The following is a 115,343-nucleotide window of genomic DNA, read 5'->3' on the forward strand; positions in this document are numbered from 1 at the left end:
CATTAAGTCACCTGTTTTGTGTTGAGGTGAGAATATCACCTTTAATCAGGTGGCCAAATTTACTGTGCCACTACAAAATTCTGTCGAACTGGGGTATACCCGCAATTATACCCACACAATGGGGTTGATGTGGGGGGAATCTGGTTGAGTTCGGTAGAATTGATTTGGAGGCAGAACGCTTAAATTGTGGCGTTCTGAAACGAAAAACGGACCTCCGTGGAGGTCCGTTGATATGAATTTTGGTGCCCGGACTCGGAATCGAACCAAGGACACGGGGATTTTCAATCCCCTGCTCTACCGACTGAGCTATCCGGGCAACGGGGCGCATTAAACCTGATTCGCCTCGTCTCGTCAATCAAATTTCTTCAATTTACTGCAGACTGCACAATCTATCATCACTTTGTCGCTATTGCACGCACTGTCAGGCAAACCAGGCGGTCCAGGCTGCGGAAAGCGGCATTGCCAGAAGGAGTGCTGGAAGCATGTTGACCACCGGGAACATTTTAATGCCACAGATGCGTAAGCCGGTTGCCAGCAGCAATAAACCGCCCACGGCGCTGAAGTCTGCCATCATCGACGGTGTGGTCAGCGGTAATATCAGTGCGGCAGCCCACGCCAGCGTTAACTGGATGATCAGTAATGGAATGCTAATCACCGATACCGCGATGCCCAGTGAGCAGGCGAAGATCATTGCCGTAAAAAAATCAAGAAATGACTTGGCGATTAAAATACTCGGATCGCCGGTCATACCTTCGTTCATCGCACCGAAGATCCCGGTGCCGCTGGCGCAAAACAGGACAATAATCGCGACAAAATTCTGAATAAAAGATTCATGCGCTGGCTTCTTACGTGAGTGACGAAACAGATTTTGTGCTTTGGCGACTGCTGTATTGACACCTTTCTCCAGCAAACAAATTTCGCCAATTAGAGCGCCAAGTAGCGTAGCTAAAACCATCGCTGGAAGGTTGGCGCATTTCACCACCAGTAAAATACCAATCCCCAGCGATGCCAGACCAAAAATAGATGTCATGGAGACGCGGATACGTTCCGGTAAACGTTGGCTGAGCAGAGCGCCGATAACGCCACCCAGTAAGACTGCACTCGCGTTGATAAAAGGGCCGATGACCACAAGAGTTCCTGTTAACTGTATTGTTTGATTTTCTTATTATGAACTTTTTGCCTTGTTGATGGCTTGTTTGGTCGCAAAGTCCTGGCTTGCACGCTTTAGCGAAAGGTGCCATGATTGCGCGAATTTTCTCCTCTCTGTACGGAGTTTGCCCGATGCACGCCACCTCCTTACATTCTCTCGCTTATCGCCGTTTCGCGCGAAACTCCTCCCTTTTTCTGCTCATGCGGTGAAGTTAACGCACGCTCACTGCAGGACAACAGTAAAATCAGAGCGTTTCTGCTTTTACTGATGTCTGGCGGTCGGAGCTGGTGACCAGTTTGACCCATATCTCGTGGGGCAGGGTTTTTCACCTTGTCCGGTATTCTTACTTCCCCGAAACGGGTTTTGCACTTATGAAATCAATGAATATTGCCGCCAGTAGTGAACTGGTATCCCGACTTTCTACTCATCGCCGCGTGGTGGCGTTGGGAGATACTGATTTTACGGACGTCGCGGCAGTCGTCATTACCGCTGCGGATAGCCGCAGTGGCATTCTTGCGTTGCTTAAGCGCACCGGTTTTCATCTACCGGTGTTTTTGTATTCCGAACATGTTGTTGAATTACCCGCGGGCGTTACGGCGGTAATCAACGGCAACGAGCAGCAGTGGCTGGAGCTGGAATCCGCAGCCTGTCAGTATGAAGAGAATTTGCTGCCACCGTTTTATGACACGCTGACGCAGTACGTTGAGATGGGCAACAGCACCTTTGCTTGCCCTGGGCATCAACATGGTGCGTTCTTTAAAAAGCATCCTGCTGGTCGTCATTTTTATGATTTCTTTGGCGAGAACGTCTTTCGTGCCGATATGTGTAACGCCGACGTGAAACTGGGCGATTTGCTTATTCATGAAGGTTCGGCGAAGGATGCACAGAAATTCGCAGCCAAAGTCTTTCATGCCGATAAAACCTATTTTGTGCTGAACGGCACATCGGCAGCGAATAAAGTGGTGACGAATGCGCTATTAACGCGTGGCGATCTGGTGCTCTTCGACCGTAACAACCATAAGTCGAATCATCATGGTGCGTTGATTCAGGCGGGGGCGACGCCGGTCTATCTGGAAGCTTCACGTAACCCGTTTGGTTTCATTGGCGGTATTGATGCGCACTGTTTTAATGAAGAGTATCTGCGCCAGCAAATTCGCGACGTTGCGCCAGAAAAAGCAGACCTGCCGCGTCCGTTTCGCCTGGCGATTATTCAGCTGGGAACCTATGACGGCACTGTCTATAACGCCCGACAGGTGGTCGATACCGTTGGGCATCTGTGTGATTACATTCTGTTTGATTCCGCGTGGGTCGGTTACGAACAGTTTATCCCGATGATGGCAGATAGCTCGCCGCTGCTGTTAGAGCTTAACGAAAACGATCCGGGGATCTTTGTGACGCAGTCGGTGCATAAACAGCAGGCGGGCTTCTCGCAGACATCGCAGATCCATAAAAAAGATAACCATATTCGCGGGCAGGCGCGTTTTTGCCCGCATAAGCGGTTAAATAATGCCTTTATGCTCCATGCTTCTACCAGCCCGTTCTATCCGCTGTTTGCCGCGCTGGACGTTAACGCCAAAATTCATGAAGGGGAGAGTGGGCGTCGGCTGTGGGCGGAGTGCGTTGCGTTGGGGATTGAAGCGCGCAAGGCGATTCTTGCGCGCTGTAAGCTGTTCCGCCCGTTTATTCCACCCGTTGTTGATGGCAAATTGTGGCAGGATTATCCGACGTCAGTGTTAGCCAGCGACCGTCGTTTTTTCAGTTTTGAGCCGGGGGCGAAGTGGCACGGCTTTGAAGGATATGCCGCGGAGCAGTATTTTGTCGATCCGTGTAAGCTGTTACTGACCACACCAGGTATTGATGCTGAAACCGGTGAATATAGCGACTTTGGCGTTCCGGCGACGATTCTGGCGCATTATCTGCGTGAGAACGGTATTGTGCCGGAGAAGTGCGATCTCAACTCCATTCTGTTCTTATTAACGCCGGCGGAAAGCCACGAGAAGCTGGCACAACTGGTGGCGATGCTGGCGCAGTTTGAACAGCATATTGAGGATGACTCACCGCTGGCGGAGGTGTTGCCGAGCGTTTATAACAAATATCCGGTGCGCTATCGCGACTACACTTTGCGCCAGTTGTGTCAGGAGATGCATGATCTGTATGTCAGTTTCGACGTCAAAGACCTACAAAAAGCGATGTTCCGCCAGCAGAGTTTCCCGTCAGTGGTGATGAATCCCCAGGATGCGCATAGCGCTTATATTCGCGGTGAAGTGGAGTTGGTGCGGATTCGTGATGCCGAAGGGCGAATTGCGGCAGAAGGGGCTTTGCCTTATCCCCCTGGCGTGCTTTGCGTGGTGCCTGGGGAAGTCTGGGGCGGGGCTGTCCAGCGTTATTTCCTTGCGCTGGAAGAAGGGGTGAATTTGCTGCCAGGTTTTTCACCGGAGCTGCAAGGTGTCTATAGCGAAACCGATTCGGATGGTATGAAACGGTTGTACGGGTATGTGTTGAAGTAAGAATAAAAAAACGGGTCACCTTCTGGCGACCCGTTTTTCTTTGCGTAATTAGTGGCTAACCGTCTGTGTGCCTGTCGGGACACGAACGTGTTTATATTTGAACATCGCCATGAACGCGAAGGCCAGAATCACGGAGTAACCTGCGAAAATCAGCCATACGGTCTGCCAGTCGGTAATGCCGTTTTGGGTGTACATCTCAACCACTTTACCGCTCACGATGCCGCCGAGGATACAGCCGAAGCCGTTAGTCATCATCAGGAACATCCCCTGCGCACTGGCGCGAATTGCCGGGCTAACTTCTTTTTCGACAAACACCGAACCAGAGATGTTGAAGAAGTCGAATGCGCAACCGTAAACGATCATCGACAGTACCAGCAGCACGGTACCGAACGGAGTCGGGTCGCCGTAAGCAAACAGCGCAAAACGCAGGATCCACGCCACGATACTGATCATCATTACGTTCTTAATACCGTAGCGGCTTAAGAAGAACGGGATGGTCAGAATGAACAGGGTTTCAGAGATCTGCGAAATCGACATGATGATTGACGCATGCTGCACGATGAAGCTGCTGGCAAACATCGGATCTTTGTCGAAGCTGTGCAGGAAGGTATTACCGAACATGTTGGTAATCTGCAGTTCCGCGCCCAGCAGCATTGAGAAGATGAAGAAGATTGCCATACGCTTGTTTTTAAACAGCGCGAATGCGTCGAGGCCCAGCAGGGTTGTCCAGCTCTGATTCGCTTGCTGTTTAGCAACCGGAATATGCGGCAGAGTCAGGGTAAACAGAACCAGAATGGCGGAAAGGGCTGCGCCAATATATAGCTGCATGTGGCTTAATTCGAAGCCGGACAGGCTCACCACCCACATTGCCATGATAAAGCCGATGGTGCCCCAGATACGGATTGGCGGGAAGTCAGTAACGATATCCATCCCGGCATTTTGCAGGCGATAGTAAGAGATGGTGTTGATTAACCCAAGCGTTGGCATATAAGCAAACGAGTTAATCAATATCACAAGGAACATCGCTTCCGGCGTCGTGACCTGTGCTGCCATGAACAGCGTGATAGCGCCAATGGTGTGGCAAATGGCATATACCCATTTCGCACTTAACCATTTGTCGGCCACAATCCCCAGCAGCGCAGGCATAAAGACCGCGGCGATACCCAGTGAGCTATAAACTGCGCCAATAGAAGCACCGTCAAACTTCAGGGTAACAAACATATAGGAACCGAGGGTCGTCAGCCAACTTCCCCACAGACAGAACTGCAGAAAAGAGAGGATTTTCAGCTGCAGCTTAAGATTCATGTTAATTTCCTCACATCGTGATGCGGATGAGTGTTTGAAAAAGCACATTTGACCGTGCGAGATGATGCGATTCTATCAACTTCGCAGACTGGTTTTTTGTTACCTGTGGCAAATAATTGCAAACATTCCCAATTTGCAAAACGAAATTGTGATGTGGATAGCATTTTTGCCCCTGAGCATCGTCAGGGGCGGTAAGTGGAATTATCGGCGGCGGTAAGATTTTTGCGCCGTGTTCACTTTATAAAGATAACGGCGAGATTCCGCAGAGGGATGGCGGGTCGTCAGCGTCTGATAAACATCGCCCGGCGTCATGGTGTTAATAATATTAGCCGCCTGAATCTTATCATTCGAAAAGACTCGCAGCACGCTGCCTGCGCCGCCGTTATAGGCGGTGATGACGGCATAACGCCGCGACGTTGGGTTATCAATTCCGCCAAGATAAACATTATTCAGCATCGCCAGATACGCGGTGCCGGTATCAATATTGCTGGCAGGATCAAACAAGAAACTGCGGCTCGGCGTGCCGGATTTCCCCTGCGAGCGGAACACATCTTTCCCGGCAGTATGTTGTACCACCTGCATTAATCCCAGCGCGTCGGAACGGCTAACCGCATACGGGTTAAAGGAAGATTCGGTCTGCATAATAGCGAGAATCAGCGACTCATCAACGCCATATTTCCGTGATGCCTGGCGGACCATACCGAGATATTTGTGCGCACGTTTATCAAGGTGGTTCGGCACCATGTTAATGGTGACGCTGTAGATGATACGCAGCCCGTTGCTGCGGCTCTTCAGACGGTTTTTCAGCAGATAATCCGCGAAGTTGCTCGCGCGACCTTCCCAGCGAATCGGCTGCCCGGTGTTGTCCACCACCTGACCGTAAAGGAAAGGTTCTTTCGAAATCGTAATATCATCAACGTCGGAATAGAGATCGACCGAACTTGGATCGTCACCCATCAGCAACGTTTTGATAATTGCCCGGCGCAAGTGTGCGGCAGGTTCTGTCCCGGCGATGGTTTCGATAGTGATCGTACCGTCATCGAAGTTGATGTGGCTGCGGGTCTGATATTGATCGGTGTATTTCACATAGTCCTTAGGACCGGCGATCACCACCTCTTTGAATCCCCAGATGTTCTCAATATTGTGGGCAAATTGCCCCATCAGAATATCAAAACCGTTGGTATCTTTGACCCAGGCTTCGTTATAGGTATCGCCTTTTTTGGTCGTCGAACAGGAGATGAGCAACGGCGCAATCAAAGCCAGCGCGAGATATTTTTTCATCATTCCGGGTGCGTGTTGTGTTTGTTTTTATGCAAGTTGCCGGAGACGTGCTCCGGCACTGTTTTTATTTTTTATCTTCCGGCGTATAGCCCTCGATATGTACCTCTTTACCCTCGAACAGGAAGTTGACCATCTCCTGCTCCAGCAGCTTGCGGTGCTCGGCATTCATCATGTTGAGTTTCTTTTCATTAATCAGCATGGTTTGTTTGTGCTGCCACTGCGCCCAGGCTTCTTTGGAGATCTCGTTATAGATGCGTTTTCCCAGCTCGCCGGGGTACAGCTGAAAATCCTGGCCTTCTGCTTCACGTTGCAGGAAAGTACAAAAAATCGTTCTGCTCATAAATCATCCTCTTTATCGACTCACGCGCTAAACCGGCGCGCCAGTGCGTAACTGCTGTAACAAACGCTCCACGGGAGCCGCCAGGCCAACTGACGGCGGTTGCGCTAAGTTATACCAGAGCGCATTGCCTTCATCCATGCAGCCGGTGAATGACGACACGGGAAGCCACATAGGCACAATATCTAAGTGGAAATGGCTGAAGGTATGGCGAAACGCGGTCAGCTGCGTCAGGTTATCGGCAGCAATCTGCCGTTGCGCCAGCCATTGCCGCAAACTTTCTTCATCGGCAAACTGCGGGAAACAGTATAAACCGCCCCACAATCCGCTCGGCGGACGCTGCGCCAGAAATACTTCATCTTTGTGCTGTAACAGCAGAAAGTAGCCGGTGCGCTCCGGTAGCGTCTGTTTCGGTTTTTTGCCCGGATAAAGCGACCAGCTATTGTTGGCGGCGGCAATACATCCGTTTTGTAGCGGACAGAGCGAACATTTCGGTTTCGAACGCGTACAAATCATCGCGCCCAAATCCATCATCGCCTGGTTAAACCGTTCCACGCCAACCGCGGGCGTCACCTGCTCGCTTAAACTCCATAGTTTGTTCTCGACCTCTTTTTTCCCAGGCCAGCCGCTTACAGCATAGCAGCGCGCCAGCACCCGTTTGACGTTACCGTCGAGAATCGGAAAGTGCTTACCCAGAGAAAGCGAGAGAATCGCGCCTGCGGTGGAACGCCCGACGCCCGGCAGTGCTGCAACTTCCTCAAAGGTTTCCGGGAATTTACCGCCGTGTAAGGCCGCCACTTGTTGTGCCGCTTTATGTAGGTTGCGCGCGCGGGCGTAATAGCCAAGCCCGGTCCACAAGTGGAGAACTTCGTCCAGCGGCGCATTGGCGAGATCGGTCACCGTCGGGAAGCGCGCCATAAAGCGTTCAAAATAGGGGATAACGGTCGCAACCTGAGTTTGTTGCAACATCACTTCTGAGAGCCATACTTTGTAGGGCGTCTTGTCAATTTGCCAGGGCAGAGATTTTCGCCCGTATTTATCGTACCAGTCCAGAACCTGGGCTGAAAATTGCGACGCTTGCATGGTCACCGAATTCACTGTTGTTGGGGGCAAGATTGCAGCACAGCGACGGCAGGGTGTAAACCGGAACTTTCCGCAGCCACGGCCTTATCATGCTTGCATCCGGCAACTAACTTTGGATAATGCCCGTTTTCAGAACACTTTCACAAGCGACTAAATCTTTATGAAAAACGACGTCATCTCACCGGAATTTGATGAAAACGGCCGCCCACTGCGCCGTATCCGTAGTTTTGTGCGCCGCCAGGGGCGACTGACCAAAGGCCAGGAACATGCGCTGGAAAACTACTGGCCGGTGATGGGCGTTGAGTTCAGCGAAGATATGCTGGATTTCCCTGCGCTTTTTGGCCGTGAAGCGCCGGTGACGCTTGAGATTGGTTTTGGCATGGGGGCGTCGCTGGTGGCAATGGCTAAAGATCGCCCTGAGCAGGACTTCCTCGGCATTGAAGTGCATTCACCAGGCGTTGGTGCGTGCCTGGCTTCTGCGCATGAAGAAGGCTTAAGCAACCTGCGCGTGATGTGTCATGATGCGGTTGAAGTGCTACACAAAATGATTCCTGACAATTCATTGCGCATGGTGCAGCTCTTTTTCCCTGACCCGTGGCACAAAGCGCGCCATAATAAACGCCGTATCGTTCAGGTGCCGTTTGCCGAACTGGTAAAAAGCAAACTGCAACTGGGTGGCGTATTCCATATGGCGACCGACTGGGAACCTTATGCGGAACATATGCTTGAAGTGATGTCTTCTATTGACGGTTATAAAAACCTGTCAGAGAGCAATGATTACGTACCGCGTCCGGCATCACGTCCGGTGACGAAATTTGAACAACGTGGTCATCGTCTTGGTCACGGAGTATGGGACTTAATGTTCGAGAGGGTGAAATAATGGCAAAGAACCGTAGCCGTCGTCTGCGTAAAAAAATGCACATCGACGAATTCCAGGAATTAGGATTTTCGGTGGCATGGCGATTCCCGGAAGGTACATCGGAAGAACAGATTGATAAAACCGTTGATGACTTTATTAACGAGGTTATCGAACCGAACAAACTGGCCTTTGACGGCAGCGGTTATCTGGCCTGGGAAGGTCTGATCTGCATGCAGGAAATCGGCAAATGCACCGAAGAACATCAGGCGATTGTGCGTAAGTGGCTGGAAGAGCGCAAACTGGATGAGGTACGCACCAGCGAACTTTTCGACGTTTGGTGGGACTAAGAAAGCATACGGGCGATGACAAATGCAAAACTGTCTGATGCGCTACGCTTATCAGGCCTGGAAAGATGCACAATCGAGTAGGCCGGATAAGGCGTTTACGCCGCATCCGGCATGGATGACATGTACTTTGTTATCAATCTGGGGCCAGCAAATGCTGGCCTGATTTGTTCTTGAGGGAAGACTATGATGCGCAAAATGCTGCTGGCGGCAGCACTTTCAGTGACGGCGATGACCGCTCACGCCGACTACCAGTGCAGCGTCACGCCGCGTGACGATGTGATTGTCAGCCCGCAAACCGTGCAGGTGAAGGGCGAAAACGGCAATCTGGTGATCACGCCAGACGGCAACGTGATGTATAACGGTAAGCAATATGCCCTGAACGCCGCCCAGCGCGAGCAGGCGAAGGATTATCAGGCTGAACTGCGTAGCACGCTGCCGTGGATTGATGAAGGCGCGAAAAGCCGCGTCGAGAAAGCCCGTATTGCGCTGGATAAAATTATCGTTCAGGAGATGGGCGAAAGCAGCAAAATGCGCAGCCGTCTGACCAAACTTGATGCGCAGCTGAAAGAGCAGATGAACCGCATTATCGAAACGCGCAGCGATGGCCTGACGTTCCACTATAAAGCCATTGATCAGGTTCGCGCCGAAGGCCAGCAATTAGTGAATCAGGCAATGGGCGGAATTTTACAGGACAGCATTAATGAAATGGGCGCGAAAGCGGTGCTGAAAAGCGGTGGTAACCCATTACAGAATGTGCTGGGAAGCCTGGGCGGTCTGCAATCCTCAATCCAGACCGAATGGAAAAAGCAGGAAAAAGACTTCCAGCAGTTTGGCAAAGATGTCTGTAGCCGCGTTGTGACTCTGGAAGATAGCCGCAAAGCCCTGGTCGGGAATTTAAAATAATCCTCTATTTTAAGACGGCATAATACTTTTTTATGCCGTTTAATTCTTCGTTTTGTTACCTGCCTCTAACTTTGTAGATCTCCAAAATATATTCACGTTGTAAATTGTTTAACGTCAAATTTCCCATACAAAGCTAAGGGATAATGCGTAGCGTTCACGTAACTGGAGGAATGAAATGGAGTTTTTCAAAAAGACGGCACTTGCCGCACTGGTTATGGGTTTTAGTGGTGCAGCATTGGCATTACCCAATATCACCATTTTAGCAACCGGCGGGACCATTGCCGGTGGTGGTGACTCCGCAACCAAATCTAACTACACAGCGGGTAAAGTTGGCGTAGAAAATCTGGTTAATGCGGTGCCGCAACTGAAGGACATTGCGAACGTTAAAGGCGAGCAGGTAGTGAATATCGGCTCCCAGGACATGAACGATAATGTCTGGCTGACACTGGCGAAAAAAATTAACACCGACTGCGATAAAACCGACGGCTTCGTCATTACTCACGGTACCGACACGATGGAAGAAACCGCTTACTTCCTCGACCTGACGGTGAAATGCGACAAACCGGTGGTGATGGTCGGCGCAATGCGCCCGTCCACGTCCATGAGCGCAGACGGTCCATTCAACCTGTATAACGCGGTAGTGACCGCAGCTGATAAAGCCTCCGCTAATCGTGGCGTGCTGGTGGTGATGAACGACACCGTACTGGACGGTCGCGATGTCACCAAAACCAACACCACCGACGTAGCGACCTTCAAGTCTGTTAACTACGGTCCTCTGGGTTACATTCACAACGGTAAGATTGACTACCAACGTACCCCGGCACGTAAGCATACCAGCGACACGCCGTTCGATGTCTCTAAGCTGAATGAACTGCCGAAAGTCGGCATCGTTTATAACTACGCTAACGCATCCGATCTTCCGGCTAAAGCACTGGTAGATGCGGGCTATGATGGCATCGTCAGCGCTGGTGTGGGTAACGGTAACCTGTATAAATCCGTGTTCGACACTCTGGCGACCGCCGCGAAAAACGGCACTGCAGTAGTGCGTTCTTCCCGCGTACCGACGGGCGCTACCACTCAGGATGCCGAAGTGGATGATGCGAAATATGGCTTCGTGGCCTCTGGCACGCTGAACCCGCAAAAAGCGCGCGTTCTGCTGCAACTGGCTCTGACGCAAACCAAAGATCCGCAGCAGATCCAGCAGCTCTTCAATCAGTACTAATCACCTCGCCCCGGTATCGTGCCGGGGTTTTTCACTTCAGACTCACGTCCATTGCCAATTTTCATCACCCTAATGATAATCACCGGAATAAATTATTCCGCGCGAGGGTTTTCGGGTGAAAAAGCAATGGATTGTTGGCACGGCGCTGCTTATGTTGATAACTGGTAATGCCTGGGCAGATGGCGAACCGCCAACTGAAAATATCTTAAAAGATCAATTCAAAAAGCAGTATCACGGCATTCTCAAGCTTGATGCCATCAGCTTAAAAAATCTTGATGCTAAGGGTAATCAGGCCACCTGGTCAGCGGAAGGCGATGTCTCTTCCAGTGACGATCTCTATACCTGGGTCGGTCAGTTGGCAGATTACGAACTGCTCGAACAGACCTGGACGAAAGATAAACCGGTAAAATTCTCGGCGATGTTAACCAGTAAAGGAACGCCCGCGTCTGGCTGGTCGGTGAACTTTTACTCTTTTCAGGCGGCAGCCAGCGATCGTGGGCGGGTGGTCGACGATATCAAAACGAATAATAAATATCTGATCGTGAATAGCGAAGATTTCAATTATCGCTTTAGTCAGCTTGAATCAGCGTTGAATACCCAGAAGAACTCGATTCCTGCGCTGGAAAAGGAAGTGAAAGCGCTTGATAAGCAAATGGTGGCGGCGCAGAAAGCAGCGGATGCATATTGGGGAAAAGATGCAAACGGTAAGCAAATGACCCGCGAAGACGCATTTAAAAAAATTCACCAACAGCGTGATGAGTTTAATAAACAGAACGATAGCGAGGCGTTCGCGGTTAAATATGACAAAGAGGTTTATCAACCGGCGATTGCGGCATGTCATAAACAGAGTGCAGAGTGTTATGAAGTGCCGATTCAGCAGAAGCGAGATTTCGATATCAACGAACAACGGCGACAGACTTTTCTGCAATCACAAAAACTTAGCCGTAAATTGCAGGATGACTGGATAACGCTCGAAAAAGGGCAATATCCGTTAACGATGAAAGTTTCAGAAATAAACAGTAAAAAAGTCGCGATTTTGATGAAAATTGACGATATCAACCAGGCTAATGAACGCTGGAAAAAAGATACCGAACAATTGCGGCGCAATGGGGTGATTAAGTAATTTTTGCGATGACGCAAGAGTTGTAGCCGGATGTTGCGTACATGCCGCATCCGGCAATACAAATTTACTCAGCCAGAAAAAGCTCCAGCAGCGAATTTAAAAACAACTTCCCATGTTCCGTTATCTGCCAGTAATCCGCACATTCTGTGAGATAACCCTGAGCAATAGCCTCGTCTAACTGAGGGCGAATAACCTCTTCTGAAAGGCCAGTATACTGGCTAAACTCCACGCGCGGCGCGGCTTCCAGCAGACGGAAGCGATTCATAAAGAACTCAAACGGCTTATCTGCGGTTTCAACATCGCGCTGGCTTTCCAGATACCGCCCCTGCATAAAACCACGCGGATGACGCGTTTTGGTGGTACGCAGAATGCGCCCATCCGGGAAGGTGACTTTGCCGTGCGCGCCGCAGCCAATACCGATGTAGTCACCAAATCGCCAGTAGTTGAGATTGTGCTGGCACTGATAACCTGGTTTGGCGTAAGCGGATGTTTCATACTGCTGATAGCCCGCTGCGGTTAATAACTGATGCCCCTGTTCGAAAATATCCCACAGCGCGTCATCGTCCGGCAGTACAGGAGGGCGCGAGCCAAACAGCGTATTAGGTTCGATGGTTAGCTGATACCAGGAAAGATGCGGCGGATTCAGTTCAATAGCCTGGCGTAGATCGCCAAGCGCCTCTTCCAGTGATTGATCCGGTAGCCCATGCATCAAATCGAGGTTAAAGCTACGTAACCCTAAACCGCTCGCCAGCTTCGCAGCTCGTTTCGCTTCTTGCGGGCCATGAATGCGCCCAAGTCGTTTCAGCTTTTCTTCGCTAAAACTCTGCACACCAATAGAGATGCGATTCACGCCAGCACGCTGATAATCAACAAAGCGATCGGCTTCTACCGTGCCTGGGTTCGCTTCCATGGTGATTTCTGCATCTGCTGCCAGCGGCAAACGCGCACGCACGCCGTCCAGCAGCGTTTGCATCGCCGGGCCAGAAAGCAGGCTCGGCGTACCGCCGCCAATAAAGATTGTCTGCACTTCACGGCCCTGAGCGTAAGCCACATCGTTGTCCAGATCGTTAAGCAGGTGCTGAACATAATCGTCGTGCGGCACTTCTCCTTTCAACGCGTGAGAGTTGAAATCGCAGTACGGACATTTCTGCACGCACCACGGGATGTGAATGTAGAGACTCAGCGGCGGTAATTTAACCATTTCGTAAAGCGTCCAACAGCAGTTTCAATGCCTGACCACGGTGGGAAATGGCGCTCTTTTCTTCGCGGGTCAGTTCGGCAGCAGTTTTACCTTCGGAAGGCACGAAGAAGATTGGATCATAACCAAAGCCGCCAGTACCCACCGGTTCACGAGTAATCACGCCCGGCCAGCTACCGTGGCACACCAGCGGAGTCGGATCTTCCGCGTGGCGCAGATATACCAGCACGCAGTGGAAACGCGCTTGACGTTGGTTGTCCGGTACGTCTTTTAGAGTTTCCAGCAGTTTTTGCAGATTTTTTTGATCGGTCGCGTCTTCACCGGAATAACGTGCGGAGTAAATCCCAGGCGCACCGCCAAGCACATCTACCGCCAGACCAGAGTCGTCGGCAATTGCCGGTAAACCGGTTACTTTTGCCGCGTGGCGTGCTTTCAGAATCGCGTTTTCGATAAAGGTCAGGCCGGTTTCTTCAGCGGAATCTACGCCGAGGTCTGTTTGGGCCACGATATCAAGACCGAAGTCGCTAAGCAGCGACGCCAGCTCACGCACTTTACCGGCATTGCCGGTTGCGAGGACAACTTTTTGCATAGGATACCTAATTAATTAACGCCGCGATTTCTGGCGGGATTTGTTGCGGATTAATGATTTTAATTTGTTTGTGGCGGCCAAGTTCGCCTTTCTCAATTACCACCTGGCTTTTGGCTACCCGGAATTGCTTGCCGAGAAACTTCACCAGATGGCTGTTGGCCTGGCCGTCAACCGGCGGCGCGGTAATGGCGACTTTTACTTCGTCGCCATGTAAACCGACAATAGAATCACGGCTGGCTTTCGGCTGAATATAAAGCCGTAAAACCAGACCGTCATCATTAACTGTTACGGCACTCATAACGCCATCCACAGCCCCGGTAGTAGCATATTTCCGGTCGCCTGCAGTACTTCTGCGACACCCATATTAATGACATACAGCAGCAGAACGAGGATCATCGGCGAGAAATCAATCCCCCCCATTGCTGGCAGCAGGCGGCGAATCGGGCGCAGCAGCGGATCGGCAAGCTGGATCAGCACGTATTCAATCGGGCTACGACCCTGGCTTACCCAGCTCATAATCGCCATCACCAGCAGGACCCAGAATATCAGCAGGCCGATGGTTTTCAGCAAAATCAGTAAACCAGCAATCCAAATGATCGGCAGGAAAGTCACGACTTTAAACAGCACGATGGCTTTGATAAAACTGAGAATATAGGCAACCAGCAGCGAGGCGCTGTCAATCGGTCCCATTGCCGGAATAACGCGGCGCAGTGGTCCGATAATCGGCTGCGTCACCTTCACCACAAACTGTGAGAAGGGGTTGTAAAAATCGCAATGAGCCCACTGCATCCAGATGCGTAATAACAGCACCATGGTATACAGCTCAATGACCGTTGAAAGCAGGAAAGTCAACGTATTCATGGCGTTCCTTTAATTCCTTATTTTTTAGAGTAATCACGCGCACCAAAAATTGCAGTGCCGATACGAACCATCGTGCTACCTGCCGCAATGGCGGCTTCCATATCGTCCGACATTCCCAGAGAGAGCGTGTCGATATGCGGGTAGCGCGTTTTCAGTCCGGCAAATGCTACAGCCATTTGGCGTGCAACTTCAAACTGCCTTACATATTCTGACTCAGGCGCAGGGATCGCCATCAGCCCGCGCAGACGTAAACGCGGTAGTTCAGCGACCGCAGCTGCCAGTTCGTCCAGTTCAGCCAGTTGAATCCCGGACTTACTGTTTTCATCACTAATATTAATTTGAATCAGTACGTTAAGATGGGGAAGTTCTGCCGGGCGCTGGTCGTTCAGACGGGTAGCGATGCGCAAACGGTCGATGGTATGACACCAGTCGAAATGCTCTGCCACCAGGCGGCTTTTATTAGACTGCAACGGGCCAATAAAATGCCATTCTAATCCTGTTACGCCCAGTTCCTGAAAGTGGCGAATTTTATCTACCCCTTCCTGAACATAGTTTTCACCAAATTGACGCTGCCCGGCATCAATGGCTTCTGCGATGGCGCTCGCAGGTTTTGTTTTACTGACTGCAAGCAGCGTTATTTCTTCTGGAGAACGACCGCAACGCGTTGCAGCCGCTGAGATTTTGTCCCGGACCTGTGCCAGGTTATGCGCAATATCGTTCATTTTCCGAGGATCTTAGTATGAATATGGAAGAAATTGTGGCCCTTAGTGTAAAGCATAACGTCTCGGATCTACACCTGTGCAGCGCCTGGCCCGCACGATGGCGTATTCGCGGGAGGATGGAAGCTGCGCCGTTTGATGCGCCGGACGTGGAAGAGCTATTGCGGGAGTGGCTGGATGACGATCAGCGGGCAATATTGCTGGAGAATGGTCAGTTAGATTTTGCCGTGTCGCTGGCGGAAAACCAGCGATTGCGCGGCAGTGCGTTCGCGCAACGGCAAGGTATGTCTCTGGCATTACGGTTGTTACCTTCGCACTGTCCACAGCTCGAACAGCTTGGTGCACCACCGTTATTGCCGGAATTACTCAAGAGCGAGAATGGCCTGATTCTGGTGACGGGGGCGACGGGGAGCGGCAAATCTACCACGCTGGCGGCGATGGTTGGCTATCTCAATCAACATGCCGATGCGCATATTCTGACGCTGGAAGATCCTGTGGAATATCTCTATGCCAGCCAGCGATGTTTGATCCAGCAGCGGGAGATTGGTTTGCACTGTATGACGTTCGCATCGGGGTTGCGGGCTGCATTGCGGGAAGATCCCGATGTGATATTGCTCGGAGAGCTGCGTGACAGCGAGACAATCCGTCTGGCGCTGACGGCGGCAGAAACCGGGCACCTGGTGCTGGCAACTTTACATACGCGTGGTGCCGCGCAGGCAGTTGAGCGACTGGTGGATTCATTTCCTGCGCAGGAAAAAGATCCCGTGCGTAATCAACTGGCCGGGAGCTTGCGGGCAGTGTTGTCACAAAAGCTGGAAGTGGATAAACAGGAAGGACGCGTGGCGCTGTTTGAATTGCTGGTTAACACACCCGCGGTGGGGAATTTGATTCGCGAAGGGAAAACCCACCAGTTACCACATGTTATTCAAACTGGGCAACAAGTGGGGATGTTAACGTTTCAGCAGAGTTATCAGCAGCGGGTGAAAGAAGGGCGCTTGTGACGTTGCTGTGTCTGATACGAATTGTAAACATGCCCGATGCGCAAGCTTATCGGGCCTACAAGGGAAGCGTAACTTTGAATTCGCACTCACCGTAGGTTGGATAAGGCGTTTACGCCGCATCCAACATGAAACAACGCGCACATTGTCAGAAATCTGTGCGCTAGTAAATCGCCTTAATATCCCTGCTCGAAGTAACTTTCGAGAATAATAACCGCAGAGGCAGAGTCGACTTTACCTTTGTTGAGCGCCCGATAGCCGCCCTGTTCGAACAGACCGGAGCGCGCTTCCACGGTGCTAAGCCGTTCATCATGGAGCTTAACTTCAACACCAAAACGGCCATGAATACGATTGGCGAATTTACGCGCCCGGGCAGTCAACGGTTGCTCGGTACCGTCCATATTCAGCGGCAAACCGACGATAATTTCGTCAGGTTGCCACTCTTTCAGTAAACGTTCGATGAGATTCCAGTCCGGTGTACCGTCCTGCGCTTTAATTGCGGGCAGTGGGCGAGCGGTGCCGGTAATGCGTTGTCCGACCGCTACGCCAATGCTTTTAGTGCCGAAATCGAAGGCGAGTAAGGTTCCACTCATCAGGCATGCCCTGCCACACCAGGCATGGTGAGAATATCCACACCAATCAGTTTTGCCGCATCGCGCCAGCGGTCGGCAATCGGCGTTTTGAACAGAATATTCAGATCTGCCGGGGCCGTTAGCCACGCGTTATCGAGAATTTCTTGTTCCAGTTGACCTTTCTCCCAGGAGGCATAGCCCAGAGCCACCAATACGTCAGACGGTTGTTTATCGGTGCCGAGCGTTTCCAGCACATCGCGGGAAGTGGTCATCACCGTGTTGTCTGAAATGCGAATGCTGGAAGCAAAATTGGAGGGTGGAGTATGCAAAATAAACCCACGATCTTCCGCCAGCGGGCCGCCGAGCATAACCGGTTTATCCAGACGGATTGATTCATCACGCGGCTCCGGCGTGATCTTCAGCTTTTCCAGAATCCCTTCAATTTTGAGATTTTCCAGTGGCTTGTTGACGATGATCCCCATTGCACCATTGGCATTATGTTCGCAAATGTAGACCACGGAACGACGGAAAATCGGATCCTGGAGAGCAGGCATGGCAATAAGAAAGTGATGCTGTAAATTCATTGTCAGAGGTTCTGTTTCCTGGTTCAAAAAAGCAACAGCGCCCAGTATGCGTGGAAAGAAGGGCGCTGTCACTCAGAGTCTCAACGAGATCCTTCTCGCTAAGGTGGGTTACTGCTGCTGTAAACGTGCTTCGATGGCATCCATTAACATTCCGGTGATCGACACCGGAAACTCTGCTTCAATCTCACGAATACAGGTTGGGCTGGTGACGTTAATTTCAGTCAGACGGTCGCCGATGATATCCAGACCAACAAAAATCAGCCCTTTTTCTTTCAGCGTCGGTCCGATCTGACGGGCGATTTTCCAGTCACTTTCCGTCAACGGACGAGGTTCCCCGCGACCACCGGCAGCCAGGTTACCACGGGTTTCGCCGCCTTGTGGAATACGTGCCAGGCAGTACGGTACAGGTTCGCCATCCACCACCAACACGCGTTTGTCGCCATCTTTAATGGCTGGCAGGTAATTTTGCGCCATGCAGTAGCGAGTGCCATGCTCAGTCAGGGTTTCGGCAATCACGCCGAGGTTTGGATCGCCTTCTTTCACGCGGAAAATCGACGCGCCGCCCATACCGTCAAGCGGTTTGAGAATGATGTCGCTGTGTTTCTCCCAGAACGCTTTCAGCTGTGCTTTATTGCGCGTAACCAGCGTTTCTGGCGTTAAGTCAGAGAACCAGGCGGTAAACAGTTTCTCGTTACAGTCGCGCAGGCTTTGCGGCTTGTTAACGATCAGCGTCCCTTTCTCTTCGGCACGTTCCAGAATATAGGTCGCGTAGATAAACTCGGTATCAAACGGCGGGTCTTTACGCATCAGGATCACATCGAGATCGGCCAGCGGCAGATCCTGTTCACCGACGAACGAAAACCACTCTTCGTAGTTCTGCTTCACGTTCAGCGTGCGGGTATGGGCGCGGGCTTCGCCATTGATCAAATACAGATCGCCCATCTCCATATAGTGAAGTTCGTAACCACGACGTTGTGCTTCCAGCAACATAGCGAAACTGGAATCTTTCTTGATGTTGATGCTTGCGATGGGGTCCATCACGATGCCGAGCTTGATCATTATTCTTCTCCGTTAGCCCAAATCGCCAAAACGCACTTGTAGCGCGGTAATGGCGGTGAGTGCAGTTGTCTCAGTACGCAAAACGCGAGGTCCCAACAGGATATCAGTAAATTGATAGCGGGCAGTCATGGCAATTTCATCTGCCGATAAACCGCCTTCCGGGCCAATTAGCAGGCGGACGCGTTCAACCGGTAACGGCAACGTATTGATGCTGTTACTGGCGCGCGGGTGAAGATTCAGTTTCAGTCCTTCATCCTGCTCTGCACACCAGGCTTCCAGATCCATCGCTGGACGGATTTCCGGCACCCGGTTACGACCACACTGCTCACAGGCAGCAATTGCAATCTTCTGCCACTGCTGGAGCTTCTTGTTCAGACGTTCACTATCCAGTTTAACGCCGCAACGCTCAGAAAAAAGTGGCGTAATGAGGCTTACACCGAGTTCGATCGATTTCTGGATCGTAAATTCCATTTTTTCGCCACGCGACATCACCTGACCGAGGTGAATATGCAGCGGAGATTCACGATCGTCGAGTTGGCCTTCCAGCACTTTCACTTCCACGCTTTTTTTGCTGGCGCTGGTAATTTCGGCGTCAAAGACCTGGTTGCTGCCGTCAAATAATTGCAACGCCTGCCCCGGCCCCATACGCAGTACGCGCCCGATATGGTTGGCGGCATCTTCGCAAAGCGCGATGTGAGAATGGCTGGTCAGTGGTTCAGGATGATAAATGCGGGGGATACGCATAGTTAAAAATCCGCGTCGTCTCCCCACGCGGTTGTACGCGTGGGGTAGGGGTTAACAAAAAGAATCCCGCTAGTGTAGGTTAGCTCTTTCGCGCCTGGCAAGCGCGTTGCACATACGGGTTATGATTGCCCTGCACCTTCGCGATGCGTTCATCGCGCTCGCACTCCCAGTCGGTAACCGGATACATCTTGTTCCATGCGTTAAACAGCTGCGTTTGCTGGCGAGAGAGTGTCAGGTTGTATTGGTCACGCATATAGAAGTAGGTGCGCGCAATGGCACCGCGTGCACGTGCTGGTGGCTCGGCGACTTTTTCTTTGAAATCGACCTTCATAGCGCATTGACCGTACTGGCCTTCGCCGCCATTCCACTGGCTGTACATAAAGTTGCCGCGATCGCCATTCACCTCGCCGACTGACGGTTGCAGGTTATGCATATCGCTTTCCATCTTGCGATAGACCGGATCTTTGGCACAGTTTTTACGTCCACCGTCCTGCCAGCACTGGCGCTGGTGACCGAACTGCCAGGCGGGAACAACGTGTTCCCACTCTACGCGGTTGGCGCGGTTTTCATTTTTGCGCACCTGATAGCCGCACGATTGCAGATCGACAACGCCTTTTTTGCCCTGCCAGTCAATTTTACATCCGCAGTAAAACGTACCCGGCGCGTCAGCGTGGATTTTTACCGCCGCGGCTTTCGCCTGAGAAAAACTATTGATACCTTCGGCCAACGTCGGGCCGGAAAATGCTGCGCTCAGTACCACCGCAGCAATAGACAAATAACGGTACATCACTTACTCCGTGTTAAAACGAGCCAGCAACGTAGCGAAAGTTGTTTTGGTATGCAATCAGCCAGATCAGGAAAGTTCCTGATAGTTCAGGTGGTTATTTTGCAATCAGCTGTTCACCGCAATGAACACAGCGATAGACGGCCTCGCCACGAACTACGCGATTATGGCGGCGTACGGTAAGCTGATGTTCCTGGCACTTGCAGCGGTAGGGGAAGGTGTTGCGACGCACGGATTGCAGTTCAAACTGGTGCGTACGACGAGCGGGAACGCCCAGCACGCTTTCCATCATCCATTTCCACTCTTTGCCATGTGGCGCTACGCGGCCGAAATGTTTCCATACCAGCAAATGTGCCAGTTCGTGTGGCACCACTTCTTCAATAAAGGCTTCGCTGTTTTCCAACAGTAAAACCGGATTGAGGCGAATTTCATAGCTTTCAAGCCAGGCTGTTCCGGCGGAGGTTCCGCGCTGGGTGTAAGAGAGTTTTGGCTCCGGGTAGTTACGCCCTAGCTTCAGGTTGGCCTGGGCGAGTTTTTCCCGCAGGCGACGCATAACGGCCTGTTGGATGGCGATAGGGAGACGGGATGTTTTCATAGCGGCAGAGGATAGAGCGAAGAAAAGATGACTGCAAGAGGTGGCTTCCTCCGCGACGGGAGGAAGCCTGAGGAGATTAATCGTGAGCGCCGATTTCGCGCAGTTTACGACCTTTCATCAGATTACGTTCAATATGTTCCAGCGAAACGTGTTTGGTTTCCGGTACCAGCCACAGTGTCAGCAGAATAAACAGTACGTTCAGAGCCGCATACACCCAGAAGGTGTTGGCGTTACCCAGCGTGTTGAGCATAGTCAGGAATGTTGCGCCGACGATCATGTTGGCAATCCAGTTGGTGGCGGTAGAGCAGGTGATGCCAAAATCGCGGCCTTTCAGCGGCTGAATTTCGGAGCACAGTACCCAAATCAGCGGACCGGCACTCATGGCAAAGCCGACAATAAACATCAACAGCATGGCGATGGCGAAATACTGCGCTGACGGAGAGTGGATACCGATATGCATCATTGTACCGAGTATGCCCATGCCAGCAGCCATCACCAGGAAGCCCAGCGTTAGCGTTGGTTTACGTCCCCAGCGGTCAACAAGGCCGATTGCGATAAAGGTGGCGAGTACGTTGGTGAGACCGACGATCACTGTCCCCCACATTTGCTCGGTGGTGTTGGTATAACCCGCCAGTTCGAAGATTTTCGGCGCGTAATACATGATGACGTTCATCCCGGTGAATTGCTGCATTACCTGCAACAGTACGCCAAGGAACACCGCGCGGCGGAAGTTGCTGTTCTCTTTAAACAGCGCCCAGCCACTCTGTTTAACCTGCAAACTTTCACGGATTTCATCCAGTTCGCGTTTCGCTTCCGCACTGGTGTCGCGCAGGCGCAGCAGCACGCGCTCGGCATCAACAAAACGGCGTTTGGCGGCAAACCAACGTGGGCTGTCTGGCAGGAAGAAAACACCAATCAGCAGCAGAATTGCCGGGATGATAATCACACCCAGCATCCAGCGCCATGCACCAGTGTAGCTAAAGGCGGTATCAGAAAGATAAGCACCGAGGATCCCGATAGTGATCATCAACTGATACATCGAGATCATACTGCCGCGAATTTTTTCCGGCGCAATTTCAGAGAGATACAGCGGTGCGGTATAAGAGGCCACACCCACCGCCAGCCCCAGCAGAACGCGGGAAAGAATCAGTACTTCAACGTTTGGCGCAGCCGCAGAGAACAGTGAACCAGCAACAAACAGAATTGCGCCGATCATCAGGCTCTTTTTGCGCCCGAGTTTAAAGGAGAGCCAGCCGCTACCCACCGCACCGACTGCCGCACCGAACATCATGGAGCTTACGACCCATTCTTGTGTGTGCGAAGTAATCTGGAATTCATCAGCAATAAACGGCAGTGCGCCAGCAATTACACCGATATCCAGGCCAAAGAGTAATCCCGCCAGAGCGGCAAGGAAGCAGACGAAAAACGTCATTGCCTTGTTTGACCGCCTCTGTTTTTTAGCGTCAGGCATGATGCCCTCCAAAATGGTTATTTTTTATTGTGAATTAAGATAGGTGAGTACGACGTAAAAAGATGTGAAGCAAATCACATCAGTGTAATCGCTTACACTAACATTTATCTTAGTTATGATTTAAGTGCATGAAAATAATTGAGTTATATCATCATAGATTAAACGCAGTTATCTGCAATTAAGACTTTACTGAAAAGAAATGTAACAGCTGTGAAAACTGAATAATAATATGAAAATATTACAAATATTTGGCTGGTGTGGTGGGTGTAATCGGTTTCAGTCGTGGTGATGATTTGAGGGTAAAACGTGTTCAGGAAGAATGATGTTATTGTGCAGGCGGTTTTTTTTGCCGGATGCGGCGTGAACGCCTTATCCTTTTACATGTGACAGCGGTTGTGGGCCTGATAAGCGTAGCGCATCAGGCATTTCTCTGGAAAAGAAAAAGGCCAGCGCGAGGCTGGCCTTTGAAAGCAGGTGAAGAAAGATTACTTCAGACCGGCAGCATCGCGCAGCAGCTGCGCTTTGTCGGTTTTTTCCCACGGGAAATGTTCACGACCAAAGTGACCGTATGCTGCGGTTTCTTTGTAGATCGGGTGCAGCAGATCCAGCATCTGAATCAGACCGTATGGACGCAGGTCAAAGAACTCACGTACCAGCAGAGTCAGTTGTTCAGAAGGCACTTTCTCGGTACCGAAAGTTTCCACCATGATGGAGGTCGGTTCAGCCACGCCGATTGCGTAGGAAACCTGAATTTCACAACGATCGGCCAGGCCAGCTGCAACGATGTTTTTCGCGACATAACGTGCTGCGTACGCTGCGGAACGGTCCACTTTTGATGGATCTTTACCAGAGAATGCACCGCCACCGTGACGTGCCATGCCGCCGTAGGTATCAACGATAATTTTACGACCAGTCAGACCGCAGTCACCCATCGGGCCGCCAATAACAAAACGTCCGGTCGGGTTGATGAAGAACTTGGTTGCGGAAGTCAGCCATTCTGCGGGCAGAATCGGCTTGATGATCTCTTCCATTACCGCTTCTTGCAGCGATTTCTGGTCGATCTCTTCAGAGTGCTGAGTGGAAAGTACTACAGCATCAATGCCAACGATTTTGCCGTCGTCATACTGGAAAGTCACCTGGCTTTTCGCGTCCGGGCGCAGCCACGGCAGAGTGCCGTTTTTACGTACTTCAGCCTGACGCTGAACCAGACGGTGTGCATAGGTGATAGGCGCTGGCATCAGCACGTCGGTTTCATTGGTTGCGTAGCCAAACATCAGACCCTGGTCGCCCGCGCCCTGTTCCAGCGGATCGGCACGGTCGACGCCCTGGTTGATATCAGGGGACTGTTTACCGATAGCGCTCAGGACCGCACAGGAGTTAGCGTCAAAGCCCATGTCGGAATGTACATAGCCAATTTCGCGAACGGTGTTACGGGTGATCTCTTCGATGTCTACCCAGGCGCTGGTGGTGATTTCACCGCCAACTAAAACCATGCCGGTTTTTACGTAGGTTTCGCAAGCAACACGTGCTTTCGGATCCTGTTCGAGGATCGCGTCTAAAACGGCATCAGAGATTTGGTCAGCAATTTTGTCAGGATGCCCTTCAGAGACGGACTCGGACGTAAAAAGGTGTTTTGCCATATTTAATATCACCTAAAGAGAATTTGGTTAGCTCAAACTGTTGTGTGGATTTTCTGTGGTAGCGGATCCTACCACGACTCTGCAGGTTAAAAACACTGGCAGTCTGAGTGTTAATCGGTATGGATGGATTAACATCTGGATGGCTATTTTAGGTCAGTTCTTCACCCAATTTCCACTTTTTTTTGAATCGTGTCTCATTCTGTTAAAAACGTGGCTGGAAATTTTTCCTGACAATGCTGGCATTCTGCGTATTTATCTTTTGCAATTTTCTGCCATTGTGGGGTATAAAACGCGGCGCGCGGCTTAAATAAAAAGCACACGACGTTTCTTTCGTGTTGCCACTTCCAGCCGGGTTGAAATCAGAGTTTTGGCTTGTGGGTTCGTCTTAACAGGCGGCCGTGGAGGTGATACGAAATAATGAACCGTTGTCTGCTGCTTAACCTGTCTCACCGTTCTGGTGAAGATTCGTTCCCCGCACTCTGCATCTCTGCTTTGCATACCTGCCGATGTTATACCCATCTCGGCGCTTCTCAGGATTCAAGAGCTGGTTACAGTTACTGAGGACTGAACAAGGGCGCTCTTGTAAAAACAAGAGTTTTCTCGTGGTTTCGCCGAACTGTCACACTTACGTTCGGTTATGTGTTTAATAATGTTATGAAAAAGAAACCGGTTGCGCAGTCGGAGCGTCAGCATACTTTGCTGGAAAATCCGTGTGCTTATGGGTTGTTATCGCAGTCCCAGGCTGCGATAGTCGTTAACTGTTTTACACTTAATAAAATAATTTGAGGTTCGCTATGTCTGACGACATGTCTATGGGTTTGCCTTCGTCAGCGGGCGAACACGGTGTACTACGCTCCATGCAGGAGGTTGCAATGAGCTCCCAGGAAGCCAGCAAGATGCTGCGTACTTACAATATTGCCTGGTGGGGCAATAACTATTATGACGTTAACGAGCTGGGTCACATTAGCGTGTGCCCGGACCCGGACGTCCCGGAAGCTCGCGTCGATCTCGCGCAGTTAGTGAAAACTCGTGAAGCACAGGGTCAGCGTCTGCCTGCACTGTTCTGTTTCCCACAGATCCTGCAGCACCGTTTGCGTTCCATTAACGCCGCGTTCAAACGTGCGCGGGAATCCTACGGCTATAACGGCGATTACTTCCTCGTTTATCCGATCAAAGTTAACCAGCACCGCCGCGTGATTGAATCCCTGATTCATTCGGGCGAACCGCTGGGCCTGGAAGCCGGTTCCAAAGCTGAGTTGATGGCGGTACTGGCGCATGCTGGCATGACCCGTAGCGTCATCGTCTGCAATGGTTATAAAGACCGAGAATATATCCGCCTGGCATTAATTGGCGAGAAGATGGGCCATAAGGTCTATCTGGTCATTGAGAAGATGTCAGAAATCGCCATTGTGCTGGATGAAGCAGAACGTCTGAATGTCGTTCCTCGTCTGGGCGTGCGCGCGCGTCTGGCGTCTCAAGGTTCTGGCAAATGGCAGTCTTCTGGCGGGGAAAAATCGAAGTTCGGCCTGGCGGCGACTCAGGTACTGCAACTGGTTGAAACCCTGCGTGAAGCCGGACGTCTCGACAGCCTGCAACTGCTGCACTTCCACCTCGGTTCGCAGATGGCGAATATTCGCGATATCGCCACGGGCGTTCGTGAATCCGCGCGTTTCTATGTGGAACTGCACAAACTGGGCGTCAATATTCAGTGCTTCGACGTCGGCGGCGGTCTGGGCGTGGACTATGAAGGCACCCGTTCGCAGTCTGACTGCTCCGTAAACTACGGCCTCAATGAATACGCCAACAACATCATCTGGGCGATTGGTGATGCGTGTGAAGAAAATGGTCTGCCACATCCGACGGTAATCACCGAATCGGGTCGTGCGGTGACTGCGCATCACACCGTGCTGGTGTCGAATATCATCGGCGTGGAACGTAACGAATACACGGTGCCGACCGCGCCAGCAGAAGACGCACCGCGCGCGCTGCAAAGCATGTGGGAAACCTGGCAGGAGATGCACGAACCGGGAACTCGCCGTTCTCTGCGTGAATGGTTACACGACAGCCAGATGGATCTGCACGACATTCATATCGGCTATTCTTCGGGCACTTACAACCTGCAAGAACGCGCGTGGGCTGAGCAGCTTTATCTGAGCATGTGTCACGAAGTGCAAAAGCAGCTGGATCCGCAAAACCGCGCACATCGCCCGATTATCGACGAATTGCAGGAACGTATGGCGGACAAAATGTACGTCAACTTCTCGCTGTTCCAGTCGATGCCGGACGCATGGGGGATCGACCAGTTGTTCCCGGTATTGCCGCTGGAAGGGCTGAATCAAGTTCCGGAGCGACGCGCCGTGCTGCTGGATATTACCTGTGACTCTGACGGTGCCATCGACCACTATATCGATGGTGATGGTATTGCCACGACAATGCCTATGCCGGAGTACGATCCAGAGAATCCGCCGATGCTCGGTTTCTTTATGGTCGGCGCGTATCAGGAGATCCTCGGCAACATGCACAACCTGTTTGGTGATACCGAAGCGGTTGATGTGTTCGTCTTCCCTGACGGCAGCGTAGAAGTGGAACTGTCTGACGAAGGCGATACCGTGGCGGACATGCTGCAATATGTACAGCTCGATCCGAAAACGCTGTTAACCCAGTTCCGTGATCAAGTGAAGAAAACCGATCTTGATGCTGAACTGCAACAACAGTTCCTGGAAGAGTTCGAGGCAGGTTTGTACGGTTATACCTATCTTGAAGATGAATAATTAAGATTATTCCGCTATCGGGTCGATTTATTTACGTAAATCGGCCCGCTTTCTTTTTATATATTCTTAAAAATAATTTAGCTGCTTTCCTTATTGAATAATCTCCCTACAATCGCTGCATTAATTAAATGCAGAGGGAACGGTTATGAAAAAATGGAAAGTACGTAGCGCGTTGGTGGCATTAGTCGTGCTGCTGGCCGGTTGTTCCAGTAATGCGCAGTATAATAGCAGTGCATCGGGCAATGTCGGCACCGCCTGGGGTGGGGATGTGCACTCAACGGTTCAGGGCGTATCTGCTGAACGAGCCTGGCGCGATCCGGCAGAGATGATCGTTATTAGTTATTCGACTAATGTTCCTTCCGGCTACGACCGCGTTTATAGCATTCGTATTAACGAACTTGAATATGCTATTCGCGATGGTAATTTTAATTCTCTACCTATTACGCGGGTTTATAATTCATCAGGTAAAGAACTACGCTATATAGTCCATGCCAGAGTAGGAATGAATTACCAATTATATGTCCGCAATTACAGTCGTAACACCAACTACGAGATCGTTGCGACAGTTGATGGCCTGGATGTTCTCAATGGTAAACAAGGTTCCCTGAATAACAACGGCTATATTGTGAATGCCGGGGATTCGTTGGCGATTAAAGGATTCCGCAAAGATAAACATACCGAAGCGGCTTTTCAGTTCGCCAACGTTGCTGATTCCTACGCAGCCAATTCGGCGCAAGGCGATGTGCGTAATATCGGTGTAATCGGCTTTGCCGCCTTTGAATTACAAGGCCCGGCGCAAAACGCGCTGCCACCGTGCTCTGGACAAGCGTTTCCGGCGGACAACAATGGCTATGCGCCGCCACCGTGTCGGAAATAGTAACCTCGCTTGATGCCTCGCCCATTTAAGGCGATAATTAGCACAAAATTGTGTTTCGCAAATCCAACCCTTCCTCGTCGGGCCTAACGACGCGGAAGGGTTTTTTTATATCGACTTTGTAATAGGAGTCCATCCATGAGCACCTTAGGTCATCAATACGATAACTCACTGGTTTCCAACGCCTTTGGTTTTTTACGCCTGCCGATGAACTTCCAGCCGTACGACAGCGACGCCGACTGGGTGATTACCGGCGTGCCGTTCGATATGGCGACGTCAGGCCGTGCGGGTGGACGCCACGGTCCGGCGGCGATCCGTCAGGTTTCGACGAATCTGGCCTGGGAACACAACCGCTTCCCGTGGAATTTCGACATGCGCGAGCGTCTGAACGTGGTGGACTGCGGCGATCTGGTGTATGCCTTCGGCGATGCTCGTGAGATGAGCGAGAAGCTGCAGGCGCATGCCGAAAAGCTGCTGGCTGCCGGTAAGCGTATGCTCTCCTTCGGTGGTGACCACTTTGTTACCCTGCCGCTGCTGCGTGCTCATGCGAAGCATTTCGGCAAAATGGCGCTGGTACACTTTGACGCCCACACCGATACCTATGCGAACGGTTGTGAATTTGACCACGGCACTATGTTCTATACCGCGCCGAAAGAAGGTCTGATCGACCCGAATCACTCCGTACAGATTGGTATTCGTACCGAGTTTGATAAAGACAACGGCTTTACCGTACTGGACGCCTGCCAGGTGAACGATCGCAGCGTGGATGACGTTATCGCCCAGGTGAAACAGATTGTAGGTGATATGCCAGTTTACCTGACCTTTGATATCGACTGCCTGGATCCTGCTTTCGCGCCGGGCACCGGTACGCCGGTGATCGGCGGCCTGACCTCCGATCGCGCCATTAAACTGGTACGTGGCCTGAAAGATCTCAACATCGTTGGGATGGACGTAGTGGAAGTGGCTCCGGCATACGATCAGTCGGAAATCACCGCTCTGGCAGCAGCGACGCTGGCGCTGGAGATGCTGTATATTCAGGCGGCGAAAAAGGGCGAGTAAGCGCCAGATGCGATGTCGCCCGTAGGCCGGATAAGATGCGTCAGCATCGCATCCGGCATTGCGGACAGGGTAACAAATGTGCCATTCATGTCAGATGCGGCGTGAACGCCTTATCTGACCTACGTTCGGCACCACCAGGCTTTACTTAACCCCATCCGCGCTCATACGATCGCGAATATGCTGGGCGCGTTCGGCGGATGCCGGATGGTCGTCAAACATTGAGCTTTGGCGGCCTTCTTCCAGTTTCGCCAGTTTTTCAAAGCTGGTGGCAAGACCAGCCGGGCTGATGCCGCGTTGGCGCAGAAGATCGTAAGAATAATCATCGGCTTCTGCTTCCTGGCGCTGGGAGAATTGCGAATTGACTAATTTCTCGCCCAAGTCACCAAGTTGCGATTGCGATAAACTGCCGACAATCCCGCCCGCAGAGGCCGCAGCTACTCGCACGGCATTTGTACCAAGTGCCACCTGCATCCCTTTCTTCACATGGCCTAACGCCACGTGCCCCATTTCGTGACCGATCACCGCTTCGACTTCGTTATCCGTCATCATATCCATCAGCCCGCTATAGACGCGGATACAGCCGTTAGCCATTGCAAAGGCGTTCACATCCTTCGCCATATACACTTTGTAATTCACCGGCTGACCGTTGATATTGTTGCCTAGCGCATTGGCAATAGTTGTCAGACGTTTAGCGTATTCGCTATTGGCTGGCGCAATTGTCGCCTTGCTGTCCATCTCCTGACATGCCTGATCGCTCAGGGCTTTCACCTGCGCATCACTCAAACTGTAAGCCTGAAAAGCTTCCGCTCCTGATGAGAGCAGTCCGTTGGAGTCCATATTCTGGCAACCGGTCAGTACCGTTGCCACGCTCATTGCTACCAATAAGGCGCGAATTTTCATGTTTTCTCTTCCGCACAAGGTCAGGATTATTCTAAAAATGCACCGTTCGCAGGTGAATCGATGCTCAGTCTCAGTATAAGGAAAAGCGCAGCGGACGGGCGAGCAGATTGCGCAACATGCGAGCATGATCCAGAGATTTCTGAAGCAGCAAAAGGATGTTCCATGTACATGACGCGCGGCTTGCGGTAAATTGTTGGCAAATTTTCCGGCGTAGCCCAAAACGCGCTGTCGTCAAGTCGTTAAGGGCGTGCCCTTCATCATCCGATCTGGAGTCAAAATGTCCTCACGTAAAGAGCTTGCCAATGCTATTCGTGCGCTGAGCATGGACGCAGTACAGAAAGCCAAATCCGGTCACCCGGGTGCCCCTATGGGTATGGCTGACATTGCCGAAGTCCTGTGGCGTGATTTCCTGAAACACAACCCGCAGAATCCGTCCTGGGCTGACCGTGACCGCTTCGTGCTGTCCAACGGCCACGGCTCCATGCTGATCTACAGCCTGCTGCACCTCACCGGTTACGATCTGCCGATGGAAGAACTGAAAAACTTCCGTCAACTGCATTCCAAAACTCCGGGCCACCCGGAAGTGGGTTACACCGCTGGTGTGGAAACCACTACAGGTCCGCTGGGTCAGGGTATTGCCAATGCAGTCGGTATGGCGATTGCAGAAAAAACGCTGGCGGCACAGTTTAACCGTCCGGGCCACGACATCGTCGACCACTACACCTACGCCTTCATGGGCGACGGCTGCATGATGGAAGGCATCTCCCATGAAGTTTGCTCTCTGGCGGGTACGCTGAAGCTGGGTAAACTGATTGCGTTCTACGATGACAACGGTATCTCTATCGATGGTCACGTTGAAGGCTGGTTTACTGACGACACCGCAATGCGTTTCGAAGCTTACGGCTGGCACGTTATTCGCGGCATCGACGGTCATGACGCGGCATCCATCAAACGCGCAGTAGAAGAAGCGCGCGCAGTGACTGACAAACCGTCCCTGCTGATGTGCAAAACCATCATCGGTTTTGGTTCACCGAACAAAGCCGGTACGCACGACTCCCACGGTGCGCCGCTGGGCGACGCTGAAATTGCCCTGACCCGCGAACAGCTGGGCTGGAAATATGCACCGTTCGAAATCCCGTCTGAAATCTATGCTCAGTGGGATGCGAAAGAAGCAGGCCAGGCGAAAGAATCCGCATGGAACGAGAAATTCGCTGCTTACGCCAAAGCTTATCCGCAGGAAGCCGCTGAATTTACCCGCCGTATGAAAGGCGAAATGCCGTCTGACTTCGATGCCAAAGCGAAAGAATTCATCGCTAAACTGCAGGCTAATCCGGCGAAAATCGCCAGCCGTAAAGCGTCTCAGAATGCGATTGAAGCGTTCGGCCCGCTGTTGCCGGAATTCCTCGGCGGCTCTGCTGACCTGGCACCGTCTAACCTGACCCTGTGGTCTGGTTCTAAAGCAATCAACGAAGATGCTGCGGGTAACTACATCCACTATGGTGTTCGCGAGTTCGGTATGACCGCGATTGCTAACGGTATCTCCCTGCACGGTGGCTTCCTGCCGTACACCTCCACCTTCCTGATGTTCGTGGAATACGCACGTAACGCCGTACGTATGGCTGCGCTGATGAAACAGCGTCAGGTGATGGTTTACACCCACGACTCCATCGGTCTGGGCGAAGATGGCCCGACTCACCAGCCGGTAGAGCAGGTCGCTTCTCTGCGCGTGACCCCGAACATGTCTACATGGCGTCCGTGTGACCAGGTTGAATCCGCGGTCGCGTGGAAATACGGCGTTGAGCGTCAGGACGGCCCGACTGCGCTTATCCTCTCCCGTCAGAACCTGGCGCAGCAGGAACGTACTGAAGAGCAGCTGGCAAACATCGCGCGCGGTGGTTATGTGCTGAAAGACTGTGCCGGTCAGCCGGAACTGATCTTCATCGCTACCGGTTCTGAAGTTGAACTGGCGGTTGCTGCCTACGAAAAACTGACTGCTGAAGGCGTGAAAGCGCGCGTGGTTTCCATGCCGTCTACCGACGCATTCGACAAGCAGGATGCGGCTTACCGTGAGTCTGTACTGCCGAAAGCGGTTACTGCACGCGTTGCGGTGGAAGCTGGCATTGCTGACTACTGGTACAAGTATGTTGGCCTGAACGGTGCTATCGTCGGCATGACCACCTTCGGTGAATCTGCTCCGGCAGAGCTGCTGTTTGAAGAGTTCGGCTTCACCGTTGACAACGTTGTTGCGAAAGCAAAAGAACTGCTGTAATCGGTAAGATGCTTTGTGAGAAGGGCCGCGAAAGCGGCCCTTTTTTTACTTAGTAGAGATAAACGGAACTGTACTGCCGGGGATCATGGTATCGGGTAGCTTACCGTCCCAACGCTCAGCAGTGGTGAGGGCAACAAGTCCGGGATTATCCCGCAGAGCTTCACCGCGCAGGCGGATCGCTTCTGCTTCAGCCGCACTTTTTAAACGAATAGTTTCAGCCTCTGCCGCGCCTCTTACGCGAATAGTCTCAGCTTCTGCTTTGGCTGCCGCCAGTTTACTGTCTGCTTCTGCCTGGGCCTGAGTTACCGCTATTTGCGCCTGGATTTTCTCTGTTTCCAGATTTTGCTTACGTGTGGCAATGGCGACTTCTGCTTTCATTCGATCTTCAATCGATTTTTCATAAGCGTCAGAAAAATCAATATTTTCAATCTGGACACCATCAATCACCACCGGGCCAACAACGGCTTTACGCATTGCATTTTGCAGATCCTGAACCAGTTTTGTACGATCCTGTACCGCGCTGATGGCGGTATATTGGCCGAAAACGTTCTCCAGTTGAGTTGGCAACTGACGGACAATCAGACGATCTTTTAATGCTTCAATGGTGTTGTAGGTGGTATAAACCGCGCCTGCTTCTGAAGGTTTAATGTGGAAGCTGACTGATACTGTCATTTGTGCCGGTTGCTGGTCGCGGCTGTAGGCCTGTAATCCCTGATAAACCACAGCCTGATTACGCGTGGAAATTTTCTCTACGCTTTCCATAAAAGGGATCTTAAAACCCAGACCCGGCTCGGCAACTTTTACGATTTTTCCGTAGCGCAGCAAAATGCCGCGTTCACCTTCATTAACGGTGTAATACGAGAGAAATGGCAGCACAACCACGGTAAGCACGCCAATGGCGATAGCAATAGATTTTTGTGGGCGAAATGAGGTTATTGAAACAGGTGCTTTCATGAGAATCTTCCTTGAGTAAAGTGTGGGAATATGTCACATGAGGTGAGGAGAAAACAGCCAACAGGTGAGAATTCAGAATCTATAAAGGGGGAGAGCGAAAAACATCGGCTAAAAAAGTATGTTTTCGAACATTCAATAGATAAATAGAGATATGCATCACAAATACATAGGCAGATAAAACATTGGTTTTGTGATAAACATAGCAAACACAAACTTGACTTTATAAGTATAAATTTCATGTTGTTGTTATTTAACATTTTATTATTTTGGTTCATGTTTTTTTTCTTCTCGCGTGCCCAATTGCTTTCATTAAATCGCACGAGTATTTTATTTTTACCGCCGGACGGTACCCTAAAAATAAAATAAGGATAATTTATGCGGCTTATTGATTATTTTCCAGAATCATCAATCTCAGTTATACATTCAGCAAAAGATTGGCAGGAAGCTATCAATTTCTCGATGGCATCATTGCTGGATAAAAACTATATCAGCGAGAATTACATTCAGGCTATTAAAGATTCCACCATTAACAATGGCCCTTATTATATTCTCGCACCAAGCGTGGCAATGCCTCATGCGCGACCGGAATGTGGGGCGCTTAAAACCGGGATGTCTTTGACGTTACTTAAACAAGGCGTTTATTTTCCGGGGAATGACGAACCGATTAAATTACTTATCGGTCTTTCTGCTGCCGATGCCGATTCGCACATTGGCGCTATTCAGGCGTTAAGTGAATTGCTGTGCGAAGAAGAAATACTTGAACAACTCTTAACTGCAACATCAGAAAAACAATTAGCGGACATTATCAGCCGCGAATAATGACTCTCTCCTCTACAGGATAATATTATGGAAAACAAGTCTGCTCGTGCAAAGGTCCAGGCTTTTGGGGGCTTTTTGACTGCAATGGTCATTCCCAATATTGGTGCTTTTATTGCCTGGGGTTTTATAACGGCGTTATTTATTCCCACCGGTTGGTTGCCTAACGAACATTTCGCCAAAATTGTCGGCCCCATGATCACCTATTTATTACCGGTGATGATTGGTTCTACCGGTGGCCATTTAGTCGGCGGTAAACGCGGCGCGGTAATGGGCGGAATAGGGACAATTGGTGTAATCGTCGGCGCAGAGATTCCGATGTTCCTTGGCTCAATGATCATGGGACCGTTAGGTGGGCTGGTCATAAAATATGTCGATAAGGCACTGGAAAAACGCATACCTGCTGGTTTTGAGATGGTTATCAATAACTTCTCATTAGGTATCGCTGGGATGCTCCTTTGTCTGCTGGGTTTTGAAGTTATCGGCCCGGCGGTGTTAATTGCCAATACTTTCGTCAAAGAGTGTATTGAGGCGCTGGTACATGCGGGCTATCTGCCTTTGCTGTCAGTCATCAATGAACCGGCGAAAGTGCTTTTCCTCAATAACGCGATAGATCAGGGCGTCTATTACCCGTTAGGGATGCAACAGGCTTCAGTTAACGGTAAATCCATCTTCTTTATGGTGGCGTCCAACCCTAGGCCTGGCTTAGGGCTGCTGCTGGCATTTACCTTGTTTGGTAAAGGGATGAGTAAACGTTCTGCGCCTGGGGCGATGATTATTCACTTCCTCGGCGGCATCCACGAACTGTATTTCCCGTATGTGCTGATGAAGCCACTGACCATTATTGCCATGATTGCGGGCGGTATGTCTGGCACCTGGATGTTTAACTTACTGGACGGTGGTCTGGTGGCTGGTCCAAGTCCGGGGTCTATCTTTGCTTACCTTGCACTGACGCCGAAAGGCTCGTTCCTGGCGACAATTGCCGGTGTTACGGTAGGTACCCTGGTGTCCTTTGCTATCACTTCCGTAATACTGAAGATGGAAAAAACGGTGGAAACGGAGAGCGAAGATGAGTTTGTGCAGTCCGCCAATGCGGTTAAGGCGATGAAACAAGAAGGTACATTCTCGTTAAGCCGGGTTAAGCGTATCGCCTTTGTTTGCGATGCGGGAATGGGCTCTAGCGCGATGGGCGCAACCACCTTCCGTAAGCGCCTGGAAAAAGCGGGGCTGGCAATAGAAGTAAAACATTACGCGATAGAAAACGTGCCTGCAGATGTGGATATCGTCGTTACTCACGCTAGTCTGGAAGGGCGCGTGAAACGTGTGACGGATAAACCGCTGATATTGATTAATAACTATATTGGCGATCCCAAACTCGACACTTTATTTAATCAATTAACCGCTGAACATAAAAACTGATTGCCGAGGTAAAAATGAAAACCAAAGTTGCTGCTATTTATGGCAAGCGAGATGTCCGTCTGCGCGAATTTGAACTGCCCAAAATTACCGATAATGAACTGCTGGTGAGTGTAATTTCTGACAGTGTGTGTTTATCGACCTGGAAAGCGGCGTTACTCGGTAGCGAACATAAACGGGTGCCCGACGATTTAGAAAATCATCCGGTCATTACCGGGCATGAATGTGCCGGGATTATTGTTGAAGTGGGGAAAAATCTTACCGACAAATATAAAAAAGGCCAACGTTTTGTATTGCAACCGGCGATGGGGCTACCAAGCGGGTATTCTGCGGGATACAGCTACGAATATTTTGGCGGTAATGCTACCTATATGATTATTCCAGAGGTAGCCATTAATTTGGGCTGCGTATTACCGTATCACGGATCTTATTTTGCTGCGGCGTCTCTGGCAGAGCCGATGTGCTGCATTATTGGCGCTTATCATGCCAATTATCACACCACGCAATATGTTTATGAGCATCGCATGGGCGTGAAACCTGGTGGCAATATTGCGCTGCTGGCGTGTGCGGGCCCGATGGGGATAGGCGCTATCGATTACGCTATTCACGGCGGCATACAACCGTCGCGGGTAGTGGTGGTCGATATCGACGACAAACGCCTGGCACAGGTGCAGAAGCTGCTGCCGGTGGAGCTGGCGGCCAGCAAAGGCATTGAGCTGATATATGTGAATACCAAAGGAATGGCCGATCCGGTACAGAAGCTGCGGGCGCTGACGGATGATGCCGGGTTCGATGACATTTTTGTTTATGCGGCGGTGCCTGCTGTCGTTGAGATGGCTGACGAATTACTGGCGGAAGATGGCTGCCTGAACTTCTTTGCCGGTCCGACGGATAAAAACTTCAAAGTGCCGTTTAATTTCTACAACGTCCATTACAACAGTACGCACGTCGTCGGTACATCGGGTGGTTCAACGGACGATATGAAAGAGGCGATTGCCCTGAGCGCCACGGGGCAGTTGCAACCGTCGTTTATGGTGACGCATATCGGTGGCCTGGATGCAGTGCCAGAAACCGTTCTCAATTTACCGGATATCCCCGGTGGTAAAAAACTCATTTACAACGGCGTTACCATGCCGCTCACTGCCATTGCCGATTTTGCCGAAAAAGGCAAAACAGATCCGCTGTTTAAAGAGCTTGCGCGGCTGGTTGAGGAAACGCACGGCATCTGGAATGAACAGGCCGAGAAATATCTGCTGGCGCAATTTGGCGTTGATATCGGGGAGGCCGCGCAATGATGTCCCTGGCGTGGCCATTATTTCGCGTTACGGAGCAGGCAGCGTTGGCTGCCTGGCCGCAAACCGGATGTGGCAACAAAAATAAAATTGATGGCCTGGCGGTCACCGCGATGCGCCAGGCATTAAACGATGTCGCTTTTCGTGGGCGAGTGGTTATCGGCGAGGGAGAAATTGACCATGCGCCGATGCTGTGGATTGGCGAGGAGGTGGGCAAAGGCGATGGGCCAGAAGTCGATATCGCGGTTGATCCCATTGAAGGTACGCGGATGGTGGCGATGGGGCAGAGCAATGCGCTGGCGGTCATGGCTTTCTCCCCTCGAGATAGCCTGTTACACGCGCCCGATATGTATATGAAAAAACTGGTTGTTAATCGGCTGGCGGCGGGCGCGATTGATCTGTCTTTGCCTCTGGCGGACAACTTGCGCAACGTGGCGAAAGCGTTAGGCAAACCGCTGGACAAGCTGCGTATGGTTACGCTGGATAAACCGCGCCTGAGTGCCGCAATTGAGGAAGCGACGCAACTGGGCGTGAAGGTTTTTGCCCTGCCGGATGGCGATGTTGCCGCCAGCGTGCTGACCTGCTGGCAGGATAATCCTTACGATGTGATGTACACCATCGGCGGTGCGCCGGAGGGCGTGATTTCTGCCTGTGCCGTTAAAGCATTAGGCGGGGATATGCAGGCCGAGCTGATTGACTTTTGTCAGGCTAAAGGGGATTACACGGAAAATCGGCAGATTGCAGAGCAGGAACGCCAGCGTTGCAAGGCAATGGGCGTTGACGTTAACCGTGTGTACTCGCTCGATGAACTGGTGAGGGGGAACGATATCCTCTTTAGCGCTACGGGCGTGACGGGCGGTGAGTTGGTGAATGGTATCCAACAGACGGCGAATGGGGTGCGGACGCAGACATTACTGATCGGCGGCGCGGACCAAACGTGTAATATAATAGACTCCCTGCATTGATGGTGATCTATCGGAAGACCAATGGCGACGCTGACAGAAGATGATGTGCTTGAGCAACTGGACGCACAGGACAATTTATTGTCATTTATGAAAACTGCACATGCCATTTTGCTCCAGGGGATACGCCAGTTTCTGCCGTCGCTGTTTGTCGATAACGATGAAGAGATCGTGGAATATGCAGTGAAGCCGTTACTCGCTCAAAGCGGCCCGCTTGACGATATTGATGTTGCGCTACGTTTGATTTTTGCACTGGGGAAAATGGACAAATGGCTGTACGCCGATATCACGCACTTTTCCCAGTTCTGGCATTACCTGAATGAACAGGATGAAACGCCCGGATTTGCCGATGACATTACCTGGGATTTTATCAGCAACGTCAATAGCATAACCCGCAATGCGACGCTCTATGACGCGTTAAAAGCGATGAAGTTCGCTGATTTCGCCGTCTGGTCAGAGGTGCGTTTTAGTGGGATGGTCAAAACGGCGCTGACGCTGGCAGTAACGACCACCTTAAAGGAATTAACGCCGTGAAAATTGACTTAACGGTGAATGGTCTGAAGGTACAAGCACAGTACCATGTTGATGAGATAGAAAATGTACATAAACCGTTGCTGCGTATGTTGGCGGCCTTACAGACGGTAAATCCGCAGCGGCGTACCGTGGTTTTTCTTTGCGCTCCGCCGGGGACGGGTAAATCTACCCTAACCACTTTCTGGGAATATCTCACGCAACAAGACCCGGAACTACCCACTATTCAGACGCTGCCGATGGATGGTTTTCACCATTACAATAACTGGCTGGATGCGCATCAATTGCGCCCCTTTAAAGGCGCACCAGAGACATTCGATGTGGCAAAACTGGTGGAAAATCTGCGCCAGGTAATGGAAGGGGATTGTACGTGGCCGCAGTACGATCGACAAAAGCATGAGCCTGTTGAAGATGCGTTGCACGTTACCGCACCACTCGTCATCGTCGAAGGAAACTGGTTGTTGCTGGACGACGAGAAGTGGTGCCAGCTTGCGCAATTTTGTGATTTCTCGATCTTTATCAACGCGCCAGCTACTGCGTTGCAGGAACGACTGGTGGGGCGCAAGCTGGCGGGAGGGTTATCGCTGGCAGACGCAGAAGCCTTTTATGACCGTACCGATGGGCCGAATGTTCGCCGGGTGCTGGAAGAGAGTCTGCCTGCAAATTTGACCTTAATGATGACCGCTACGGGTGAATATCGTCTGGTGGATTAACGTTCCTGATTACACCATCTTCCAGTCGCACCACACGAGAGAAATGACGCCGGGTAAATGCGGCGTCATGACTGATTGCTACGACGCTCGTGCCTCGCTGGCGGCACTTTTCCAGCCAGCTTTCAAACACGCTCATCCAATTTTCGTCAAAATCCCGACTCGGCTCGTCCAGCAGCAATAGCGGCGGAGAGAGTGCTTCCAGGCAGGCGACGGCGACCATCCGTCGCTGCGCACTATGCAGATCTAACGGATGCGCGCTGGCAGTGTCTGCTAACTGACAGCATTGCAGGGCAGCATTGGTACGTTGAGTGATTTCATCCGCCAGGCATTTTTGCAGTTTCAAACCAAATGCGATCTCGTCAGCGACGGTGCTGTGAAAAAGCTGGTTTTCCGCTTCCTGAAACAGTACGCCAATCTTTGCTGCACGTTGGCGGTTTTTCAGGTTTTTCATCGCCTGTTGTTGCAGTATAACCGTACCGGTTGTGGGCGTAAGAAGACCTGCCATTACTCGTAACAGCGTCGATTTTCCCGCGCCATTGTCGCCGGTCAGCGCCAACCATTCACCTTGTTTGAGTTGCAGAGAAATGTCGCAAAGACAATCCGTTGCCGCGCCAGGCCAGCGATAAGACATCTGATTTAACGTTAACATAGTGGCTGGAGCGCTCCGTTTTGCAATTGCCACGCTTGCTGGCAGTAGTTCAGGAAAGGTGTGCGATGACGTTCAAAAAGAATAATCAGCGAACCACGTTCAAACGCCCAGTGTTGTAAGCGCTGCAACAGCATTTCGCTGGCCTGCGGCGTCAGGCGACTAAAGGCTTCATCAAGAATTAATAGTTTTGGCTGCATCGCGATGGCGCAGGCGATGACCACGCGCTGTGTCTCTCCACCGGAGAGTGTTGCCGGGTGACGATGGCGCAACGGCTGGCACTCGGTCAGAGTCAGGGCGGCATCAATCCGCGCCATAATCTCCTCTTCAGCAAGACACAGATTTTCTGGCCCAAAGGCAACTTCTTCTTCCACGCTAAAGGTACAGCCGGAGAGCTGCAAATAGGGCGATTGCTGAACGAGCTGGATGGTGGCGGATTGTTCATTAAGCGGGAGATACCCAATGGGCGTACCGAGAAGCGTCCCCGTGCCGGTTATCTCTCCTGGCAGAAAGTCCGGATACCAGCCCGCCATCAGTTGCGCCAGCGTACTTTTGCCACAGCCGTTGTCGCCAAAGATGGCGACTATCCCCGGTTTGACATAGTGAAAGTCATAACAGAACGGAGGGTGCGTTGAGTGTGTCGGGCAATAGCGAAACTGTTCTAACGTAACCATATCCACGCTCCGAATTCTGCCAGCATCAGCAAGATCATGGCGTAACGTGCCACTTTTTCCAGGTTACTGTCAGGCGGTGCCCATAACGTAGTGCGCCGGTTGTGGATCCGAAATGCCCGCATATCCAGCGCCGCACCACGGATAGCCAGATCGTTTAGCGCATTGTGTGTTAGCGGAATAATTAGCGCGGGTATAGCACGTAAACGCTGATACCAGCCCTCATCCAGCGGCACGCCACGGGCGCGCTGCGCTTCATGAATAATCGCTAATTGCCGTTTTAACTGCTCAACGACCAACAAAGGCCCGGCGAACAGATAAGCGACGCCCGGCGGCAGGCGAGAAGCAAACAAAGCGCGGATAAAACGTTGCACTGGGACGAATTGCATCCACAACTGCGAGGTTGAAACAATCGCGAGAATCCGCAGCCAGAGCGTAATAGCATGCGTCCACCGTTCTGGCGAGCGTGGCGTGCCGCTTAGCCATTCTGTCAGCCAGCCACCGTGTACCAGCCACAGTCCAGCCCCCAGCGAGAACATCAGCCAGACAACATATTTTGCCCGCCGCCGCGTGGCCTTTAGCGCAATAAGGCAGAAAAAGGTCGCCGCGCTATAGACTGTCAGTATTGTCTGTGTGGGCAGGATAAGCGTGGTGCAGGCCGCCAGCGCCCACAGCGTTAGGGATGTAAACGGATGCATTTAGCGCACGGCAGCCATTGCCGGAAAATGGCGCGTGGTGCGAATCGGCAGCTGACGCAGTAAAAGCCAGACAATCACCGCTGTAAGAATTTTATCGACCAGGTTTGCGCCTATCACCGTAATCGCCACCGACTCCACCAGGTTTTGCCCCATAGAGTGCATCCAGGCAACGAACAAATCGGCTCCGCTACCGGTGACACCGCCGAACAGCGCAGTACGCAGCGGTACAGCGACGACCGTTACTGCAAGCGTAATAATCACGCCGCTGACAACGACTTTTGGCAGGGTGCGAAACCAACCCGCTCGCGCCAGCCAACCGGCGACCAAGCCAATAACCATCGCCACGGGGGCAAAGGCGGCGGCGATCGGGTCGGTGAGCAATCCCCAGAGTAAATTGGTCAGTAAGCCGGTCAGCATCCCGATCACCGGACCAAGCAGTACCGCGCTAATAAGTGTGCCGATGGAGTCGAGAAATATAGGTAATTTGACCATGCTGGCCAGTTGCCCGCCAATCATATTGATGGCGATAGAGATAACAATCAACACCAGTGCTTGACTGGAAAAGTGGCGACGCGCCATAAGAAAACCTCTCTGAAAGTAGTTATTTAACGGGGGAAATATGCAATTCGTCGTAACCAGAAAGCGCGCAAGGTTGGCGGCTAAACGCCAGCTCCTCAAGGCAGCCGATCACCAGTTCAAGCGTGGTCCGCACGGTACAGCCGGGCATCATATGACCGCCAAGTATCGTGCCGTGTGGATCGGAAACGCAGAGATGAAGATGTTCACCACTCTGTTCCAGTGTGCCGTTCAATGCGATGACTTCGAACTTACCGCTTAGTAGGGCCGTGTTTTCTTGCCCGGCATAGCGTAAGGCGACGTCAGTCAGACTGCCGGTACAACCTGCAATCCACGCGGCGTGGAGTTGTTGTTGCTGCGCGAAGGCGCGTAATTGGGAGAGAACTTCCTGTCCTGGGAGCAGGCGCAGCGCGTAAAAGCGTGCGGAGGAAGAATATGGGTAGGGCAATGTCATCATTGGAGTACTCCGAAACTCGGACGTATTGCGGATAATATCGACGCTGCATCAGTCATATTCTGATATAAGTCAGGGTTTGTGACGGCACAACGAAAAGATTTTGCTACGCTTATTCGTGATTCTGCAAAGTGGAATAAATTCCACAGGGGCGGGGCTGAAAACGTGACGTAAGTCAGATAATTGTCTTCTTTGACTGGACAATCATTCCTTTTATTCCACGTTTCGCTTATCCTAGCTGAAGCGTTTCAGTCGATTAAATGTTCGACAATTAACCAATCAGTCGCAGTTTGCGACAGGTAAGGTTTCCCCGGACGATTTGCTGGATTACTCTGTCTGGCAAATTTGCTCAGGGAAAACCTTGCAGGAGATCTATGACCGTACGCGTAGCGATAAATGGCTTCGGTCGCATCGGGCGTAATGTGGTTCGTGCTTTGTATGAATCCGGACGCCGGGCGGAAATTACCGTGGTGGCAATCAACGAACTGGCGGATGCTGCGGGCATGGCGCATTTGTTGAAGTATGACACCAGTCATGGCCGTTTTGCATGGGAAGTACGACAGGAACGCGATCAACTTTTTGTTGGTGATGACGCCATCCGCGTATTGCACGAACGTTCACTGCAATCGCTCCCATGGCGTGAACTGGGCGTCGATGTGGTTCTTGACTGCACCGGCGTATATGGCTCCCGCGAGCATGGCGAAGCGCATATTGCCGCCGGGGCCAAAAAAGTGCTCTTTTCACATCCTGGTAGTAACGATCTCGACGCGACCGTTGTTTACGGCGTCAATCAGGATCAACTTCGTGCGGAACACCGCATCGTTTCTAACGCTTCCTGTACCACGAATTGCATAATTCCCGTCATCAAATTGTTAGATGATGCGTACGGTATTGAGTCCGGCACTGTGACCACAATTCACTCCGCCATGCACGATCAACAGGTTATTGATGCATACCATCCTGACCTGCGTCGCACCCGGGCAGCCAGCCAGTCGATCATTCCGGTCGATACTAAACTGGCCGCCGGTATCACACGATTTTTTCCGCAATTTAATGATCGCTTTGAAGCGATTGCGGTACGTGTGCCAACCATAAATGTGACGGCAATCGATTTAAGCGTGACGGTGAAGAAACCTGTAAAAGCCAATGAAGTCAACCTGTTGCTGCAAAAAGCAGCACAAGGTGCATTTCATGGTATAGTTGACTATACGGAATTGCCGTTGGTCTCTGTAGATTTTAACCACGATCCGCACAGTGCCATTGTCGATGGCACCCAAACCCGGGTCAGTGGCGCACACCTGATCAAAACGTTGGTCTGGTGCGATAACGAATGGGGCTTTGCTAACCGAATGCTCGACACGACGTTAGCTATGGCTACTGTTGCTTTCAGGTAAGACGCAAGCAGCGTCTGCAAAACTTTTAGAATCAACGAGAGGATTCACCATGTCTGTAATTAAGATGACCGATCTGGATCTTGCTGGGAAACGTGTATTTATCCGTGCGGATCTGAACGTACCAGTAAAAGACGGGAAAGTAACCAGCGACGCGCGTATCCGTGCTTCTCTGCCGACCATCGAACTGGCCCTGAAACAAGGCGCGAAAGTGATGGTAACTTCCCACCTGGGTCGTCCTACCGAAGGCGAGTACAACGAAGAATTCTCTCTGCTGCCGGTTGTTAACTACCTGAAAGACAAACTGTCTAACCCGGTTCGTCTGGTTAAAGATTACCTCGACGGCGTTGACGTTGCTGAAGGTGAACTGGTTGTTCTGGAAAACGTTCGCTTCAACAAAGGCGAGAAGAAAGACGACGAAACCCTGTCCAAAAAATATGCTGCACTGTGTGACGTGTTCGTAATGGACGCATTCGGTACTGCTCACCGCGCGCAGGCTTCTACTCACGGTATCGGTAAATTCGCTGATGTTGCGTGCGCAGGCCCGCTGCTGGCAGCTGAACTGGACGCGCTGGGTAAAGCACTGAAAGAACCTGCTCGCCCGATGGTGGCTATCGTTGGTGGTTCTAAAGTATCTACCAAACTGACCGTTCTGGATTCCCTGTCCAAAATCGCTGACCAGCTGATCGTGGGTGGTGGTATCGCTAACACCTTTATCGCGGCACAAGGCCACGATGTGGGTAAATCCCTGTACGAAGCTGACCTGGTTGACGAAGCAAAACGTCTGCTGACCACCTGCAACATTCCGGTTCCGTCTGACGTTCGCGTAGCAACTGAGTTCTCTGAAACTGCACCGGCTACCCTGAAATCTGTTAACGATGTGAAAGCTGACGAGCAGATCCTGGATATCGGCGATGCTTCTGCGCAGGAACTGGCTGAAATCCTGAAGAATGCGAAAACCATTCTGTGGAACGGCCCGGTTGGCGTGTTCGAATTCCCGAACTTCCGCAAAGGTACTGAAATCGTGGCTAACGCTATCGCAGACAGCGAAGCGTTCTCCATCGCTGGTGGCGGTGACACTCTGGCAGCAATCGACCTGTTCGGCATTGCTGACAAAATCTCCTACATCTCCACTGGCGGCGGCGCATTCCTCGAATTCGTGGAAGGTAAAGTACTGCCTGCAGTAGCGATGCTCGAAGAGCGCGCTAAGAAGTAAAAAATCACAGGGCAGGGAAACCTGCCCTTGTTGCAGCGCGCTTTTAGAGCACGCATTTTTTCATACTCTAAATAATTCGAGTTGCAGGAAGGCGACAAGAGAGTGAATCCCCTGGAGCTTACATAAGTAAGTGACTGGGGTGAGCGAACGCAGACGCAGCACATGCAACTTGAAGTATGACGAGTATAAGGCCCGACGATACAGGACAAGAGACATGTCTAAGATTTTTGATTTCGTAAAACCTGGCGTAATCACTGGTGATGACGTACAGAAAGTTTTCCAGGTAGCAAAAGAAAACAACTTCGCACTGCCAGCAGTAAACTGCGTCGGTACTGACTCCATCAACGCCGTACTGGAAACCGCTGCTAAAGTTAAAGCGCCGGTTATCGTTCAGTTCTCCAACGGTGGTGCTTCCTTTATCGCTGGTAAAGGCGTGAAATCTGACGTTCCGCAGGGTGCTGCTATCCTGGGTGCGATCTCTGGTGCGCATCACGTTCACCAGATGGCTGAACACTATGGTGTTCCAGTGATCCTGCACACCGACCACTGCGCGAAAAAACTGCTGCCGTGGATCGACGGTCTGCTGGACGCGGGTGAAAAACACTTCGCAGCTACCGGTAAGCCGCTGTTCTCTTCTCACATGATCGACCTGTCTGAAGAATCTCTGCAAGAGAACATCGAAATCTGCTCTAAATACCTGGAGCGTATGTCCAAAATCGGCATGACTCTGGAAATCGAACTGGGTTGCACCGGTGGTGAAGAAGACGGCGTGGACAACAGCCACATGGACGCTTCTGCACTGTACACCCAGCCGGAAGACGTTGATTACGCATACACCGAGCTGAGCAAAATCAGCCCGCGCTTCACCATCGCAGCGTCCTTCGGTAACGTACACGGCGTATACAAGCCGGGTAACGTTGTTCTGACTCCGACCATCCTGCGTGACTCTCAGGAATATGTTTCCAAGAAACACAACCTGCCGCACAACAGCCTGAACTTCGTATTCCACGGCGGTTCCGGTTCTACTGCTCAGGAAATCAAAGACTCCGTAAGCTACGGCGTAGTGAAAATGAACATCGATACCGATACCCAATGGGCAACCTGGGAAGGTGTTCTGAACTACTACAAAGCGAACGAAGCTTATCTGCAGGGTCAGTTGGGCAACCCGAAAGGCGAAGATCAGCCGAACAAGAAATACTACGATCCGCGCGTATGGCTGCGTGCCGGTCAGACTTCGATGATCGCTCGTCTGGAAAAAGCATTCCAGGAACTGAACGCGATCGACGTTCTGTAAGATATTCCTTTCTGCTTATCTCAAGGCCCGCTCTGCGGGTCTTTTTTTCGCCAAAAGCAAGGTGATGCAGATGAGAAATCTGTGATCTATTTGGCAAAATTATGCTTTATTGTTTACCCTTGTCAGACTGCCCGTCATAAGGCGGCGGAGTGTATTTCTCCATTTTGAGTCAGTTGAAAAGGAATATTGAATGGAAGATTTGAATGTTGTCGATAGCATAAACGGCGCGGGGAGCTGGCTGGTGGCTAACCAGGCGCTGCTGCTAAGTTATGCAGTAAACATCGTGGCGGCACTCGCGATCATCATCGTTGGTTTGATTATCGCGCGGATGATTTCCAACGCGGTGAATCGCCTGATGATCTCCCGTAAAATCGATGCCACCGTTGCTGATTTTCTTTCTGCATTAGTCCGTTACGGAATTATCGCCTTTACGCTAATCGCTGCACTGGGGCGCGTGGGCGTACAAACCGCGTCAGTCATTGCTGTACTCGGTGCCGCAGGCTTAGCTGTTGGTCTGGCTTTGCAGGGGTCACTGTCTAACCTGGCCGCTGGCGTGTTACTGGTCATGTTCCGCCCGTTCCGTGCCGGAGAATATGTTGACCTCGGCGGCGTAGCCGGTACTGTGCTGAGCGTGCAGATTTTCTCCACCACCATGCGTACTGCAGACGGTAAAATTATCGTTATTCCGAACGGTAAAATTATTGCCGGGAATATTATTAACTTCTCCCGCGAGCCAGTTCGCCGTAACGAATTTATTATTGGCGTGGCGTATGATTCCGATATCGATCAGGTTAAGCAGATCCTGACCAATATTATCCAGTCTGAAGACCGCATTTTGAAAGATCGCGAAATGACTGTGCGTCTGAACGAACTTGGCGCATCGTCGATTAATTTCGTGGTCCGCGTCTGGAGCAAAAGCGGCGATCTACAAAACGTGTACTGGGATGTGCTGGAGCGTATTAAACGTGAATTTGATGCCGCCGGTATCAGCTTCCCGTACCCGCAAATGGATGTGAACTTTAAGCGGGTGAAAGAAGACAAAGCTGCATAATCAACGCTGAGGCCAGATAATACTCTCTGGCCTCTCTCTTATTAGTTTTTCTGATTGCCAATTAATATTATCAATTTCCGCTAATAACAATCCCGCGATATAGTCTCTTCATCAGATACTTAATTCGGAATATCCAACGTGTTTTCTTATTACTTTCAAGGTCTTGCACTTGGGGCAGCTATGATCCTGCCGCTCGGTCCACAAAATGCTTTTGTGATGAATCAGGGCATTCGTCGTCAGTACCACATTATGATTGCCTTACTTTGTGCTATCAGCGATTTGGTCCTGATTTGCGCCGGGATTTTTGGTGGCAGTGCGTTATTGATGCAGTCGCCGTGGTTGCTTGCGCTGGTCACCTGGGGCGGCGTAGCCTTCTTGCTGTGGTATGGTTTTGGCGCTTTTAAAACCGCAATGAGCAGTAATATTGAGTTAGCCAGTGCCGAAGTCATGAAGCAAGGCAGATGGAAAATTATCGCCACCATGTTGGCAGTGACCTGGCTGAATCCGCATGTTTACCTGGATACTTTTGTGGTGCTGGGTAGCCTTGGGGGGCAGCTTGATGTTGAACCAAAACGTTGGTTTGCGCTCGGGACAATTAGCGCCTCTTTCCTGTGGTTCTTTGGTCTGGCTCTTCTCGCAGCCTGGCTGGCACCGCGCCTGCGCACGGCAAAATCACAGCGCATTATCAATCTGGTAGTGGGATGTGTTATGTGGTTTATTGCCTTGCAGCTGGCGAGAGACGGTATTGCTCATGCACAAGCCTTGTTCAGTTAGGCGCTATCTGATGGAAAAATAAAACAGAGGCGCTAAGCTTGCCTCCAGAGGTCCTGAATTTTGGGCAAGTCAATTAACACGGAGAGACTAACGTGAAGTTCAAAGTTATCGCCCTGGCGGCATTAATGGGTATTAGCGGGATGGCAGCGCAGGCTAACGAATTGCCGGATGGACCGCATATTGTCACCTCCGGTACGGCAAGCGTGGATGCGGTGCCAGACATTGCCACTCTTGCGATTGAAGTCAACGTGGCCGCGAAGGATGCCGCTACTGCCAAGAAACAGGCGGATGAGCGCGTCGCACAATACATTTCCTTCCTTGAACTCAATCAGATCGCGAAAAAAGATATCAGCTCAGCGAACTTACGCACCCAGCCAGATTATGATTATCAGGATGGTAAAAGTATCCTGAAAGGCTACCGTGCTGTGAGAACGGTGGAAGTCACGCTCCGTCAGTTAGACAAACTGAATTCCTTGCTGGATGGTGCGCTGAAGGCGGGTCTTAACGAAATTCGTTCTGTATCGCTGGGCGTGGCGCAGCCGGATGCCTATAAAGACAAAGCGCGTAAGGCAGCGATTGATAACGCGATTCATCAGGCGCAGGAACTGGCGAACGGCTTTCATCGTAAACTAGGGCCGGTATATAGCGTGCGCTACCATGTTTCCAACTATCAGCCCAGCCCAATGGTGCGGATGATGAAAGCCGATGCCGCGCCGGTCTCAGCCCAGGAAACTTACGAGCAGGCTGCTATTCAGTTTGATGATCAGGTCGATGTGGTCTTCCAGTTAGAACCTGTGGATCAACAACCCGCTAAAACACCTGCCGCACAATAATACTTGTAGCCCGACGTATTGGTCGGGCTAATGCCTTTACCCGATATTGCCTCCTTTTTCTGTAATTTTCTGTAAAACCATGACGTAATCACCTATCTTTGCTCGCGGTTTCATCAAGGATAGGCTGACTGAAACGGTTAAGCGGACAAGGATGCGGGGGAGCGGGGATGGACATTTTTATTTCGAAAAAGATGCGCAATTTCATTTTATTAGCGCAAACCAATAATATTGCCCGGGCGGCAGAAAAAATCCATATGACGGCTTCGCCATTTGGCAAAAGCATTGCCGCGCTGGAAGAACAAATTGGCTATACGCTATTTACCCGCAAAGATAATAATATCAGCCTCAATAAAGCCGGGCAGGAACTGTATCAAAAACTGTTCCCGGTTTATCAACGGCTTTCTGCGATTGATAATGAAATCCATAACTCAGGACGTCGTTCACGAGAAATTGTGATAGGCATAGATAATACTTATCCGACCATTATTTTTGATCAGTTGATTAGTCTCGGAGATAAGTACGAAGGCGTGACCGCCCAGCCAGTTGAGTTCAGCGAAAACGGCGTTATCGATAATCTTTTTGACCGTCAGTTAGATTTTATAATCTCCCCACAGCATGTATCTGCACGAGTTCAGGAACTGGAAAACCTGACTATCAGTGAACTACCACCGCTGCGATTGGGCTTTCTCGTTTCTCGCCGTTATGAAGAGCGACAAGAGCAAGAGTTGCTTCAGGAGCTACCGTGGCTACAAATGCGCTTTCAGAACCGGGCCAACTTCGAAGCAATGATTGATGCGAATATGCGTCCTTGTGGGATCAATCCCACCATTATTTATCGACCTTACAGTTTTATGGCCAAAATCAGCGCCGTGGAGCGCGGACATTTTCTGACGGTGATCCCGCATTTTGCCTGGCGACTGGTGAATCCGGCAACGCTGAAATATTTTGATGCGCCGCACAAGCCGATGTATATGCAGGAATATCTTTATTCAATCAGAAATCATCGATATACCGCCACGATGCTTCAGCATATTGCTGAAGATCGTGACGGGACGAGTCATTAACCCAGCATCGAGCCGGTTGCGATTAAATTACGGTGTAAGTCAAAGACGTGGCTAAGATCGTGGTGAATATGTCCGCCGGGCGCATTTTCCAGATAGCGATGCAGATAATCCCGATACATAGGATGTGCACAATTATCAATGATGGTGCGGGCGCGTTGAAGCGGGGAAAGACCACGCAGATCGGCGATCCCTTGTTCGGTGATGATCACTTTGACGCTGTGTTCGCTGTGATCAACATGGCTGCACATTGGCACGACGGTTGAGATCTTGCCTTCTTTAGCAATCGACGGGGCCATAAAGATCGACAGATACGCGTTGCGTTCAAAATCACCGCTGCCACCGATGCCGTTCATCAGATCGACCCCGGCTACGTGCGTTGAGTTGGCATGCCCGTAAATATCAAACTCCAGGCCGACGTTCAGAGCGATGACGCCCAGACGACGGATGATTTCCGGGTTATTGGAAATCTCCTGCGGACGCAACACAATGCGGCTGGCAAAGTAATCCATATTGTCGTAAATCTTGCGCAGGGAATCGGCCGAGATAGTCAGGCTGGAGGCGCTGGCCCCGCTGATTTTGCCCGTTTCCAGTAAATGCACCACCGATTCCTGTAGCACTTCCGAATACATCATGAACGGAGGAATTTCCGGGTTTTCCCCTAGTCGCGCCATGACTGCATTATTGATATTGCCCACGCCACTTTGCAGCGGCAGAAATTCCGGCGGAATACGCCCATGCGCCATTTCCTGCAACAAGAACGTGACCACGTTATCGGCAATCTGCTGGCACATGGGATTTTGCTTATCCAGCATATTACCGGCGTCGGGCAAGTTGGTTTCCACGACGGCGACAATCTTTTTCGGATCGATTTGCACATAGCGGGTACCGACGCGATCCATTGCATGGAAGATCGACACGCTATTGCGCCGCGGTGGCGCGCCAGGAATCACAATATCCGCCAGTTCTGCAACGCGCGGATCGTGATAGTGATTGAGTTCAATGATCACTTTCTTCGCCCGCAGCAGCCAGGTCGGCGCATTACCGATCCCGCTGGTTAACCAGACTCGACCATCCGGTGCCAGTGCCGATGCTTCAATGACGGCAACATCAATTTCGCCGAAGAAACCGTAATTGACCATTTGCGCCACTTCGCTCAAATGCAGGTCAACGAAACTCACCGCGCCCTGATTGATCTTTTTACGTAAACCGGACGATGTTTGATATGGCGCACGCCAGGAAACAGCATCGGCGTCAGAAAGTACATCGTCAGCGGCGGCGCTGATTGACGCCCCCGTCAGCAGGCGGATTTGATACGGCTTTTTGGCCTCATGCTGTTCGTTAGCTCTGCGGGCAATCGCGTTGGGTAGGGCTTTCGGCGAACCCGCCGGGGTAAAGCCGCTAAATGCCACCATGTCGTTATGCTGGATAATTTCTGCCGCTTCATCGGCGGTCATCCTTGTCCACTGAGTTTCCATTTTTACTCCTTCGATCGCAGGGATTAATGACCAACGAAATTAGGTTTACGTTTTTCGAGGAAAGCGTTCATCCCTTCCTGGTAATCTTCGCTGTCATAAACCGCGCGGCGCATCCCCTGAATACGTTCAAATTCATCGGAGTTCATGGTGTGCGCTTCGCCCAGTACACGCAGTTCTTCTTTGATAACGGCAATGGCTAACGGCGCTTTCTCAGAGATGTGGTGCGCCATTTGTAAGGTGAAATCTTCCAGTTCTTCCACTTCCACAACATGGTTGAGGATGCCGACAGCCAGCGCGCGCTGGGCTGTGATTGGCGAAGCGGTAAAAATCAGCTCTTTGACAATGTGGAAGCCCGCGTCGCGGGTCAGGTTGTGAATGCCGACCAGGTTATACGGGACGCCGAGGTTTACAGGCGTCATTGAGAAGGTTGAGGTACTGGCGGCGATGATCAGATCGGAACTCATGATCATTTCAAATGCGCCCCCCCAAACACTACCTTCCACCATCGAAATGATCGGTTTCGGGAATTTTTGGATCATGCGGGTGATTTGACGCAACGGATCATCATAGGAGAGCGGATCGCGACCGCCAGACGGCAGTTCGTGAATATCGTGACCTGCGGAGAAGACTTTGGATCCACTCGGCGCGCGCAAAATGATACAGCGAATTTCCGGCCGGTTGAGATCGCTTAATGCCTGCATAAGATCATCAATAAAGACTTTACTTAAGGCATTAAGTTTTCGGCCATAGTTAAACTCAATGACCGCCACTTTGTTGATAGTGACAACGTTCACATACTGATAAGACATAAAAATTCCTTTAATCAAAATATTGCGTCTGGATAAATTCACTGAGCTGTCGCAGGCCGGTGCGCGGTGAGAGCGTATTGTTTTTGACCGCTAAAAGCGTCTGGCGGTAATAGCGATCGAAATCTTCATTCGCGAACAGGTGATTCAGTACTTCTTCTTCGGTTTGTTTACGCAGCCATTCCACCGATTGTTGTTGCCGCACTTGCTGTAAACGACCACTGGCAGTTAGCGCGGTTTTGAAGTCGATGATGGCGTGCCAGATCTCATCGATTCCACGTTTTTCCAGTGCGCTACAAGTCAGAACTCGTGGCTGCCATTCGTCGTATTTACGTCGCAGAATATGCAGGGCACTCTCGTACATATGCCGGGCAATGGCGACATTGGTATGGTTATCGCCATCGTCTTTGTTGATAACGATCAGATCTGCCACTTCCATCAGCCCCTTTTTAATCCCCTGCAGATCATCGCCGCCACCGGCAATTTGCAACGAGATAAAACAGTCCACCATGCGGGCAACTTCCGTTTCCGACTGTCCGACGCCAACCGTTTCGACAATCACTACGTCATAACCCGCCGCTTCGCATAACAGCATTAATTCCCGCGCTCGCTGACTGGCACCGCCCAGATGGCCGGAGGATGGTACCGGGCGAATAAACGCCGCCTCGGCACGCGCCAGGTCATTCATGCGGGTTTTATCCCCGAGAATGCTACCGCCAGTGACCGGGCTGCTGGGATCGACCGCAATAACTGCAACCTTTAATCCCTCACGAATCAACAACATGCCAAAGGCTTCAAGAAAGGTACTTTTCCCCGCGCCGGGTGTGCCGGTAACACCCAGTCGCAGGGCGTTACCACAGAACGGCATAATGGCATCAAGCAGTTGCGTACTTAGCGCCTGATGACGCGGGTGACGGCTTTCCACCAGCGTCATGGCCTGGGCGAGCGTGGCACGCTCACCCTGACGTAAGCGGCGAATACTTTCTGCCAGCGTGGCTTCATTAATCATGATGCTGGCTTATCAGATTCAGTACGTCGCGCACGCTGTCGAGCATAGGCGTACCTGGACCATAAATCGCCGCCACGCCGCGCTCCTGCAGGAAGGCGTAATCCTGCGGTGGAATGACGCCACCCGCGACCACGAAAATATCTTCGCGATTCCATTTCTTCAGCGCTTCGACCAGTTCCGGGATCAGCGTTTTATGACCGGCAGCCAGTGAAGATGCGCCCACTATGTGAACGTCGTTTTCTACTGCCAGGCGGGCGATCTCTTCAGGTGTAGAGAACATCGGGCTTAAATCTACGTCGAAACCGAGATCGGAATAGGCGCTGGCGATCACTTTCGCGCCGCGATCGTGCCCATCCTGGCCCATTTTGGCGATCAGAATGCGCGGGCGACGACCATTGTCGGCAAGGAACTGCTCTGTTTGCGCAACAATGGCATCGAACTCGGAGGCCGATTTTTCCGACTGATGATAGCTTTGCGCAATTACGCCGGTAACACACTGGCTTGGCACCAGATAACGGTCAAAAGCGGCTTCCAGCGCATCGGATATTTCACCCAGGGTGGCGCGAACGCGAGCGGCATTAACAGCGGCAGCCAGCAGGTTTTCGTTATGCTGTGCGGCGTGAGTCAGGGCGTTCAACGCGGCGGTTACGGCGGCATCATCACGGGTGGCGCGAATGCGTTCCAGCGAAGCAATTTGCTCGTTACGCACCATCACGTTGTCGATCTCAAGTACATCGGTTTCGTCTTCGTGATCCAGTTTGTACTTGTTGACACCAACGATGACACGCTTGCCCTGGTCGATCAACGACTGTTCGCGCGCGGAGGCCTCTTCGATCATTCGTTTTGGCAGACCTGCTTCGATCGCTTTCGCCATGCCACCGGCTTCGTCGATCTGTTGGATAATGGCTCTGGCTTGTTTGACGATTTGATCGGTCAGCGATTCAACGTAATAGGATCCGGCCAGTGGATCGACGGTGCGGCAGAGTTCTGATTCTTCCTGAATGATGATCTGGGTATTGCGGGCAATGCGTGCTGAGAAATCGGTAGGCAAACCAAGCGCTTCATCAAAGGCGTTGGTATGCAGTGACTGAGTACCGCCCAGCGTTGCAGCCAGTGCTTCAATGGTGGTGCGGATAACGTTGTTATACGGATCCTGTTCAGTCAGGCTCCAGCCTGAGGTCTGGCAGTGGGTACGCAGCGCCAGTGATTTCGGATCCTGTGCGCCAAATCCACTGACCGCTTCGCTCCATAAATAACGTGCCGCACGCAACATGGCGACGTTCATAAACAGATCCATGCCAATGCCGAAGAAAAACGACAGGCGAGGAGCGAAGTCATCAATTTTCAGCCCAGCGGAGATTGCTGCTTTGATGTACTCAATCCCATCAGCGAGCGTAAATGCTACCTGCTGCACGCAGTTGGCACCCGCTTCACCCATATGGTAACCGCTGATACTGATGGTATTAAAGCGAGGCATGTTGCCAGAACACCAGGCAATGATGTCTGCGATAATACGCATTGACGGTTTCGGCGGGTAAATATAGGTGTTGCGGCAGAGATACTCTTTGAGGATATCGTTCTGAATGGTGCCTGTCAGTTTATCGGGCGTAACTCCTTGCTCTTCTGCGGCGACGATATAAAACGCCAGTACGGGTAACACTGCGCCATTCATGGTCATCGAAACCGACATTTTATCCAGCGGGATCTGGTCGAACAGGACTTTCATATCTTCCACGGTGTCGATAGCAACGCCCGCTTTGCCGACGTCGCCCGCCACGCGCGGGTTATCGGAGTCGTAGCCACGGTGGGTGGCAAGGTCAAACGCAACGGAAAGACCTTTTTGCCCGGCGGCCAGGTTACGGCGATAAAAAGCGTTGGACTCTTTTGCTGTTGAAAAACCAGCATACTGACGGATGGTCCACGGTTGGGCGGTATACATAGTGGCACGCGGGCCACGAACGTAGGGTGGCAAACCAGGAAGGGTACCGGTCACTTCCAGATTATCGAGATCGGCTTCAGTATACAGCGGCTTGATGGCGATCCCTTCTGCGGTTTGCTGAACCAGCGAGTCGACAGTTTTCTCCCGACGGCTCAATTCCTTGTTGGCAAGCTGTTGCCACTCCTGCACGTTAGACATTATTTGCTCCATAAAACGCAATCAAAATGAGGGTATTTGCGCTTACGGTGAGCTTTTTACGTGGGTTTGTCGCCAGCAAAAAAAATGCATTCAGACGTCGTTTTTTGCCGCCTGAGATTTGTCTATTTTGTGATGTGATTCAAGGAATACAAAAAGAACTGGAGGTGATGCCTGGTATGTATTACCAGGCATTATTTGATGGATTATTCCTGACGAAGAACTTTGTGACCATAATCGAGCAACGCATCAGTGACTTTACGCATCATGCGGCTTTCAGGAGCAAAGCGGTGCCAGTAGAGCATCCGGCGTTGAAATAGCCCTGGCGTTAAGTCAATCAGTTCGCCGCTGGCCAGTTCTTTCTCGATTTGCAGATGTGGGATCATACAGCAGGTGGTCCCCTGACGAGCAAGTTGCACGAACGCTTCTGAAGAATTAACGATATGGCAGGGTACGCTGCCTGGAGGCAGATCAAAGTTTTGCTGCAAAAAGGCCTGGTGCATATCATCAAGATGGTCAAACGCGACCACTGGCGCTTTCAGTAATGCCGAACGCGTTACGCCGTTAGGGAAATATTTTTCGGCGAACGGTTTTGAGCTGACGAACAGATAGTCGAGCGCACCGAGCTTATCGACAAGACAACTCGGTAGCGCCTGATGTTGAATACTCACCGCGCCGACCACTTCGCCGCGACGCAGACGTTCCTGAGTGCGGGTTTCATCTTCTACCTGCAAGTTGAGGCGGATAGGCGAATCAGCTAACACAGGAGCCAGCGCCGGAAGCAACCACGTCGCCAGACTGTCAGCGTTGACCGCCAGTGAAAGCAGCAGCGGAGTTGAACCGGTTTGTTCATCGCCCAGCCACTCTTCTTCCAGTAACTCCACCTGGCGTAGCAGTGCCAGCAGTTTTTGCCCTTGTTCCGTCGGGCGCGGCGGTACGGTACGCACCAACAGCGGCTGCCCGAACATATTTTCCAGTTGCTTAATGCGCTGTGAGACGGCTGATTGTGTAATGCACAGCTTTTGTGCCGCGCGCTCAAATCCTCGTTCACGTATCACCGCATCCAGTGCCTGTAATGTTCTGTAGTCCGGGCGTTTCATTGCTGTTGTCTGCTCCTGGTAAATGCTTTTTCCTGCACTATGACACAATTTTGCGTCAGGTTGCATATACCGAAGCCGTCGGCGGGTACATTTGTATCAGTGGTTAAACACGCAGCTTAAAAGATCAGGGATTTGCGCTATTGCATTTCGCTCAGCGAGTTCGCGCCCTGGAGCGGCATACCCAGACCTTTATATGCTTTGTTTGCGGGGCGAAAGTTTATGGATGAGTTAACCACGCGACTTGCCAACGGGGTCTGAATCGCTTTTTTTTGTATATACTCGTCATACTTCAAGTTGCATGTGCTGCGTCTGCGTTCGCTCACCCCAGTCACTTACTTCTGTAAGCTCCTGGGGATTCACTCTCTTGTCGCCTTCCTGCAACTCGAATTATTTAGAGTATAATGCGAGTGAAATTTCATACCACAGGCGAAACGATCATGACGCAGGATGAATTGAAAAAAGCAGTAGGATGGGCGGCACTTCAGTATGTTCAGCCCGGCACCATTGTTGGTGTAGGTACAGGTTCCACCGCCGCACACTTTATTGACGCGCTCGGCACGATGAAAGGCCAGATTGAAGGGGCCGTTTCCAGTTCGGATGCGTCCACTGAAAAACTGAAAAGCCTCGGCATTCACGTTTTTGATCTCAACGAAGTCGACAGCCTTGGCATCTACGTCGACGGTGCAGATGAAATCAACGGCCACATGCAGATGATCAAAGGCGGCGGCGCGGCGCTGACCCGTGAAAAAATCATTGCTTCGGTTGCGGAAAAATTTATCTGTATTGCAGACGCTTCTAAGCAGGTTGATATTCTGGGCAAATTCCCGCTGCCAGTAGAAGTTATCCCGATGGCACGTAGTGCAGTGGCGCGCCAGCTGGTGAAACTGGGCGGTCGTCCGGAATACCGCCAGGGCGTGGTGACCGATAACGGCAACGTGATCCTCGACGTCCACGGCATGGAAATCCTTGACCCAATAGCGATGGAAAACGCCATAAATGCGATTCCGGGCGTGGTGACTGTTGGCTTATTTGCTAACCGTGGCGCGGACGTTGCGCTGATTGGCACACCTGACGGTGTCAAAACCATTGTGAAATGATCTGACGGGGGAATCTCCCCCGTTAAAAAAATTCTCTTCGTTAAATTTGGTGACATGTGTCACGTTTTTACCTGGCTATTGTCGATTGCTCTAAATAAATCCTCTAATCCAGCATATTCATCCAAGAAAAACCTTTGCGTGATATTTCCTCAACATCGCGACGCAAACGTTCATATTGCCGCAATATTATTTTTTGATATGTTGAAAGGCGGATGCAAATCCGCACACAACATTTCAAAAGACAGGATTGGGTAAATGGCAAAGGTATCGCTGGAGAAAGACAAGATTAAGTTTCTGCTGGTAGAAGGCGTGCACCAAAAGGCGCTGGAAAGCCTTCGTGCAGCGGGTTACACCAACATCGAATTTCACAAAGGCGCGCTGGATGATGAACAATTAAAAGAATCCATCCGCGATGCCCACTTCATCGGCCTGCGATCCCGTACCCATCTGACTGAAGACGTGATCAACGCCGCAGAAAAACTGGTCGCTATTGGCTGTTTCTGTATCGGAACAAACCAGGTTGATCTGGATGCAGCTGCAAAACGCGGGATCCCGGTATTTAACGCACCGTTCTCTAATACGCGCTCTGTTGCGGAGCTGGTAATTGGCGAACTTCTGCTGCTATTGCGCGGCGTACCGGAAGCCAACGCTAAAGCGCACCGTGGTGTCTGGAACAAGCTGGCAGCTGGCTCTTTTGAAGCGCGCGGCAAAAAGCTGGGTATCATCGGCTATGGTCATATTGGTACACAGTTGGGCATTCTGGCTGAATCGCTGGGAATGTATGTTTACTTTTATGATATTGAAAACAAACTACCGCTGGGCAACGCCACTCAGGTACAGCATCTTTCTGATCTGCTGAATATGAGCGATGTGGTGAGTTTGCATGTGCCAGAGAATCCGTCTACCAAAAATATGATGGGCGCGAAAGAGATTTCGCTAATGAAGCCCGGCTCGTTGCTGATTAATGCCTCGCGCGGAACGGTGGTGGATATTCCGGCACTGTGCGATGCGCTGGCAAGCAAGCACCTGGCTGGAGCGGCAATCGACGTATTCCCGACGGAACCGGCGACTAACAGCGATCCGTTTACCTCTCCGCTGTGCGAGTTCGACAACGTCCTTCTGACGCCACATATTGGCGGTTCGACTCAGGAAGCACAGGAGAATATCGGCCTGGAAGTTGCAGGTAAATTAATCAAGTACTCTGACAATGGCTCAACGCTCTCTGCGGTGAACTTCCCGGAAGTATCGCTGCCACTGCATGGTGGGCGTCGTCTGATGCACATCCACGAAAACCGTCCGGGCGTGCTAACTGCGCTCAACAAAATTTTTGCCGAGCAGGGCGTCAACATCGCCGCGCAATATCTGCAAACTTCCGCCCAGATGGGTTATGTAGTTATTGATATTGAAGCCGACGAAGACGTTGCCGAAAAAGCTCTGCAGGCAATGAAAGCTATTCCGGGTACCATTCGCGCCCGTCTGCTGTACTAAATCCCCTTCTCTGAAAATCAACGGGCAGATCACTGACTTGCCCGTTTTTTTATCCCTTCTCCACACCGTTGCCGCATTGCGCATTCTACTTTGCGAGTCTGCTCCAGAAAATAAATCAAAGTCAGATCAATGCGTTGTGTTTATTTAATGGGGATTTACGATGGCAGGGCAGCATGGGGCTGTAACGGTAAAGCCCTCACCGAAGCGAGGGCTTGAAGGAGAAGGGTTATGATGCGACTTGTCATCATACTGATTGTACTGTTACTCATAAGTTTCCCAGCTTATTAACAGTCAGTCACAGGGGAGGAGCAATCCTCCCTTACCCTTACTCACTAAATTAGGTTAAAGAATCAACGATGTCAATCAGGGCGATGCAGGTGTGTCGCCCTCACCACTCCCAGACTTTCGACGGCGTAACTACTGCAGGAAGTGGAATATCCCACTCTTCAACGGGGAGTTTTTCCACCAACTGACAATCATGCGCATAACCCACCGGTTGCATTTGATAGCGCTGCCAGTTTTGTAAGGTCCGATCATAAAAACCACCGCCCATTCCCAGGCGCTGACCGTACTCATCAAAGGCGACCAGCGGTGTGATCAACACGTCTAATCGGGAAAGGGGTAGCACGTCACGCACATCCAGTTTTGGCTCATGGATCTTCAACCTGTTCATCACCAGTTCGCTTTGCGGATGGTAATTCAGGAACAGCAAATTACCGGCACTAAAGGGATGCAAAACTGGAAGATATACGCGCTTACCGGCGCGCCAGAGTTGTTCTATGAGTGGCTGGGTGTCGAGTTCGCCATCAAAAGAGAGGAATACAGCGACCGTATGTGCCATCACCACCGGGGGATAAGTCATCATCCGGGTAGCGGCTTGTTGACCCATTTCCTGCTGTTGTTCCGGCGTTAACGCACGACGACGTTGCCGAATCATTTTGCGGATTTCTTGTCGGGATAATGTCAGTGGGATTTCTGGTAGTTGCGTCATGGCTGGTGCCAGATAAGAAGGGAATCTCCGAGATGCCGCCGCAGGCTGTAACCCTTGAACCCTTGGTTCAAGGTGAATGTGTCGTCACAGTTTTAAGGCTTCTCGGACGGACCGAGCATGCTCACCAACCGCGGAGCGCCACATTCTTGTGGTATGAAATATCGGCTCAGGGGACTGGCCCGCTTGCGAACATCTCAGAGAAATTTTGTCTTCACGGTTACTCTACCACAGTAAACCGAAAAGTGTCATTCAAAGTTTTGGTTAGTTTTTTCGGTGATGCGACCTTGTTCAAGTAACGCTTGTTCTATGGTCTGCTGCAGCATCCGAATACGCTGTTCCATGCTTGCCGCGTAATCACGAGTCTTCGCTTTTTCTTGCGCTAACTCATAGCTGATATTCAATGCGGCAATGAAGACCAACTGTTCAGTATTTGTGACTCTAGTGCGTTCTTTCAGATCTTGCAACCGTTGGTTCAGATCGTCCGCTGCCTGATTCAACGCATCCCTTTGGTCAGGCGGGCAGTTCACACGCAGTGAACGGCCAAAAATTTGGATATCGACGGGTTGTGCAGACATGCCACCTTCCTGCTGATTGACTGCGCTGCCTTCGTCTTTAGACCCATGGTCTGCGAAGGGGCGACACTATAGCTACCCTGATGAGAAGAGACAAGCCCTTTTCTGGTCCACCAGGGCCCAAAGTGGTAGCATATCATGAATATTCCTCCCTTTGACGACGAATGCTTATGTCTATACAGAACGAAATGCCTGGTTACAACGAAATGAACCAGTATCTGAACCAACAAGGGACGGGTCTGACCCCTGCTGAGATGCATGGTTTAATCAGTGGGATGATATGTGGTGGTAACGATGACAGCTCATGGCTGCCGCTGCTTCACGACCTGACGAACGAAGGCATGGCTTTCGGTCATGAGCTGGCACAGGCATTGCGCAAAATGCACTCTGCTACCAGCGATGCCCTGCAGGATGACGGCTTCCTTTTTCAGCTTTATCTGCCTGATGGCGATGATGTCAGTGTTTTCGATCGTGCTGATGCGCTGGCAGGTTGGGTCAATCACTTCCTGCTTGGTCTTGGCGTTACGCAACCGAAGCTGGACAAAGTGACCGGCGAAACCGGTGAAGCCATCGACGATCTGCGTAACATCGCGCAGCTGGGCTACGACGAAGACGAAGATCAGGAAGAGCTGGAAATGTCGCTTGAAGAGATCATCGAGTACGTCCGTGTTGCCGCGCTGTTATGCCACGACACCTTTACTCATCCGCAACCGACCGCGCCAGAAGTACAAAAACCGACTCTACACTAAAAACAAAAAACGTAAGGAGAGTGTTATGAGTGAGATATCCCGGCAAGAATTTCAGCGTCGCCGTCAGGCCCTGGTAGAGCAAATGCAACCCGGCAGCGCCGCGCTGATTTTTGCTGCACCAGAAGTAACACGTAGCGCCGACAGCGAATACCCCTATCGTCAGAACAGTGACTTTTGGTACTTCACCGGCTTTAACGAACCGGAAGCGGTGCTGGTGCTGATTAAAAGTGATGACACTCATAACCACAGCGTTCTGTTTAACCGCGTTCGCGACCTGACGGCAGAGATCTGGTTTGGTCGTCGCTTAGGCCAGGATGCCGCGCCAGAGAAACTGGGCGTTGACCGCGCACTGGCATTCAGCGAAATCAATCAGCAACTTTATCAACTACTTAATGGTCTGGATGTGGTTTACCACGCCCAGGGCGAATATGCGTATGCTGATGAAATCGTGAACAGTGCGCTGGAAAAACTGCGTAAAGGCTCGCGACAGAATCTCACCGCCCCGGCAACGATGATCGACTGGCGTCCTGTTGTTCATGAAATGCGCCTGTTCAAATCGCCGGAAGAGATCGCCGTACTTCGCCGCGCGGGGGAAATCACTGCCCTGGCGCATACACGGGCGATGGAAAAATGCCGTCCGGGAATGTTTGAGTACCATCTGGAAGGCGAAATTCACCACGAATTTAACCGCCACGGTGCGCGCTATCCTTCCTATAACACTATTGTCGGCAGCGGTGAAAACGGCTGCATTCTGCACTATACCGAAAACGAGTGTGAACTGCGTGACGGTGACCTGGTGTTGATTGACGCGGGTTGTGAATACAAAGGTTACGCTGGCGATATTACCCGCACCTTCCCGGTTAACGGTAAATTCACTCAGGCTCAGCGTGAAATCTACGACATTGTGCTGGAGTCTCTTGAAACCAGCCTGCGCCTGTATCGTCCGGGAACGTCCATTCAGGAAGTCACCGGTGAAGTGGTGCGCATCATGGTTAGCGGCCTGGTAAAACTCGGCATCCTGAAAGGTGATGTTGAAGAACTGATCGCCCAAAACGCCCATCGTCCTTTCTTTATGCATGGCCTTAGCCACTGGTTAGGTCTGGATGTCCATGATGTTGGTATTTATGGTCAGGATCGCTCGCGCATTCTGGAACCGGGCATGGTACTGACCGTAGAGCCGGGGCTGTACATTGCGCCGGATGCGGATGTACCAGAACAATATCGCGGTATCGGCATTCGTATCGAAGACGACATTGTGATTACCGAAACCGGCAATGAAAACCTCACTGCCAGCGTAGTGAAAAAGCCGGAAGAAATTGAAGCGTTGATGGCTGCTGCGAGAAAGCAATGAGCGTAATCATCGTCGGTGGCGGCATGGCGGGCGCGACGCTGGCGCTGGCTATTTCCCGGTTAAGTCACGGGGCGCTGCCGGTACATTTGATTGAAGCGACCGCGCCAGAGTCTCATGCTCATCCGGGCTTTGATGGACGAGCTATTGCGCTGGCGGCGGGTACTTGTCAGCAACTGGCGCGCATCGGCGTCTGGCAATCTCTGGCTGATTGCGCAACCGCCATCACCAGCGTGCATGTCAGCGATCGTGGTCATGCCGGATTCGTCACCCTCGCCGCAGAAGATTACCAACTGGCGGCGCTGGGGCAGGTTGTCGAATTGCATAATGTCGGGCAACGGCTGTTTGCATTGCTGCGCAAAGCACCTGGCGTAACGCTGCATTGCCCTGATCGCGTGGCTAACGTTGCCCGTGCTCAGAGTCACGTTGAAGTGACGCTGGAGAGTGGCGAGACGCTGACGGGCTGCGTGCTGGTAGCCGCTGATGGCACCCATTCAGCGTTAGCCACTGTGTGCGGCGTTGACTGGCAGCAGGAGCCTTACGAACAACTGGCCGTGATTGCGAACGTTGCGACTTCCGTTGCGCACGAAGGCCGGGCGTTTGAGCGTTTCACACTGTATGGCCCGTTGGCGATGTTGCCGATGTCTGACAGACGCTGTTCGCTGGTCTGGTGCCATCCACTGGAACGGCGCGAAGAGGTGCTGTCGTGGAGCGACGAGACGTTTTGCCGTGAACTCCAGTCGGCCTTTGGCTGGCGACTGGGGCAAATTACCCACGCTGGTAAACGCAGTGCTTACCCGCTGGCGTTAACCCGCGCCGCCAGACCTGTTACCCATCGTACCGTGCTGGTGGGCAATGCGGCGCAAACTCTGCACCCGATTGCCGGGCAAGGGTTCAACCTCGGTATGCGAGATGTGATGAGCCTTGCGGAAACCCTGACTCAGGCGCAAGAGCGCGGAGAAGACATAGGTGATTACGGCGTATTGTGCCGTTATCAGCAGCGTCGGCAGAGCGATCGCGAAGCAACCATCGGCGTCACGGACAGCCTTGTACATCTTTTTGCCAACCGTTGGACGCCGCTGGTTGTCGGGCGCAACATCGGGCTGATGGCAATGGAATTATTCACTCCGGCACGCGATGTGCTGGCGCAGCGCACCCTCGGTTGGGTGGCGCGTTAAAGGCGGCTTTAAGGAATAAACAATGCAAAGTGTTGATGTAGCCATTGTTGGCGGCGGCATGGTGGGGCTGGCGGTTGCCTGCGGCTTGCAGGGCAGTGGCTTACGCGTTGCCGTACTGGAGCAGCGCGTACCGGAACCCCTGGCGGCGGATGCACCACCACAACTGCGCGTTTCGGCTATCAATGCCGCCAGCGAAAAATTACTCACCCGTCTTGGCGTCTGGCAGGAGATCCTCTCCCGCAGGGCCAGTTGCTATCACGGCATGGAAGTGTGGGACAAAGACAGTTTTGGTCACATTTCGTTTGACGATCAAAGCATGGGCTATAGCCATCTTGGGCATATCGTTGAAAATTCAGTCATTCACTACGCGCTGTGGAACAAAGCACAGCAGTCCTCAGATATCAGCCTGCTAGCCCCTGCAGAATTACAGCAAGTCGCCTGGGGAGAGAACGAAACCTTCCTGACGCTGAAAGACGGCAGCATGTTAACGGCGCGTCTGGTAATTGGCGCAGACGGCGCTAATTCCTGGTTGCGCAACAAAGCCGATATTCCGCTGACTTTCTGGGATTATCAGCATCACGCGCTGGTGGCGACCATTCGCACGGAAGAACCGCATGATGCGGTGGCGCGACAGGTTTTCCATGGCGAAGGCATTCTGGCCTTTTTGCCGCTTAGCGATCCGCATCTTTGCTCAATTGTCTGGTCACTGTCGCCAGAGGAAGCACAGCGGATGCAGCAGGCAGGCGAAGACGAATTTAACCGCGAGTTAAATATCGCTTTTGATAATCGCCTGGGCTTATGCAAGGTTGAGAGTGAACGCCTGGTGTTCCCGCTGACTGGGCGTTATGCGCGCCAGTTTGCCGCGCACCGTCTGGCGCTGGTGGGCGACGCCGCGCATACCATTCACCCGTTGGCGGGGCAGGGGGTGAATCTCGGCTTTATGGATGCTGCAGAGCTGATTGCTGAACTGAAACGGTTGCATCGTCAGGGTAAAGACATCGGGCAGTACATTTACCTGCGTCGCTATGAGCGTAGCCGCAAGCACAGTGCGGCGCTGATGCTGGCAGGTATGCAGGGATTCCGCGATCTGTTTTCCGGGGCTCATCCGGCGAAAAAACTGCTGCGTGATATTGGCCTGAAACTGGCCGACACGCTTCCTGGCGTTAAACCACAACTTATCCGTCAGGCAATAGGATTAAACGATTTGCCTGAATGGCTGCGCTAAAAATTTCTCTTCTGCTGTTTATTTGATACCCATCACACTTTCATCTCCCGGTTTTTTCGCCGGGAGATTTTCCTCATTTGAAATAAACTAATTTCACCTCCGTTTTCGCATTATATTTTCTAATGTTACGAATTTTTGATTTAGTGTTTTTTGACATTTTTTCAGTTCTTAATATTGTCTTATTCAAATTAAGTTTCTCATCACATCATCTTTGTATAGAAAGTGGAATGTTTTTTGGTTTTTTATTCTGTTGCTATTCTGGCGTTTTTTAACCATAAGCTAATGTGATGATCAATTTTACCTTATGGTTAACAGTCTGTTTCGGTGGTAAGTTCAGGGAAAAGAGAACGATTGCGTTGGGGACCGGGAGTGGCTCCGATGCTGGGTTTCGTGGTGATAATTTCACCATGAAAAAGTTGTCAGCCCCGCTTATTCAATGAGGACAAGATGGCACAACAGACTCCTTTGTACGAACAACACACGCTTTGCGGCGCCCGCATGGTGGATTTCCACGGCTGGATGATGCCGCTGCATTACGGTTCGCAAATCGACGAACATCATGCGGTACGTACCGATGCCGGAATGTTTGATGTGTCACATATGACCATCGTCGATCTTCGCGGCAGTCGCACCCGGGAGTTTCTGCGTTATCTGCTGGCGAACGATGTGGCGAAGCTCACCAAAAGCGGCAAAGCCCTCTACTCGGGGATGTTGAATGCCTCTGGCGGTGTGATAGATGACCTCATCGTCTACTACTTTACTGAAGATTTCTTCCGCCTCGTTGTTAACTCCGCCACCCGCGAAAAAGACCTCTCCTGGATTACCCAACACGCTGAACCCTTCGGTATCGAAATTACCGTTCGTGATGACCTCTCCATGATTGCCGTACAAGGGCCGAATGCGCAGGCAAAAGCTGCCACACTGTTTAATGATGCTCAGCGTCAGGCGGTGGAAGGGATGAAACCCTTCTTTGGCGTGCAGGCGGGCGATCTGTTTATTGCCACCACCGGTTATACCGGTGAAGCGGGCTACGAAATTGCGCTGCCCAATGAAAAAGCGGCGGATTTCTGGCGAGCGCTGGTGGAAGCGGGCGTTAAGCCCTGCGGTCTGGGCGCGCGTGACACGCTGCGTCTGGAAGCGGGTATGAATCTTTATGGTCAGGAGATGGACGAAACCATTTCTCCTTTAGCAGCCAACATGGGCTGGACCATCGCCTGGGAACCGACTGATCGTGACTTTATCGGTCGTGAAGCTCTGGAAGCGCAGCGTGAACATGGCACAGAAAAACTGGTTGGTCTGGTGATGACCGAAAAAGGCGTGCTGCGTAATGAACTGCCGGTACGTTTTACCGATGCGCAGGGCAATCAGCATGAAGGCATTATCACCAGCGGTACTTTCTCCCCGACGTTGGGTTACAGCATTGCGCTGGCACGCGTGCCGGAAGGTATTGGCGAAACGGCGATTGTGCAAATTCGCAACCGTGAAATGCCAGTAAAAGTGACGAAACCTGTTTTTGTGCGTAACGGCAAAGCCGTCGCGTGATTTACTTTTTTGGAGATTAATTGATGAGCAACGTACCAGCAGAACTGAAATACAGCAAAGAACACGAATGGCTGCGTAAAGAAGCCGACGGCACTTACACTGTTGGCATCACTGAGCACGCTCAGGAGCTGTTAGGCGATATGGTGTTTGTTGACCTGCCGGAAGTGGGCGCAACGGTAAGCGCGGGCGATGACTGCGCGGTTGCCGAATCGGTAAAAGCGGCGTCAGACATTTATGCGCCAGTAAGCGGTGAAATCGTGGCGGTAAACGACGCACTGAGCGATTCTCCGGAACTGGTGAACAGCGAACCGTATGCAGGCGGCTGGATCTTCAAAATCAAAGCCAGCGATGAAAGCGAACTGGAATCACTGCTGGATGCGACCGCATACGAAGCATTGTTAGAAGACGAGTAACGGCTTTATTCCTCTTCTGCGGAAGAGGATTAGGGTGAGGAACATTTACGCCTCACCCTCACTCTCTTCGCAAGGAGAGAGGTTCACAATTCACTGCACGTTTCAGGAACCATCGCTCATGACACAGACGTTAAGCCAGCTTGAAAACAGCGGCGCTTTTATTGAACGCCATATCGGACCGGACGCCGCGCAACAGCAAGAAATGCTGAATGCCGTTGGCGCACAATCGTTAAACGCGCTGACCGGCCAGATTGTGCCGAAAGATATTCAGCTTGCGATACCACCGCAGGTTGGCGCACCGGCGACCGAATACGCCGCGCTGGCGGAACTCAAGGCTATTGCCAGTCGCAATAAACGCTTCGCGTCTTACATCGGCATGGGTTACACCGCCGTGCAGCTACCGCCGGTTATCCTGCGTAACATGCTGGAAAATCCGGGCTGGTATACCGCGTATACTCCGTATCAACCTGAAGTCTCCCAGGGCCGCCTTGAAGCACTGCTTAACTTCCAGCAGGTAACGCTGGATTTGACCGGGCTGGATATGGCCTCTGCTTCTTTGTTGGATGAAGCCACCGCTGCCGCCGAAGCAATGGCGATGGCAAAACGCGTCAGTAAACTGAAAAATGCCAACCGCTTCTTCGTTGCTTCTGACGTGCATCCGCAAACCTTAGATGTAGTACGTACACGCGCAGAAACCTTTGGTTTTGAAGTGATTGTCGACGATGCGCAAAAAGTTCTCGATCACCAGGACGTCTTCGGCGTGCTGTTACAGCAGGTTGGCACTACCGGTGAAATTCACGACTACACTGCGCTTATCAGCGAACTGAAATCACGCAAAATTGTAGTCAGCGTCGCCGCCGATATTATGGCGCTGGTGCTGTTAACTGCACCGGGTAAACAGGGCGCGGATATTGTCTTTGGTTCGGCGCAACGCTTTGGCGTACCGATGGGCTACGGTGGCCCACATGCGGCATTCTTTGCGGCGAAAGATGAATACAAACGCTCAATGCCGGGCCGTATTATTGGTGTATCGAAAGATGCTGCGGGCAATACCGCTCTGCGCATGGCGATGCAGACTCGCGAGCAACATATTCGCCGTGAGAAAGCGAACTCCAACATTTGTACTTCCCAGGTACTGCTGGCAAACATCGCCAGCCTGTATGCCGTTTATCACGGCCCGGTTGGCCTGAAACGTATCGCTAACCGCATCCACCGTCTGACCGATATCCTGGCGGCGGGCCTGCAACAAAAAGGTCTGAAGCTGCGCCATGCGCACTATTTCGATACTTTGTGTGTGGAAGTGGCCGACAAAGCGGGCGTGCTGTCGCGTGCCGAAGCGGCTGAAATCAACCTGCGTAGTGATATTCTGAATGCGGTGGGGATCACCCTTGATGAAACCACCACGCGCGAAAACGTGATGCAGCTTTTCAGCGTACTGCTGGGCGATAATCACGGACTGGACATCGACACGCTGGACAAAGACGTGGCTCACGACAGCCGTTCTATTCAGCCTGCAATGCTGCGCGATGACGAAATTCTCACCCATCCGGTGTTTAATCGCTACCACAGCGAAACCGAAATGATGCGCTATATGCACTCGCTGGAGCGTAAAGATCTGGCGCTGAATCAGGCGATGATCCCGCTGGGTTCCTGCACCATGAAACTGAACGCCGCCGCCGAGATGATCCCAATCACCTGGCCGGAATTTGCCGAACTGCACCCGTTCTGCCCGCCGGAACAGGCCGAAGGTTATCAGCAGATGATCGCCCAACTGGCTGACTGGCTGGTGAAACTGACCGGTTACGACGCCGTCTGTATGCAGCCGAACTCTGGCGCTCAGGGCGAATACGCGGGGCTGCTGGCGATTCGTCATTATCATGAAAGCCGCAACGAAGGGCATCGCGATATCTGCCTGATCCCGGCTTCTGCGCACGGCACTAACCCGGCTTCCGCGCATATGGCAGGAATGCAGGTGGTGGTTGTGGCGTGTGATAAAAACGGCAACATCGATCTGACTGACCTGCGCGCGAAAGCGGAGCAGGCGGGCGATAATCTCTCCTGCATTATGGTGACCTATCCTTCCACCCACGGCGTGTACGAAGAAACGATCCGTGAAGTGTGTGAAATCGTGCATCAGTTCGGCGGTCAGGTTTACCTTGATGGCGCGAACATGAACGCCCAGGTTGGCATCACTTCGCCGGGCTTTATTGGCGCGGACGTTTCGCACCTTAACCTGCATAAAACTTTCTGCATTCCGCACGGCGGTGGTGGTCCGGGTATGGGACCGATCGGTGTGAAAGCGCATCTGGCACCGTTTGTACCGGGTCATAGCGTGGTGCAAATCGAAGGCATGTTAACCCGTCAGGGCGCGGTTTCTGCGGCACCGTTCGGTAGCGCATCCATTCTGCCAATCAGCTGGATGTACATCCGCATGATGGGCGCAGAAGGGCTGAAAAAAGCAAGCCAGGTGGCAATTCTTAACGCCAACTATATTGCCAGCCGCCTGCAGGATGCCTTCCCGGTGCTGTATACCGGCCGCGACGGTCGCGTGGCGCACGAATGTATTCTCGATATTCGCCCGCTGAAAGAAGAAACCGGCATCAGCGAGCTGGATATTGCCAAGCGCCTGATCGACTACGGTTTTCACGCGCCGACTATGTCGTTCCCGGTGGCGGGTACGCTGATGGTTGAACCGACTGAATCTGAAAGCAAAGTGGAACTGGATCGTTTTATCGATGCGATGCTGTCTATCCGCGCAGAAATCGACCAGGTGAAAGCCGGTGTTTGGCCGCTGGAAGATAACCCGCTAGTGAACGCGCCGCACATTCAGAGCGAACTGGTCGCCGAGTGGGCGCATCCGTACAGCCGTGAAGTTGCAGTATTCCCGGCAGGCGTGGCAGACAAATACTGGCCAACAGTGAAACGTCTGGATGATGTTTACGGCGACCGTAACCTGTTCTGCTCCTGCGTACCGATTAGCGAATACCAGTAATTTACTGATTCGACTATCTTCTAAAGGCGCTTCGGCGCCTTTATTTTTGGGGAAAACAAATGGCTATAGCACTTGTGACGGGTGGCAGTCGTGGCATCGGGCGAGCAACGGCGTTACTGTTGGCGCAAGAAGGATATACGGTGGCGGTTAATTATCAGCAAAACCGCCACGCAGCGCAGGAAGTTGTGAAGTTAATCACGCAAGCCGGTGGCAAAGCGTTTGCGCTCCAGGCGGATATCAGTGACGAAAACCAGGTGGTGGTGATGTTTGCGGCAATCGACCAGCGCGATGAACCGCTAGCCGCACTGGTCAATAACGCAGGAATTTTGTTTACCCAATGCTCAGTGGAAAATCTCACCGCAGAGCGAATCAACCGAGTACTTTCCACCAATGTGACGGGATATTTTCTCTGCTGCCGCGAGGCGGTAAAGCGCATGGCGCTTAAAAATGGCGGTAATGGCGGTGCTATCGTCAACGTCTCTTCAGTGGCCTCACGGCTGGGATCTCCGGGGGAATACGTTGATTATGCGGCCTCGAAAGGGGCGATTGATACGTTAACCACAGGGCTGTCGCTGGAAGTCGCCGCGCAGGGGATCCGCGTTAACGGCGTGCGGCCAGGGTTTATTTATACCGAAATGCACGCCAGCGGTGGCGAGCCTGGACGCGTTGATCGCGTTAAGTCGAACATCCCCATGCAGCGTGGCGGACAGGCGGAAGAGGTCGCGCAGGCCATCGTCTGGCTGTTAAGTGATAAAGCCTCTTATGTTACGGGAAGTTTTATCGATTTGGCGGGCGGGAAATAAAACAGGACAGTTGTCTGACCGGATGCAACGCAACAAGTATTGCATCCGGTACTTCATCGACTTAAAGCTTCTCGCCGTTGCTGGCAATCACCTCTTTGTACCAGTCAAAGCTCTTCTTACGTGAACGCGACATATCGCCAGTACCGTCGTCATGTTTATCCACATAGATAAAGCCGTAGCGTTTGCTGTACTGCCCGGTGGTGAAAGATACACAGTCGATGCAGCCCCACGGTGTGTAGCCCATCAGGTCCACGCCATCGTAAGTCACCGCTTTTTTCATCTCTTCGATATGGGCGCGCAGGTAATCAATGCGGTAGTCGTCGTTGATGCTGCCGTCTTCTTCCACTTTGTCGTAAGCGCCAAAACCGTTTTCGACAATAAACAGCGGCTTCTGATAACGCTCATACAGTTCGCATAGTGCATAGCGCAGACCCACCGGATCAATCTGCCATCCCCAGTCCGACGCTTTAACAAATGGGTTCGGTACACTGCCTTCAAAACCAGAGATCGCATCGCCGGTGCCGCCTTCGGCCTTCACTGCGTTGGTCATGTAATAGCTGAAACCAAGATAATCGCAGGTGCCTTCACGCAGTACATCGAGATCGCCGTCTTCCATTTTGATGTTAAATCTGCGACGCTCCCACTCGTTCAACACATACGACGGGTAATAGCCGCGTAGCTGCACATCGGTAAAGACGTAGCGTTCGCGCATCGACTCCTGAGCGAACATCACATCGTCCGGGTTACAGGAGTAAGGATAGAGCGGCACCATCGCCAGCATACAGCCGACTTTCATCTCCGGGTTAATGCGACGCGCGGCTTTCACCGCCAGGGCGCTGGCGACAAACTGGTGATGCAGCACCTGATACATCGTCTCTTCCGGGTTTTCATGTTCGGTATACACCACGCCAGAGCAGCAGTAACCGAACAGAGGTGCACGCCAGTTACGCTGGTTGTTAATTTCGTTGAAGGTCATCCAGTATTTGACTTTATGCTTATAGCGTTCAAATACCACTTCCGCGAAACGTACAAAGAAATCAACCACTTTACGGTTAGTCCAGCTACCGTATTGCTGCACCAGATGCAGCGGCATTTCAAAGTGGGAGAGGGTGATCACCGGTTCGATGTTGTATTTCAGCAGTTCATCGAACATATCATCGTAGAACTTCAGCCCTTCTTCGTTTGGCTGAGCTTCATCACCTTTTGGAAAAATGCGCGTCCAGGCGATGGATGTACGAAAACATTTGAAGCCCATTTCGGCAAATAGCTTGATGTCTTCCTTGTAGTGACCATAAAAATCAACGGCTTCATGGTTCGGATAGTATTTGCCCGGCAAGACTTCTTTGGTGATTTCGCGCGGCACGCCGTGTGCGCCACCGGTCAGTACGTCACAAATACTCGGTCCTTTGCCGCCTTTGTTCCAGCCGCCTTCGACCTGATGAGCGGCAACTGCGCCGCCCCATAAGAAATCTTTCGGTAAGGTGAGTTTTTTCACTATCATAGGCTCCAGATGAGTCAATTCTTACAGGAAATAGTACCATGCAGCCAAACGACATCACTTTTTTTCAACGATTCCAGGATGACATTCTGGCTGGGCGTAAAACCATCACCATCCGCGACGAGTCTGAATCGCACTTCAAAACGGGTGATGTGCTTCGTGTCGGGCGTTTTGAAGATGACGGTTATTTTTGCACGATTGAAGTCACCGCAACCTCAACCGTAACGCTGGATACACTGACGGAAAAACATGCAGAGCAGGAAAATATGACCCTGACTGATCTGAAAAAGGTCATTGCCGATATCTATCCCGGCCAGACACAGTTTTATGTGATTGAATTTAAATGCCTTTAAATTGAACTCACGCCTGTTAGTTGAAATTTCGTATTTAATTTCATGATTTTTCGGAGATTAGTCTCAAATCAGAATTTATTTTAGCTAACAGGTGTTCACTGGAACTATTCTCAGTTACGCTGGAGAAGTGTTCACGTGCGTGTACGTTTCTCCGGAGTAAGTTATGGTTCAGAAGCCCCTCATTAAGCAGGGATATTCGCTGGCAGAGGAAATTGCCAACAGCGTCAGTCACGGCATTGGGCTGGTGTTTGGTATCGTTGGGCTGGTGTTGTTACTGGTTCAGGCGGTGGATCTCAATGCCAGCGCCACAGCGATAACCAGTTACAGCCTCTATGGCGGCAGTATGATCCTGCTGTTTCTTGCTTCGACGCTTTATCACGCCGTTCCCCATCAACGGGCAAAAATGTGGCTGAAGAAATTTGACCACTGTGCCATTTATCTATTGATTGCCGGAACCTACACGCCGTTTTTGCTGGTGGGGCTGGATTCTCCGTTAGCGCGCGGGTTGATGATTGTTATCTGGAGCCTGGCGCTGTTGGGGATTCTGTTCAAGCTGACCATCGCGCACCGATTCAAAATTTTATCTCTGGTGACTTATCTGGCGATGGGCTGGCTGTCGCTGGTGGTGATTTATGAAATGGCCGTTAAGCTCGCGGCGGGCAGCGTTACCTTACTGGCGGTAGGCGGAGTGGTTTATTCGCTCGGGGTGATTTTCTATGTCTGCAAACGCATTCCGTACAATCATGCCATCTGGCACGGCTTTGTGCTCGGCGGCAGCGTGTGCCACTTTCTGGCGATCTATTTGTATATTGGGCAGGCGTAATGGGTGTGCCTTTGTAGGCCTGATAAGACGCGTCAGCGTCGCATCAGGCATCGGATCGCAACTGCCGGATGCGGCGTGAACGCCTTATCCGGCCTACGGGCCGCGTCCTTGGTGTGATAAAGGCACCAAATCCCAGGCATGATAAGACGCGTCAGCGTCGCATCAGGCAATAGTCGCCGGAGCGATACAGAGATTTACTCTTCCAGCGAATACGGCAGCGGCTCGATATGCAATGTATTCGCATCGTCGCGTACGCGGAAGATGCTGTCCGGTTCCATATCGTTATTCATGACGACCTGTACCACGACCTGACCATCTTCCAGTTTTACCGCAGCCAGCACCGTACCGGTACGACGCCAGTTCTCGCCCATTTTCAGCTCTAAGTCTTCACCCGCTTCCGGCAGTCGGCTGGCACTACCTGCCAGCAACCAGAGCGCGCGTTTGTTGGCCCCACGGAATTTTGCTCGCGCCACCATCTCTTGTCCGGTATAGCAGCCTTTTTTAAAGCTGATGCCGCCCAGCGCCTGGAGGTTGGTCGCCTGTGGGATAAACTGCCCGCTGTTGGCGGCATCAATCACCGGAAAACCCGCTTCAATGTTTAATGCCAGCCACTGTTGGCTATTGTTCAGTTCTGCTTCACCGCGCAGTTTATCGGTCAGCATATTGGCGGTAGCTTCATCGGTTACAATCAGGAAACGTTCTGCTGGGTGTTCAAACCATAGCAGGGTAGTCGCACCTTCTCTGATAACCTGCTTTTCCTTCGAAGGCAGTTCACTAAAGAGATTTGCCAGCGCGGCGCGCGCCTGAAAACCGGCAACACCAAGCAGCACACGCTCGTCGTCTGGCGCGATGGTCACTTTAGAGAACACCGCATATTTTTTCAGTTCAGTCAGTTGCGACTCGCGCACGCTGCGCCGTTCAATCCACGCAAAGCCGTCGCCGTCGCGGAACAGACGTAAATTGCTCCACATTTTACCTTTGGCGTCGCAATGGGCGGCGAGCAGGTGCTGATCTTCTGTCATCTGGCTGACATCTGCTGTCACCTGACCCTGCATATATTTTTCGCTGTCCGTGCCAGTAATGGTGGCAAGCGCCCAGTCATCAAGCGTCATCAGCGTCAGTGGCAAACGGGCAGAAGCCGTAGGCTGACGGGGAGGAAAAGGTGTAAAAGCCATAATAGAGTCCTGAGTTGCTTAACGGCGTATTAATGACTAATGGTAAAAGAGCTATGAGGCAATGCAAGTGCTTTCACTACGCGATCTGTGCCTTCTGATATGCTTTGCGAGGCGACTTCCAAAAAAATGAAGCCCTTGAAATATTGTGGGTTAATTTCGCGATCGCGATTGTGTTTACTGATATTCCCGCAAAAGAAGTCGAAAAACACGTTACAATAGCCTGGTACTGGATTTTCGTGAGACAGGAAGAAGATGGACATTAATAACAAAGCCCGCATTCACTGGGCATGCCGCCGCGGTATGCGCGAACTCGATATTTCAATCATGCCGTTTTTCGAACATGAGTACGACAGCTTAAGTGATGACGAAAAACGCATCTTTATTCGTCTGCTGGAATGTGACGATCCCGATCTGTTCAACTGGCTGATGAATCATGGTAAACCGGCCGATGCAGAACTGGAAATGATGGTCCGACTCATCCAGACACGGAATCGGGAACGTGGTCCTGTGGCAATCTGATTTACGCGTCTCCTGGCGCGCGCAGTGGCTTTCCTTGCTGATTCATGGGCTGGTTGCCGCTGTTATTTTACTCATGCCCTGGCCGTTAAGTTACACCCCGTTATGGATGGTGTTACTTTCGCTGGTGGTGTTTGATTGCGTTCGCAGCCAGCGACGCATTAATGCCCGCCAGGGGGAAATTCGCCTGTTGATGGACGGGCGTTTGCGTTGGCAAGGGCAGGAGTGGTGCATCGTCAAAGCGCCGTGGATGATTAAAAGCGGCATGATGTTGCGTTTACGTTCTGATAGCGGTAAACGTCAGCACCTGTGGCTGGCAGCCGACAGCATGGACGAAGCCGAATGGCGGGATTTACGGCGGATTTTGTTGCAACAAGAGACGCAAAGATAAAGATGACGGCAAAGCCTGTGCGCTAAGCCGTCAGTGACGTCAGGCGTAATGCTCTGCCATTTCGTTGAGGATTTGCTCGCACCAGCTCTGAATACGCTCGTCGCTAAGGTCATACTGATTAGTTTCGTCCAGCGCCAGACCCACGAACAGTTGCCCGTCAGCAATCACCGGTTTCGGGCTGGTAAACTCATATCCTTCCGTTGGCCAGTAGCCGACGAACTTCACGCCTTTGGTCGAGAGTTTGTCATGCAGCATGCCGAGCGCATCGAGGAACCACTCGCCGTACCCCAGTTGATCGCCAAGCCCATACAGCGCAACAATTTTACCTTCGAGATTCAGGTCGTCGAGCTGATCCCAGACGGCTTCCCAGTCTTCCTGGATTTCGCCAAAATCCCAGGTCGGGATACCCAGAATGAGCACATCGTACTGCTCCATTAATTTCGGGGAGTCGTCCTTGAGGTTATGTAAGGTCACCAGTTCTGGGCCGATAATATCGCGGATTTTTTCTGCCGCCATTTCGGTATAACAGGTGCTGGAACCATAAAAAAGACCCATATTCATAACGTAAGCTTCTCGATTCTGCTGTGGCTTTTGCGGCTAGTGTATCAGAATCGCTTTAGTCACGGCACAATAAGGCATAATGGATCAAATGAGTGACCATAAGGGGCGCAAGTGAAACAGGATCTGGCACGCATCGAGCAGTTTCTTGATGCTCTGTGGCTGGAAAAAAATCTGGCTGAAAATACGTTGAACGCTTACCGTCGCGATCTGTCAATGATGGTGGAGTGGTTGCATCACCGCGGGTTGACGCTGGCGACGGCGCAAAGTGACGATTTGCAGGCATTACTGGCAGAACGGCTGGAGGGGGGGTATAAAGCCACCAGCTCAGCGCGTTTGCTGAGTGCAGTGCGCCGATTGTTCCAGTATCTTTATCGCGAAAAATTTCGTGAAGATGATCCCAGCGCGCATCTCGCTTCGCCGAAATTGCCCCAGCGTTTGCCAAAAGATTTAAGCGAAGCGCAGGTCGAACGATTATTACAGGCACCATTAATTGATCAGCCACTGGAGCTGCGCGATAAAGCCATGCTTGAAGTGTTGTATGCTACCGGGCTGCGAGTCTCTGAACTGGTCGGGCTGACAATGAGTGATATCAGCCTGCGTCAGGGCGTAGTGCGGGTCATTGGTAAAGGCAACAAAGAACGCCTTGTGCCGTTAGGTGAAGAGGCGGTTTACTGGCTGGAAACTTATCTGGAACACGGGCGACCGTGGTTGCTAAACGGTGTGTCAATTGACGTGTTGTTTCCCAGCCAGCGCGCGCAGCAGATGACGAGACAAACCTTCTGGCACCGCATTAAACATTATGCTGTGCTGGCGGGGATCGACAGCGAAAAGTTGTCACCGCATGTGTTGCGTCACGCCTTTGCCACTCATTTATTAAATCATGGTGCGGATTTACGCGTGGTTCAGATGCTACTGGGCCACAGCGATCTCTCCACCACGCAAATTTATACGCATGTCGCTACCGAGCGTCTGCGGCAACTTCATCAACAGCATCACCCGCGGGCGTGATGTCTGAAAAGAACGGGAAGATTTATGAAGAAAGGTTTTATGTTATTTACGTTGTTGGCGGCGTTTTCTGGTTTTGCTCAGGCTGATGACGCGGCAATTCAACAAACGTTAGCCAAAATGGGCATCAAAAGCAGTGATATTCAGCCTGCGCCCGTGGCTGGTATGAAGACAGTTCTGACTAACAGCGGTGTGTTGTACATCACTGATGATGGTAAACATATCATTCAGGGACCAATGTATGACGTTAGCGGAACGACTCCGGTCAATGTCACTAATAAGATGTTGTTAAAGCAGCTGAACGCGCTTGAAAACGAGATGATCGTTTATAAAGCGCCGCAGGAAAAACACGTCATTACCGTGTTTACTGATATTACCTGTGGTTACTGCCACAAACTGCATGAGCAAATGGCAGACTACAACGCGCTGGGGATCACCGTGCGTTATCTTGCTTTCCCTCGCCAGGGGCTGGAGAGCCAGGCTGAGCAACAAATGAAAGCCATCTGGTGTGCGAAAGATAAAAAGAAAGCGTTTGATGATGTGATGGCGGGTAAAGCTGCCACTCCGGCAAGTTGCGATATCGATATTGCCGATCATTACGCACTTGGCGTCCAGCTTGGCGTTAGTGGCACTCCGGCAATTGTGCTGAGCAATGGCACACTTGTTCCGGGTTACCAGCCGCCGAAAGAGATGAAAGAATTCCTCGACGAACACCAAAAAATGACCAGCGGTAAATAATTCGCGTGAAACAACAGATACAACTTCGTCGCCGTGAAGTCGATGAAACGGCAGACTTGCCCGCTGAATTGCCTCCCTTGCTGCGCCGTTTATATGCCAGCCGGGGAGTACGCAGTGCGCAAGAACTGGAACGTAGTGTAAAAGGTATGCTGCCCTGGCAGCAACTGAGCGGCGTCGAAAAGGCCGTTGAGATCCTTTACAACGCTTTTCGCGAAGGAACGCGGATTATGGTGGTCGGTGACTTCGACGCCGACGGTGCCACCAGCACGGCTCTAAGCGTGCTGGCGATGCGCTCGCTTGGTTGCAGCAATATCGACTACCTGGTACCAAACCGTTTCGAAGACGGTTACGGCTTAAGCCCGGAAGTGGTCGATCAGGCCCATGCCCGTGGCGCGCAGTTAATTGTCACGGTGGATAACGGCATTTCCTCCCATGCGGGGGTTGAACACGCTCGCTCGTTGGGCATTCCGGTTATTGTTACCGATCACCATTTGCCGGGCGAAACATTACCCGCGGCGGAAGCGATCATTAACCCTAACTTGCGCGACTGCAATTTCCCGTCGAAATCACTGGCAGGCGTGGGGGTGGCGTTTTATCTGATGCTGGCGCTGCGCACCTTTTTGCGCGATCAGGGCTGGTTTGATGAGCGCGGCATCGCAATTCCTAACCTGGCAGAACTGCTGGATCTGGTCGCGTTGGGGACAGTGGCGGACGTCGTGCCGCTGGATGCTAATAATCGCATTCTGACCTGGCAGGGGATGAGTCGCATCCGTGCCGGAAAGTGCCGTCCAGGGATTAAAGCGCTGCTGGAAGTGGCCAATCGCGATGCGCAAAAACTCGCCGCCAGCGATTTAGGTTTTGCGCTGGGGCCACGTCTCAATGCAGCCGGGAGACTGGATGATATGTCCGTTGGTGTGGCGCTGTTGCTGTGCGACAACATCGGCGAAGCGCGCGTACTGGCAAATGAACTCGATGCGCTAAACCAGACGCGAAAAGAGATCGAACAGGGAATGCAGGTTGAAGCCCTGACCCTGTGCGAGAAACTGGAGCGCAGCCGCGACACGCTACCCGGCGGGCTGGCAATGTATCACCCGGAATGGCATCAGGGCGTTGTCGGTATTCTGGCTTCGCGTATTAAAGAGCGTTTTCACCGTCCGGTTATCGCTTTTGCGCCTGCGGGTGACGGTACGCTGAAAGGTTCCGGTCGCTCCATTCAGGGGCTGCATATGCGTGATGCGCTGGAGCGGCTAGACACACTCTACCCCGGCATGATGCTGAAGTTTGGCGGTCATGCGATGGCGGCAGGCCTGTCGCTGGAAGAGGATAAATTCGAACTCTTTCAGCAACGGTTTGGCGAACTGGTTACTGAGTGGCTGGACCCTTCGCTATTGCAAGGCGAAGTGGTGTCAGACGGTCCGCTAAGCCCAGCCGAAATGACCATGGAAGTGGCGCAGCTGCTGCGCGATGCTGGCCCGTGGGGGCAGATGTTCCCGGAGCCGCTGTTTGACGGTCATTTCCGTCTGCTGCAACAGCGACTGGTGGGTGAACGTCATTTGAAAGTCATGGTCGAACCGGTCGGCGGCGGTCCGCTGCTGGACGGTATTGCTTTTAATGTCGATACCGCCCTCTGGCCGGATAACGGCGTGCGCGAAGTGCAACTGGCTTACAAGCTGGATATCAACGAGTTTCGTGGCAACCGCAGCCTGCAAATTATCATCGACAATATCTGGCCAATTTAGCGTCATATTATCTATAAAAAAGAGCGTGGATTCGGTACAATCCCGCTCTTATCACCGCATTTTGACTAGTTCAATAAAAGAAATCAGACCATGTTTGAAATTAATCCGGTAAATAATCGCATTCAGGACCTCACGGAACGCTCCGACGTTCTTAGGGGGTATCTTTGACTACGACGCCAAGAAAGAGCGTCTGGAAGAAGTAAACGCCGAGCTGGAACAGCCGGATGTCTGGAACGAACCCGAACGCGCACAGGCGCTGGGTAAAGAGCGTTCCTCCCTCGAAGCCGTTGTCGACACCCTCGACCAAATGAAACAGGGGCTGGAAGATGTTTCTGGTCTGCTGGAGCTGGCTGTAGAAGCTGACGACGAAGAAACCTTTAACGAAGCCGTTGCTGAACTCGACGCCCTGGAAGAAAAACTGGCGCAGCTTGAGTTCCGTCGTATGTTCTCTGGCGAATATGATAGCGCCGACTGCTACCTCGATATTCAGGCAGGTTCTGGCGGTACGGAAGCACAGGACTGGGCGAGCATGCTTGAGCGTATGTATCTGCGCTGGGCTGAATCGCGTGGTTTCAAAACTGAAATTATCGAAGAGTCGGAAGGTGAAGTGGCGGGTATTAAATCCGTGACTATCAAAATCTCCGGCGATTACGCTTACGGCTGGCTGCGTACAGAAACCGGCGTTCACCGCCTGGTGCGCAAGAGCCCGTTTGACTCCGGCGGTCGTCGCCACACGTCGTTCAGCTCCGCGTTTGTTTACCCGGAAGTCGATGATGATATCGATATCGAAATCAATCCGGCGGATCTGCGCATCGACGTTTATCGCGCATCCGGCGCGGGTGGTCAGCACGTTAACCGTACCGAATCTGCGGTGCGTATTACTCACATCCCAACCGGGATTGTGACCCAATGCCAGAACGACCGTTCCCAGCACAAGAACAAAGACCAGGCCATGAAGCAGATGAAAGCGAAGCTTTATGAACTGGAGATGCAGAAGAAAAATGCCGAGAAACAGGCGATGGAAGATAACAAATCTGACATCGGCTGGGGCAGCCAGATTCGTTCTTATGTCCTTGATGACTCCCGCATTAAAGATCTGCGTACCGGGGTAGAAACTCGTAACACGCAGGCAGTGCTGGACGGCAGCCTGGATCAATTTATCGAAGCAAGTTTGAAAGCAGGGTTATGAGGAACCAACATGTCTGAACAACACGCACAGGGCGCTGACGCGGTAGTCGATCTTAACAATGAAATGAAAACGCGTCGTGAGAAGCTGGCGAACCTGCGTGAGCAGGGGATTGCCTTCCCGAACGATTTCCGTCGCGATCATACCTCTGACCAATTGCACGCAGAATTCGACGGCAAAGAAAACGAAGAACTGGAAGCGCTGAACATCGAAGTTGCCGTTGCTGGCCGCATGATGACCCGTCGTATTATGGGTAAAGCCTCCTTCGTTACTCTGCAGGACGTTGGCGGCCGCATTCAGCTGTACGTTGCCCGTGACGATTTACCGGAAGGCGTTTACAACGATCAATTCAAAAAATGGGATCTCGGCGATATCCTCGGCGCGAAAGGTAAACTGTTCAAAACCAAAACGGGTGAACTGTCTATCCACTGTACCGAGCTGCGTCTGCTGACCAAAGCACTGCGTCCGCTGCCGGACAAATTCCACGGTTTGCAGGATCAGGAAGCGCGCTATCGTCAGCGTTATCTGGATCTCATTTCTAACGATGAATCCCGCAACACCTTTAAAGTGCGTTCGCAGATCCTCTCTGGCATTCGCCAGTTCATGGTGAATCGTGGCTTTATGGAAGTTGAAACGCCGATGATGCAGGTGATCCCAGGCGGCGCGGCGGCGCGTCCGTTTATCACCCATCACAATGCGCTGGATCTCGACATGTACCTGCGTATCGCGCCGGAACTGTACCTCAAGCGTCTGGTAGTTGGTGGCTTCGAGCGTGTATTCGAAATCAACCGTAACTTCCGTAACGAAGGTATCTCCGTACGTCATAACCCAGAGTTCACCATGATGGAACTCTACATGGCTTACGCGGATTATAAAGATCTGATCGAGCTGACCGAATCGCTGTTCCGTACTCTGGCACAGGATATTCTCGGTAAGACGGAAGTGACCTACGGCGACGTAACGCTGGACTTCGGTAAACCGTTCGAAAAACTGACCATGCGTGAAGCGATCAAGAAATATCGCCCGGAAACCGACATGGCGGATCTGGACAACTTCGACTCTGCAAAAGCGATTGCTGAATCTATCGGCATCCACGTTGAGAAGAGCTGGGGTCTGGGCCGTATCGTTACCGAGATCTTCGAAGAAGTGGCAGAAGCACATCTGATCCAGCCGACCTTCATTACTGAATATCCGGCAGAAGTTTCTCCGCTGGCGCGTCGTAATGACGTTAACCCGGAAATCACTGACCGCTTTGAGTTCTTCATTGGTGGTCGTGAAATCGGTAACGGTTTTAGCGAGCTGAATGACGCGGAAGATCAGGCGCAGCGCTTCCTGGATCAGGTTGCCGCGAAAGACGCAGGCGACGACGAAGCGATGTTCTACGACGAAGATTATGTCACCGCACTGGAACACGGCTTACCGCCGACAGCAGGTCTGGGAATTGGTATCGACCGTATGGTAATGCTGTTCACCAACAGCCATACCATCCGTGACGTTATTCTGTTCCCGGCGATGCGTCCGGTGAAATAAGCATTACGTTATGCTCACAACCCCGGCAAATGTCGGGGTTTTTTATTTAAGCTGGGTAAATGCAGATAATCGTTTTCTGGCTTCGCGATTTGTCGCCTGCATCACCATCCACGGACTGAACGCCCACGGTGTGGCATCAATACCGTGTAATACATCTGCTAAATCACACCATTGATAATCCATCACTTCATCATCGTTGATCTGTAACGCACTGGTCGTGCGTGCGGCAAATACCGGACACACTTCATTTTCCACAATGCCATTCGGATCGGTGGCGCGGTAGCGAAAGTCAGGATAGACCGTTTCTGGTGCTGTTATTTCCACACCCAGTTCAAAGCGGCAACGGCGGATCACCGCGTCTTCGTTGCTTTCGCCCAGTTGTGGGTGCCCACAAACCGAGTTAGTCCACACGCCCGGCCATGCTTTTTTGCTAAGGGCGCGGCGGGTAACTAATAATTGCCCTTTGGCATTAAACAGCCAGCAGGAGAACGCGAGATGTAAGAGAGTGTCTGCCGTGTGTGCGGCATACTTTTCCAGCGTACCCGTGGGAACTCCCTGTGCATTCAATAAAATGACGTGTTCCGTTTGCATAATTTCTCACATGTAATTCTAATCACTCATCATTATAGATAATTGAAGAGTGAAATGATTAACCAAGTGAGCGTTTATCGACAACCGCCCGTTTTGAACGGATGTCGACAGGTAAAACCATTTAAAAAAGCAGCATCATATATTTGAAGCGACTTTCAATGGCCATTGCAACACAGTCAGAAATGACAGGAATAGAGATCATAAAGAGCAACAACAGACTGAATATAGCGCGCATTAAAAGATTCATATTATTCTCCATGCTCATTTTTCTTCAGCTTGCGCATCAGAAGCCACATACGTACTGTCCTGACTTTTAAATCTTTATCAGAGACGGATTCCTTCACCAGATCAGCATGATGCTGATAGCCATTAAAGAAGACGTTCAGCACAACGGCGCTAAGGGTTGCGAGCATAATGCCGCTATGCAGCAACGGTTGCAGTACGGCCGGTAACTTAGAAAAGAAATCGTGAGAGAGCGTCGGAGTCATGCCAACGCCGAGACTGATCGCCACAATATAGAGGTTGTAACGGTTAGTGGTGTAGTTACAGCGCGACAGAATTCGAATCCCCGTCGCCAGTACCATGCCGAACATCACCAGCCCTGCGCCGCCAAGCACAAATTGCGGAATCGAGGCTACCAGCACCGCCATTTTGGGCACCATGCCAAACATGATTAATATGATCCCCGAAGAAATACACACCCAGCGACTATGAACGCGAGTCACGCTAACCAGGCCAACGTTTTGAGAAAATGACGTGTGGGGGAAGCTGTTAAACGTTCCGCCTATCATTGTCCCTACACCATCGACACGCAGCCCGCGAATAATATCGTGCGAAGAGAGTTTACGACCGACTATTTCACCCAGTGCCAGGAACATCCCCATCGACTCGATAAACACGATGATTAACACAGCGGTCATGGTTAGAATAGAAACGGGGTCAAATACCGGCATACCAAACGACATTGGGGTGACAATCGCAAACCACGAAGCATCATGTAGCCCGGACAAATTGACTTCATTCATCATCCACGAAAGTAAAAAGCCAAATACAATCCCCAGTAATACGGCGACGTTGGACATAAATCCTTTCGCATAGCGAGTAATGAGCAAGATAAAAATTAAGACGGCAAAGGAGATACCTAAATAAACGGGATTACCATATTGCGGATTCCCTTTACCTCCAGCGGCCCAGTCAATACCGACCTGAATAATGCTAAGCCCGATAGAAGTAATAACCACACCGGTAACCAGTGGCGGGAATAAAGGCATTAAGCGACCGATAAGTGGTGCTAATAATGTGGTGATAAATCCCGCGGCGATAGTGGCACCAAATATCCCCAGCAGGCCGATATCCGGGTTCATGCCAATGGCTATCATTGGTGTTACAGCAGCAAAGGTTACCGACATAATCACCGGCAGACGGATCCCCATAAAGCGGCCGATGCCGATACATTGTAATAATGTGACGATCCCGCAGCAAAAGAGATCCGAGCTAATGAGCATCGCAATAGCTTCTTTTGAGAGGCCCAGTCGGTCACCAATCATAAGAGGAACAGCGACTGCACCTGCGTACATTACAAGGACGTGTTGCAGACCGAGTATGATCAGCTTTCCTGGTGATAATATGCGGTCAACCTCATCAGTTGGGCGGTCTTGCCCTGAAGATGAGGGAAGTTGGGAATCTATGGCGCTCATCAGTGTTTCTCCTTTCGCCCGCCAGAGTAAAAAGCAACCGTTTACGTTATTGAAACTGTCTAAACATATGCTCGTGGAGTGCCAGTTTTTGCGAGGAAGGGGAGTTAGAGACAGGAATTGCGGAGGCAATCACATAATCGTGGTTAAACCACGAAAATGAGAAGAGAACCTGACAATGGAATTATCTGTAATTTTCTCATATTGATATTTCATTAATCATTCTGGCATGTCGCACTCTCGCATTTAATCGTTTTTATCTGGATAGCGCTCTTTTGGTCGGCAATGTTGAAATAATGAAAGCGGCACAGATTGAGGGGTAATAATTTGAACTTAGTCACAAACTTATAATTAAAAAGTCATTCTACCTAATATATGCCCGTTTATTGCATCGCGAACTTTGAGAAGACATAACTCATTAAATGAAAGGGATGCAAATGAATAAGTTTATCGCTGCTGAAGCTGCGGAATGTATAGGCTGTCATGCTTGTGAAATTGCCTGTGCGGTGGCACACAATCAAGAAAACTGGCCGCTGAGTCACAGTGACTTTCGACCGCGTATCCACGTTGTAGGGAAAGGCCAGGCTGCGAATCCGGTGGCCTGTCATCACTGCAACAATGCTCCTTGCGTTACGGCTTGTCCGGTTAATGCTCTGACTTTCCAGCCCGATAGCGTACAACTGGACGAGCAAAAATGTATTGGTTGTAAAAGATGCGCAATCGCTTGCCCCTTTGGCGTCGTTGAGATGGTCGATACGATTGCGCAGAAATGCGACCTTTGTAACCAGCGCAGTTCCGGCACGCAAGCCTGTATTGACGTATGCCCAACACAGGCGTTACGGCTGATGGACGATAAAGGGTTGCAGCAGATAAAGGTGGCCCGCCAGCGCAAAACGGCAGCAGGAAAAGCGTCATCAGACGCTCAGCCATCTCGCAGTGCAGCGTTGCTCCCCGTTAACTCGCGTAAAGGCGCAGATAAAATTTCAGCGAGTGAACGGAAAACCCACTTTGGCGAAATTTATTGCGGGCTGGATCCACAACAAGCGACTTATGAGAGTGACCGCTGTGTTTATTGCGCCGAAAAAGCTAACTGCAACTGGCATTGCCCGCTGCATAACGCTATTCCGGATTACATCCGTCTGGTGCAGGAAGGAAAGATTATTGAAGCGGCAGAACTTTGCCACCAGACCAGTTCCTTACCAGAAATCTGCGGCAGGGTATGTCCACAGGACCGTCTTTGTGAAGGCGCATGTACTTTGAAAGATCACTCTGGCGCAGTCTCTATTGGTAATCTGGAACGCTACATCACCGATACTGCGTTGGCGATGGGCTGGCGTCCCGATGTCAGCATGGTGGTTCCCCGTATCGAAAAAGTGGCGGTGATTGGCGCTGGGCCTGCAGGATTAGGGTGTGCTGATATCCTGGCGCGCGCGGGAGTTCAGGTTGATGTCTTTGATCGCCATCCAGAAATTGGCGGTATGCTGACTTTTGGCATTCCTCCTTTCAAACTCGATAAAACAGTCTTAAGCCAGCGGCGTGAGATATTCACCGCAATGGGAATCGACTTTCATCTCAACTGTGAGATTGGCCGCGATATTACCTTTAGCGATTTAACTTCTGAATATGATGCCGTTTTCATCGGCGTGGGGACTTACGGGATGATGCGAGCAGATCTGCCGCATGAAGATGCGCCCGGTGTCATTCAGGCTCTACCGTTCCTGACTGCCCATACCCGCCAGCTCATGGGGTTGCCGGAGTCTGAAGAGTATCCGCTGACGGATGTGGAAGGTAAGCGAGTCGTGGTATTGGGCGGTGGCGATACGACCATGGATTGTTTGCGGACTTCCATCCGCCTCAATGCCGCCAGCGTGACCTGCGCGTATCGTCGTGATGAAGTCAGTATGCCGGGCTCGCGTAAAGAGGTGGTCAATGCGCGCGAGGAAGGTGTCGAGTTTCAATTCAATGTTCAGCCGCAATATATCGCTTGTGACGAAAATGGGCATTTAACTGCGGTGGGCCTTATTCGTACCGCTATGGGGGAGCCGGGGCCGGATGGACGCCGTCGTCCTCGTCCGGTAGCGGGTTCAGAGTTTGAGCTGCCTGCCGATGTTCTGATTATGGCCTTTGGTTTCCAGGCGCATGCCATGCCGTGGTTGCAAGGCAGCGGAATTAAGCTCGATAAATGGGGCCTGATTCAAACCGGGGACGTCGGGTATTTACCCACCCAGACGCATCTGAAAAAAGTCTTTGCTGGTGGGGATGCAGTTCATGGCGCGGATCTGGTCGTCACTGCAATGGCTGCAGGAAGGCAAGCGGCGCGCGATATGTTAACTCTGTTTGATTCGAAGGCATCGTGATGAAATCGTTAATTATCGTTAATCCGGCTGATTGTATTGGCTGCCGTACTTGTGAAGTAGCCTGTGTGGTCGCTCATCCTTCAGAACAGGAGTTGAATGCCGATGTCTTTTTGCCTCGGCTGAAGGTACAGCGACTGGACAGCATCAGTGCGCCGGTGATGTGCCACCAGTGTGAAAATGCCCCTTGTGTCGGCGCTTGCCCCGTGCAGGCGCTGACGATGGGCGAGCAGGTGGTGCAGGCAAATTCTGCCCGTTGTATTGGCTGTCAGAGTTGCGTCAGTGCGTGTCCGTTTGGGATGATCACCATTCAGTCGTTGCCGGGGGATACCCGGCAACAAATTGTGAAATGCGATCTCTGTGAACAGCGGGAAGAGGGGCCTGCCTGCGTTGAATCTTGCCCGACACAGGCGCTGCAGTTGCTTACTGAAAGAGAACTCAGGCGAGTCCGCCAGCAGCGTATTGTTGCCTGCGGTGAGAATCCTCTCTGAAAGAATTCTCCGCGCTGAAAGGCGCGGAGAATCTATTAGATAGCCCATCCACCCGCGTAAAATGCGACCAGTGCGGCAGTAATGATTACCGTACCAATATTCAGCTTTTGCCATTCGCGTGCAAAGACGCGGCCTACGACCAGTGTCACAAAGCCCAGCATAATACCGGTAACGATATTACAAGTCAGAACGATAAACACGGCACACACCAGGCCAGCCATTGCGTCAATAAAATCGTTGAAATCCAGCTTCGAGACGTTACTTAACATCAGCAAACCTACGTACATCAGAGCGGGTGCAGTGGCGTAACCAGGGATCAAAAATGACAGTGGTGATAAAAACAGAATCAACAGGAATAACGCCCCCACTACGGTTGCGGTCAACCCTGTTTTACCCCCGGCGGCGGTTCCTGCCGCTGATTCGATATAAACCGCTGCGGGCGCAGCACCCACCAGGCCGGAGAATATTGAACTTACTGAGTCACTGGTCAGGGCTTTACCGCCGTTGATGATCTGGTTGTCTTTATCTAACAAATTCGCCTGACCGGCGACGGCACGGATGGTACCGGTGGCGTCGAACACTGCGGTCATCACCAATGCCAGTACACTCGGAAGTACAGTTGGCTGGAGTGCCCCCATAATATCGAGGCTGAAAATCAGAGACTTACCATCTTCGCCAGTCAGACTGGGCATCGCCACCAGACCGTGGTACTTCACCGCTGGATCAAAGATTAAGCCGATGATCGAAATTGCAATAATCACCAACAAGATCCCGCCAGGTACGCGGCACTTTTCCAGACCGAAGATGACCGCCAGACCCAGTAAGCTCATCATCACCGGGAAGGAGGTAAACGCACCGAGCGCCACCGGCAAGCCTTCAATCGGGTTTTTGATAACCATTCCCACACCGTTAGCAGCAATCAGCAGCAGAAACAGGCCGATACCGATACCTGTGCCGTGAGCGATACCCATCGGTAAATTACGTAATATCCAGGTTCGCACACCGGTTACAGAAATGGCGGTGAAGATGACGCCCATCAGAAAGACCGCACCCAGTGCGACAGGAACGCTAATTTGTTGCCCGAGTACCAGACTGAATGCGGTAAATGCCGTTAAGGAAATAGCGCAACCAATCGCCATTGGCAAGTTGGCCCACAAGCCCATCAGCAACGAGCCGAAGCCCGCGACCAGACAGGTGGCAACAAACACAGCTGCGGGAGGAAAACCTGCTTTGCCCAGCATTCCCGGAACGACGATAACGGAATAAACCATGGCCAGAAAGGTCGTTAAGCCAGCCAGTACTTCCTGACGAACGGTACTGCCACGAGCGGTAATTTTAAAATAATTATCCAGCGCGCCTTGTGGCTTTGGTGCGTCCGGTGTTTGTAGGATGTCTCCAGACATAATGATGTCCTCACGAGGATGTTAAAGTTTTATTATTAGTTGCGTTCGTACACCAGACGACCATCAACGTAGGTGCGGTAGATCGAACGGTCATCGCCCAACGTCATCATCACGAACAATTTGTCGACTAAAGAAACAGAGTTGTCATAGCGCAGCTGCTGTAGCGGGGTGGCGGTGGGTTCCATCACCACGAAATCAGCCTCTTTGCCAGGTAAAAAGTTGCCAATCAAATCGTCAAGGCCCAGAGATTTCGCCCCGCCGAGCGTGGCAAGGTAAAACGCTTCATATGCCGAGAGGCGATAGCCTTGTAATTGCAACACTTTGTAGGCTTCGTTCAGCGTTTGCAGCATGTTGAAAGTTGTTCCTGCGCCAATGTCAGTCCCCATGCCCACTTTGACTTTCTTCTGCCATGCTTTTTTCAAGTTGAATAAGCCACTGCCGAGGTAAAGGTTGGAGGTAGGACAGAAAGCAATGCTGGATTTGGTTTCGCTGAGACGATCCCACTCTTTCTCTTCGAGATGGACGCAGTGAGCAAAGACACAATTTTTACCTGTCAGACCGTACTGATGGTAAACATCCAGATAACCATCATGGTCAGGATAAAGCGATTTGACCCAGGCAATTTCATCTTTATTTTCACAAAGATGGGTATGTACCCATGTGTCGGGATACTCTTCTTTCAGGCGTTGCGCCATCGCCATCTGTTCAGGAGATGAGGTTGGGGCGAAGCGTGGCGTAATCGCATACAACAGACGACCATTTTTGTGCCAGCGTTCGATCAGTTCTTTGCTTTGGTGATAGCTGCTTTCGGCAGTGTCGAGCAGATAATCCGGTGCGTTGCGGTCCATCATCACCTTACCGGCAATCATACGCATATTGATATGACTGGCGGCTTCAAACAGCGCATCAACGGATTGCGGATGAACGGTACCAAACACCAACGCTGTGGTGGTTCCGTTACGTAAAAGCTGCTTGATGAAGAACGCCGACATTTCGCGGGCGTACTCTAAATCCTCATAACGACGTTCAGTAGGGAAGGTGTGTTTATTCAACCACTCCAACAATTGTTCACCATAGGCCCCAACCATTTCACTTTGCGGATAATGGATATGTGTATCGACAAAGCCCGGTACTACCAGTTTGCCGCGATAGTCGCGCACGCGAATGGTGTCAGGAATTTGATGCTTTCCGTCTTCCCATTCGCCAAACCATTCCACTTTTCCCTGTTTAATGAGTAATAAACCATCCTCAATAAACCGCAGCGCAGAGGCAATCTCTTCCGGGTTATCGACCGTACGGGTGACATCAATAAAACTGCCTCGTACCGCTTTTAACGTGTGTTCTCCTGACATCATTGACTCCTTTACTGTTAATCCATCTCTTCCGCTGAGGTAATACCAGGCAGAACGTTTTCCTGTCGATAGCCACCAGGGAGGATAATATTTAATAAAATCGCAGTTAATCCACCAGCACAAATAGGGTTTTCAACTAATACATAAATAGAGGCTGGCAATATTTTAAAAATTTCCGGGTCGTAGGAGACGCCAAGCCCTAAACCTAAAGAAGTGGCGACAATAAGTGTTTCACGGCGCTTTAATCCGTTGGTGATGATGATGCGAATCCCAGCGATGGCAATCATGGAAAACATCAACGTCATTGCGCCTCCCAGAACAGCCGAGGGAATGGTCGTGAAGAAGCCGCCAATCATTGGAAACAAGCCGAGAATAACCAACATGACCGCGATGGTTCGCCCGACATAACGTGAAGCGACACCGGTCATCTGAATAACCCCATTATTTTGCGCAAACGTGGTTAACGGTAATGAACCGACAGCGGAAGCGATAACCGAAACCAGGCCATCTGCCAGTACGCCGCCTTTCAGACGCGACTGATACTCTTCTCCCTGGATGGGGCGGCGGGAAACCATTGCCGTGGCGGTGATATCGCCGACAGCTTCCAGCACGCTAAGCAAATAAATCGTGCCGACCACCAGGAACTGATGGAAGCTGAAACTAAACCCGTATTTGAACGGATGCGGGATGGTGATTAACGGCAAATTGCGCATACTGCTGAAATCCACCATGCCCAGGCATAACGACGCGATATAACCGACACATAGCCCAATGGCAATCCCTCCCATGCGTAGTAACGGACTGCGGCAGCAGTTAAAGCCGATCACCACAATCAAAACCAATAAACCAACGCCGAGATGTTCGTAATTGCCGAACGTACCGCTGCTTTTGGCAGCAAATCCTCCACCAAAATCGATAATGCCGACTTTAATCAGGCTTAAGCCGATCATCAGCACCACAATGCCGCTAACGGTAGGTGTAATAACCCGACGTAAATAGGGCAGGATAAAAGAAGAGCCGACAACCAGAAATGCGCCAACGAAGGAGACGCCGAGAAGCGACGACATGATTAACTCTTCGTGAAAACCATCGCTTTTCATGCTGCTGCCCAGCGCAATCATGACTGTAACAAATGAAAAATTGACTGACTGAATTGAGAGTAGGCCAGAACCGACGATGCCATAGCGGTTTACCTGTAACCAGGTACCAATACCAGAGGCGATCATCGCCATAGAAACAAGATAGGCGGTTGTTTCAGCGGAAAGCTGTAAGGCCGCACCCACGATTAACGCAGGGGTTACCATCGGAACGAAAATTGCCAACAGATGGGTAATGGCACCAACGAAAGCCTGATGAAAGGGAGGGCGATCCTCCAGTTCAAATATAAGGTCAGAACCTGCATGGTTTATATCAGACATCCCTTCACTCCTTTTAAAGTAAATTTGATCATCTGAATCAGTAAAATAAATTCCCACGAATTTGGGGCGCAGGACGCCTTGAGAACGGCTTATCTCATTTTCGCAGTCACTATTTAGTCATCGTTCAAACAGAGAAACAGGCCGCCGAAGCGGCCATTTATTATTTATATTTTTTCCAGCGCGGTGAGTATTTTCTCCGGTGTGAAATGCCATTCGCGTAACCAGATGCCGCAGGCATCGTGAATTGCGGTAGCAATCGCCGGAGCTGCGCCATTTACACCGATTTCTGAGATTGATTTCGCCCCGAATGGGCCGACTTTATCGTCGCTCGGCACCAGCACAGCGCGGAAATCACGCGGAATGTCACCAATTTTCGGTGCGCCGTAACTGCGTAAATCACGCGTTAACGGGTGGCCTTCGGCGTCATAAATGATTTCTTCGCTCATACTGTGCCCGATAGCACGCAGGGTGGCTCCGTAGATTTGTCCCAACGCTAACTCTGGATTGACCGGTGTACCACAGTCCAGCAAGGCATAGAATTTATCCAGGCGGATTTCACCCGTACGTGTGTTGACGGCAACTTCAGCAAAGTTTGCGCCATACGGGAAGGCGAAATCAGGCGTGATATAACTGGCAGTTCCCACCAGTGAACCAAAACCGGTGCCGGTTTCGCCTTTATGGGCAATATCCCCGAAACTAACTTCGCCTTTCTTGCCGCGCACGACGCCCGGCGTTGCCAGTTGAACATCCTCCAGGGGTTCCCCCAGCATTTGTGCACCGTGGAACAGGATTTTCTCTCGGAGGTTTTCTGCCGCCATACGCGCCGCGTTGCCGGAGAAACATGTACCGGACGAGGCATATGCGCCTTTATCAAACAGCGCATGATCGGTATCACCGGAGATAACATGCACGTCCTGCGGTGGGCAGTGCAGCACTTCTGCTGCCAGTTTCGTCACCACGGTATCCAGACCAGTACCAATATCCGCACCGCCAGAATGAACGATAAAGGTACCGTCCGATTCCAGTTTAATCATGCAGTTAGCCTGATCGATATCCGGGATCCCCGATTTCTGCATGATAATGGCGACGCCACGACCGATGTGCCAGTCACCATTTTGCGGTTTCGGTGAAGACCATTGGATCATCTCGCGACCCTGACGCAGGATCTCTTCCAGCGCGCAGCTGGCGGCGGAAGGAACGGAGGTCGGCGCTTTACCTTCACCGATTGCACCGAGAATTTTCAGCTCTTGCCCTTCGTGTACCCGATTACGTTCGATAATTTCCAGTTGATCGATCTGTAACTGTTCAGCCAGTTCCGCTAATGCCATAGTGATAGCGAAGTTACCTTTCGGTGCACCATAACCCTGATAAGCACCATTTGGGCAAATGTTGCTGTAGTAGGTGGTGACCTGGAAATCGACGTTATCGCATGGATATAACGGCAGCGACAGCGCTGGTCCGTTACACGGTACGGTGAGTGAGTGGTTACCGTAAGGGCCTGTGTTGGCGCGGAAATCCATCTTCACAGCCGTCAGGCGACCATCTTTCTTTGCCCCCAGTTTGACGGTGACTTTCGCGACGTGACGAGAGGTGTTAGCAATAAACTCTTCTTCACGGGTGTAGCGGAACAGTACCGGACGCCCGGTCACGCAAGTTGCCCAGGCGCACACTTCTTCCAGCAGGATGTCCTGTTTGGAACCAAAACCACCGCCTACGCGTTCTTTAATGACATGAACTTTATGTTGTTTCATGCCCACGAGGCGCGCGACCTGGCGGCGTAAGTGCCATGGTACCTGGGTGGAGGCGTGGATAACCAGACGATCGCCGTCCATACGGGTAAAGCAGATATGTGTTTCAGTCGGGCATTGCTGCGCCTGCGTTGAGTTATAGGTTCGCTCAATGATCACATCGGCATCGGCAAAGCCTTTATCCATATCGCCAATATGACCATGAATACTGGCGGCGATATTTTTACGGGGGCGAGAACCGATCGGGAAGTTGATGATCATATGCTCGCCGCGCTGGGCTGCATGGCTGTTATCGTCTTCCAGAGTATCTGGCGCACCAGCAACATACACCACCGGTTCATCGTGCACGACAGGCGCATCTTCCGCCATTGCCTCGTCGATCGACATTACAGGTTTAAGCACTTCATATTCAACGTCGATGAGCTTCAGTGCTTCGAGCGCAATTTCTTCACTTTCTGCGACGACCGCAGCAACGCGATCGCCGACGTGACGCATTTTCTTGCCGAACATACGGCGGTCAAGCGGTGACGGTTCCGGTGCGCTCTGACCACCCGGGGTATAGTAGATATCCGGGCAATTCAGGTGAGTAATAACGTGAACGACGCCCGGTAAGGCTTCAGCTTTGCTGACATCCAGATGAGTAATCAGTGCGTGAGCGTGTGGGCTACGTAACATTTTAATGACGCAGGCGTCAGCCGTTACGCGGTCTTCAACATAGCAGGGTTTCGCCTGCACCATTTTCGCGGCATCAGTTTTAGGATAATGCTTACCAATGACTTCAAGGTCGTCACGGAAAGTCGGAGCGATATCAATGGTGGCCTGCGGGTTATTTTTACGTGCAATTGCCAGTTCAATGACCTGATAGTATTGTTGCCAGCCTGCATCGCGACTGAACAAACCAGAAAGCGCGTCGTCGATCTCTTCGCGGGTCGGTGCGGCGATACGCTCGAGCAGATCAGTGATAATCAGAGCAGCAGCAGGATCGTTATAACCAGACTGCACCACGCCAACATCAACCATTGCCTGTTGAACCAGACTTAACTCGTTCCATTTTCCCAGAGACTCTGCCGTACGAATATCAGCCTTCTCTATCTGTGCGGCAATAAGTAAGGACGCGTTGACGATATTACCGTTAAAGATAATTGCGTCAGAACCGGCAAAACCGAATCCATCATCGCTGTTGCGTACAGAGTGCATTCCCATGTTAAACAACAGCTTTTGCACGTTTTCACCAGGATTAACGGTTAGCTCCTGGGGCGTGCCATTTAATGTAAAGTGGATGATCATACGGCTTCCTCCCCAGCCTGTTGGCAGTCGGCATAAAGGTCGGCTACCAGAACTCCCGTGATATAGCGTTTATAGGCCACGCTGCCCCGCAAATCTTCCTGCGGGAAAATGGCGTTGGCGACAGCCTGTTCAAGGGCATCGCCTTCCAGGTTTTGTTTTTCAACATCGTGCAGACGCAGTGCTTTACTGGCCACGCCATCCAACGCAATTCGCATACCGTCGTGATCGGTTAACGCAACGGCTGCCGTTACTACCGTTAACCCAGCCTGAGAACGGCTAATTTTGCGAGTCGTACAGGTGCGATACGGATCTTTAATGATGATTTCGGTTAGCAGGCGATCGCATGGGCAGGCCAGGTACTCCTCAATTGACAGAGTTTCACCGTTGCCAAAAACCAGTTCGGCATCCAGTGCCAGCAGGACGGGAAGCAGCACCGACTCTTCCTGCCGGGCGGCGATTTCACCACCAATGGTCGACTGATTACGAATATGGCGAGAGTAGACAAAGCCGAGGGCCTCACGCAGTGCTGCAGGAATAAACCGTGCATCACGCAGTGTTTGCAAGCGAGACATTGCGCCAATCCGCAATGCACCGTTATCCCAGTCAACCCAGTCCAGTTCCAGATCCTGTAAGGATATGGCAATCTTTTTATCGGTACGGGTTGGTGTGGCGTTGAGTTTACTGCCTCCGGCGAACCAGACGGCTTCATCCTGGTAGCGGCGCTTCAGTTCCAGCGCCTGTTCGACAGAGTCGGGCCTGAAAAATTGTTCAATCATCTTCTTTCCTTATTTAACCCTCTTCCCTGCGGGAAGAGGGTATTTGTCATTTATGCCAGCGCATCCATCCGACGCCACATACTGGCAGCGGCTTTTTGGGCTTGCGCATAAATGGAATCGCAATCGAAGTTAAACTGACGGTCTTCATAGACCATAACGCCGTTGACCATCACGCTGTGGACGCTGCCTGAACCCATGCCGAAAGCGATATGTCCAGCGATATTGTCTGCCAGCAGTGGCGTCGGCGAGTTGTAATCGCAAATGGTTAAATCGGCTTTATAACCGGTTTCCAGCAGGCCAAATTTCGCGCCAAAGTTGCGGCTCATCAGTTCGTTGCCGTTAGACAGAGCTTTGGCAAAGCTGTCAGGCCACAGCGGACCACCCGCATCGCGATGTTTAAAGAAGGCAAATTTCATCTCTTCAAACATATCTGAACCAATACCGTCCGTACCCAACGCCAGATTGCGGATGTCGCAAAGATGATGGTTGTAGCCGACATGGTTGTTCATGTTTGAACGGGCGTTATGCACCAGGAATGCATCACGCTGATTGAGCAACGCGATGTCGTCTTTAGACAGATAAAGCCCATGAGCGACCAGCGTTTTGCTGTCGATGAGATCGAATTGCGCTAATCGTGCCAGCAGATCTTTGCCGTACCAGTGATGACTATGGGAAACATCGTAAAGGTCTTCCGCAGCGTGAATATGTAAACCACGGCCTGTGGCTTTCACGGCCTCACGCAGCATTTCCAGACCGGCATCCGGCACAGTAAACGGCGCGTGAGCACCAATATGAGCTTCTACCAGATACGGTTCAGTTGCCGCTTTCTTCGCATCATCAATCTGACGGGCGAAGCGGATATTTTCCTCTACTCCTTCCTGTAGTTCTTTAATGCCGTTGTTACGGTCAGTGGTTTCAAAACAGGTCATCGCACGCAAGCCAACTTTTAAAAATGCGTTGCGCAATGTGGAGAGCGACCCGCTGATATACGCCGGAGAGGCATGGTGATCGATAACAGATGTACAGCCGCTCTTAATCGCTTCCAGTGAACAAATCAGCCCGCTGTAATAGAGCGACTCTTCATCAAGGGCGCGATCGAGCCGCCACCAGAGATTTTTCAGCGTTGAAATGAAATCCGGGCAGGGGGCGATGTTTGCCATAATTCCACGGGAAAGCCCCGAGTAAAAATGGTTGTGCGAGCAGACAATTCCCGGCATCACAATCCGACCATGCATCTCTTTGTAGTTGGCATCGGGGTAGCGTTGCGTCAGCGCATCGCCGATAGCGACAATCACATCATTTTCGATGGCGATATCAACGCCTTCCTGCACTTTCGCCGGGTGTAACTGCACTGCGGTGACATTCTTCAGAATCAACATGATTACACCTCCACGCGGCCCAGCAGATAATGATGATGCTGGTGGACATGGCTAATGATGCGGCACATATCGTTCAGCTCCGGTGGTACGTTGTTGAACTGACCTTCGCTGTCGATGTTTAACACCCAGCTTTGGTTATTCAGACGTATGCGTACCTGGCAATCTTCCACAAGGAAGCCTGGGTTGCTGCTGTTATCAAAGTCTTGCGACAGGCTGAATACGGTGATTTTGTCTTTATATGGTTTACCGTTCCACGGGCAGAACTGGGCGCAGTTGCCGCATTCGTTACAGTAAGCGTCGAGGTGCAGCGTCTGGAAACGGTTCTGGAATCCAGGGACCGCAATTGAGACATTGGCGCGGTTAGGGCAGACATCCACACACTTGCTGCAAACGTAGTTACATTCAAGACAGCGAGAAGCTTCCTGAGCGACAAACGCATCACGATCGTCGCTGTTCACCAGGGTGACTGAGATATCGCCTTTACGTTGGTAGATTTCCGCCGGATTGACGTTGTTCCAGTATTTATCGTTCTGGTGGGAACGGATATTTTCCCGACTAAGGATGGCATCGGTCGCCCGACGCGCGGTTCCGACAGCAGCGACAATGGAGGATGGTCCGCGCTGTACGTCGCCGATCATAAAGACGTCAGTCAGACGAGTTTCGCCATTATGGTCGACGTCTGGCCAGCCGTTTTTGTCCAGCGGCACGCCCATCGCATTCAGGGCTTCAGTATCCTGCTGTTCACCAATGGCGGTGATCAGGCTGTCTACATGCAGTGTTACTGTTTCGTTGGTTTCAACCGGACGGCGACGACCTTTCTCATCAGGTTCGCCAAGCGACATAACGCGCAAGGTTAAGGTGCCATCAGCATCGAAACGTTCCGGATTATTCAGGAAACGGAACTCCACGCCGTCGTGCAACGCTTCTTCATACTCTTCGCGCCATGCTGGCATCTCTTGCAGTGAACGACGGTAAACGACCGTTGCTTTTTCTACGCCTGGAACGCGTAACGCCGCACGAGCGCAGTCCATTGCGGTGTTACCCGCCCCGACAACGACCACATGTTTGCCCAGCTTGAGCGCTGTGCCCTTGTTGTATTCACGCAGGAAGGGGAGTGATTTCCAGACATTTTGGTTGTCGCCCGCCAGTTTCACACCGCTATTTTTATCAGTGCCGGTGGCAATCAGAACATAGTGGAAGCCCTGATTTTTTAACTGTTCAACGGTCAGATCGGGTGAGCAGCCATACTCAAATTTCACGCCGTGAGCGGCAACAAAATCGATATCGTGCTGAATTAACTCTGCAGGAATACGGAACTGAGGAATGATATTTTTCACCACGCCGCCCGCATTGGCTTCGCGTTCAAACAGCGTAACCGGATGGCCCGCTCTGGCAAGGAAGTAACCTGCTGCCAGACCCGCCGGACCTGCACCAATCACGGCAACTGGATGGCGTGAACCAGAACCGGCTGGTTTGTGCCAGCGTTGCTTATATTCATCCCAACCTTTTTCCAGCGCGACTTTTTTCAGTTCGCGGATATTCAGCGCACTGTCGTAATCCAGGCGGGTACAGTTGTATTGGCACTGGTGATCGCAAATATGACCGGTAATGGCGGGCAGGGCGTTGCGTTGGTAGATGAGTTCCAGTGCGTCGGCATAGCGGTGTTCGCCAAGCAGACGTATGTATTCCGGAATATCCTGTTTAATGGCGCAAGCAGTAACGCACGGTGCAACGTAGCAGTCGGTCAGCGGCAGGTCTTCTGCCACTTCAATACGCTCTTCTGGCTTCCAGTGTTTCTGAGTGTATTCCATGGTTAACGCGTCTGCTGCCAGTTTGTTCAGTCGTTCGACGTCAACATGGTCAAGCCCCCAGGCGTCGGAGCCTTCCAGCTCGCGCATGCAGGCACTTAAGCGCAGATAGCCGCCAGGTTTCAGCAGGTCGGTTGCCATAGTAATAGGGCGAATACCAGTATCAAAAATATCGCGGATAGTCAGCTGACTGGCACCACCGGAATAAGAAATGGGCAGTTTGCCGTCAAAGGCGCGAGAGAGAACTGCTGCAACATTGATGGAGAGCGGGAACAGCGCACGGCCTGACATATACATCTCTTCACCAGGCAGTGCGCCTTTATTGTTGATGGTGCCGAGAGTGTTAGTCAGTTTTACGCCAAAGCCGAGTGATTTTTCTTTTGCCAGTACCATCAGGCGTTCCAGCATTTCCAGCGCTTGCGTCAGCTTGAGGTCGTGATCAAATGACTCTTCTTTTAAGCCTATGTAACCGAAACCGCAGACATCGAGGATCTCACGAACACGCGCGTACCCCAGTAAGGTCGGGTTGAGTTTCACAAAGGTATTGAGCCCTTTTTCTTCCAGCATGTAGCGGCAAATGGCTTCGATTTCATGCGGAGGACAGCCGTGCATCGTGGAGAGGGTAACGCCTTGTACCATGCTGGTGGGGATGCGTGCCGGTAAGGCCTGCAAGCATTCGCGTTTTTCCTGTAAGCCGTGGCGGGCTAAAAATGCGTCATCCTGGAGTAATTCATTCAGCGTATCGCGATATTGAGCGAATTTCGGATGGTCAGATGCGTCCATCATATTGTCGATGAACTGTTGCATCGGCGGTTGCTTAATACCTTCGAGGTTGTAACCGACGCTCATATTAAAGATGAACGATTTACCGGAATCAGAAGGCTGGAACATCGCTTCGAGAAGGTGCAGGGCAAACCAGGCTTTGAGGTATTCATCCCAGGCTTTAAGCAGGGTAAATTCGGTGGACCATTCGGTGTTAAAGCACTCGTCTTCGGCATCAATACAGGGCTTTTCCAGCTCCAGGCGGTCAAGAATTTGGACGGTTTTTAGTTCGATGAAGCGTCCGCCAGTCAGCCAGGATGTGACAATATTTTGCGCGAGCTGCGTGTGCGGACCAGCGGCAGGGCCGACGGGAGTGGCACAGGTTTCACCGAAGACGCTAATAGTTTTACCTTTTACGGGTGAGTAAAACTGTTGCTCGGGAATACCAAAGATTGAGCGTTGTTGTTGGTATTCATCAAATATGCGCGTCAAAAGTTCCTCAAACGGAATGGGACGCATAATATCCCCCATAACCCTCTCCTTAGCTTATACAGATATCATTGAATGACCGGTGTTGAGAAATCCGGTGGTTTACGGGGATAGAGCAACAATCGCACCACTCTTGCCAGGTTTAGTGGGAAATATAAAAAAATGTGAGGCGGCTCGAAACTTAAGGGCTTTTTGTGAATGAACTCACAGGTGCCAAATGAGAATTAAAATCACTCCTGAAAATTATTATTACCAGCCCATTTATCACTTTTTCTCTTTTCTCAAAATCAGTGATTCCTTATCATAATGATAAAGAAGGCTGGATGGTTTAAATATTTGAACGCAAACGTTTAACTACGTTTTCTAAATTTCAGTATACCTTTTTTGCGCTGTAATAAAGTCGTCCGGAGTATCAATATCTAAAATTATTTCTGCATTTTCTATTTCGACGGAATAATGTTCTCCCATAAGGAGTGCCTGACGCATATTGGTGACATTGGGTCGCTGGGTTGCCTGCATCAGGCATGGCTTTGACACTAAAATCGGATGGCCGGGGATACCTTTATGGAGTGGCAGTATTGAGCCATCATTACGTAACGACCAGATTTTTCTAAAAATATCGATGGTGAGGGTTGGCATGTCACCGTGGGTGAGAAAACAATGTTCGGTTTGCACCGCGGGTACTGCGGCCTTTACTGATGTCAGTAAACCCTGCGCATAATTTGGGTTGTGGATAATAGTGATATTACTCTGGTTCGCATAACGTTCGTGCAGTTCATTACCACGATAGCCGGTGACTAAAATAATTCGGCTACAAAACTGCAACGCATTTTTGATACTTGCATCAAGAATTGTTCCCTCTTGCCAGGGTAACATCATTTTCCATTGCCCCATTCTTGATGATAATCCGGCAGCGGTAATTATACAGTCGATGGCTGACATAGTGGTTCCATTATTTATAGGGGCTAATAACGCCTGATAATTGCGTTACTTCCTGATGGATTAAGTTGGGGATAATTTATCCCAGAGAGGTCATAAAGACTCGTGAAAAGTATAGTTGACCCATCGGCATTATTCATTGATTTAGGCGCGCAGAAACGTCCCACTGTGATTTCTGTTGTTGGGGCTGGGGGGAAAACCAGCTTGCTTTTTTGGCTGGCAGAACTGCTCCAGGCTAGCGGCAGGCGAGTGTTAATCACTACGACGACACATATGTTTATGCCAACGTCTCACTGGCCCGTGGTTTTCTGTCGTGATCCCGCCATGCTTCCTCATGCGTCTCTTACATCCCCCATTTCATTTTGTTTTCACAGCTGGAAAGCGAACCAGGGAAAAGTGCAGGGATTTATGCCAGAAGCGATTGATGCACTGGTGCAACGACCAGAGTGTGACGTAATTCTCATTGAGGCAGATGGCTCGCGTGGAATGCCGTTAAAAGCGCCTGATGAGCACGAACCTTGCATACCCAAAAGCAGTTGCTGCGTGATTGCTGTGATGGGAGGACATATTTTGGGTGCGAAAGTGAGCACAGAAAATGTCCATCGCTGGTCGCAGTTTGCTGATATTACCGGGTTAACACCTGATGCAACCTTGCAACTGAGCGATCTCGTTGCGCTGGTTCGCCACCCTCAGGGCGCATTTAAAAACGTACCGCAAGGTTGTCGGCGAGTCTGGTTCATTAACCGTTTTTCTCAATGTGAGAATGCGATTGCGCAAAGCGAGCTCCTTCAACCGCTGCAACAACACGACGTAGAGGCAATCTGGCTGGGCGATATACAAGAACATCCTGCAATCGCGCGCAGATTTGTGAATTAGCGGCCCGGGTATTCCGGGTTACTGAAAGGATATCCATTGAGGTTGGTATGAATATTTTCACAGAGGCTGCAAAACTTGAAGAGCAAAATTGTCCGTTTGCGATGGCGCAAATTGTTGATAGCCGAGGCTCGACTCCCCGCCATTCTGCACAAATGTTAGTGCGCGCCGATGGTTCTATCGTCGGTACAATTGGTGGTGGAATGGTTGAGCGGAAGGTGATTGAAGAGTCGCTTCAGGCATTGCAGGAACGTAAGCCGCGATTATTCCATGGACGTATGGCTCGTAACGGTGTGGATGCTGTCGGGTCAGATTGTGGAGGTGCAATGTCCGTGTTTATCAGCGTCCATGGTATGCGTCCTCGTCTGGTGTTGATTGGCGCGGGGCATGTCAATCGGGCGATAGCCCAGAGTGCGGCGCTATTAGGATTTGATATTGCCGTTGCCGATATTTATCGCGAAAGCCTTAATCCTGAATTATTCCCATCATCAACCACGCTTCTCCATGCTGAGTCGTTTGGTGCGGCAGTGGAAGCACTGGATATTCGCCCTGATAATTTTGTCCTGATTGCCACGAATAATCAGGATCGTGAAGCCCTCGACAAACTCATTGAACAGCCCATTGCATGGCTGGGGTTGCTGGCAAGTCGCCGCAAGGTTCAGCTTTTCCTACGTCAATTGCGTGAGAAAGGCGTGGCTGAAGAACATATTGCCCGTTTACATGCGCCCGTTGGTTACAACATAGGTGCGGAAACGCCGCAGGAGATCGCCATCAGCGTGCTGGCAGAAATATTACAGGTGAAAAATAACGCGCCGGGTGGGCTGATGATGAAACCTTCTCATCCTTCCGGACACCAGCTGGTGGTGATTCGCGGTGCGGGGGATATCGCCAGTGGTGTGGCGCTACGTCTGTATCATGCGGGTTTTAAAGTGATCATGCTGGAAGTGGAAAAACCGACAGTGATTCGTTGTACCGTGGCGTTTGCCCAGGCCGTGTTCGATGGCGAAATGACGGTCGAAGGCGTCACTGCCCGCCTGGCAACCAGCTCTGCGGAAGCGATGAAACTTACCGAACGCGGATTCATCCCTGTGATGGTAGATCCCGCCTGTTCATTGCTTGATGAACTGAAACCGCTTTGCGTGGTGGACGCTATTCTGGCGAAACAGAATTTGGGTACGCGGGCAGATATGGCACCAGTAACAATCGCGCTTGGGCCGGGCTTTACTGCTGGGAAGGATTGCCATGCGGTAATTGAAACAAATCGCGGGCACTGGCTCGGTCAGGTGATTTACTCTGGTTGTGCGCAGGAGAATACCGGTGTTCCCGGCAATATTATGGGGCATACCACCCGACGGGTGATCCGTGCTCCTGCTGCAGGCATTATGCGATCCAACGTGAAATTAGGCGATCTGGTGAAAGAGGGCGATGTGATTGCCTGGATTGGTGAGCATGAAATTAAAGCACCGTTGACGGGGATGGTGCGTGGCTTGTTGAACGACGGACTGGCGGTGGTCGGTGGTTTTAAAATTGGTGATATCGATCCACGTGGTGAAACGGCTGATTTCACCAGCGTTTCTGATAAAGCCCGGGCAATTGGCGGCGGCGTACTTGAGGCGTTAATGATGTTGATGCATCAGGGCGTTAAAGCGACAAAAGAAGTGCTGGAAGTGGCTTAAATGAAAATGGCCGGATGGTATTACCCACCCGGCCTTTAAATTACTGACAAATCACCGTTCCGGTTTTGCCTTCAATCCCTTCTTTCGCTTTGCTCAATACGGTAATCAGTGCTTCGCGTCCAGCGCGAGAGCGAGCAAACGAGGCGGCTGCTTCCACTTTAGGCAGCATAGAACCTTTCGCAAAATGACCTTCTTCGATAAAGCGTTCAGCATCACTTAATGACAGGCGATCGAGCCACTGTTCGTTCTCTTTACCGAAGTTAATGGCCACTTTTTCTACCGCAGTCAGAATGATCAGCATATCGGCATCAATCATTTCTGCTAAACGGGCGCTGGCCCAGTCTTTATCAATAACCGCGCTGGCACCACGCAGATGGTTACCTTCACGAATAACAGGAATACCACCACCGCCAACGGTGATCACTACCTGGCCTGCATCTACCAGAGCTTTAACCGTTTCTTTTTCAATGATATCAACCGGTTTTGGCGAGGCAACAACACGGCGATAGCCGCGACCAGCATCTTCTTTCAGAGTGTAACCCTGTTTTGTCAGTTGCTCGGCTTCCTGCTCGGTAAAGAACGAACCGATCGGCTTGGTCGGGTTGAGGAATGCCGGATCGTTAGCGTCGACTTCGACCTGGGTAACCAGCGTTGCTACAGGTTTATTAATGCCACGAGAAAGCAGTTCTTCTCTTAAGGCGTTTTGTAGATCGTAACCAATATAACCCTGGCTTAAGGCAACACAGACAGACATCGGCAGCATTGGCGAGTGCGCTTCAGTTTTTGCCGCGGCTTCAAAGGCCTGGTTAATCATGCCTACCTGCGGCCCGTTACCATGAGTGACGATGACCTCATGTCCCTGGGCAATTAAATCAACAATTGCCTGAGACGTAATTTTTACCGCTTTCATTTGTCCGGCTAGATCGTCGCCCAGCGCATTCCCGCCCAGGGCGAGAACAATTTTCTTACTCATTTTTCCTCACTCATCATTCTTGATTGTGTATAGATCCCTGGCAGTGGTTAGAGCACGGGAGGGACAAACGGTTTGCGTCGCAGGAAACGACCTCGCCCGGCTTTACCTGTAAAGGTGCCGTCACAGAAAATCGTTTCACCACGGGATAATGTTCTGACAATTGCGCCCTGACAGGTAAAACCCTCCCAGGGCGAGTAGTCGGCGTTGTCGTGGAGATGGCGGTGTTGAATTTGTTGACTCTGACGTGGGTCGATAATTACCACATCACCATCTGAGCCGGGCGCTAATAATCCTTTTTGTGGCCACAGGCCAAATAGCCTGGCGGGCATCGCACTGGTCAATTCAACAAAACGCTCCGGTGTGATACGTCCCGTCATCACGCCACTGGAGAACAGCAACTGCATGCGGTTTTCCACACCGGGCAAGCCATTTGGGCAGCGGCTGAAATCGCCTTTAGAAATTTGCAGGCGTTGAGCCATCGAGAAGGTGCAGTGATCGGTCGCCACCACGTCAATCGCACCATCACTAATGCCACACCACAGTTTGTCCTGCTCACGCACGTTACGCAGTGGTGGGCTAAGAATGAACTTCATGCCGTCTTCTGTATCGTAACTGCGTTCGTCCAGCAGGAGATATTGCGGGCAGGTTTCAACCCAGACTGGCTGGTGATTCGCGCGGGCAAGACGCAGATAATCCAGACCTAAGCCGTTAGAGAGGTGGACGATATAGAGCGGGGCGTTACCGGCAATTTGTGCCAGGTTAATCATGCGTGCGATGGCTTCCGCTTCGCATTCCAGAGGGCGACTCAAGGCGTGATAGCGCGGCGCGGTTAACCCTGCGGCGATAAACTCCGCCCGCTTGCTGGCGATAGCTGCATCATTTTCCGGGTGCACGGTGGTCAGCGCGCCGGACTCATGCAAGCGGCGTAACGCCTGCAAAACCTCGTCATCGTTGAGTTTGTATTGATAGGTTAAATAGAGTTTAAAACTGCTCAGTCCTTCTTCGACCATCATCGGAATTTCGTCGAGGATGGCGTGATTAATGTGCTGGATAACACCGTGAAAGCTGTAGTCAATAACCGCTTTATGGGCGGCATAACCACGATAAACTTCCAGTTGATGGCGTAATCGGCAGCCATTTGGTCCAAATCCCATATGGTCAATAATGGTTGTTGTACCGCCACACGCAGCTGCGCGGGTACCGGTAAAAAAATCATCACAACTGCGCGCGATGCCGACATCAATATTGAAGTGTGTATGGACATCTACGCCGCCAGGGAAAACGTAACAGCCAGTAGCATCAATTTCTTCATAAGGGAGCTGCGGCGAAATATCGGTGCCCAACTGGCGAACAATCCCGCTTTCAATCAGCAAATCCTGTTTGGCTTGTCCATCTGCGTTAACGATAGTGCCGTTTTTGATCAATACGCGCATAGCAAACTCCAAAAACCCTCCGGCGAACCGGAGGGGAATAAGTGAAGAATAATTATTCGGTTGCCAGCCAGCTTAACGGGATTGCAGCGTACATAGCGGCACAGGTCACCAGGTGAGATTTCCAGGTTTTTTCGTTAGGTGCGTGCGCTTCAGGTTCTTTACCAGGGCCAAAACCGATCACCGGAATGCCGTGACGACCCATGATGGAGACGCCGTTAGTTGAGAAGGTCCACTTATCAACAACCGGCGCTTTGCCAAACAGCCCTTCGTAGGCATTCACCAGTGCTTTAACAGTGAAGTGATCTTCTTCCACTTTCCAGGTCGGGAAGTAGCATTCGGTTGGGTAAACCAGGCCAGTCCAGGACGGACGGTCGTAGTTGTACATAGAAACAACCGCGTTAGCTTTCTGTACCGCAGGCAGGGCGCGGATTTCGTCCAGCGCGCCTTCCCAGGTTTCGCCCCAGGTCAGACGACGGTCAATTGAAACTGCGCAGCTGTCTGCTACAGCGCAACGGCTTGGAGATGTGAAGAAGATTTCAGAAACGGTGAGGGTGCCTTTGCCGAGGAATTCGTCATAGCCCAGGCGCTGGGAGAGTTCCTGCAATTCGCCAAGAATCGGACCCATTTTGAAAATGGCGTTATCACCGCGCTCTGGCGCAGAGCCGTGGCAGCTAACGCCCTGAACATCAATGCGAATTTCCATACGACCGCGTTGACCACGATATACCTGGCAGTCGGTTGGTTCGGTACTGACCACAAATTCCGGGCGAATGCCAGATTGTTCAATAATGTACTGCCAGCACAGACCGTCGCAGTCTTCTTCCTGCACAGTGCCGGTGACCAGCAGGGTGTATTCATCTTCCAGACCGAGGTCTTTAATGATTTTACCGGCATAAACCATAGATGCCATGCCGCCTTCCTGGTCGGAAGTACCACGGCCGCCGATCAGCTCATCAGTTTCCATGCCTTCGTACGGATCGAAGTCCCAGTTTTTGATGTTGCCAATGCCGACGGTGTCGATATGCGCGTCCATCGCCACCAGACGCGGGCCGTGACCGATATAACCGAGCACGTTGCCCATCGGGTCGATTTCAACTTTATCGAAGCCGACTTTTTCCATCTCTTCTTTAATACGATGTACTACGCGTTTTTCATCGCAGCTTTCACTGGGAATAGCAACCATATCGCGCAGAAAGCGAGTCATGTCTGCCTGGTAATCTTTTGCTTTTTCAAGAATCAGTTTGAATGGAATATTCTTAGCCATTATTTTTCTCCAGATTTTTTACTCCCCGTTTGGCGGGGAGCAGTTCCAATAGGGTGATTAAGGTGCTACAGAGTGTTTGCCTTCCCAGACAACTTCGCGGTAGTGCTTCACGTCGGTGTCGCCTTCAGTGCTGATAACCAGCACCACTGCATCTTTGTTCAGCGCCAGTTTTTCCATCAGGCTTTGACGTTGCGGGTGATAATGAACCGCCGCGAGAACGCCTAAACCGACAGCGCCGGATTCACCGGAGATGATGCGCGGGTCGTTGCCGTACGGATTACCCAGCACGCGCATACCTAATGCGGCAACGCTGTCCTGGCAGGAGATGAATTGGGTGGCGCAGTTACGTAGGATTTCCCAGCCCAGTGGGTTAGGTTCGCCGCAAGCCAGGCCCGCCATGATAGTGGCCATATCGCCGCCAACGTTGACGATGTCGCCTTTGACACCAGAACGATAGATACAGTCAGCTTTGTCAGGTTCAACAATAATGCTGTGCAGATTTTGCGGGCTGTAGACGTCGACCAGATAACCCAGTACGCCGCCGGCCATCGCGCCGACACCGGCTTGCAGCAGAACGTGTGTTGGGGTTACGCCCATTTCACGCATTTGCTCGACGGCTTCATCTGCCAGAGTGGCATAGCCCTGCATGATCCAGGTTGGGATTTTGGTGTAGCCTTCCCAGGCGGTATCTTGCACCACTTCCCAGCCGTGTTGCTGCGCGTGTTGCATGGTCAGACGAACGGTATCGTCATAGTTCATATCAGTGACGATGCACTCGGCTCCGAGGTTCAGAATGGCGTCAACGCGTTCCTGAGCGGAACCTTTCGGCATGTAAATTACCGCGTTCTGACCGAGTTGCTGTGCTGCCCAGGCAACACCGCGCCCGTGGTTGCCGTCGGTCGTTGTAGCAAATGTCATTTTTTCGCCGATGGCACTTTTCAGATGCTCGAATGACAGTGTTTCGATATCAAGATGATATTTTTCGCACAACAACTGAGCGATGGCATATGCGCCGCCGAGCATTTTGAATGCGTTCAGACCGAATCGTTTTGATTCGTCCTTAACGAGAATTTTTTTCACCCCAAAAAGGTTTGCGAGATCGTCCAGCGCGCAAAGTGGTGTTGGGCGATAGCCAGCAATTTTCTGGTGGAACTGGCGCGCCAGTTTTGCCTGGCTTTGCGAAAAGAGCGGTGATGTTTCGCCGTTGAAAAATTTGTTATCGGCGATATCAATCTTCAATGAGAAAACGGACATATCCTATCCTTTTGGCCTCTGGAAATAGAGAGCCGACCTGTCGATCGGCCCGAGGTGGTTATTTCACGCGTTCTTGCGCTTCTTTCAGCAGTTGTTCGAGCAGTGCGCCTGGTTTGGAATATTTACGGGAAAGGATCATTGCTGCGATGATGTATGGCTTCCAGCTGGCTTCTTTGTAGGTCGCGATACGGTATTTTTCGAATACGCCTTCAGTGACTTCACCTTCTTTGCAGGATACGCCGCTGATATCTGCTGGCAGGCAGTGCATGTACAGGGCTTCGCCATCACGGGTCAGTTCCATCATCTCTTCAGTGCAATGCCAGTCTTTGTGTTGCGCGTTCTGTGCCAGACACTGTTTTTCCAGTGCTTTTAAGCCTTCGTGATCGTTCGCACGCAGCAGTTCAGTACGCTCTTCCATCACTTTGTAAGGTGCCCATGACTTCGGATAAACGATGTCTGCGTCTTTGAAGGCTTCTTCCATGCTGGTGACCTGACGGAAGCTACCGCCAGAGGCTTTAGCATTATTTTTAGCTACTTCAACTACATCCGGGATCAAATCGTAGCCTTCCGGATGGGCCAGGGTGACATCCATACCGAAGCGGGTCATCAGGCCGATAATGCCTTGCGGTACAGAGAGCGGTTTGCCGTAGCTTGGCGAGTAGGCCCAGGTCATGGCGATTTTTTTACCTTTCAGGTTTTCGAGCGAACCAAAGTGTTCACGCAACCATGCCAGGTCAGCCATTGACTGAGTCGGATGGTCGATATCGCATTGTAGGTTCACTAAAGCCGGACGCTGTGGAAGCACGCCCTGCTTGTAGCCGTCATCAAGCGCAGCGCCAACTTCACGCATATAGGCGTTACCTGCGCCCAGATACATATCGTCACGAATACCAATAGCGTCGGCGCAGAAGGAGATCATATTGGCGGTTTCACGTACGGTTTCGCCGTGAGCGATTTGTGATTTGCCTTCGTCGAGATCTTGCTGTGCAAGGCCGAGCAGGTTAAGCGCGGAAGCATAAGAGAAGCGGGTACGGGTGGAGTTGTCGCGGAATACGGAAATACCTAATCCACTATTAAAGACTTTGGTTGAGATGTTTTCAGCACGCAGTGCTTTTAATGCTGCGGCAACGTCCAGTACTTGTTTCAGTTCATCAGGCGTCTGTTCCCACGTTAACAAAAAATCTTTCTCGTGAAGGTGAGAGGTCAGCGAATTGATATCCTTAATCAGCTCATTAACAGTTTTCATCATAAAGTCCCGGTAGTGGAATGACAGGCAAAGTGGTTTATTTCACTGTGACTTGCCAAAGTGATTGGTGTTTTCACAGCTATACCAGGGACTAACAATAAGTGTGCCAGAATTATCCACGCGGCTATAAAAGACTAATTTGACGGGTAATGTGTGGTGTAGATCACAAATTGATGCCAGCTTCCGGTTGTGTGTAAAATACGAAAACGTTTGGCTTTTTTTATTGCGTTGTTTATTTGCTGCTAAGTATCAGAAATAAGATAAAGGGGCAGGCTATCCCTCGTCAGTTTGATAAACTCACCGCTGTAATTCTCATATTGATATAGAAATGTGATATCTCTTCCATAATTTCATTAGAAAGTGATAAAAACCTTATGTTTTTATCAAAGCCAATTTCGCCTGAGTTAATATCATGATGATCTGTGAACCATCAACGTCTTCAATGATCGACTTTTAAGTAAGTCTGGAAGGTAAAGCTATGGAGCTTGCTACTACGCAGTCAGTATTGATGCAAATTCAACCGACAATTCAGCGTTTTGCCAGAATGCTTGCCAGCGTTTTGCAGCTTGAGGTTGAGATCGTTGATGAAAACTTGTGTCGCGTCGCCGGAACGGGCGCGTATGGGAAGTTTCTTGGCCGCCAGTTGAGCGGCAACTCACGCCTGCTCCGCCACGTCCTGGAAACGAAAACTGAAAAAGTTGTGACACAGTCTCGCTTCGATCCCCTTTGCGAAGGTTGCGATAATAAAGATAATTGTCGCGAAAAAGCATTTCTGGGTACGCCTGTCATTTTACAGGATCGTTGTGTTGGGGTGATAAGTTTGATTGCAGTTACCCACGAGCAACAAGAACATATCAGTGATAATTTACGCGAGTTTTCTGATTACGTTCGCCATATATCCACCATTTTTGTTTCGAAACTTCTGGAGGATCAGGGACCAGGAGATAACATCAGTAAAATATTCGCGACCATGATCGATAATATGGATCAGGGCGTATTAGTTGTTGATGACGATAATCGGGTTCAGTTTGTTAATCAGACGGCCTTAAAAACACTCGGTGTTGTGCAAAATAATATTATTGGGAAACCTATCCGTTTCAGACCATTAACATTTGAGAGTAATTTTACCCACGGACATATGCAACATATTGTTTCGTGGGACGATAAAAGTGAATTAATCATTGGTCAATTGCATAACATTCAGGGCAGACAATTATTTTTAATGGCGTTTCACCAATCGCATACCAGTTTTTCTGTAGCAAATGCACCTGATGAACCGCATATTGAACAATTGGTTGGCGAGTGCCGTGTTATGCGGCAATTAAAACGACTCATTAGCCGTATTGCACCCAGCCCATCCAGCGTTATGGTGGTTGGTGAAAGCGGCACGGGTAAAGAAGTCGTCGCGCGTGCAATCCATAAGTTGAGTGGAAGACGAAATAAACCCTTTATTGCTATCAACTGTGCCGCGATTCCTGAACAACTTCTGGAGAGCGAACTATTCGGTTATGTTAAAGGCGCATTTACTGGCGCTTCAGCCAACGGTAAAACAGGGTTGATTCAGGCGGCGAATACGGGCACGCTGTTTCTCGATGAAATTGGTGATATGCCATTAATGTTGCAGGCTAAATTACTGCGCGCTATTGAGGCGCGTGAAATACTGCCGATTGGTGCCAGTAGCCCAATTCAGGTCGACATCCGTATCATTTCTGCAACTAACCAGAATTTGGCCCAGTTCATCGCCGAAGGTAAATTCCGCGAAGATCTCTTCTACCGACTTAATGTTATCCCGATCACTCTTCCACCGCTGCGTGAACGTCAGGAAGATATTGAACTGCTGGTACATTACTTTTTACATCTGCATACCCGTCGTCTGGGATCGGTTTATCCGGGTATTGCTCCCGATGTCGTCGAGATATTGCGTAAGCATCGTTGGCCCGGAAACCTGCGCGAGTTAAGCAATTTAATGGAATATCTGGTTAACGTTGTTCCTTCAGGTGAAGTTATCGACAGCACGCTATTGCCGCCAAATTTGCTGAATAATGGCACAACAGAGCAAAGTGATGTAACAGAGGTCAGCGAGGCGCACTTGGCACTCGATGATGCGGGCGGCACGGCGCTGGAGGAGATGGAAAAGCAAATGATCCGCGAGGCGCTTTCACGTCATAACAGCAAGAAGCAAGTTGCTGATGAACTGGGTATCGGCATTGCTACGCTCTATCGCAAGATAAAGAAATATGAGTTGTTAAACGCATAACCTCAGTAAATCCGGCCTGAGTTCAGGCCGGATATCCTTTTACTTCGTTTTCTCGCAATCCAGAACTGTATTTACAATCATCTGATACCCCGTGCAGCGACAAAGATTTCCCGCCAGGCCGCGACGAATCTCCGTAATAGTTAATGGCTTCTCGCGTGGTTTCGCCAGCATTGCCGTGGTAGCCATAATCAGGCCAGGCGTACAAAACCCGCACTGCACCGCGCCGGATTTCGCATAAGCTTGCTGGACATGAGAAAGTTTTCCGCCTTTCGCTTCACCTTCCAGCGTGCGGATTTCTTTGCCTTCAGCCCAGGCGGCAAGGTATAAGCAACTGTCTATCGCAGTACCGTCGACCAGCACCGTACAGGCACCACATTCACCCACGCAGCAACCTTGCTTGACGCTTAGCAGCCCTTGTTCGCGGAGTAATTCCGAGAGCGGCGTGCCTGGCGCGGCGTGAAGCTGAAAAGGTATCCCGTTAATGGTGCATGCGATGGTAATTGTTTCGCTGTGATTCATTGCAATTTTCCCCCCGCCGCGGCGACGGCTTCGCTAATCACTTTTTTGGTCATCGTCTGGATGAGATGCAGACGAAACTCTTTGCTGGCCCGCCATGAAGAACGCGGGGCGACATCCTGCAGGACTGATTCGCTGATGGCTTCCAGCGTTTGCAGGTTTAATGGCGCATTTTGTGCAGTTTGTTCGGCATGTTGGCAGCGAATCGGCGTTGGCGCGGCAACGCCAAATGCCAGGCGTAATTCGCTGAAATTGCCGTTATCCAGTCGGCAATGTGCGGCACAGCCAATCGTTGAAATATCCATCGCATCGCGCATGGCATATTTAAAATGGGCGCTGCCTGCGTGTTCTTTCGGCTGGGGCGGAAAATGAAAGGCGACAAGGATTTCGTCATGCTCAAGGGACACTTTGCCCGGTCCGGTGTGGAAGCCATTAATCGGGACGAAACGAACACCGCGCGGGGAGTGGATCTCCAGCTTCGCATCATAAATTAGCGTTGGCGTGGCAGAATCCGCGCTGGTGGCTCCATTGCAAATATTTCCTCCGTAGGTAGCGACGTTACGGATCTGCGGCCCGGCAATGGATGAAGCCGCAGCACATAACGCCGGGAGATGACGTTGAGTTATAGGATCTTCAATGAGCTGGGTAAATGTCGTTGCTGAGCCGATGCGTAGCGAGTCATCTTCCGCTAGCGTAATTCCACGAAGCTCCGTCAGATTGTGGATATCAACAATATGGCGATAACGGTCATTGTGATGGTGGAGCTGAATCAGTACGTCAGTGCCACCGGCGAGCAGTTTGGCCTGTGGGTTGTCAGCTAGCAGGTTGATGGCATCGGCAAGGGTTGCTGCGCGATGGTAAGAAGCAAAATCAAACATGATGTTATCCTCAAATCAATCCTGCCAGATGGAACTCTTCATATAACCGTTTTGGCGTCAGCGGCAGTGTATTGATTGCAACACCGGTAGCCATCTTCACCGCGTTACGAATAGCAGCGGCAACAGGAATTATGGGTGGTTCACCCAGTGACTTATGTCCGTATGCGGATTGCGGCTCATTGATTTCGACGAACGCGCTTTCCAGTTGTGGCAGATCCGGCATGGTGGGCATTTTGTAATCCAGCAGATTGGGGTTACGGACCACGCCGCTTTTCGCATCGATGATCATTTCTTCAAATAGCGCCCAGCCAATGCCCATTCCCATTCCGCCGTGTACCTGACCTTCTGCCAGCAACGGATTAAGAATATGGCCCGAATCATGAACGTTGAGGATGCGGTTGATGGTGACTTTGCACAGCGCAATATCGACAGTCAGATCAACAAAGGTACAGCCAAACGCCGGTGGGTTAGTGGTGGTTTTGATGGAGCTTTCGGCAGAGAGCTGCCCGCCGCGTTCAGGGTGGTAGAAGGCGTCCATCGCCAGATCTTTTAACGACAATAACGATTCCTCCGGTCGTTCAACCAGCACGATATGGCCTTTTATCAGGGTAAGATTCATCGCTGACTGATGTAGCATGACAGCGGCGTGAGCGATGATTTTCTCCTTTAATAACAGTGCCGCACTGCGCAGCGCAGGCGCGGCAACATAGCTCTGGCGTGAGGCAAATGCGCCGGGATCGAACGGCGTAATGTCGGTATCTTGGGTTGAAATAACGCGAACGTCGCTGACCGGAACCCCCACGGTTTCTGCTACCATTTGCGAGAAGACAGTGTCGGCCCCCTGACCGATTTCCGTTGCGCCGCTTTGCACGTTGATGGTTCCATCCTGATTCATCAGAAGGCGCGCGCCTGCTATTTCTACGCCGACAGGCCAGGTGTTAGAGGTGTAGCTAAAACAGGCGACGCCAACGCCGCGGCGTAAATTGCCTTGCTGGTTCTGGCATTCTGCACGGCGTTTTTCCCATTCAAAGATTTTCCGGCCTTTTTCAAGACACTCCGGCAACCCTGCGCTGTAAATACGTTTGCCCGTGAGCGGATTAGCATCTCCTTCGCGGGCGGCGTTGCGTAAACGAATTTCAATAGGATCAATATGTAACGCTGTCGCGGCGTCATCAAGCATTGACTCAACGGCAAATACGACTTGTGGCGCGCCATAACCGCGCATCGCTCCAGCCGAGGGGAGGTTGGTATAAAAGGTCTTTGAACTGTAAGCGTAGGCACAACGAGGATAAAGGTAAGCGACTTTATTCCCGCCCGCAGAAGCGATGGAGTGCCCGTGAGATGCATAAGCGCCTGTGTTAGACAGAACATCCAGACTATAGCCTTTCAACGTTCCGTCTCGGTTTACGCCCATTTGCCCGTCAATAGTAAAAGCGTGGCGGGTACGGGTTGCGAGGAAACACTCTTCACGGCTAAGGGAAACTTTCACCGGAATGCCGCCGAGCTTGCTGGTCAGAAAAGCCGCCATGGGCTCTTCCAGCACATCCTGTTTATTACCAAAACCGCCACCGACAAACGGTTTGATGACTCGTACGCATGACCAGGGAATACCCAGCGCCTGACCAACCACGCGGCGAACAATGTGCGGGATCTGGGTGCTGGAAACGATGGTAATTCGTGAATCATCTTCCATCCATGCCAGTGAGGTCACGCTTTCCATATGACAATGTTGAATGACCGGCGTCTGATAGTGCCCCTGGACCTGGTGATCGGCGGCATCAATTGTTTGTTGGACATTGCCCGTCGACATCGAGCTTTGTTTTAGTAAATTGCCGCCGTTATGGATTGGTGCAGCATCTTCTGCCAACGCCGCTTCTGGCGTGGTGATAACGGGTAATTCTTGCCACTCAATGCTGACCAATTGCGCCGCTTTTTCTGCCGTGAGTTCATCACGGGCCACGACGATGGCAACGGCGTCACCATGATGACGAACATGGCGAGTTAGCAGTGCGCGATCGGCGGTATCGCGCTTGTTTTCGTCAAGTGTCCAGGCATGCCCAGCTGTAGCGAATGGGATATCAGGTACATCTTCCCAGGTAAAAATTGCCAGTACGCCTGGTAAACTTCTGGCTTGTTCATCATTAATACTTACGGCATAACCATGTGCGATAGGGCTACGTACATATTTCGCGTAACACATGCCCGCCATAACATAATCGTCAGTATATCGTGCCCGCCCAGTGACCTTAGCAATGGCATCGACGCGCATGCATGATTCACCCGTAGCGGTTGCTTCCCGCGCTTCCATAGAAATCCCCTCGATTTGAACATTTGGTTCTTATGGCAAAGATTTAGTCTAAGCAGGCAAGATTTACGCCAGAAACGACGATAAACGTTAGGGGAGGAAGGAAGTGTGATGACGTTAAAAAAATACAGATACGATACGAAACAGGACTTTGAATAGGGACAGTGATACGTATCAATATGAGTGGCGATAAAATCAATGTGATAAATCAGGATTATTACGCAGCAGGATGGGAAATAGGGTAAAAGAGTCAGGAACTTCGATACCACCACAGCAAATATTTTGCTGATGATACTTCCCTTTGCCAAATGAAATTAATCTCTTTCTCAATTACCTCGTTTTTCCAGAAGCGAGAGATTGGGTATCCAGAGGCTGGCTGCTATGATATGGCGTCTTGTTTTTTAAGCGAGGAAAGATTTTGAGTGCGGGACGCCTGAATAAAAAATCTCTGGGTATCGTGATGTTGTTATCGATTGGACTGCTTTTGGCGGGCTGTTCGGGTAGCAAATCATCCGATACAGGAACGTATTCCGGCTCCGTTTACACCGTGAAACGGGGGGATACGCTATATCGTATTTCGCGCA

Annotated in this window: 111 protein-coding genes, 1 tRNA gene and 1 other RNA gene (1 of these 113 running past the window's edge); 56 read left to right on the plus strand and 57 right to left on the minus strand. The window is 51.3% G+C overall.

Translation table 11 applies throughout. The features are described 5' to 3' along the window. Positions 1-240 precede the first annotated feature (240 nt). Together BEB42_RS05665 and BEB42_RS05670 are read right to left on the minus strand one after the other, a co-directional pair. Positions 241-316 (minus strand) — tRNA-Phe (locus BEB42_RS05665). A 105-nt stretch (positions 317-421) separates the two neighbouring features. Continuing rightward, entirely contained in the window at positions 422-1,129 is a 708-nt protein-coding gene (locus BEB42_RS05670; protein WP_000234499.1) for a DUF554 domain-containing protein, read from the minus strand. A 152-nt stretch (positions 1,130-1,281) separates the two neighbouring features. On the opposite strand from BEB42_RS05670, the gene BEB42_RS26655 reads away from it, so the two are divergent. Both BEB42_RS26655 and speC read left to right on the plus strand, forming a co-directional pair. Further along, the gene (locus BEB42_RS26655) at positions 1,282-1,359 is read left to right on the plus strand and encodes a hypothetical protein (RefSeq protein ID WP_212734103.1); all 78 of its coding nucleotides are present in this window, start codon (positions 1,282-1,284) and stop codon (positions 1,357-1,359) included. A gap of 162 nt (positions 1,360-1,521) precedes the next feature. Then, positions 1,522-3,657 (plus strand): ornithine decarboxylase, encoded by a 2,136-nt coding sequence (speC, locus tag BEB42_RS05680; protein WP_000839804.1) that lies wholly within the window; start codon positions 1,522-1,524, stop codon positions 3,655-3,657. A 48-nt stretch (positions 3,658-3,705) separates the two neighbouring features. On the opposite strand, the gene nupG is transcribed toward speC, so the two are convergent. From nupG to mutY, 4 genes are all read right to left on the minus strand, one after another. Then, a complete protein-coding gene (nupG, locus tag BEB42_RS05685) occupies positions 3,706-4,962 on the minus strand; it encodes a nucleoside permease NupG (protein ID WP_010366442.1) in 1,257 nt (418 codons plus the stop codon). Between the two features lie 201 nt (positions 4,963-5,163). After that, on the minus strand, positions 5,164-6,243 hold the full coding sequence (mltC, locus tag BEB42_RS05690) for a membrane-bound lytic murein transglycosylase MltC (protein WP_000760323.1): 1,080 nt from the start codon (positions 6,241-6,243) through the stop codon (positions 5,164-5,166). A 64-nt stretch (positions 6,244-6,307) separates the two neighbouring features. Then, complete coding sequence (locus tag BEB42_RS05695) at positions 6,308-6,583, minus strand: oxidative damage protection protein (protein ID WP_000091700.1); 276 nt, start codon at positions 6,581-6,583, stop codon at positions 6,308-6,310. A gap of 27 nt (positions 6,584-6,610) precedes the next feature. After that, entirely contained in the window at positions 6,611-7,663 is a 1,053-nt protein-coding gene (gene mutY, locus BEB42_RS05700) for an A/G-specific adenine glycosylase (protein ID WP_001352950.1), read from the minus strand. Between the two features lie 160 nt (positions 7,664-7,823). On the opposite strand from mutY, the gene trmB reads away from it, so the two are divergent. The 6 genes from trmB (at position 7,824) to BEB42_RS05730 (ending at position 12,117) form a co-directional block, all read left to right on the plus strand. Beyond that, complete coding sequence (trmB, locus tag BEB42_RS05710) at positions 7,824-8,543, plus strand: tRNA (guanosine(46)-N7)-methyltransferase TrmB (RefSeq protein ID WP_000786911.1); 720 nt, start codon at positions 7,824-7,826, stop codon at positions 8,541-8,543. After that, entirely contained in the window at positions 8,543-8,869 is a 327-nt protein-coding gene (locus BEB42_RS05715; protein ID WP_001107564.1) for a YggL family protein, read from the plus strand. The genes trmB and BEB42_RS05715 overlap by 1 nt, the downstream gene beginning before the upstream one ends. A gap of 22 nt (positions 8,870-8,891) precedes the next feature. Further along, positions 8,892-9,032: a hypothetical protein gene (locus BEB42_RS26375; protein WP_001296361.1), complete on the plus strand. Its 141-nt coding sequence runs from the start codon at positions 8,892-8,894 to the stop codon at positions 9,030-9,032. A gap of 20 nt (positions 9,033-9,052) precedes the next feature. Then, positions 9,053-9,772, plus strand: a complete 720-nt coding sequence (locus BEB42_RS05720; protein WP_000984789.1) for a DUF2884 domain-containing protein — start codon at positions 9,053-9,055, stop codon at positions 9,770-9,772. A gap of 175 nt (positions 9,773-9,947) precedes the next feature. After that, positions 9,948-10,994 (plus strand): L-asparaginase 2, encoded by a 1,047-nt coding sequence (gene ansB, locus BEB42_RS05725; RefSeq protein WP_000394126.1) that lies wholly within the window; start codon positions 9,948-9,950, stop codon positions 10,992-10,994. Positions 10,995-11,109: 115 nt separating this feature from the next. Then, positions 11,110-12,117, plus strand: a complete 1,008-nt coding sequence (locus BEB42_RS05730; protein WP_000745200.1) for a DUF1202 family protein — start codon at positions 11,110-11,112, stop codon at positions 12,115-12,117. 64 nt (positions 12,118-12,181) lie between these two features. On the opposite strand, the gene hemW is transcribed toward BEB42_RS05730, so the two are convergent. The 5 genes from hemW to yggS are packed head-to-tail and all read right to left on the minus strand — an operon-like array spanning position 12,182 to position 15,487. After that, entirely contained in the window at positions 12,182-13,318 is a 1,137-nt protein-coding gene (hemW, locus tag BEB42_RS05735) for a radical SAM family heme chaperone HemW (protein WP_000239967.1), read from the minus strand. Further along, positions 13,311-13,904, minus strand: a complete 594-nt coding sequence (locus BEB42_RS05740) for an XTP/dITP diphosphatase (protein ID WP_001174753.1) — start codon at positions 13,902-13,904, stop codon at positions 13,311-13,313. The genes hemW and BEB42_RS05740 overlap by 8 nt, the downstream gene beginning before the upstream one ends. 7 nt (positions 13,905-13,911) lie before the next feature. Then, on the minus strand, positions 13,912-14,202 hold the full coding sequence (gene yggU / locus BEB42_RS05745; protein WP_001277222.1) for a DUF167 family protein YggU: 291 nt from the start codon (positions 14,200-14,202) through the stop codon (positions 13,912-13,914). After that, positions 14,199-14,765 (minus strand): osmotic shock tolerance protein YggT, encoded by a 567-nt coding sequence (gene yggT / locus BEB42_RS05750; RefSeq protein WP_001094831.1) that lies wholly within the window; start codon positions 14,763-14,765, stop codon positions 14,199-14,201. Before yggT ends, yggU begins: the two co-directional genes overlap by 4 nt. Positions 14,766-14,782: 17 nt before the next feature. After that, positions 14,783-15,487 carry a pyridoxal phosphate homeostasis protein gene (gene yggS, locus BEB42_RS05755; RefSeq protein WP_000997794.1) on the minus strand — a complete coding sequence of 235 codons (705 nt, stop codon included), beginning with the start codon at positions 15,485-15,487 and terminating at the stop codon, positions 14,783-14,785. Between the two features lie 17 nt (positions 15,488-15,504). Between yggS and BEB42_RS05760 the strand changes: the two genes are divergently transcribed. Next, positions 15,505-16,485 carry a PilT/PilU family type 4a pilus ATPase gene (locus BEB42_RS05760; RefSeq protein ID WP_010359873.1) on the plus strand — a complete coding sequence of 327 codons (981 nt, stop codon included), beginning with the start codon at positions 15,505-15,507 and terminating at the stop codon, positions 16,483-16,485. A 173-nt stretch (positions 16,486-16,658) separates the two neighbouring features. On the opposite strand, the gene ruvX is transcribed toward BEB42_RS05760, so the two are convergent. The 8 genes from ruvX to metK form a co-directional block, all read right to left on the minus strand. Then, positions 16,659-17,075: a Holliday junction resolvase RuvX gene (gene ruvX / locus BEB42_RS05765; protein WP_000017111.1), complete on the minus strand. Its 417-nt coding sequence runs from the start codon at positions 17,073-17,075 to the stop codon at positions 16,659-16,661. After that, on the minus strand, positions 17,075-17,638 hold the full coding sequence (locus BEB42_RS05770; RefSeq protein WP_001352952.1) for a YqgE/AlgH family protein: 564 nt from the start codon (positions 17,636-17,638) through the stop codon (positions 17,075-17,077). The genes ruvX and BEB42_RS05770 overlap by 1 nt, the downstream gene beginning before the upstream one ends. Before the next feature lie 108 nt (positions 17,639-17,746). Further along, positions 17,747-18,697, minus strand: a complete 951-nt coding sequence (gshB, locus tag BEB42_RS05775) for a glutathione synthase (protein WP_000593299.1) — start codon at positions 18,695-18,697, stop codon at positions 17,747-17,749. Between the two features lie 12 nt (positions 18,698-18,709). Next, on the minus strand, positions 18,710-19,441 hold the full coding sequence (gene rsmE, locus BEB42_RS05780; protein WP_001300912.1) for a 16S rRNA (uracil(1498)-N(3))-methyltransferase: 732 nt from the start codon (positions 19,439-19,441) through the stop codon (positions 18,710-18,712). Positions 19,442-19,520: 79 nt separating this feature from the next. Then, positions 19,521-20,228, minus strand: coding sequence for a deoxyribonuclease I (gene endA, locus BEB42_RS05785; protein WP_000286512.1), 708 nt, complete (start codon positions 20,226-20,228; stop codon positions 19,521-19,523). Between the two features lie 94 nt (positions 20,229-20,322). Then, positions 20,323-20,820 carry a SprT family zinc-dependent metalloprotease gene (locus BEB42_RS05790; protein WP_001296359.1) on the minus strand — a complete coding sequence of 166 codons (498 nt, stop codon included), beginning with the start codon at positions 20,818-20,820 and terminating at the stop codon, positions 20,323-20,325. 76 nt (positions 20,821-20,896) lie between these two features. Then, positions 20,897-22,291: a galactose/proton symporter gene (galP, locus tag BEB42_RS05795; protein WP_105267217.1), complete on the minus strand. Its 1,395-nt coding sequence runs from the start codon at positions 22,289-22,291 to the stop codon at positions 20,897-20,899. A gap of 485 nt (positions 22,292-22,776) precedes the next feature. Beyond that, positions 22,777-23,931, minus strand: a complete 1,155-nt coding sequence (gene metK / locus BEB42_RS05800) for a methionine adenosyltransferase (RefSeq protein WP_001062128.1) — start codon at positions 23,929-23,931, stop codon at positions 22,777-22,779. 55 nt (positions 23,932-23,986) lie between these two features. Between metK and yqgD the strand changes: the two genes are divergently transcribed. From yqgD to speB, 6 genes are all read left to right on the plus strand, one after another. Beyond that, on the plus strand, positions 23,987-24,238 hold the full coding sequence (yqgD, locus tag BEB42_RS26985) for a protein YqgD (protein ID WP_001305310.1): 252 nt from the start codon (positions 23,987-23,989) through the stop codon (positions 24,236-24,238). Between the two features lie 110 nt (positions 24,239-24,348). Then, positions 24,349-24,492, plus strand: a complete 144-nt coding sequence (gene yqgG / locus BEB42_RS26990; protein WP_001297404.1) for a protein YqgG — start codon at positions 24,349-24,351, stop codon at positions 24,490-24,492. A gap of 93 nt (positions 24,493-24,585) precedes the next feature. Then, the gene (gene yqgB / locus BEB42_RS05815; protein ID WP_001360961.1) at positions 24,586-24,717 is read left to right on the plus strand and encodes an acid stress response protein YqgB; all 132 of its coding nucleotides are present in this window, start codon (positions 24,586-24,588) and stop codon (positions 24,715-24,717) included. 8 nt (positions 24,718-24,725) lie between these two features. After that, a complete protein-coding gene (gene speA, locus BEB42_RS05820) occupies positions 24,726-26,702 on the plus strand; it encodes a biosynthetic arginine decarboxylase (RefSeq protein ID WP_001352954.1) in 1,977 nt (658 codons plus the stop codon). 145 nt (positions 26,703-26,847) lie between these two features. Further along, the gene (locus BEB42_RS05825; RefSeq protein WP_000758925.1) at positions 26,848-27,579 is read left to right on the plus strand and encodes a hypothetical protein; all 732 of its coding nucleotides are present in this window, start codon (positions 26,848-26,850) and stop codon (positions 27,577-27,579) included. 135 nt (positions 27,580-27,714) lie between these two features. Continuing rightward, the gene (gene speB, locus BEB42_RS05830) at positions 27,715-28,635 is read left to right on the plus strand and encodes an agmatinase (protein WP_000105566.1); all 921 of its coding nucleotides are present in this window, start codon (positions 27,715-27,717) and stop codon (positions 28,633-28,635) included. Between the two features lie 141 nt (positions 28,636-28,776). Here speB and loiP read toward each other — a convergent pair whose 3' ends face one another. Then, the gene (loiP, locus tag BEB42_RS05835; RefSeq protein WP_001299420.1) at positions 28,777-29,535 is read right to left on the minus strand and encodes a metalloprotease LoiP; all 759 of its coding nucleotides are present in this window, start codon (positions 29,533-29,535) and stop codon (positions 28,777-28,779) included. Positions 29,536-29,812: 277 nt separating this feature from the next. On the opposite strand from loiP, the gene tkt reads away from it, so the two are divergent. After that, on the plus strand, positions 29,813-31,804 hold the full coding sequence (tkt, locus tag BEB42_RS05840; protein WP_000098632.1) for a transketolase: 1,992 nt from the start codon (positions 29,813-29,815) through the stop codon (positions 31,802-31,804). Positions 31,805-31,849: 45 nt separating this feature from the next. Here tkt and BEB42_RS05845 read toward each other — a convergent pair whose 3' ends face one another. Then, a complete protein-coding gene (locus tag BEB42_RS05845) occupies positions 31,850-32,758 on the minus strand; it encodes a prohibitin family protein (RefSeq protein ID WP_000646925.1) in 909 nt (302 codons plus the stop codon). A gap of 375 nt (positions 32,759-33,133) precedes the next feature. Between BEB42_RS05845 and cmtB the strand changes: the two genes are divergently transcribed. The 6 genes from cmtB to BEB42_RS05880 are packed head-to-tail and all read left to right on the plus strand — an operon-like array spanning position 33,134 to position 38,488. Further along, positions 33,134-33,577 carry a PTS mannitol transporter subunit IIA gene (gene cmtB, locus BEB42_RS05855; protein WP_001236706.1) on the plus strand — a complete coding sequence of 148 codons (444 nt, stop codon included), beginning with the start codon at positions 33,134-33,136 and terminating at the stop codon, positions 33,575-33,577. A 27-nt stretch (positions 33,578-33,604) separates the two neighbouring features. Then, complete coding sequence (gene cmtA / locus BEB42_RS05860) at positions 33,605-34,993, plus strand: PTS mannitol transporter subunit IICB (RefSeq protein WP_105267218.1); 1,389 nt, start codon at positions 33,605-33,607, stop codon at positions 34,991-34,993. Positions 34,994-35,007: 14 nt separating this feature from the next. Further along, positions 35,008-36,285: a zinc-binding dehydrogenase gene (locus BEB42_RS05865; protein WP_000853242.1), complete on the plus strand. Its 1,278-nt coding sequence runs from the start codon at positions 35,008-35,010 to the stop codon at positions 36,283-36,285. Further along, on the plus strand, positions 36,282-37,247 hold the full coding sequence (glpX, locus tag BEB42_RS05870; protein WP_000987318.1) for a class II fructose-bisphosphatase: 966 nt from the start codon (positions 36,282-36,284) through the stop codon (positions 37,245-37,247). Before BEB42_RS05865 ends, glpX begins: the two co-directional genes overlap by 4 nt. A gap of 21 nt (positions 37,248-37,268) precedes the next feature. Further along, on the plus strand, positions 37,269-37,778 hold the full coding sequence (gene fumE, locus BEB42_RS05875) for a fumarase E (RefSeq protein WP_000224154.1): 510 nt from the start codon (positions 37,269-37,271) through the stop codon (positions 37,776-37,778). Continuing rightward, positions 37,775-38,488 carry a nucleoside/nucleotide kinase family protein gene (locus tag BEB42_RS05880; protein ID WP_000687213.1) on the plus strand — a complete coding sequence of 238 codons (714 nt, stop codon included), beginning with the start codon at positions 37,775-37,777 and terminating at the stop codon, positions 38,486-38,488. The genes fumE and BEB42_RS05880 overlap by 4 nt, the downstream gene beginning before the upstream one ends. Here the strand turns inward: BEB42_RS05880 and BEB42_RS05885 are convergent. Genes BEB42_RS05885 through BEB42_RS05905 form a run of 5 tightly spaced genes read right to left on the minus strand, consistent with a single transcriptional unit; the run spans position 38,460 to position 41,536 of the window. Then, positions 38,460-39,137 (minus strand): ABC transporter ATP-binding protein, encoded by a 678-nt coding sequence (locus tag BEB42_RS05885; protein ID WP_000956901.1) that lies wholly within the window; start codon positions 39,135-39,137, stop codon positions 38,460-38,462. The genes BEB42_RS05880 and BEB42_RS05885 overlap by 29 nt on opposite strands. Then, positions 39,131-39,808 (minus strand): ABC transporter ATP-binding protein, encoded by a 678-nt coding sequence (locus tag BEB42_RS05890; protein WP_001605844.1) that lies wholly within the window; start codon positions 39,806-39,808, stop codon positions 39,131-39,133. The genes BEB42_RS05885 and BEB42_RS05890 overlap by 7 nt, the downstream gene beginning before the upstream one ends. Beyond that, positions 39,796-40,503, minus strand: a complete 708-nt coding sequence (locus tag BEB42_RS05895) for an energy-coupling factor transporter transmembrane component T (RefSeq protein ID WP_000553252.1) — start codon at positions 40,501-40,503, stop codon at positions 39,796-39,798. Before BEB42_RS05895 ends, BEB42_RS05890 begins: the two co-directional genes overlap by 13 nt. Next, positions 40,504-41,082: an ECF transporter S component gene (locus tag BEB42_RS05900; RefSeq protein ID WP_000113903.1), complete on the minus strand. Its 579-nt coding sequence runs from the start codon at positions 41,080-41,082 to the stop codon at positions 40,504-40,506. It lies immediately after the preceding gene. A gap of 22 nt (positions 41,083-41,104) precedes the next feature. Beyond that, on the minus strand, positions 41,105-41,536 hold the full coding sequence (locus BEB42_RS05905; protein WP_000988706.1) for a PPC domain-containing DNA-binding protein: 432 nt from the start codon (positions 41,534-41,536) through the stop codon (positions 41,105-41,107). A 371-nt stretch (positions 41,537-41,907) separates the two neighbouring features. On the opposite strand from BEB42_RS05905, the gene epd reads away from it, so the two are divergent. The 7 genes from epd (at position 41,908) to srsR (ending at position 49,156) form a co-directional block, all read left to right on the plus strand. Further along, positions 41,908-42,927: an erythrose-4-phosphate dehydrogenase gene (gene epd, locus BEB42_RS05915; protein WP_000218480.1), complete on the plus strand. Its 1,020-nt coding sequence runs from the start codon at positions 41,908-41,910 to the stop codon at positions 42,925-42,927. 49 nt (positions 42,928-42,976) lie between these two features. Then, complete coding sequence (gene pgk, locus BEB42_RS05920) at positions 42,977-44,140, plus strand: phosphoglycerate kinase (protein ID WP_000111269.1); 1,164 nt, start codon at positions 42,977-42,979, stop codon at positions 44,138-44,140. Positions 44,141-44,354: 214 nt separating this feature from the next. After that, positions 44,355-45,434, plus strand: coding sequence for a class II fructose-bisphosphate aldolase (gene fbaA / locus BEB42_RS05930; RefSeq protein ID WP_000034372.1), 1,080 nt, complete (start codon positions 44,355-44,357; stop codon positions 45,432-45,434). Positions 45,435-45,624: 190 nt separating this feature from the next. Beyond that, positions 45,625-46,485: a small-conductance mechanosensitive channel MscS gene (mscS, locus tag BEB42_RS05935; RefSeq protein ID WP_000389817.1), complete on the plus strand. Its 861-nt coding sequence runs from the start codon at positions 45,625-45,627 to the stop codon at positions 46,483-46,485. A 138-nt stretch (positions 46,486-46,623) separates the two neighbouring features. Beyond that, entirely contained in the window at positions 46,624-47,259 is a 636-nt protein-coding gene (argO, locus tag BEB42_RS05940; RefSeq protein WP_000493353.1) for an arginine exporter ArgO, read from the plus strand. Between the two features lie 92 nt (positions 47,260-47,351). Then, positions 47,352-48,092, plus strand: coding sequence for an oxidative stress defense protein (locus BEB42_RS05945; RefSeq protein ID WP_000669834.1), 741 nt, complete (start codon positions 47,352-47,354; stop codon positions 48,090-48,092). Positions 48,093-48,259: 167 nt separating this feature from the next. After that, a complete protein-coding gene (gene srsR / locus BEB42_RS05950; protein WP_000350805.1) occupies positions 48,260-49,156 on the plus strand; it encodes a LysR family transcriptional regulator SrsR in 897 nt (298 codons plus the stop codon). Here the strand turns inward: srsR and scpC are convergent. The 5 genes from scpC to argP form a co-directional block, all read right to left on the minus strand. Continuing rightward, complete coding sequence (gene scpC, locus BEB42_RS05955; protein WP_000449927.1) at positions 49,153-50,631, minus strand: propionyl-CoA:succinate CoA transferase; 1,479 nt, start codon at positions 50,629-50,631, stop codon at positions 49,153-49,155. The two genes, srsR and scpC, sit on opposite strands and share 4 nt — an antisense overlap. A 23-nt stretch (positions 50,632-50,654) precedes the next feature. Continuing rightward, complete coding sequence (gene scpB / locus BEB42_RS05960) at positions 50,655-51,440, minus strand: methylmalonyl-CoA decarboxylase (protein ID WP_000122080.1); 786 nt, start codon at positions 51,438-51,440, stop codon at positions 50,655-50,657. Positions 51,441-51,450: 10 nt separating this feature from the next. After that, positions 51,451-52,446: a methylmalonyl Co-A mutase-associated GTPase MeaB gene (meaB, locus tag BEB42_RS05965; protein ID WP_000606507.1), complete on the minus strand. Its 996-nt coding sequence runs from the start codon at positions 52,444-52,446 to the stop codon at positions 51,451-51,453. After that, on the minus strand, positions 52,439-54,583 hold the full coding sequence (gene scpA / locus BEB42_RS05970; protein ID WP_000073258.1) for a methylmalonyl-CoA mutase: 2,145 nt from the start codon (positions 54,581-54,583) through the stop codon (positions 52,439-52,441). The genes meaB and scpA overlap by 8 nt, the downstream gene beginning before the upstream one ends. Before the next feature lie 203 nt (positions 54,584-54,786). After that, entirely contained in the window at positions 54,787-55,680 is an 894-nt protein-coding gene (gene argP, locus BEB42_RS05975; RefSeq protein ID WP_001360955.1) for a DNA-binding transcriptional regulator ArgP, read from the minus strand. 437 nt (positions 55,681-56,117) lie between these two features. Between argP and rpiA the strand changes: the two genes are divergently transcribed. From rpiA to ibsC, 3 genes are all read left to right on the plus strand, one after another. Further along, entirely contained in the window at positions 56,118-56,777 is a 660-nt protein-coding gene (rpiA, locus tag BEB42_RS05980; RefSeq protein WP_000189743.1) for a ribose-5-phosphate isomerase RpiA, read from the plus strand. A gap of 255 nt (positions 56,778-57,032) precedes the next feature. Continuing rightward, positions 57,033-58,265 carry a phosphoglycerate dehydrogenase gene (gene serA, locus BEB42_RS05985; RefSeq protein WP_001151604.1) on the plus strand — a complete coding sequence of 411 codons (1,233 nt, stop codon included), beginning with the start codon at positions 57,033-57,035 and terminating at the stop codon, positions 58,263-58,265. Positions 58,266-58,493: 228 nt separating this feature from the next. Continuing rightward, positions 58,494-58,553: a type I toxin-antitoxin system toxin IbsC gene (ibsC, locus tag BEB42_RS05990; RefSeq protein ID WP_071525914.1), complete on the plus strand. Its 60-nt coding sequence runs from the start codon at positions 58,494-58,496 to the stop codon at positions 58,551-58,553. 100 nt (positions 58,554-58,653) lie between these two features. On the opposite strand, the gene BEB42_RS05995 is transcribed toward ibsC, so the two are convergent. The 3 genes from BEB42_RS05995 to zapA form a co-directional block, all read right to left on the minus strand. Next, entirely contained in the window at positions 58,654-59,256 is a 603-nt protein-coding gene (locus tag BEB42_RS05995) for a 5-formyltetrahydrofolate cyclo-ligase (protein ID WP_000192738.1), read from the minus strand. A 20-nt stretch (positions 59,257-59,276) separates the two neighbouring features. After that, a non-coding RNA gene (gene ssrS / locus BEB42_RS06000) (6S RNA) lies at positions 59,277-59,460 on the minus strand. A gap of 41 nt (positions 59,461-59,501) precedes the next feature. Beyond that, entirely contained in the window at positions 59,502-59,831 is a 330-nt protein-coding gene (zapA, locus tag BEB42_RS06005; RefSeq protein ID WP_001276008.1) for a cell division protein ZapA, read from the minus strand. Between the two features lie 167 nt (positions 59,832-59,998). On the opposite strand from zapA, the gene ygfB reads away from it, so the two are divergent. The 4 genes from ygfB to ubiI are packed head-to-tail and all read left to right on the plus strand — an operon-like array spanning position 59,999 to position 64,328. After that, positions 59,999-60,577, plus strand: coding sequence for a UPF0149 family protein YgfB (ygfB, locus tag BEB42_RS06015; protein WP_001295378.1), 579 nt, complete (start codon positions 59,999-60,001; stop codon positions 60,575-60,577). A 25-nt stretch (positions 60,578-60,602) separates the two neighbouring features. Then, the gene (pepP, locus tag BEB42_RS06020; protein WP_001290116.1) at positions 60,603-61,928 is read left to right on the plus strand and encodes a Xaa-Pro aminopeptidase; all 1,326 of its coding nucleotides are present in this window, start codon (positions 60,603-60,605) and stop codon (positions 61,926-61,928) included. Beyond that, entirely contained in the window at positions 61,925-63,103 is a 1,179-nt protein-coding gene (ubiH, locus tag BEB42_RS06025) for a 2-octaprenyl-6-methoxyphenyl hydroxylase (RefSeq protein WP_105267219.1), read from the plus strand. The genes pepP and ubiH overlap by 4 nt, the downstream gene beginning before the upstream one ends. A gap of 22 nt (positions 63,104-63,125) precedes the next feature. Next, positions 63,126-64,328: an FAD-dependent 2-octaprenylphenol hydroxylase gene (ubiI, locus tag BEB42_RS06030; RefSeq protein WP_001192212.1), complete on the plus strand. Its 1,203-nt coding sequence runs from the start codon at positions 63,126-63,128 to the stop codon at positions 64,326-64,328. Between the two features lie 73 nt (positions 64,329-64,401). Here ubiI and BEB42_RS26185 read toward each other — a convergent pair whose 3' ends face one another. Beyond that, on the minus strand, positions 64,402-64,485 hold the full coding sequence (locus BEB42_RS26185) for a hypothetical protein (protein ID WP_123058296.1): 84 nt from the start codon (positions 64,483-64,485) through the stop codon (positions 64,402-64,404). A 290-nt stretch (positions 64,486-64,775) separates the two neighbouring features. Between BEB42_RS26185 and gcvT the strand changes: the two genes are divergently transcribed. The 4 genes from gcvT to BEB42_RS06050 all read left to right on the plus strand — a co-directional run bounded on the left by gcvT (position 64,776) and on the right by BEB42_RS06050 (position 70,078). Then, positions 64,776-65,870: a glycine cleavage system aminomethyltransferase GcvT gene (gcvT, locus tag BEB42_RS06035; protein ID WP_000068704.1), complete on the plus strand. Its 1,095-nt coding sequence runs from the start codon at positions 64,776-64,778 to the stop codon at positions 65,868-65,870. A 23-nt stretch (positions 65,871-65,893) separates the two neighbouring features. Beyond that, the gene (gcvH, locus tag BEB42_RS06040; protein ID WP_001295377.1) at positions 65,894-66,283 is read left to right on the plus strand and encodes a glycine cleavage system protein GcvH; all 390 of its coding nucleotides are present in this window, start codon (positions 65,894-65,896) and stop codon (positions 66,281-66,283) included. Positions 66,284-66,401: 118 nt separating this feature from the next. Next, a complete protein-coding gene (gcvP, locus tag BEB42_RS06045) occupies positions 66,402-69,275 on the plus strand; it encodes an aminomethyl-transferring glycine dehydrogenase (RefSeq protein ID WP_105267220.1) in 2,874 nt (957 codons plus the stop codon). A 59-nt stretch (positions 69,276-69,334) separates the two neighbouring features. After that, positions 69,335-70,078 carry an SDR family oxidoreductase gene (locus tag BEB42_RS06050; RefSeq protein WP_105267221.1) on the plus strand — a complete coding sequence of 248 codons (744 nt, stop codon included), beginning with the start codon at positions 69,335-69,337 and terminating at the stop codon, positions 70,076-70,078. A 61-nt stretch (positions 70,079-70,139) separates the two neighbouring features. Here the strand turns inward: BEB42_RS06050 and bglA are convergent, their stop codons facing one another. After that, positions 70,140-71,573 carry a 6-phospho-beta-glucosidase BglA gene (gene bglA, locus BEB42_RS06055; protein ID WP_157942748.1) on the minus strand — a complete coding sequence of 478 codons (1,434 nt, stop codon included), beginning with the start codon at positions 71,571-71,573 and terminating at the stop codon, positions 70,140-70,142. Between the two features lie 44 nt (positions 71,574-71,617). Between bglA and yqfB the strand changes: the two genes are divergently transcribed. Both yqfB and trhA read left to right on the plus strand, forming a co-directional pair. Then, a complete protein-coding gene (gene yqfB, locus BEB42_RS06060; protein ID WP_001182952.1) occupies positions 71,618-71,929 on the plus strand; it encodes a N(4)-acetylcytidine aminohydrolase in 312 nt (103 codons plus the stop codon). 163 nt (positions 71,930-72,092) lie between these two features. After that, on the plus strand, positions 72,093-72,752 hold the full coding sequence (gene trhA / locus BEB42_RS06065) for a PAQR family membrane homeostasis protein TrhA (RefSeq protein ID WP_000250283.1): 660 nt from the start codon (positions 72,093-72,095) through the stop codon (positions 72,750-72,752). Positions 72,753-72,946: 194 nt separating this feature from the next. Here trhA and ygfZ read toward each other — a convergent pair whose 3' ends face one another. Then, a complete protein-coding gene (gene ygfZ / locus BEB42_RS06070) occupies positions 72,947-73,927 on the minus strand; it encodes a tRNA-modifying protein YgfZ (RefSeq protein WP_000886103.1) in 981 nt (326 codons plus the stop codon). 252 nt (positions 73,928-74,179) lie between these two features. Between ygfZ and sdhE the strand changes: the two genes are divergently transcribed. Then, complete coding sequence (gene sdhE / locus BEB42_RS06080) at positions 74,180-74,446, plus strand: FAD assembly factor SdhE (protein ID WP_000354046.1); 267 nt, start codon at positions 74,180-74,182, stop codon at positions 74,444-74,446. Next, a complete protein-coding gene (locus tag BEB42_RS06085; RefSeq protein ID WP_000244774.1) occupies positions 74,427-74,834 on the plus strand; it encodes a protein YgfX in 408 nt (135 codons plus the stop codon). The genes sdhE and BEB42_RS06085 overlap by 20 nt, the downstream gene beginning before the upstream one ends. A gap of 39 nt (positions 74,835-74,873) precedes the next feature. Here BEB42_RS06085 and fldB read toward each other — a convergent pair whose 3' ends face one another. Beyond that, positions 74,874-75,395 (minus strand): flavodoxin FldB, encoded by a 522-nt coding sequence (fldB, locus tag BEB42_RS06090; RefSeq protein ID WP_001055874.1) that lies wholly within the window; start codon positions 75,393-75,395, stop codon positions 74,874-74,876. A 111-nt stretch (positions 75,396-75,506) separates the two neighbouring features. Here fldB and xerD point away from each other — a divergent pair, with 111 nt between their 5' ends. The 5 genes from xerD to lysS all read left to right on the plus strand — a co-directional run bounded on the left by xerD (position 75,507) and on the right by lysS (position 81,593). Beyond that, a complete protein-coding gene (gene xerD, locus BEB42_RS06095) occupies positions 75,507-76,403 on the plus strand; it encodes a site-specific tyrosine recombinase XerD (RefSeq protein WP_000806638.1) in 897 nt (298 codons plus the stop codon). Between the two features lie 24 nt (positions 76,404-76,427). Beyond that, positions 76,428-77,138: a bifunctional protein-disulfide isomerase/oxidoreductase DsbC gene (gene dsbC / locus BEB42_RS06100; protein WP_000715223.1), complete on the plus strand. Its 711-nt coding sequence runs from the start codon at positions 76,428-76,430 to the stop codon at positions 77,136-77,138. Positions 77,139-77,143: 5 nt separating this feature from the next. After that, positions 77,144-78,877 carry a single-stranded-DNA-specific exonuclease RecJ gene (gene recJ / locus BEB42_RS06105; protein WP_000813234.1) on the plus strand — a complete coding sequence of 578 codons (1,734 nt, stop codon included), beginning with the start codon at positions 77,144-77,146 and terminating at the stop codon, positions 78,875-78,877. A 90-nt stretch (positions 78,878-78,967) separates the two neighbouring features. Beyond that, positions 78,968-80,066 (plus strand): peptide chain release factor 2 gene (gene prfB, locus BEB42_RS06110; RefSeq protein ID WP_001701073.1). Its coding sequence is split into 2 segments (ribosomal slippage): positions 78,968-79,042 and positions 79,044-80,066, totalling 1,098 coding nucleotides; the frame shifts between segments, so codons are not numbered across the junction. 9 nt (positions 80,067-80,075) lie between these two features. Next, a complete protein-coding gene (lysS, locus tag BEB42_RS06115; RefSeq protein ID WP_105267224.1) occupies positions 80,076-81,593 on the plus strand; it encodes a lysine--tRNA ligase in 1,518 nt (505 codons plus the stop codon). Between the two features lie 42 nt (positions 81,594-81,635). Here lysS and idi read toward each other — a convergent pair whose 3' ends face one another. Continuing rightward, complete coding sequence (gene idi, locus BEB42_RS06120; protein WP_105267225.1) at positions 81,636-82,184, minus strand: isopentenyl-diphosphate Delta-isomerase; 549 nt, start codon at positions 82,182-82,184, stop codon at positions 81,636-81,638. 54 nt (positions 82,185-82,238) lie between these two features. Here idi and BEB42_RS26660 point away from each other — a divergent pair, with 54 nt between their 5' ends. Then, entirely contained in the window at positions 82,239-82,331 is a 93-nt protein-coding gene (locus BEB42_RS26660) for a hypothetical protein (RefSeq protein ID WP_236942402.1), read from the plus strand. Here BEB42_RS26660 and yqfG read toward each other — a convergent pair. Together yqfG and uacT are read right to left on the minus strand one after the other, a co-directional pair. Continuing rightward, positions 82,306-82,431 carry a protein YqfG gene (gene yqfG / locus BEB42_RS06125; RefSeq protein WP_105267226.1) on the minus strand — a complete coding sequence of 42 codons (126 nt, stop codon included), beginning with the start codon at positions 82,429-82,431 and terminating at the stop codon, positions 82,306-82,308. The genes BEB42_RS26660 and yqfG overlap by 26 nt on opposite strands. 1 nt (position 82,432) lies before the next feature. Then, positions 82,433-83,881, minus strand: coding sequence for a urate/proton symporter UacT (gene uacT / locus BEB42_RS06130; protein ID WP_001354956.1), 1,449 nt, complete (start codon positions 83,879-83,881; stop codon positions 82,433-82,435). A gap of 434 nt (positions 83,882-84,315) precedes the next feature. Between uacT and ygfT the strand changes: the two genes are divergently transcribed. After that, on the plus strand, positions 84,316-86,235 hold the full coding sequence (gene ygfT / locus BEB42_RS06140; RefSeq protein WP_105267227.1) for a formate-dependent uric acid utilization protein YgfT: 1,920 nt from the start codon (positions 84,316-84,318) through the stop codon (positions 86,233-86,235). After that, complete coding sequence (locus BEB42_RS06145) at positions 86,235-86,723, plus strand: 4Fe-4S dicluster domain-containing protein (protein ID WP_105267228.1); 489 nt, start codon at positions 86,235-86,237, stop codon at positions 86,721-86,723. Before ygfT ends, BEB42_RS06145 begins: the two co-directional genes overlap by 1 nt. Before the next feature lie 35 nt (positions 86,724-86,758). On the opposite strand, the gene ghxQ is transcribed toward BEB42_RS06145, so the two are convergent. The 8 genes from ghxQ to mocA all read right to left on the minus strand — a co-directional run bounded on the left by ghxQ (position 86,759) and on the right by mocA (position 100,087). Next, a complete protein-coding gene (gene ghxQ / locus BEB42_RS06150; protein ID WP_000012163.1) occupies positions 86,759-88,126 on the minus strand; it encodes a guanine/hypoxanthine transporter GhxQ in 1,368 nt (455 codons plus the stop codon). Between the two features lie 35 nt (positions 88,127-88,161). Further along, the gene (gene guaD / locus BEB42_RS06155) at positions 88,162-89,478 is read right to left on the minus strand and encodes a guanine deaminase (protein ID WP_001352959.1); all 1,317 of its coding nucleotides are present in this window, start codon (positions 89,476-89,478) and stop codon (positions 88,162-88,164) included. A gap of 17 nt (positions 89,479-89,495) precedes the next feature. After that, on the minus strand, positions 89,496-90,896 hold the full coding sequence (gene xanQ / locus BEB42_RS06160) for a xanthine/proton symporter XanQ (protein WP_001280172.1): 1,401 nt from the start codon (positions 90,894-90,896) through the stop codon (positions 89,496-89,498). Positions 90,897-91,060: 164 nt separating this feature from the next. Then, positions 91,061-93,931, minus strand: coding sequence for a molybdopterin-dependent oxidoreductase Mo/Fe-S-binding subunit (locus tag BEB42_RS06165; RefSeq protein ID WP_105267229.1), 2,871 nt, complete (start codon positions 93,929-93,931; stop codon positions 91,061-91,063). Then, a complete protein-coding gene (gene ygfM, locus BEB42_RS06170; RefSeq protein ID WP_000572478.1) occupies positions 93,928-94,707 on the minus strand; it encodes a molybdopterin-dependent oxidoreductase FAD-binding subunit in 780 nt (259 codons plus the stop codon). Before ygfM ends, BEB42_RS06165 begins: the two co-directional genes overlap by 4 nt. A 50-nt stretch (positions 94,708-94,757) precedes the next feature. Beyond that, a complete protein-coding gene (gene ssnA, locus BEB42_RS06175; RefSeq protein ID WP_105267230.1) occupies positions 94,758-96,086 on the minus strand; it encodes a putative aminohydrolase SsnA in 1,329 nt (442 codons plus the stop codon). A gap of 2 nt (positions 96,087-96,088) precedes the next feature. After that, the gene (ygfK, locus tag BEB42_RS06180; protein WP_000502357.1) at positions 96,089-99,187 is read right to left on the minus strand and encodes a putative selenate reductase subunit YgfK; all 3,099 of its coding nucleotides are present in this window, start codon (positions 99,185-99,187) and stop codon (positions 96,089-96,091) included. 321 nt (positions 99,188-99,508) lie between these two features. Then, positions 99,509-100,087, minus strand: coding sequence for a molybdenum cofactor cytidylyltransferase (gene mocA, locus BEB42_RS06185; RefSeq protein ID WP_001272830.1), 579 nt, complete (start codon positions 100,085-100,087; stop codon positions 99,509-99,511). Positions 100,088-100,189: 102 nt separating this feature from the next. Between mocA and yqeC the strand changes: the two genes are divergently transcribed. Together yqeC and yqeB are read left to right on the plus strand one after the other, a co-directional pair. Further along, positions 100,190-100,960 (plus strand): selenium cofactor biosynthesis protein YqeC, encoded by a 771-nt coding sequence (gene yqeC, locus BEB42_RS06190; protein ID WP_001604791.1) that lies wholly within the window; start codon positions 100,190-100,192, stop codon positions 100,958-100,960. A gap of 47 nt (positions 100,961-101,007) precedes the next feature. Further along, positions 101,008-102,633: a selenium-dependent molybdenum cofactor biosynthesis protein YqeB gene (yqeB, locus tag BEB42_RS06195; RefSeq protein ID WP_001020407.1), complete on the plus strand. Its 1,626-nt coding sequence runs from the start codon at positions 101,008-101,010 to the stop codon at positions 102,631-102,633. Between the two features lie 40 nt (positions 102,634-102,673). On the opposite strand, the gene arcC is transcribed toward yqeB, so the two are convergent. The 5 genes from arcC to ygeW are packed head-to-tail and all read right to left on the minus strand — an operon-like array spanning position 102,674 to position 108,803. Beyond that, positions 102,674-103,606: a carbamate kinase gene (gene arcC, locus BEB42_RS06200; protein ID WP_000037992.1), complete on the minus strand. Its 933-nt coding sequence runs from the start codon at positions 103,604-103,606 to the stop codon at positions 102,674-102,676. Positions 103,607-103,653: 47 nt separating this feature from the next. Continuing rightward, positions 103,654-105,039, minus strand: coding sequence for a D-phenylhydantoinase (gene hyuA, locus BEB42_RS06205; protein ID WP_001352961.1), 1,386 nt, complete (start codon positions 105,037-105,039; stop codon positions 103,654-103,656). A 52-nt stretch (positions 105,040-105,091) separates the two neighbouring features. After that, a complete protein-coding gene (locus BEB42_RS06210) occupies positions 105,092-106,303 on the minus strand; it encodes a YgeY family selenium metabolism-linked hydrolase (protein WP_001107125.1) in 1,212 nt (403 codons plus the stop codon). A 57-nt stretch (positions 106,304-106,360) separates the two neighbouring features. Beyond that, the gene (gene dpaL, locus BEB42_RS06215) at positions 106,361-107,557 is read right to left on the minus strand and encodes a diaminopropionate ammonia-lyase (RefSeq protein ID WP_000110502.1); all 1,197 of its coding nucleotides are present in this window, start codon (positions 107,555-107,557) and stop codon (positions 106,361-106,363) included. A gap of 58 nt (positions 107,558-107,615) precedes the next feature. Beyond that, positions 107,616-108,803 carry a knotted carbamoyltransferase YgeW gene (gene ygeW / locus BEB42_RS06220; protein WP_001360948.1) on the minus strand — a complete coding sequence of 396 codons (1,188 nt, stop codon included), beginning with the start codon at positions 108,801-108,803 and terminating at the stop codon, positions 107,616-107,618. 478 nt (positions 108,804-109,281) lie between these two features. Between ygeW and BEB42_RS06225 the strand changes: the two genes are divergently transcribed. Then, positions 109,282-111,060: a sigma-54 interaction domain-containing protein gene (locus BEB42_RS06225; protein WP_000417774.1), complete on the plus strand. Its 1,779-nt coding sequence runs from the start codon at positions 109,282-109,284 to the stop codon at positions 111,058-111,060. 39 nt (positions 111,061-111,099) lie between these two features. Here the strand turns inward: BEB42_RS06225 and xdhC are convergent, their stop codons facing one another. Genes xdhC through xdhA form a run of 3 tightly spaced genes read right to left on the minus strand, consistent with a single transcriptional unit; the run spans position 111,100 to position 114,762 of the window. Beyond that, positions 111,100-111,579 carry a xanthine dehydrogenase iron sulfur-binding subunit XdhC gene (gene xdhC / locus BEB42_RS06230; protein ID WP_001016584.1) on the minus strand — a complete coding sequence of 160 codons (480 nt, stop codon included), beginning with the start codon at positions 111,577-111,579 and terminating at the stop codon, positions 111,100-111,102. Beyond that, positions 111,576-112,454 (minus strand): xanthine dehydrogenase FAD-binding subunit XdhB, encoded by an 879-nt coding sequence (xdhB, locus tag BEB42_RS06235; protein WP_000459196.1) that lies wholly within the window; start codon positions 112,452-112,454, stop codon positions 111,576-111,578. The genes xdhC and xdhB overlap by 4 nt, the downstream gene beginning before the upstream one ends. Before the next feature lie 10 nt (positions 112,455-112,464). Beyond that, positions 112,465-114,762, minus strand: a complete 2,298-nt coding sequence (xdhA, locus tag BEB42_RS06240) for a xanthine dehydrogenase molybdenum-binding subunit XdhA (protein ID WP_000388124.1) — start codon at positions 114,760-114,762, stop codon at positions 112,465-112,467. Between the two features lie 415 nt (positions 114,763-115,177). On the opposite strand from xdhA, the gene actS reads away from it, so the two are divergent. Continuing rightward, a protein-coding gene (actS, locus tag BEB42_RS06250; RefSeq protein WP_001352963.1) for an amidase activator ActS crosses the window boundary here: on the plus strand, positions 115,178-115,343 show its start. 590 nt of this gene lie beyond the right edge of the window; the window shows 166 of its 756 coding nt (coding positions 1-166); it begins with the start codon at positions 115,178-115,180; its stop codon lies beyond the right edge, outside the window.

The organism is Escherichia sp. MOD1-EC5990 (genome assembly GCF_002965285.1).
Taxonomy (GTDB): Bacteria; Pseudomonadota; Gammaproteobacteria; order Enterobacterales; family Enterobacteriaceae; genus Escherichia; species Escherichia coli_F.

Excerpts from the sequence above, each read along its gene's own strand:
- galP (WP_105267217.1), bottom strand. The coding sequence starts at position 22,291 with ATGCCTGACGCTAAAAAACAGAGGCGGTCAAACAAGGCAATGACGTTT.
- ygfB (WP_001295378.1), top strand. The coding sequence starts at position 59,999 with ATGTCTATACAGAACGAAATGCCTGGTTACAACGAAATGAACCAGTAT.
- BEB42_RS05760 (WP_010359873.1), top strand. The coding sequence starts at position 15,505 with ATGAATATGGAAGAAATTGTGGCCCTTAGTGTAAAGCATAACGTCTCG.
- BEB42_RS05790 (WP_001296359.1), bottom strand. The coding sequence starts at position 20,820 with ATGAAAACATCCCGTCTCCCTATCGCCATCCAACAGGCCGTTATGCGT.
- yqfB (WP_001182952.1), top strand. The coding sequence starts at position 71,618 with ATGCAGCCAAACGACATCACTTTTTTTCAACGATTCCAGGATGACATT.
- BEB42_RS05845 (WP_000646925.1), bottom strand. The coding sequence starts at position 32,758 with ATGAAAGCACCTGTTTCAATAACCTCATTTCGCCCACAAAAATCTATT.
- hyuA (WP_001352961.1), bottom strand. The coding sequence starts at position 105,039 with ATGCGCGTATTGATCAAAAACGGCACTATCGTTAACGCAGATGGACAA.
- meaB (WP_000606507.1), bottom strand. The coding sequence starts at position 52,446 with ATGATTAATGAAGCCACGCTGGCAGAAAGTATTCGCCGCTTACGTCAG.
- yqgB (WP_001360961.1), top strand. The coding sequence starts at position 24,586 with ATGAAAAAGAAACCGGTTGCGCAGTCGGAGCGTCAGCATACTTTGCTG.
- ubiI (WP_001192212.1), top strand. The coding sequence starts at position 63,126 with ATGCAAAGTGTTGATGTAGCCATTGTTGGCGGCGGCATGGTGGGGCTG.
- ygfZ (WP_000886103.1), bottom strand. The coding sequence starts at position 73,927 with ATGGCTTTTACACCTTTTCCTCCCCGTCAGCCTACGGCTTCTGCCCGT.
- gcvP (WP_105267220.1), top strand. The coding sequence starts at position 66,402 with ATGACACAGACGTTAAGCCAGCTTGAAAACAGCGGCGCTTTTATTGAA.
- scpB (WP_000122080.1), bottom strand. The coding sequence starts at position 51,440 with ATGTCTTATCAGTATGTGAACGTTGTCACTATCAACAAAGTGGCGGTC.
- BEB42_RS05890 (WP_001605844.1), bottom strand. The coding sequence starts at position 39,808 with ATGGTTACGTTAGAACAGTTTCGCTATTGCCCGACACACTCAACGCAC.
- BEB42_RS26655 (WP_212734103.1), top strand. The coding sequence starts at position 1,282 with ATGCACGCCACCTCCTTACATTCTCTCGCTTATCGCCGTTTCGCGCGA.
- scpA (WP_000073258.1), bottom strand. The coding sequence starts at position 54,583 with ATGTCTAACGTGCAGGAGTGGCAACAGCTTGCCAACAAGGAATTGAGC.
- BEB42_RS05995 (WP_000192738.1), bottom strand. The coding sequence starts at position 59,256 with ATGACGCAACTACCAGAAATCCCACTGACATTATCCCGACAAGAAATC.
- ygeW (WP_001360948.1), bottom strand. The coding sequence starts at position 108,803 with ATGAAAACTGTTAATGAGCTGATTAAGGATATCAATTCGCTGACCTCT.
- gcvH (WP_001295377.1), top strand. The coding sequence starts at position 65,894 with ATGAGCAACGTACCAGCAGAACTGAAATACAGCAAAGAACACGAATGG.
- hemW (WP_000239967.1), bottom strand. The coding sequence starts at position 13,318 with ATGGTTAAATTACCGCCGCTGAGTCTCTACATTCACATCCCGTGGTGC.
- serA (WP_001151604.1), top strand. The coding sequence starts at position 57,033 with ATGGCAAAGGTATCGCTGGAGAAAGACAAGATTAAGTTTCTGCTGGTA.
- BEB42_RS06165 (WP_105267229.1), bottom strand. The coding sequence starts at position 93,931 with ATGATCATCCACTTTACATTAAATGGCACGCCCCAGGAGCTAACCGTT.
- ruvX (WP_000017111.1), bottom strand. The coding sequence starts at position 17,075 with ATGAGTGGAACCTTACTCGCCTTCGATTTCGGCACTAAAAGCATTGGC.
- pepP (WP_001290116.1), top strand. The coding sequence starts at position 60,603 with ATGAGTGAGATATCCCGGCAAGAATTTCAGCGTCGCCGTCAGGCCCTG.
- cmtB (WP_001236706.1), top strand. The coding sequence starts at position 33,134 with ATGCGGCTTATTGATTATTTTCCAGAATCATCAATCTCAGTTATACAT.
- BEB42_RS05905 (WP_000988706.1), bottom strand. The coding sequence starts at position 41,536 with ATGATGACATTGCCCTACCCATATTCTTCCTCCGCACGCTTTTACGCG.
- BEB42_RS05740 (WP_001174753.1), bottom strand. The coding sequence starts at position 13,904 with ATGCAAAAAGTTGTCCTCGCAACCGGCAATGCCGGTAAAGTGCGTGAG.
- yggT (WP_001094831.1), bottom strand. The coding sequence starts at position 14,765 with ATGAATACGTTGACTTTCCTGCTTTCAACGGTCATTGAGCTGTATACC.
- argP (WP_001360955.1), bottom strand. The coding sequence starts at position 55,680 with ATGAAACGCCCGGACTACAGAACATTACAGGCACTGGATGCGGTGATA.
- yggU (WP_001277222.1), bottom strand. The coding sequence starts at position 14,202 with ATGAGTGCCGTAACAGTTAATGATGACGGTCTGGTTTTACGGCTTTAT.
- BEB42_RS06225 (WP_000417774.1), top strand. The coding sequence starts at position 109,282 with ATGGAGCTTGCTACTACGCAGTCAGTATTGATGCAAATTCAACCGACA.
- trhA (WP_000250283.1), top strand. The coding sequence starts at position 72,093 with ATGGTTCAGAAGCCCCTCATTAAGCAGGGATATTCGCTGGCAGAGGAA.
- idi (WP_105267225.1), bottom strand. The coding sequence starts at position 82,184 with ATGCAAACGGAACACGTCATTTTATTGAATGCACAGGGAGTTCCCACG.
- pgk (WP_000111269.1), top strand. The coding sequence starts at position 42,977 with ATGTCTGTAATTAAGATGACCGATCTGGATCTTGCTGGGAAACGTGTA.
- mscS (WP_000389817.1), top strand. The coding sequence starts at position 45,625 with ATGGAAGATTTGAATGTTGTCGATAGCATAAACGGCGCGGGGAGCTGG.
- dpaL (WP_000110502.1), bottom strand. The coding sequence starts at position 107,557 with ATGTCCGTTTTCTCATTGAAGATTGATATCGCCGATAACAAATTTTTC.
- metK (WP_001062128.1), bottom strand. The coding sequence starts at position 23,931 with ATGGCAAAACACCTTTTTACGTCCGAGTCCGTCTCTGAAGGGCATCCT.
- ygfM (WP_000572478.1), bottom strand. The coding sequence starts at position 94,707 with ATGATTGAACAATTTTTCAGGCCCGACTCTGTCGAACAGGCGCTGGAA.
- xdhB (WP_000459196.1), bottom strand. The coding sequence starts at position 112,454 with ATGTTTGATTTTGCTTCTTACCATCGCGCAGCAACCCTTGCCGATGCC.
- yggS (WP_000997794.1), bottom strand. The coding sequence starts at position 15,487 with ATGAACGATATTGCGCATAACCTGGCACAGGTCCGGGACAAAATCTCA.
- BEB42_RS05885 (WP_000956901.1), bottom strand. The coding sequence starts at position 39,137 with ATGTTAACGTTAAATCAGATGTCTTATCGCTGGCCTGGCGCGGCAACG.
- xdhA (WP_000388124.1), bottom strand. The coding sequence starts at position 114,762 with ATGGAAGCGCGGGAAGCAACCGCTACGGGTGAATCATGCATGCGCGTC.
- ansB (WP_000394126.1), top strand. The coding sequence starts at position 9,948 with ATGGAGTTTTTCAAAAAGACGGCACTTGCCGCACTGGTTATGGGTTTT.
- BEB42_RS26375 (WP_001296361.1), top strand. The coding sequence starts at position 8,892 with ATGCAAAACTGTCTGATGCGCTACGCTTATCAGGCCTGGAAAGATGCA.
- yqfG (WP_105267226.1), bottom strand. The coding sequence starts at position 82,431 with ATGAATCTTTTAATGCGCGCTATATTCAGTCTGTTGTTGCTCTTTATG.
- xanQ (WP_001280172.1), bottom strand. The coding sequence starts at position 90,896 with ATGTCTGATATAAACCATGCAGGTTCTGACCTTATATTTGAACTGGAG.
- rsmE (WP_001300912.1), bottom strand. The coding sequence starts at position 19,441 with ATGCGTATCCCCCGCATTTATCATCCTGAACCACTGACCAGCCATTCT.
- BEB42_RS05895 (WP_000553252.1), bottom strand. The coding sequence starts at position 40,503 with ATGCATCCGTTTACATCCCTAACGCTGTGGGCGCTGGCGGCCTGCACC.
- lysS (WP_105267224.1), top strand. The coding sequence starts at position 80,076 with ATGTCTGAACAACACGCACAGGGCGCTGACGCGGTAGTCGATCTTAAC.
- BEB42_RS05695 (WP_000091700.1), bottom strand. The coding sequence starts at position 6,583 with ATGAGCAGAACGATTTTTTGTACTTTCCTGCAACGTGAAGCAGAAGGC.
- speB (WP_000105566.1), top strand. The coding sequence starts at position 27,715 with ATGAGCACCTTAGGTCATCAATACGATAACTCACTGGTTTCCAACGCC.
- mltC (WP_000760323.1), bottom strand. The coding sequence starts at position 6,243 with ATGAAAAAATATCTCGCGCTGGCTTTGATTGCGCCGTTGCTCATCTCC.
- BEB42_RS05825 (WP_000758925.1), top strand. The coding sequence starts at position 26,848 with ATGAAAAAATGGAAAGTACGTAGCGCGTTGGTGGCATTAGTCGTGCTG.
- glpX (WP_000987318.1), top strand. The coding sequence starts at position 36,282 with ATGATGTCCCTGGCGTGGCCATTATTTCGCGTTACGGAGCAGGCAGCG.
- yqeB (WP_001020407.1), top strand. The coding sequence starts at position 101,008 with ATGAATATTTTCACAGAGGCTGCAAAACTTGAAGAGCAAAATTGTCCG.
- BEB42_RS26185 (WP_123058296.1), bottom strand. The coding sequence starts at position 64,485 with ATGTCAAAAAACACTAAATCAAAAATTCGTAACATTAGAAAATATAAT.
- BEB42_RS06210 (WP_001107125.1), bottom strand. The coding sequence starts at position 106,303 with ATGGCTAAGAATATTCCATTCAAACTGATTCTTGAAAAAGCAAAAGAT.
- ghxQ (WP_000012163.1), bottom strand. The coding sequence starts at position 88,126 with ATGTCTGGAGACATCCTACAAACACCGGACGCACCAAAGCCACAAGGC.
- ubiH (WP_105267219.1), top strand. The coding sequence starts at position 61,925 with ATGAGCGTAATCATCGTCGGTGGCGGCATGGCGGGCGCGACGCTGGCG.
- fumE (WP_000224154.1), top strand. The coding sequence starts at position 37,269 with ATGGCGACGCTGACAGAAGATGATGTGCTTGAGCAACTGGACGCACAG.
- BEB42_RS06145 (WP_105267228.1), top strand. The coding sequence starts at position 86,235 with ATGAAATCGTTAATTATCGTTAATCCGGCTGATTGTATTGGCTGCCGT.
- BEB42_RS05770 (WP_001352952.1), bottom strand. The coding sequence starts at position 17,638 with ATGAATTTACAGCATCACTTTCTTATTGCCATGCCTGCTCTCCAGGAT.
- BEB42_RS05715 (WP_001107564.1), top strand. The coding sequence starts at position 8,543 with ATGGCAAAGAACCGTAGCCGTCGTCTGCGTAAAAAAATGCACATCGAC.
- srsR (WP_000350805.1), top strand. The coding sequence starts at position 48,260 with ATGGACATTTTTATTTCGAAAAAGATGCGCAATTTCATTTTATTAGCG.
- scpC (WP_000449927.1), bottom strand. The coding sequence starts at position 50,631 with ATGGAAACTCAGTGGACAAGGATGACCGCCGATGAAGCGGCAGAAATT.
- ygfK (WP_000502357.1), bottom strand. The coding sequence starts at position 99,187 with ATGGGGGATATTATGCGTCCCATTCCGTTTGAGGAACTTTTGACGCGC.
- fldB (WP_001055874.1), bottom strand. The coding sequence starts at position 75,395 with ATGAATATGGGTCTTTTTTATGGTTCCAGCACCTGTTATACCGAAATG.
- loiP (WP_001299420.1), bottom strand. The coding sequence starts at position 29,535 with ATGAAAATTCGCGCCTTATTGGTAGCAATGAGCGTGGCAACGGTACTG.
- endA (WP_000286512.1), bottom strand. The coding sequence starts at position 20,228 with ATGTACCGTTATTTGTCTATTGCTGCGGTGGTACTGAGCGCAGCATTT.
- BEB42_RS05865 (WP_000853242.1), top strand. The coding sequence starts at position 35,008 with ATGAAAACCAAAGTTGCTGCTATTTATGGCAAGCGAGATGTCCGTCTG.
- BEB42_RS05900 (WP_000113903.1), bottom strand. The coding sequence starts at position 41,082 with ATGGCGCGTCGCCACTTTTCCAGTCAAGCACTGGTGTTGATTGTTATC.
- ssnA (WP_105267230.1), bottom strand. The coding sequence starts at position 96,086 with ATGTTGATTCTGAAGAATGTCACCGCAGTGCAGTTACACCCGGCGAAA.
- yqgG (WP_001297404.1), top strand. The coding sequence starts at position 24,349 with ATGAACCGTTGTCTGCTGCTTAACCTGTCTCACCGTTCTGGTGAAGAT.
- nupG (WP_010366442.1), bottom strand. The coding sequence starts at position 4,962 with ATGAATCTTAAGCTGCAGCTGAAAATCCTCTCTTTTCTGCAGTTCTGT.
- BEB42_RS26660 (WP_236942402.1), top strand. The coding sequence starts at position 82,239 with ATGATTAACCAAGTGAGCGTTTATCGACAACCGCCCGTTTTGAACGGA.
- gshB (WP_000593299.1), bottom strand. The coding sequence starts at position 18,697 with ATGATCAAGCTCGGCATCGTGATGGACCCCATCGCAAGCATCAACATC.
- dsbC (WP_000715223.1), top strand. The coding sequence starts at position 76,428 with ATGAAGAAAGGTTTTATGTTATTTACGTTGTTGGCGGCGTTTTCTGGT.
- cmtA (WP_105267218.1), top strand. The coding sequence starts at position 33,605 with ATGGAAAACAAGTCTGCTCGTGCAAAGGTCCAGGCTTTTGGGGGCTTT.
- guaD (WP_001352959.1), bottom strand. The coding sequence starts at position 89,478 with ATGTCAGGAGAACACACGTTAAAAGCGGTACGAGGCAGTTTTATTGAT.
- arcC (WP_000037992.1), bottom strand. The coding sequence starts at position 103,606 with ATGAGTAAGAAAATTGTTCTCGCCCTGGGCGGGAATGCGCTGGGCGAC.
- speA (WP_001352954.1), top strand. The coding sequence starts at position 24,726 with ATGTCTGACGACATGTCTATGGGTTTGCCTTCGTCAGCGGGCGAACAC.
- BEB42_RS06050 (WP_105267221.1), top strand. The coding sequence starts at position 69,335 with ATGGCTATAGCACTTGTGACGGGTGGCAGTCGTGGCATCGGGCGAGCA.
- BEB42_RS05720 (WP_000984789.1), top strand. The coding sequence starts at position 9,053 with ATGATGCGCAAAATGCTGCTGGCGGCAGCACTTTCAGTGACGGCGATG.
- rpiA (WP_000189743.1), top strand. The coding sequence starts at position 56,118 with ATGACGCAGGATGAATTGAAAAAAGCAGTAGGATGGGCGGCACTTCAG.
- speC (WP_000839804.1), top strand. The coding sequence starts at position 1,522 with ATGAAATCAATGAATATTGCCGCCAGTAGTGAACTGGTATCCCGACTT.
- sdhE (WP_000354046.1), top strand. The coding sequence starts at position 74,180 with ATGGACATTAATAACAAAGCCCGCATTCACTGGGCATGCCGCCGCGGT.
- gcvT (WP_000068704.1), top strand. The coding sequence starts at position 64,776 with ATGGCACAACAGACTCCTTTGTACGAACAACACACGCTTTGCGGCGCC.
- uacT (WP_001354956.1), bottom strand. The coding sequence starts at position 83,881 with ATGAGCGCCATAGATTCCCAACTTCCCTCATCTTCAGGGCAAGACCGC.
- trmB (WP_000786911.1), top strand. The coding sequence starts at position 7,824 with ATGAAAAACGACGTCATCTCACCGGAATTTGATGAAAACGGCCGCCCA.
- fbaA (WP_000034372.1), top strand. The coding sequence starts at position 44,355 with ATGTCTAAGATTTTTGATTTCGTAAAACCTGGCGTAATCACTGGTGAT.
- ygfT (WP_105267227.1), top strand. The coding sequence starts at position 84,316 with ATGAATAAGTTTATCGCTGCTGAAGCTGCGGAATGTATAGGCTGTCAT.
- mutY (WP_001352950.1), bottom strand. The coding sequence starts at position 7,663 with ATGCAAGCGTCGCAATTTTCAGCCCAGGTTCTGGACTGGTACGATAAA.
- mocA (WP_001272830.1), bottom strand. The coding sequence starts at position 100,087 with ATGTCAGCCATCGACTGTATAATTACCGCTGCCGGATTATCATCAAGA.
- zapA (WP_001276008.1), bottom strand. The coding sequence starts at position 59,831 with ATGTCTGCACAACCCGTCGATATCCAAATTTTTGGCCGTTCACTGCGT.
- tkt (WP_000098632.1), top strand. The coding sequence starts at position 29,813 with ATGTCCTCACGTAAAGAGCTTGCCAATGCTATTCGTGCGCTGAGCATG.
- epd (WP_000218480.1), top strand. The coding sequence starts at position 41,908 with ATGACCGTACGCGTAGCGATAAATGGCTTCGGTCGCATCGGGCGTAAT.
- xdhC (WP_001016584.1), bottom strand. The coding sequence starts at position 111,579 with ATGAATCACAGCGAAACAATTACCATCGCATGCACCATTAACGGGATA.